The organism is Actinacidiphila cocklensis (genome assembly GCF_907177275.1).
Classification (GTDB): Bacteria; Actinomycetota; Actinomycetes; order Streptomycetales; family Streptomycetaceae; genus Actinacidiphila; species Actinacidiphila cocklensis.
Map to the genome: position 1 here is coordinate 1 of NZ_CAJSLV010000002.1, position 114047 is coordinate 114047.

Consider the following 114047-nt stretch of genomic DNA (forward strand, 5'->3'; position numbering starts at 1 on the left):
CCCGCTGGCGGGGCGCGGCGGGCGGCCCGCCATCCAGGCCGCCCGCCGCCGTCGGGTCACGCCACCGGCAGCGGCTCCGTCGACGTGCTGAACGTCGCGTGCAGCCGGCGGGTGTGGTCCAGCTCCCGCACCTGCCCGGTCAGCGTGGCCGCGACCGTCAGCCGCAGGTCCGTGGACGACGCGCCGAGCCGCAGCTCCAGCTCGCCGGGCTCCACGATGCGCCGCCCGCCGCGCCCGGTGAAGGACGCCAGGTCGGCCGGCACGGCCACCTCGACCCGGGCGGACTGCCCGGGCGCCAGGTGCACACGCTGGTAGCCGACGAGCCGCTGCACCGGCTGCACCACGGAGGCGACCGGGTCGTGCAGGTACAGCTGCACCAGCTCGGTGCCCTCCCGCTCACCGGTGTTGCGGACGGTGAACGCCAGGCGGATCTCGCCGTCCGTGCCGGCCTGCAGATCCGGCACGCCGAGGTCGGTCCACTGGAAGGACGTGTACGTCAGACCGTGGCCGAAGCCGAACGCCGGCGTCGGGTCGATGTTGGACGACTCGCTGGACTGGCCGAGCTTGGCCGCCAGGTAGGTGGTCGGCTGGGTGCCGGCCTGCCGCGGAATGCTGACCGGCAGCCGGCCCGAGGGCTCCACCCGGCCCGACAGCACACCGGCGACGGCGCCGGTGCCCTCCTCGCCGGGGAAGAACGTCTGCACGATCGCCGCGGCCTCGGACACCGCGCGGCCGAGCACGTAAGGACGCCCGGCCAGCATGGTGACGACCACCGGGGTGCCGGCGTCGAGCAGCGTGTCCAGCAGCTGCTGCTGGACACCGGGCAGCGCCAGCGTCTCGGCGTCGCAGCCCTCACCGCTGGTGCCGCGGCCGAAGAGACCGGCCCGGTCACCCAGTGCGAGGACAACGATGTCCGCGTCGGCGGCCAGTTGCACCGCCTCGGTGAAGCCCGCGGTGTCGTCGGTGTCGATACCGCAACCCGGCGCCGTGACGATCTCGCTGCCGGGGAACTCGGCGGCCAGCGCCTCGCGCAGGGTGGGCAGCTCGATGCCGAGCGGCATCTCCGGGTGCTGCCCGCCGACGTGCACGGGGAAGGAGTAGCAGCCGAGCACCGCGGTGGGGACCTCGGCGTTGGGGCCGATGACCGCGATCTTCGCCGGGCGCTCCAGCGGCAGGACGCCGTCGTTGCGGAGCAGTACGACGCTCTGCTCGGCGATCTGCCGGGCGATCGCCCGGTTCTCCGCCGGGTCGAGGTCCACCGAGCCGCGCAGGGCGGTGGCGTCGTCGAGGTCCGCGTCCGCCAGCGCCTCGGGCACCGGGTCCCAGTCCGGGTCGAGCAGCCCGAGCTGCACCTTCTGGACCAGCACGCGGCGCAGCGCACGGTCGACGTGCGCCTCGGGGACCTCCCCGTCGGCCAGCGCCTTGAGCAGCGGCTCGCCGAACGCCTTGACGGTGGGCAGCTCGATGTCGACGCCGGCGGCCAGCGCGGCGCCCGCCGCCTCGCCGAGGGTGCCGGCCACACCGTGCAGGGTCTTGAGGAAGGCGACGCCGAAGTAGTCGGCGACGACCGTCCCGGTGAAGCCCCAGGTGTCGCGCAGCAGCCCGGTCAGCAGCTCCTCGTCCGCCGCCGACGGGACGCCGTCGGTGTCGGTGTAGGCGTGCATGACCGAGCGGACGCCGCTCTCGCGCAGCGCCATCTCGAACGGCGCCAGCATCACGTCGGCGCGCTCCCTGGTGCCCATGCCGACCGGCGCGAGGTTGCGTCCCGCGCGGGAGGCGGAGTAGCCCACGAAGTGCTTGAGCGTGGCCACGATCCCGGTGGACTCCAGGCCCTGGACGTAGGCGGTGCCGACCGTGCCGATGAGATACGGGTCCTCGCCGATGGTCTCCTCGACCCGTCCCCAGCGGGCGTCGCGCACCACGTCGAGCACCGGGGCCAGGCCCTGGTGCACGCCGACGGCACGCATGTCGCGCCCGATCCTGGCCGCCATGGTGCGGACCAGCGCAGGGTCGAAGGCGGCACCCCACGACAGCGGCACCGGGTAGGCGGTGGCGCCCCAGGTGGCGAAGCCGGCCAGGCACTCCTCGTGCGCGACGGCCGGTATGCCGAAACGGTTCGCCGCGGCGATACGGCGCTGGGTGCGCAGCAGTGACAGCGCGCCGAGCGCCGGGTCGACGGGCGCGGTGCCGTACGACCTGGTCAGCTGGCCGAGACCCTGCGGCAGCAGGCTCTCAAGGGTGACCGGTTCCTCCATCTCGTGCTGGTACGGGGCGACCTCGCCGCCTTCGTCGGACGCACCCACCCATATGCCGAACAGCTGCGCGACCTTTTCCGGCAGGGTCATCGCCGCGATCAGCGCGTCGGCCCGGTCTTCCGGGGCGAGGGAGGTGTTCCTCCACGGGGGAGTAGCGGACTTCTTCTCTTCGGCCACGGTGCCGGTCACTTTCCTCCGACGCCCATGAGTCCCTGGACCAGGGCACGGCGGGCGAACAGGTAGACGATGAAGATGGGCAGCATCGACAGCACGACCGCGGCCAGCAGGCCGGGGATGTCGATGCCGTGCTCGGTCTGGAAATTGAAGAGGCCGAGGGTGATGACCTTCGACGAGTCGGACTGGGTCAGGACCAGCGGGAAGAGGAAGCCGTTCCACGCCTGGAGGGCGGAGAAGACCACGATCGTGGACAGTCCGCTCTTGGACAGCGGGACGACCAGCTGGAAGAACACCCGCCACGGCGTGGCCCCGTCCATGGCCATGGCCTCGTACAGCTCCGGGCTGATCTCACGCATCACACCGGTGAGGATCAGCGCGCAGACCGGCAGCGAGAACGCCGCGGTCGGCAGGATGACGCCGATCAGGTTGTCGTACAGGCCGGCCTTGCTGATGACGTAGAACATCGGCACGATCACCGCCTGGGCGGGTATCGCCAGGCCCAGCAGGAACAGCCGGAAGATCCCGGTCGTGATCCGGCCCTGGCTGCGGACGATCGCGTATGCCAGCGGAGGCACCACCAGCAGCACGATCGCCACCACCGCGAGGGTGACCACCAGGGTGTTCAGGAAGAAGTGGCCGAAGCCGTTGGAGAAGTCCTGCGTGTAGTTGTGCAGCGTGAGGTGCTTGGGGAACGCCAGCGGGCCGTTCGACGAGTAGTCGGAGCGGTCCTGCAGGGTGGCCGCGAGCATCACGTACAGCGGCAGGCCGATCAGGAAGAGCCAGACGAGCGAGCCGAGCCCGGCGAGGTAATTGGGACGGCGCTTCATCACAGGCCTTCCGTCGAGCTGCGCATCTTGTCGTAGCCGGAGACCTTGACGACGATCAGCGAGATGATGGTGGCGATGATCACCAGGACCAGGGCGATGGCCGAGCCACCGCCGAAGTCGAAGCTCTTGAACGCCTGCTCGTACATGTAGTAGGCGCTGATCGTGGTGTCGGTTCCGGGGCCGCCCTGAGTCAGGATCAGCACCGTGTCGAAGGTCGTCAGACCGCCGACCACCATGAGGATCATCGAGGTGATCATCGTCGTGCGCAGCTGCGGCAGGGTGATGGAGAAGAACTGCCGGATGGTGCCGGCGCCGTCGATCTCGGCGGCCTGGTAGAGCACCGGCGGGATGGCCCGGGTGGCGCCCTGGTAGATCAGGGTGTGGAACGGGGTGTACTGCCACGCGCCGACGAAGACCAGCACCCCGATGGCGCTGGTCTGGTGGCCGAACAGGTTGCCGTCACCGAACAGCCACTTCGCCTGCGAGGGCACGCCGAAGTTCGGGTCGAGCAGCGCCCGCCACAGGATGGATATCGCGGTGGCCGACAGCAGCAGCGGGATGAAGTAGATCGCGGACAGGATCGCCCGGTTGCGCTGTTTGCCCGCCGCCCACACGCCGAGCAGGATGCTCAACGGGGTCTGGACGACGACGCCGAGGACCGTGATCAGCACGCTGAGCCAGAGGCTCTGGATCATCACGTGGTCGTGGATGAGTGCTTTCCAGTTGTCCAGGCCGGCGTACTGGGGCGAACTCAGACCGTCCCAGTTGGTGAAGGAGAGCACCGCGACGAGGATCAGCGGAACTACGGCGAAAAGCAGGAAGAACAAGGTGGCGGGCGCCGCCCAGGCAAAGCCTGGGCGGGCCACGGCGGCGCCGGACCGTCGGACGGACCGGCGCCTTTCCACCCTGGGTTCAGCAGAGGTGGTCATGTCGGGATCCCGGTTCAGGATGTGGGCAGGGCCTGCATGGCCTTGATGAAGCCGTCGGCGTCGAGCTTGCCGTCGAAGAACTGCTGGACGGCGGTGTGCATGGCCTCGCTGGCCGTCTGCGGGTAGGCCTGGTCCCACGAGAGCTGGAACGAGGGGGCGGCCTTGACCAGCTCGAACTGGAACTTCGCGTAGTCCGGGATGGCGGCGGTGCCCAGGAAGTTCACCGTGCTGGTCGTGGTCGGCAGGTTGCCGATCGCCATGTGCGCCTTCACGAACTCGTCGCTGTACTGCAGCTTCAGGAACTGCGCGATGGCGTCCGCGTACTTGGTCTTCTTCAGCACCGAGTAGTAGTTGTTGGTGTTGCCGACGATGTCCGTCGGGTCGCCCTTGCCGCCGTCGACGGTCGGGAAGGAGCTGTAGCCCAGACCGCTCTTGGCGAAGTCGGGGTTGTCCTGCTGCTGCTGGGAGTAGTACCAGGAGCCCATCAGCTCGAAGGCGGCCTTGCTCTGCGCGACCAGCGCCACGGAACCGCCGTCGGTGTACTTGACGGAGTCGTAGTTGGTGCCGAAGGCGCCGGCGTCGATCAGTTCCTTGAGCTTCGCCAGGGCGGCGCGGCTGTCGGCGCTGTCCCAGGCGGACTTGTCGCCGCCCATGGCCTTCTCGAACAGGCCGGGGCCCGCGATGCGGTCGTACATGTACTCGTACCACATCAGGGTCGGCCACTGGTCGCCGCCGCCGAGGGCGATCGGGGTGACGTGCTTGGCCTTGAGGACCTTGACGGCGTTGAGCAGGTCGTCCCAGGTTTTGGGCGCGGTGAGGCCGTTGTCGGCCAGGACTTTCTTGTTGTTGAACAGCATGACCGGCTGGGTGCCGCGCATCGGTATGCCGTAGGACTTGCCGTCCACGACCGCGCCGTTGAAGACCGAGGGCAGGAAGTTGGACTTCAGCCCCGGGTCCTTGGCGATCATGTCGTCGAGCGGCAGGAGGAGGCCGGCCTTGACGAAGGGCGCGATGCTGCCGCCGCCCCAGTTGAAGAAGACGTCCGGAGCCTGCTTGGTGTTGATGAGCGTCTGCAGCTTGGTCTGGTAGTCGGCCCCAGGGATGGTCTGGAGCTTCGCCTTGACCTTCGACGTCTTGTTGAAGGTGTCGACGATCTGCTTTTCGACCTTGTTGCTCGCGTCACCGTAGACGAGCACCGTGAAGCTGCCAGAGCCGCTGCTGCTGGAGCTGCCACCGCCGCACGCGGCCAGCGTCAGCCCGAGCGCGAGCACCACGCTGCCGGCCACAGCACGGGGAAGCCATCTCTTCTTCATCGTCCAGCCTTTCGAAATATTTCGGCACCGTCGCCGAAAATTGCTGCGCGGTGTGACGCTAAGGTGCCGCTACGAAAGGGTCAACCCTCGGGCTCCGGGTTATCAAAGCGTTACGCGGAGATGTGCCGTACGCTGCGCTCTTATGGATGAAGAGGTGGACGAGAGTCGGGTCACGCTCGCCCAGGTCGCCGAAACTGCCGGGGTCTCGATCTCGACAGTTTCGAAAGTACTGAACGGCCGTCAGGATGTCTCCGCCCTGACTCGGTTGAAGGTCGAACGACTGCTGGAGCTGCACGGCTACCGGCGGACGTCCCGTGGCGCCCCCGAGGCGCCGCTGATCGAGATCGTGTTCCACGAGCTGGACGCCATCTGGGCGATGGAGCTGATCCTCGGCGTCGAGAAGGTCGCCAAGGAGATCGGCGCCAGCGTGGTGCTCACCGAGAGCGGCACCCGCCACTCGCCGGGCACGGAGTGGATCGAGGGGGTGCTCCGGCGCCGGCCGCTGGGCGTCGTCCTGGTGTTCTCCTCGCTGCCGCACGAGTTCAAGCAGCAGCTGCGGTCCAGGTCCATCCCGTTCGTGATCATCGATCCGGCCGGCGACCCCGAGCCGGACGTGCCGTCCGTCGGCTCCGCGAACTGGTCCGGTGGCCTGGCCGCGACCCGGCATCTGATCGAACTCGGCCACCGGCGGGTCGGGATCATCACCGGCCCCGAGGACATGATGTGCTCGCTGGCCCGGCTCGACGGCTTCCGGTCCGCCATGACCACGGCCGGCATCGAGATCGACCCCGAGCTGATCGCCTTCGGCGACTTCCACGTCGAAGGCGGCTACGAGCAGGCCATGCGGATGCTGGGCAGGCCCGACCGCCCCACCGCGATCTTCGCCGGCAGCGACCTGCAGGCGATCGGGGTGCTCGAAGCGGCCGGCGCGCACGGGCTGCGCACCCCCGCCGACCTGTCGGTGGTCGGGTACGACGACGTCGCTGTCGCCCAGTGGTCCCGCCCCGCCCTGACCACCGTGCGGCAGCCGCTGCGCAGGATGGCCGAGGAGGCCTCCCGGATGATGCTGCGGCTGCGCGCCGCACCGTCCACCACGTCCACCACCCGGATGGAACTCGCCACCAGCCTGGTGATCAGGCGGAGCACCGCTCCGCCTCCGTGACCAGCGCCGCCCGGCCCGGCGGACAGGTGGGGTCCGGCCCGCGGCGGTAGTTTTGTCCTATGGCACCGAGCGGCACCGCGAACGGGCCGCGCCTGCCGAGGCTGGTGCGGTCGCCGGCGGCCCGGCTCGCGGCTCCGCTGTGCGTCCTCGTGCTGCTCGTGGCGATCGACGAGGCCGCGGGCCCGTCCATCCGGATCTACGGGCTGATGATCGCTGTGCCCGCGCTGTCCGCGGTCTTCCTCGGCCCGGCCGCCGTCCTGGTCGTCGCCCTGGCCACCTTCCCCTGCATGGTGCTCGCCGCCAAAGGCAACAATCAGCTGGGAACCGCGAACTTCCCGGTCACCATCGCCACCGCCGCACTGATCGGCGCCGCCTCGGTGCTGGCCGCCCGGGTGCGCGGGCGCCGCGAGGACGAGCTGGCCCAGGTGCGCTGGGTGGCCGGGGTCGCCCAGCGGGCACTGCTGCGCCCGCTGCCGAAACGGATCGGCCGCTTGGCCATCGCCTCGACCTACATGGCCGCCGACCAGGAGGCCGCCATCGGCGGCGACCTCTACGCCGCCGCCGACCTCGGCGACGGCCGTATCCGGGTGCTGGTCGGCGATGTCCAGGGCAAGGGCCTGGGAGCCGTCGAGATCGCCAGCATGCTGCTCACCGCCTTCCGCCGGGCCGCCCGCAAGGGCATCCCGCTGCCCGCCCTGCCCGGCTACCTCGACCGGGACCTGCGGGAGGACCTGACCGACCTCGCCGCCGCCCCGCCGCCGCAGCCCGGCCGCACCGACCCCGTCGCCGCACCCACCGCTCCCGGCTACCTGGAGCGCTTCGTGACCGCCGTCGTGGTGGACACCGCGGCGGACGGTGCCGGCGTCACCATCGTGAACTGCGGCCACCCCCCGCCGATCCTGCTGCACCACGGGAAAGTGCTCCCGCTGGACGCCGAGCAGCCCGCCCTACCGCTGGGCCTGGGCGACCTCACCGCCGAGGACCAGCACGTCGACCGGCACGTGCTGGCCGTCGGCGACGTCCTGCTGCTCTACACCGACGGGGTGATCGAGGCCCGCGACGAGCGCGGCAGGTTCTACCCGCTGACCGAACGGCTCGCCGGCTGGTCCGGCAGGCCGCCCAGCGAGCTGATCGCCGCGCTCACCGAGGACCTGCTCCGACACGTGGGGCGGCGCCTCGGCGACGACGTGGCGATCGTCGCGGTCCAGCGGGTGTCCTGAGCACGGCGAACCCCGGCCTGATCACCCAACCAGCGGTTTTCCCGGCCCCGCCGCGTGGCACGGGACGGCCGCGCCGCCCGCGCCGGTTAGTCTCGCGCTGCCGCCGGACGCCCCGGTACCGCCCGCGCGGGTACCGGCGGACCCGCCGCGGCACCGAGCCGAGCCAGGAGGAGCCCTATCACCGAGCAGCAGCCGGCCCCCGCCGACGCCCCGCCGGGCAGCCAGCCGAAGGAGGCCGACGCGCTGCGGGACATACTGCGTCGGCCGCAATACCGGCGGGCGCTGGTCTTCAGCGCGCTGATCGGTATCCCTGTGTCCGTGGTCTCCTTCTGGTTCCTGGCCGCGGTGCACAAGCTGGAGAACCTCCTCTGGACCGACTGGCCGCACGACCTCGGCGACCAGCACGCCCCCTGGTGGTGGCCGCTGCCCGCAGCCGTCGTCGCCGGCCTCGGGACGAGCCTGGTGGTGCTGCGCTTCCCGGGGCGCGGCGGGCACGTCCCGGTCGCCGGGCTGCACTCCGGCGGCTTCACCAAGGGTGCGCTGCCCGGCGTGGTCCTCGCGGCGCTGTGCTGCCTGCCCTTCGGCGTCGTCCTCGGCCCCGAGGCCCCGCTGATCGCCCTCGGCGGCGGCCTCGCGCTGCTCTTCCGGGATCTGGCCCGCGCCCCGGCGACCCAGGCGAGCACCACGCTGCTCGGTGCGGCCGGCGCTGCCGCGGCCATCGCCACCATCTTCGGCAGCCCGGTGGTCGCCGCGGTCATCCTGATGGAGGTCGCGGGCGTCGGCGGCCCGCAGCTCTTCGCGGTCATGCTGCCCGCGCTGCTGTCCAGCGGCGTCGGCGCCATCGTCTTCACCGGCTTCGGCCACTGGACCGGTCTCAAGACCGGCAGCCTCGACGCCGGGCTGCCCGCGCCACCGCTGCTCGACACCGGTGACGTCGTGTGGTCGCTGCTGATGGGGCTGGTGGTCGGCGCGGTGATCCACTACGTGATGGTCGCCGGTCGCCACACCGCCGTCCTGGTGGCGGCACACCCGCTGCGCAACATCGTGCTCTGCGCCCTGGCCGTGGGAGGCTGCGCCGCGGCCTACACCGGGATCACCGGCCGCTCACCGACCGACGTCGCGCTGTCCGGGCAGCTGACCCTCTCGCAGCTGGCCGCCGACCCGCACTCCTGGCCGGTCAGCGCGCTGATCGCCATGCTGGCCTTCAAGAGCGTGGCCTACGCGATCAGCCTCGGCAGCTTGCGTGGCGGCCCGATCTTCCCCGCGCTCTTCCTCGGCGCGGCCGCCGGGGTGCTGCTCGCCCCGCTGCCTGGCTTCGGCGTCGTCCCCGCCATGGCGGCCGGCATGGCCGCGTCCACCGGGGCGGCCCTGCGCCTCCCGGTCAGCACGGTGGTCCTGGTCGCACTCGTCCTGGGTCACACCGGCTCCCTGCCCGTCGTGATCCTCGCGGCGGTCACCGCCTTCGTCACCGCAGAACTCCTCCCCGAGGGTCCCGCCGTCCCGCCCTTCCGCCCCCGGGGTGCCGCACGCTCCTGACGTGAGCGGGGGGCTCGGGTCGGGATTCAGCCGAGCATCGGCTGGAGCGCGCCTTCCAGGGTCAGCAGGTCGCGCTTGCGCTCCAGGCCGCCCGCGTAGCCCCTGAGCGATCCGTCGGCGCCGATCACCCGGTGGCAGGGGCGCACGATCGACACCGGGTTCGCGCCGATCGCCGCGCCCAGCGCGCGGACCTCGGCGCGCGGCACGCCCAGGCGGCGGGCGATCTCGCCGTACGTCGTGGTCGTCCCGTAAGGAACGGCCATCAGCGCGTCCCAGATCCGCTGCCGGAAGTCCGAGCCGGTGCCGCTGTCGGCGAACGGGACGTCGAACTCCGTCAGCTCACCGGCGAAGTACGCGTCGAGCTGCGCGGCGATGCCGGCGAAAGCCGCCGGGCGGTGCACCCACTCCGGCCGGATCGCGGGGGCGTTCTTCTGGCCTGCCATCGTCAGCCAGGCCAGCGCGACAGGCCCGCCGGGCGTCGCGGGCTCCTCGCCGACCAGCAGCAGCGGGCCGATCGGGCTGTCGATCGTGGTGTGGACGGTCACGGTGGTCCCCTTCGTAACGACCTACTGTCTCACCCTCGACCATGCCTCGCCGCGGGCTCCCGTGCTGGCGGGAATCGGACGCCGCGCTGGGGGCGGCGCGGTAGCGTGGGCGCATGCTCACACCCGTGGAGCGGCGCCGGCTGATACGCAGTCAGCGCCTGTCGGACCGCCTGCTGCCGGCGGTCGTGGGGCGCCTGGTCGCCGGCCTCGACCCGCAGCCGCCCTGGCTGCCGCGCCGGCTGGCGCCCGTCGTGTCCGCCGACCTGGACCGGGACGCCGGTGTCGGCGCGGTCCGCATCGTGTGGCGCCCGGGCTCGTCGCGGGCCGAGACGATCGACGGGGTCGTCGAGCGGTCGGCCGGGAAGTGGGTGCTGACGGGCGGCGGCGGCATCGCCGACGCCGGCGTGCCCGGCCCGCGGCGTGCGGTGGGCCGCGACGGCCAGGTCGGCGTCATCGAGGTCCTCACCAGCGGGGGCCTGCACAGCAGGTCCCATCTGCCCGCGCACTCCGGTGACTCGCACGGGGCGCCCTGGGTCGGTACCACGGAATTGCGGGTCGCGGCGGAGGCGACCCGCCTGCTGGTCGGCGACCGCGAGGTCGCCGTGCCCGCGCACGGCACGCTCCTGCTCGCCTGGACCTCCCCGCCCGGCGGCGCCGCCCCCCGCCGCCCCCTCATCCTCGCGCTGGCCCCCGACGGCACGGAGATCTCCCGGCTCGGGCCGAACGACTCGATCGACTCCTCCACCTGGCGCCTCCTGGACAGCCCTTAGGCCCGCCGATCCGATCGCATTCCTCGGATTCCATCCCCCGCCGAACCGATGCGCCCGTCGCTTGCCTTCCTGGTCCACGGGATCAACACGTGATACGCGGCCGGGCACCCGGGTCGGCAGGGCTTGCGGCTCGAATAGCCTGGCCGTCCCACCGGCGTACCGCGACGAGGACGAGCCATGCGCAGCAGCACCAGGATTCGCCTGATCGAGCCGGCCGACGCGGCGCCCATCGCCGCGCATCGGGTGCGGGACGTCGAGGCCTTCCGGCGGTGGGAACCGGAGCAGCCGGCCGACTTCTTCACCCCGGAGGGCCAGGCCGAGCGGATAGACCGGATGCTGGCCGGACACCGGGCGGGCACGGTCTGGCCTGGCGTGGTGCTCGCCGGCGACCAGGTGATCGGGCAGGTCACCGTCGGGGGCATCCTGCCGCAGCCGCACCTGCGCCGCGCCTCCCTCGGGTACTGGATCGGCAGCGTCGCGCAGAACCGGGGGCACGCCGGGCAGGCCGTCGGGCTCGCACTCCGGCTGATGACGGACGAACTCGGGCTGCACCGCGTGGAGGCTTCCACCAACCTGGAGAATCTGCCGTCGCAACGGGTGCTGCGCCGCAACGGGTTCAGTCCGTACGGAGTCGCCCACTCCTCGATCTTCCTCGACGGCGGCTGGCGGGACGGGCTGCTGTGGGAGCGGATCCTCGGCGACTGAGACGTCGAAGCGGGCGGTCAGCGGGGGGTGCGGGAGGGGGTGACGAGGCCCGTTTCGTACGCGGTCACCACCGCCTGCGTCCGGTCCCGCAGCCCGAGCTTGGCCAGGATCCTGCTGACGTGCGTCTTCACCGTCTCCTCGGTGACCGTGAGCCGCGCGGCCAGCTCCCCGTTGGAGAGCCCCTCGGCGACCAGCCGGAGCACCTGCGTCTCGCGCGGTGTGAGCGCGGCCAGTTCGGGCGCGGGGCGTGCCCCGGGACGGGGCCGCAGCCGGGTGAACTCGGCGATCAGCCGGCGCGTGACGCCCGGCGCGAGCAGCGCCTCGCCCGCGGCGACGACCCGCACCGCCTCGAAGAGGCGTTCCGCGGTGACGTCCTTGAGCAGGAAACCGCTCGCCCCGGCGCACAGCGCGTCGTACACGTAGGCGTCCAGGTCGAAGGTGGTGAGGATGAGGATGCGCGGCGAGCCCTGCGCCTGCCCGGCGAGCTGCCGGGTCGCCTCGATCCCGTCCATGACGGGCATCCTGACGTCCATCAGCACGACGTCGGGGGACAGTTCGCCGCACGCGGCGACCGCCTCGGCCCCGTCGCAGGCCGTACCGACGACGGTGAAGTCCTGCTGGGTGTCCAGCAGCGCGGCGAAGCCGGTCCGCACCACGTGGTGGTCGTCGGCGACGATGATCCGCACCGGCGGGGGAGCGGCCGTCACCAGGCCACCGCCGACCTGCGGGCACGACGGCCCCGTGCGGCCGGAGAAGGGCAGGTCACCGGATCACCACCTCTGAGTCGACGGGCAGGGACGCCTCGATCAGGAAGCCGCCGCCGGACGCCCGGCCGGTGCTGAGCGTGCCGCCGGCAGCCGCCGCCCGCTCGCGCATACCGGGCAGCCCGTGGCCGCCGGCCCGCGTGCCGGGGGCAGGCCCCGGCCCGTTGTCGCGCACCCGCACCCGCAGGGCGTCGGCGCCGTAGTGCAGCTCGACGTCGACGGCGGCACCGCGGGCGTGCCGGCGTACGTTGGTCAGGGCCTCCTGCACGATACGGAACGCGGCCAGCTCGACGCCCGGGTCGAGCGCGGCGGCCGGCCCCGACACGATCAGCCGGACACCCGCACCCGAGGCGCATCTGGCCTCGTCGAGCAGCTCGTTGAGCTGCTGGAGCCCCGGCTGCGGGCGCCGCTCCGCGGTCTTCACCTCGGCGTCCTGCCGCAGGACGCCGAGCAGCCGCCGCATCTCGGTCAGGCCCGCGCGTGCGGTGTCGCCGATCTCCGAGAGCCGCGCGGCGCCGGCCGCGGGCATGCCGGGGGTGGTCAGCCGGGCGGTCTCCGCCTGGACCGCGATCATCGAGATGTGGTGCGCGACGACGTCGTGCAGCTCCCGGGCTATACGCGCGCGTTCACCGCGGGCGGTGTGTTCGAGCAGGCTCTGCGCGGTGATCTCGCGGGCCGCGCTGTGCACATGGGCTTCCACCCTTGCCGCGGCGGCCGCCCCGGCCAGCGCGGCGGCCGGGGCCGCGGACGCGACCAGGACGGCCAGCACCCGGGCCTCACCGGCGAGCTGCCGGTCGAGCAGGGCGATGACCGGGAACGGGACGGCCAGGGCGAGGGCCTGCCACATGCTCCGCAGCCCGTCGGGGCGGTGCGCGGCCGCATCCCGCGCTGCCGCCGGCGTGCCGCCTGCGGTGGCCTGCCGCGCGAACCGGCGGCGCGGCCGGTCGCGTACTTCCGCGCGTCTCCCCGGGACACGGCCCGCCGCGGAGTCGCGGGAGGCCAGGTGGTGGAGGCCCATCGCCAGCGTGAGCGCGCCGGCCGCCGTCAGGGTGCGGAAGGCGGTCAGGGAGAGAGCGGCCGCGGACGAGACGGCCAGCGCGGCGGTCGGGGCGGAGAGGAAGGCCGGCGGGACGGTCGTGGTGAGCGCCAGGACGGCGGCGGCGAGCAGGCCGGTCGTCAGGGACCGGCCGTAGACGCCCGTGACCGCCGCGCGCACCGCCGCCTCGGTGACCGCGGCCGCGGCGAGCAGCGCTGCGGTCACCGCCTGGGCGTGCGGGGACGCCGCGAATTCCCGCGCCCACCCGGTGTTCATCAGCCTCACCCCAGCATTGTGGCCGTACCCGCCGCCCCACCGCGTCCTCCTGGCCAGGGACATCGGCGTACATCTCAGGGGGGACGCCGGGTCGTACCGTCCCCCGTGGCGGTGACGCCGAGGACCGCTCCGCGGCGGGACGACCCCGCGCCCCGGCCTGCCTAGCCTTCACCGCATGGAAGCAACCATCGAAGTCTCGGACCTGCGCAAGCGGTTCGGCTCGACCGCGGCGCTCGACGGGATGACGTTCACCGTCACACCCGGGCGGATCACCGGGTTCGTCGGGCCGAACGGCGCGGGCAAGTCCACCACGATGCGGGTGATACTCGGCCTCGACTCGGCCGACGAGGGCACCGCCCTGATCGGCGGCCTGCGCTACCAGGCACTGCGCAACCCGCTGAGCCACGTCGGCTCGCTGCTGGACGCCGGTGCGCTGCAGCCCAGCCGCAGCGCCCGCGGCCACCTGCTGTGGCTGGCCCACTCGCAGGGGCTGTCCGCCCGCCGGGTCGACGAGGTCGTCGAGTACGCGGGCCTGGGAACCGCGGCCCGGCGCAAGGCGGGCGGCTTCTCACTCGGCATGCGCCAACGGCTCGGTATCGCCGCCGCCCTGCTCGGCGACCCGCCGGTGCTGATCATGGACGAGCCCTTCAACGGCATGGACCCCGAGGGCATCGTGTGGATGCGCGGCCTGCTGCGCTCGCTCGCCGCCGAGGGCCGTGCCGTGCTGGTGTCCAGCCACCTGATGAGTGAACTGCAGGACACCGCACAGCACTTGGTGGTCGTCGGCCGCGGCAGGGTGATCGCCGACACCAGCGTCGCCGACCTGATCGCTGCGGCGTCCGGCGACCGGGTCACGCTGCGCACCACCGCCCGCGCCCAGGCGATGACCGTGCTCGCCCGGGCCGGCGCCGTCGTCGCCGCCACCGGCTCCGAGACCCTCACCGTCTCGGGGATCGACTCGCAGCGCGTCGCGTCCCTGCTCGGCCGGGCCGACGTGCCGTTCTCGGAGATCGGCGCCCACCGGGCGACGCTGGAGGAGGCGTACATGGAACTGACCCGTGACGCCGTCGAGTTCCAGTCGGGAGGCACCCGGTGACCGCCACCACGACCGCCACCCCGTACCGCTCCGCGCAGCCCGTGGCACGCGACGGCTTCCTGCGGCAGCTGCACGGCGAGTGGACCAAGTTCAGGACCGTACGCGGCTGGGTCGCCGGTATGCTGACGGCCTGCCTGGTCACCGTCGCGGTCGGGCTGCTGGGCGCCGCGGGCAACAGCATCTCCTGCGCGGGACCGCACGGCAGCAGCTGCCACCACACCGCGCTGACCGGCCCCGGCGGCGAGGAGGTCCGCGACGGCATGACGCTGGTGCACCGCCCGCTGACCGGCGACGGCAGCATCACCGTGCGGGTCACCTCGCTGGCCGGGCTCTACCCGCCGGACGGCCGGGTGCCGGCGGACGGCGACCCCACGGCCGGCATGGTGCCCGGCGTGCAGCCCTGGGCGAAGGCCGGCGTCATCGTCAAGGACGGCACCAAGCAGGGCTCCGCGTACGCGGCCGTCGCGCTCACCGGCAGCCACGGGGTGCGCATGCAGTACGACTACACGCACGACGCGGCCGGGACACCGGGCGCGGTCTCCGCGTCGTCGCCGCGCTGGCTGCGGCTGACCCGCGCGGGCGACACCCTCACCGGCTACGACTCGGCAGACGGCACGCACTGGCACACCATCGGCACCGCCCACCTGGCGGGGCTGCCCGCGACCGTGCAGGCGGGGCTGTTCAGCTCCTCGCCCGAATACCTCGTCACCAGCAAGTCGCTCAGCGGCTCCAGCAGCAACGGCGGACCCAGCAGGGCCACCGCCGTCTTCGACTCGGTGGACTTGCGCGGCGCCGCCGGTGCCCGCTGGACCTCGGACGTCATCGGGGGCGGCGGCCCCGCCGACCCCGGCGCCGCGGGCCTGGGCTACCGGCAGCAGGGCGGGACCTACACGGTGACCGGCAGCGGCGACATCGCCCCTGTGGTGCCCGGGCGCGGCTCGCCCGCCAAGACCGTCGAGTCCAGCCTGATCGGCGCCTTCGCCGGGCTCGTCGTGGTGACCGTGGTGGCCACGATGTTCGTCACCGCCGAATACCGCCGCGGGCTGATCCGCACCACGCTCACCGCGAGCCCGCGGCGCGGCCGGGTGCTGGCCGCCAAGGCCGTCGTGATCGGGGCGGTGTCCTTCGCCACCGGGCTGGTCGCCGCCGCAATCGCCGTACCGCTGGTCGCGGCGGTCGAGAAGGGCAAGGGCTTCCCGATGCACCGGACGCCCTTCGCGACCGACGTCCGGGTGGTCCTGGGGACCGCGGCGCTCTTCGCCGTCACCGCGGTCCTCGCGCTGGCGCTCGGTACGGTCCTGCGGCGCAGCGCGGGCGCGGTCACCGCGGTGGTCGTCGCGATCGTGCTGCCGTACATCCTCGCGGTCGCCGCGGTGCTGCCGGCCGGACCCTCCCGCTGGCTGACCCGGCTCACCCCGGCCGCGGCCTTCGCAGTACAGCAGAGCGTGCACCAGTACGCGCAGGTCGCCGCCGGCTACACGCCCGCGGACGGCTACTTCCCGCTGTCGCCGTGGGCCGGGCTGGCCGTGCTGTGCGGTTACGCGGCGGCCGTCGTCGCCGCCGCGGCCGTCCTGCTGCGCAGGAGGGACGCGTGAGCGCGCTGCGGCAGGCGGCGCGCGCCGAGTGGACCAAGGTCCGTACGCTGCCGGGTCTGCTCTGGCTGCTGGCCGGTGTCGTCGTGCTCACCGTGGCGGTGAGCACGGCCACGGTCGCGGCGGTGCACTGCCCCGCCGCGGGGTGCACCCAGGACCCGGCGAAACTCAGCCTGACCGGCGTCCAGTTCGGGCAGGCGGGGGCGGCGGTGCTCGCGGTGCTGCTGATCAGCGGGGAGTACGGCACCGGCATGATCCGTACGACCGTCACGGCGGTGCCGCAGCGGGCCACGGTCCTCGCGGCGAAGGCCGCGGTCCTGGCCGGCCTGCTGCTGGTCGCGGGCACGCTCGCCGTGGGCGGCTCCATGCTGGCCGGGCGGCTCATCCTGCCGGGGAACGGCTTCACCGGCTTCTCACCCTGGGACGGCCCCGTGCTCAGGGCTGCCGCCGGTTCGGTGCTCTATCTGGTGCTGGTCGGGCTGCTCAGCCTCGGGGTGGCCACCGCGGTACGGGACTCCGCCGCCGCGGTCGGGGCGGTGCTCGGGCTGCTCTACCTCTTCCCGATCCTCGCGTCGGTCGTGTCCGACCCGCACTGGTACCGGCACTTGCAGCAGATCGGGCCGATGACGGCGGGGCTCGCGGTCCAGACCACGATCCCGGCGCCCGACGCCCCGATCGGCCCCTACCCGGGCCTCGCCGTCCTCACCACGTGGGCGCTGGGGGGCCTCCTCTGCGGCCTCGCCGCCTTCCGCTACCGCGACGCGTAAGCGATTCCCGGCCAGGGGGTGATTTGCCCCTTGCGGTGCGGTGCTTGTCTGCCGCGCCGTCGTGGCTGGTCGCGCAGTTCCCCGCGCCCCTGAAAAACGCTCACCCTCTGTACAGAGGGCAACCCCCCAGGGGCGCGGGGAACTGCGCGAGCAACCACGACGGTGCTGCGGGCGATCGCTTGCTGCAAGGGGCAATCACCTGGGGGTGCGGGGAACTGCGCGACAAGCCACGATGCACCGTGAGATGCAAAGCCCGCCGCAAGGGGCAGGACCTGAAGGGGCGCTGGGGTACCCCCAGGCGAAGCTCGGGGGGCGGAACTGCGCGCTCAGCCGCACATCGGGGGAAGGACCCGGGAAAAGGCTCGGCCGGCGGGGGCGGGGGGCGCCCGGGGGGATCAGAAGCCGCGGCGGACGGAGGTCTGGTGCGCTTCGTCGAGGCGATGCGCCCGCCTCCGCCGCTCCGCGGCAAGCTCGGCCACGGCGTGGCGCACGCCCGCGAGGACCGTGGCGTCGGGGCCTGGCCTCGGCTCGGGCACGGGCGGCGGCCCGGAGATCCCGACGGCGTCCGCCAGCGCGAGCAGCACCGGCTCGTCCGCGGCCCAGCGGTGCGCCGCCCGCCGCCGCCCGGCGGAGTCGGCGAGCACCATCCGGCTGGTGCGCAGCACCAGGAAGCGCCGCCGCTCCTCCCGCCCGAGCAGCCCGTCCGCCTCCAGCGCAGCGACATACGTGTCGGACAGCCCACGTCCCCTGCGCCACAGCCAGTCCTCGACGGTCTCACCGTCCGCCACCGGGGCCACGGCCGCCGCTGCCAGGTCGAGCTGCGGGTCGGCGGTGTCCAGCAGGCCCGTGGGCAGCACGAACTCGCCGTCCAGCGTGGCCGCGCCGAGGCCGAGCAGATCGATCAGCTCGGCCCCGGCCAGCGCCAGCGACAGGTCGCCGCGCTCCAGCGTCCGGCTCGACGGCATGTCCATGGCCACGAACAGCAGGTCTCGTGCGGTGGTCATCCGGGGGTGCTCCCCAACAGCGTCAGTTCAGATGGGCCTGCCAGTCGCGGGGCACCCGGTCGGCGGGTCCCGGCGTCGACTGGGCCATGGGATGGTTCTGCGGCGGGGCGAGATCGGGACCGTCCTCGACGTAACTCTCGGTGACGTAGTTCCAGAACCAGCTCTCACCCGGTTCGTAGCTCCTGATCACCGGGTGGCCGGTGGCGGCGGCGTGCGCGGCGGCGTGCTGCGAGGGCGAGCTGTCGCAGCAGCCGACGTGCCCGCAGGCGGTACACCTGCGCAGGTGGAACCACCAGCCGCCGGCCTTGTCGCACTCCGTGCAGCCGTCGCCGCTCGGGGGTACTGACGGGTCGATCCCTGGGATGTCGGCGGTGCTCATTCGGCGGCCTCCTCGGCGTCGGGGTTGCTGGCGGTGAGCGGCAGCCTGACCCGGAAACGGGTGTTGCCCGGCTCCGACTCGACGTTCAGGTCGCCGTGGTGCTTGTTGACCACGATCCGCCACGAGATGTCGAGCCCGAGCCCGGTGCCCTGGCCCACCGGCTTGGTGGTGAAGAACGGCTCGAAGATCCGCTGCCGGATCTCCTCGGGGACCCCGGGACCGGTGTCCTGGAAGTCCACCACCAGCCTGCCGTGGTCCCGCGAGGTGCGCACGGTGAGGGTGCCCACCCCGTCCATCGCGGCGACCGCGTTGTCGATCAGGTTCGTCCACACCTGGTTCAGCTCGCCCGGGAAGGCGGGGATCTTCGGCAGCGTGTGGTCGAACTCCTTGACCACCGTCACCTCGGGGCCGATCTTCCCGGCCAGCATCTGCAGGGTGCTGTCCAGCAGCTCGTGGATGTCGACCACCTGGAAGGGCGCCCGGTCCAGCTGCGAGTACTGCCGGGCGGCGTTGACCAGTCCCGACACCCGGGAGGTGGAGTCCTCGATCTCGTTCATCAGCAGCTCGGTCTCGACGGTGTAGTTCAGCCACCGCACCGCGCTCTCCAGCAGCTCGGAGTCCACCGCGGCCGCGACCTGCTCCAGCCACTCCTCGTCCAGGCCCGCCTGGACGAAGACCGGTGCCAGGTCCCAGCCGCCGGAGATGTTGTGGTCGTCCAGCCAGTCGGCGACCGCGTCCTCCTGGTCGGAGGCCTCCATCGGGCTCAGCTCCTGCGCCTTGGCGATCCGCTCGACGGCCCGCTCCTGCACCCCGATCAGCGTGTCCAGGTCGGACTGCCGGTAGGGGCCGCCGGTCAGGACCTTCAGCTTGTGGCGCATGCCGGCCACCCGGTCGCGCAGCGCCGAGGTGGCGCGCAGCGCGGCGGCGGCCGGGTTGTTCAGCTCGTGGGTCAGGCCGGCCGACAGCGACCCCAGCGCGAGCAGCCGCTCGCGCTGGCTGACCACCTGCTGGAAGGTCCGGTTGCCGAAGAACAGCCCCTCCAGCAGGTGCACCGCCATCGGGAACCAGTCGCGCATGATCTTCGCGAACTCGTCGGCGGACAGCACGAAGAACCGGGACGGTTGCGTGACCCGCATCGAGTTGGTGTAGAGCTGCGGGACCTGGTCGCCCAGATACGCCTGGAACGCGCCGGCGTAGACCCCGCGCTGCGAGGTCCGGTTGACCTCGATGTCGTCGGTGCCGACCCGCCGCGAGGTGACCACGGTGCCTTCGAGCAGGACGTAGAAGCAGGTCGCGGCGTCGCCCTCGGCGTAGACGGGACCCGGCTCCGCGGCCTCCATACGGCCCGCGCTGCACAGCCGGGCCAGCTGCTCGGGCGACAGGTGCTCGAACAGGAAAAGCGACCGCAGTTCCGCCGGGTCGCACGGCAGCGTCGCGCCGGTCACGGTCCCTCCAGACTTGAGACGCTCACAGCCCCTCCAGGTAGCGGTGTACGAGCATGACGGCCATCGCGCCCTCACCGACGGCGGAGGCGACCCGCTTGGCGGACTCCGAGCGGACGTCGCCGGCCGCGAAGACCCCGGGCACGCTGGTCTCCAGGTGGTACGGCGGCCGATCGGGCTCCCAGCCGGGCGGGCGCTCGCCCTCGGCGGCCAGGTCGGGCCCGGTCAGCAGGAAGCCGTGTCCGTCCCTGCGGACCACCCCTTCCAGCCACTCGGTGCGCGGTGCCGCCCCGATGAATACGAACAAACGCTGGGCGTCCACCATTTCCGTTCCGCCGCTCGCGGTGTCCCGCAGCGTCAGGCCCTCCAGGTGGTCCTCGCCGTGCGCGGCGGCGACGACGGTGCCGGTACGGACCCGGATGGTGGGGATCGCGGCGATCTGCTGGATCAGGTAGTGCGACATGGACGCCTCGAGTGACGGCCCGCGGACCAGCAGCGTCACCGACTTCGCGCCCCGCGACAGGTAGACCGCGGCCTGCCCGGCCGAATTGGCGCCGCCGACGATGTAGACGTCCTGGTCCTCGCAGCCCGCGGCCTCGGTCAGCGCCGAGCCGTAGTAGACGCCGCGGCCGGTCAGCTCGGCCAGCCCCGGCACGTCCAGCAGCCGGTAGGCCACCCCGGTGGTGAGGATGACGCTCTGCGCCGAGACCGAGGAGCCGTCCGCGAACCGGACGGTGCGGGCGGGGCCGCTGACCTCCAGGCCGGTGACCTCACAGGCGGTGAGCAGCTCGGCACCGAAACGGGTCGCCTGGCGGCGGGCGCGGTCGGTGAGCTGCGCGCCGGAGACCCCGTCGGGGAAGCCGAGGTAGTTCTCGATCCTGGCGCTCTGCCCGGCCTGGCCGCCGGTCGCGGTGCGCTCCACCAGGACCGTGTTCAGCCCCTCGGAGGCGCCGTAGACCGCCGCACCCAGGCCCGCGGGGCCCGCGCCGATGACCACCAGGTCGTAGAACTCCTCCGCCGGCGTGGTCGACAGCCCCACCTGTGCGGCCAGGTCCTGGTCCGACGGCTCGATCAGCACCTCGCCGCCGGGCGCGATGACCAGCGGCAGCCGCAGCCCGTCGTGCCCCGCGGCGTCCAGCAGCCGCCGGCCCTCGGACTGGTCGGACAGATACCAGCGGTACGGGATCTGGTTGCGGGCCAGGAACTCCCTGACCCCCGACGACCGGGCCGACCAGCGGTGGCCGACGACCTTGGTCTCCGGCACCGGGCGGTGGTCGGAGCCCAGCCAGCTCTCCAGCAGGTCGTCGACGACCGGGTAGAGCTTCTCCTCCGGCGGGTCCCACGGCTTGAGCAGGTAGTGGTCCAGGTCGACGACGTTGATCGCGTCGATCGCGGCGCCGGTGTCGGCGTAGGCGGTGAGCAGGATCCGCCGGGCGCCGGGGTAGACGTCCATGGCCTGCTCGAGGAACTCGATGCCGTTCATCTGCGGCATGCGGTAGTCCGCGAGGATCACCGCGACCAGGTCGCCGCGCAGCTTCATCTGCCGCAGCGCGTCCAGTGCCGACTCGCCGGACTCGGCCCGCACCACGCGGTAGCGCTCGCCGTACCGGCGCCGCAGGTCGCGGGCGACGGCACGGGAGACCCCCGGGTCGTCGTCGACGGTCAGGAGCACGGCTCGGCGTGTGCTGTCCGGTGCTGTCATGGGCATCCCCGTCCCCATCTGCTGCCTGCGCGTTTCGCTCCGTGCAGGTCCGCCGTTCAGCCTAGTGGCCTGATGGCGTGCCCGCAGCGCGCGCATGTCCCGGCGTGCGGGATGATCGCGGAGCGCGTAACGACAGCGTGTGACAGCAGGGGGATGCGATGCGGGCGGGGTGGGCGGCGCTGGCGGCCGTCGCGGTGGTGTGCGCGGTGCCGGCGGCGGCGGACGGGGCGGTGGCGGTGATCGGCGGGGTGCCGGACGCGGCGCTCGGCAAGGGCGAGGTCCAGGCGGACGTGGCGGCGGTGATCAGCCGGGTGGGACTGCACAGCTGGTCCGACGGCGAGACCATCGTGCTGCGATTCTCCAGCGGGCGCAAAGGCACACCGATGCCCCCGCAGTGCATGGCCGAGTGGCCGGACGCCACCGCCGGAACGCCGGAGGAGGCCCACCGCCTGCTCGCCGAGCTGGGCCGGGCCGGGTGGCACCAGGTGTTCCGCAAGGACGAGGCCGGCTGGCACTCGGTGGCGCTCGACCGCGGCGGGTGGCGCCTGTCGGTCGTCGACATGCGGGGGCGGCCCGGCAGCGGCGACGACGACCTGATCGTCGACGCCGTACGGCTCGGCTGCTGACACGCAGGCGTGTCACCTGGCGGGCTTGCGCTGGAGCGCACTTCAACTCCTAGCCTCTGGAGCATGACTACGCCACAGAAACCGATCGGTTCGGGCTTCGGCGCCCACAGCACCGCGGACGAGGTCCTCAGCGGCATCGACCTGACCGGAAAGCTCGCGCTCGTCACCGGCGGCTACTCGGGCATCGGCCTGGAGACCACCCGGGCACTGGCGAAGGCCGGCGCCCACGTGGTGGTCCCGGCCCGCCGTCCGCAGACCGCGGCCGAGGCGCTGGCGGGTATCGAGGGCGTCGAGGTGGACCAGCTCGACCTGGCCGACCTCGACAGCGTCCGCGACTTCGCCGACCGCTTCCTCGCCACCGGCCGCGACATCGACATCGTCATCAACAGCGCGGGCATCATGGCCTGCCCGGAGACCCGGGTCGGGCCCGGCTGGGAGGCGCAGTTCGCCACCAACCACCTCGGGCACTACGCGCTGGTCAACCGGCTGTGGCCGGCGATCGAGCGGGGCGGCGCCCGGGTGGTGGCGGTGTCCTCCGGCGGCCACCGCCTCTCGCCGATCCGCTGGGGCGACATCCAGTTCGATCAGGGGTACGACAAGTGGCAGGCCTACGGGCAGGCCAAGACCGCCAACGTGCTCTTCGCCCGGCAGCTCGACACCCTCGCCGCCGGCCGGAACGTACGGGCCTTCGCGCTGCACCCGGGCGGCATCCTCACCCCGCTGCAGCGGCACCTGCCCACGGCAGAGATGGTCGCCCTCGGCTGGATCGACGAGGACGGCAACCCGGTGGACCCGACCGGCTTCAAGTCCCCCGAGGAGGGCGCCTCCACCCAGGTCTGGGCGGCGACCTCACCGGCGCTCGACGGGGCCGGCGGGGTGTACCTGGAGGACTGCGACATCGCCGGGCCCGCCTCGGACTCCGGTGCGCGCGGCGGAGTGCAGGACTACGCCGTCGACCCCGAGGAGGCCGCCCGCCTGTGGGCGCTGTCGGCCGAGCTCACCGGCGTCAACGCCTTCGCGAGCTGACACCGCGGCGTCCCGCGGAGGACCTCGGCGCCCCGGGGCGGCCGCCCCGGGGCGCTGGCGCGAACGGGTGAAGGGGCGCAGGTCGGCGCGGCCGGTGGGCGGCGGGGCCGGTGCGACGGCGGATGCTGGGGCGGACAGACGTCCGCGGCCGGCCGCGGACCCTTCCGCCCCGGCGTCCCGCTGCGCGCCGGGCCATGACGCCTCCGGAGGCCGACCCTGCTGGTGCTCTGCGTGTTCTTCGCGCTCATCGGTGCGGCCAGCAACGCGACCGGGACGGTGCTGCAGCGCAAGGCCGCGATCTCCGTGCCCGCCAAGGACGCGTTGCGGCCGCGGCTGCTGAAGGACCTGGCCAGGCAGCCGGTCTGGCTGCTGGGCATCTGCGGTGTGGTCGGCGCGGCGCTCTTCCAGGCGCTGGCCCTGGTGACGGGGCCGCTGGCGCTGGCGCAGCCGGTCTTCATCCTGGAACTGCCCTTCGCCCTGCTGATCGCCCTGCCCGTGCTGCACCGCACCCTGCCCAGGACGGGCTGGATCGCGGTCGGCTGCATGGTCGCGGGCCTGGTGCTGGCGCTGGCCGCCGCGGCGCCCGACGGCGGCCGGCCGCAGGCGTCGATGGCCCGCTGGATTCCGGCGGTGGTGCTGTGCGTGGCGGCCACCGCCCTCACGGTCGGTGCCGCCAGGCGCCGGCCGTCCGGGGCGGCCAGGGCGGCGCTGCTCGGCTCCGCCGCCGCCGTCTCCAACGCGCTGACGGCCGCGCTGATGAAGTCGGCCGCCAACACCTTCTCCGACGACGGCTTCGGCGCCTTCCTGGCGGCGTGGCAGACGTACGGGTTCGCGCTGTGCGGGGTGACGGCGGTGTTCCTGCTGGAGAACGCCCTGCAGGCCGGGTCCATCGCGGCCTCGCAGCCGGCGCTGACCCTCGGCGACGCGACGGTCAGCCTGCTGCTGGGAGTGCTGGTCTACGCCGAGCACATCCGCACCGGCTGGTGGGTCCTGCCCGAACTGGTCGGCGTCGCGCTGATCACCCTCGGCACGCTCCGGCTGTCCCGGGCACCGCTGACCGGCGAGCTGGGCAGCTGAGCACGCACCTCCCGCGCGCACAAGCCGGGGGCATCGCCCGCGCACAAGCCGAGGGCATCGCCGGTCCCCTCCGACCGGCGATGCCCCCGTGGCCCTTCCTGCGGCGCCGCGCTGTCAGTCGCGCCGCACCGCCAGCCGCAGGGTGAGGATCTGGAACGGCCGCAGCGACAGCCGCACCCCGGAGCCGGCCACCTCGTGGCTGCCGTCGTCGGGCAGCGGACGCTCCAGCAGGTCGGTCACCACCGCGCCGCCCAGTGCGAAACCGGGGGTGAGCGTCGCCCGCACCCGGCGGCCGTGGGACTCGTAGAGCCGCACGACCACATCGCCCGAGCGGTCGTCGGCCAGCTTGACCGCCGAGACCACCACACCCTCCTGGTCGACCGCGACCAGGGGTTCCACCACCGCGCTGCCCGGCACCGTACGCTCCGGCAGGTTCAGGTGGTAGCCCTCACGCACCGCGTCAGCCGGCTCCACCCCCACCACCAGGGCGTACCGCAGCCGGTGGGTGCCCTGCTCGGCCTGCGGGTCGGGGAAGCGGGACGAGCGCAGCAGCGAGAGCCGTACCGTGGTCGTCGTACCGCCGTCGGGGCGTACGTCCCGCGTGATGTCGTGGCCGTACGTCGAGTCGTTGACCAGCGCCGCGCCCCAGCCCGGCTCGCCGACGTGCAGGAAGCGGTGCGCGCACACCTCGAACTTGGCCGCCTCCCAGCTGGTGTTGGTGTGCGTGGGCCGCTCCACCTGGCCGAACGGGATCTCCGCGGTGGAGTGCGCGGCCCGTACGTCCAGCGGGAAGGACGCCTTGAGCAGCTTCTCCCGCTCGTGCCAGTCGACCAGCGTGTCCACGTCCAGCCGCCGGGCGCCCTGCTCCAGCGTCAGGGTCTGCTCGATCCGCGACGCGCCGACCGTGCGCACCACCCGCACCCCGCCGTCCACGACGGTCACCTCGTCGGCCTCGGTGAGGTCGCGCACGGTGTTGCGGTAGAAGACGTCGATGTCCCAGGCGTCCCACTTGTTGGGGAAGTCCTGGTGCAGCTGCAGCAGGTTGGCCACCGCACCCGGCGCCAGCGCCTCGCGGCCCGCGGTGATGTCGTATGCGGAGGTGACCAGCCCGCGGCCGTCGACCACCACCCGCACCAGGCCGTTGTCCAGCACGAAGCCGTCGCCGTCGGCCACCGGGGGAGTACGCCCCGGCACCCGGGTCCTGGGCGTGGCACCCAGCGCGGGGACGCCGCCGCGCGCGTGCGGGGCGGCGTTGAAGACCACCTCGCCCTGCTGCCCGGGAGGACCGGCCAGCGCCCGTTGAGCCGACCCGATCAGCTCCTCCAGCTCGGCCGCGACCTCCCGGTAGGTCTGCTCCGCCTCCCGGTGCACCCAGGCGATCGACGTACCCGGCAGGATGTCGTGGAACTGGTGCAGCAGCACCGTCTTCCACAGCCGGTCGAGCGCCTCGTACGGATACGGCGCCCCGGTCCGCGCGGCCGCCGTCGCCGCCCACAACTCGGCCTCCCGCAGCAGGTGCTCGCTGCGCCTGTTGCCCTGCTTGGTGGCCAACTGGCTGGTCAGGGTGCCGCGGTGGAACTCCAGATACAACTCGCCCACCCACACCGGCGCGTCGGGGTGGTCGGCGAACGCCTTGGCGAAGAAGTCCGCCGGCGCCTCCACCGCGACCCGCGGCGAGCCCTCCAGGTCGGCGAGCCGGTCGGCGCGGGCCATCATCTCCCGGGTGGGGCCGCCACCGCCGTCGCCGTAGCCGAACGGCACCAGGGAGCGGTCGGTGGCCGCCTTGTCCTGGAAGTTCCGCTCGCTGTGGGCCACTTCGGCCCCGGACAGGTCGCTGTTGTAGGTGTCGACCGGCGGGAAGTGGCTGAAGATCCGGGTGCCGTCGATGCCCTCCCACCAGAAGGTGTGGTGCGGGAACTTGTTGGTGGTGTTCCAGGAGATCTTCTGCGTCAGGAACCAGCGCACCCCGGCCAGCTTCATCAGCTGCGGCAGCGCCGCGTTGTAGCCGAAGGTGTCGGGCAGCCACATCTCCTCGGTCTCGACCCCGAACTCCTCCAGGTAGAACCGCTTGCCGTGGACGAACTGCCGCACCAGCGACTCACCGCCGGTGATGTTGGTGTCCGGCTCCACCCACAGGCTGCCGGCCGGCAGGAACTGCCCGGTCTTGGCCTTCTCCTGGGCGCGCGCGTAGACCTCGGGCCGGTGCTCCTTGAGCCAGGCCAGCTGCTGCGCCTGCGACATCACGAAGCGGAAGCCGGGATGGTCGTCCATCAACTGCGTGACGCTGGAGACGGTGCGCGCCACCTTCCGTACCGTCTCGCGCAGCGGCCACAGCCACGCCGAGTCGATGTGGCTGTGGCCGATCGCCGAGATCCGGTGGGCGCTCGGGCTCGCGGGCGCGGCCAGCGCGGGGGCCAGCACCTCGCGGGCGGCCGCCGCGGTGCCGCCGATGTCCTGCAGGTCGATCGCGTCGAGTGCGCGCTCGATGGCCCGCAGCAACTGCCAGCGCCTGGTGGACTGCTCGGGCAGCTCGTGCATCAACTGCCCGAGCACGTCCAGGTCCTGGACCAGCTCGAAGACACCGGCGTCGAAGACGGCCAGGTCCATCCGCCGCAGCCGGTACAGCGGGTCGCGGTCCCCGGCGCCGTCCGCATCGTGCAGCCAGGCCGCGCGGTCGCCCAGCGGGGTGGGGTAGAAGGTCAGCTGATCGGGCCCCGAGTGCATGACGACCGGGTTCGCGGCCGCCTCGATGTAGTACGTCAGCTGCTCGCCGCCGGCTGCCGCCGCCGTGACGGGCAGGTGGGTGTTGCGCGGGTTGAGCGCCTTCACCGCGGTGCCGTCCTGCCGGTAGACCAGCCCCTCCGCGGAGAAGCCCGGCTCGGTGGTGCCGAAGCCCAGGTCGAGCACCGCCTCCACCGGCAGGCCCGCCCACTCCTGGGGTATCCGGCCGGTGATCTTGAACCAGCTGGTCGACCAGGCAGGCCCCCAGCGGTCGCCGACCCGGGCCGGGCCGAAGTCGGCGGCGAGGCCGGTGGCGACCGGTACCGGTTCGCCGGGGACGTGCCACACCTCGACGGTGAGCGGCACGCAGCGGGCGTGCACCGCGGGTCGCAGGCGCTGGCTCAGCATGCGGTCCAGCCGCTGCTCGGTGATGGTGGGGTCGGTGTGCATGGCGAAGCCTTCCCGTGGGTCGGGAGTGTCGGTGGTCGTTGCGGGAGGTCAGCCCTTGAGCGCGCCGCCCAGGGCGAAGCCGCCGCCGAGCCGGCGGGCGAGGACGAGGTAGAGCATCACCACGGGGATGGAGTAGATGATCGAGAAGGCCGACAACTGCCCGTACTGCGTCTGGTCGTGCGCGCTCAGGAAGGTGAACACGCTGACCGAGGCAGGCAGTTTCTCCGGCGAGAGCAGCAGGATGAAGGGCACGAAGAAGTTGCCCCACATCCCGATGAAGGTGAAGATCGTCACCACGATCACGCCGGGCCACATCAGCGGCAGCACGATCCGCCACAGCACCTGCATCGCGTTGGCGCCGTCGATCCTGGCCGCCTCCTCCAGGACCAGCGGCACCCCGTCCATGAAGTTCTTCATCAGCCAGATCCCGAACGGCAGTGCCGCCGCGGCCAGGAAGAGCGTCGTACCGGGCATCGAGTCGATCAGGTTGACCTGCACGAACATGCTGTACACCGGGATCATCACCGCGGTGATCGGCAGCCCGGTGCTGAAGAGGATGGTGTAGAGGAACGGCCTGCGCAGCCGCGACCTGAACCGCGACAGCGGATAGGCGGCCAGCACCGAGCACACCACGCACAGCAGGGTGCCGCCGCCGCACATCAGCAGGCCGTTGAGCATCGGCCGGTAGGTGGTGTCGGTGTTGAGGATCTGCCGGAAGTTGTCACCGGTCGGCGACGGCACGGTCAGCTTGAAGCTGCCGTGCGCGTTGACCGAGGCCAGCAGCATCCACAGCAGCGGCACCAGATACAGCGCGGAGAAGACCAGCAGGGAGGCGTTGACGGCGATCCGGCCGGTCGCCACCCGCCGCCTGCGGGTGCCGCCGACCGCCTGCCGGTCGGCTTCCGGGCGGACCCGTACCGCCCGCGGACTGCTCGTGACGGCCATCAGTCCTCCTCCATCTTGAGCATCCGGATGTAGACGACCGAGAACAGCGCGCCCACCACCAGCAGCACCAGCGCGACGGCCGTGCCGTACCCGATCAGGCTGCTGGTGAAGGCCTGCTGGTACATGAACACCGGCAGCGTCTCGGTCTTGTTGCCGGGACCGCCGCGGGTCATGGTGTAGATCAGGCCGAAGACCGACAGCGTCTGCAGGGTGATCAGCATCAGGTTGGTCATCACCGAGCGACGGATCACCGGCAGCGTCACCCGCCACAGCCGCTGCCAGGGACCGGCGCCGTCCACCTCGGCCGCCTCCACCAGCTCCTGCGGGACGTCGTTGAGCGCGGCGGAGTACACCAGCATCGAGAAGGCCGTGCCGCGCCACACGTTGGCCAGGCACACCGCCAGGATCGGCAGGGTGTACAGCCAGTTCTGCTGCGGCAGGTGCAGCCCGCGCAGGATCGCGTTGAGCGAGCCCTGCTGGAAGAAGAAGGCGTACATCAGGTAGCCCGCCACCACCTCGGGCAGCACCCAGGCGGCGATCACCACCGTGCTGGTGACGGCCCGGACCGGCCGGGTGGCCTTCTCCATCAGCACCGCCAGCGCGAGCCCCAGGGTGTTCTGCCCGACGACGGCCGAGCCGACCACGAACACCAGGGTGAGCACGACCGCGTTGACGAAGTCCGAGTCGCCGAAGGCCCGGGTGAAGTTGTCGAAGCCGACGAAGTGGGTGCCGGACGCACCGGTGAGCTGCATGTCGGTGAACGCGTAGTAGACGCAGTACGCGATCGGTCCGGCCAGGAAGACCGCGAGCAGCACCACGGCCGGCAGCAGCGGCATGCCGCGCAGCAGACCGCCCACCGCCCGGCCGCGGCGCGGCCCGGCGGTGGCGGTGGCGGCGGACGAGGTCACTGCGCGCCCTGGACGGTCTTGTCGGCGCCGACCGCGGTCTTCACGTCGCTGTCGAAGGTGCCGGCCGCCTTGTCCACCGACGCCTGACCTGTGGTCACCGCCTCCATGGCCTTCTGGATGGAGCTGGAGACCTGGGTGTACGCGGGCAGGCCGGGACGGTAGAAGGTGTCGGGGACCAGCGCGCTGAAGAACTCGTTGGTGGGCAGCGCCTTCAGATACGCCGGGTCGGTCGCCACGTCGGTGCGCACCGCGATGGTGGCGTTGACGCTGTTCCACTGAGCCGAGTTGGCCTTGGTCTCCAGGAACTGGATGAACTTCCAGGCCAGATCGGGACTCTTCGCCTTGGCCGGGATCGACCAGGCCCAGCCGCCCGACATGCTGACCTTGCCGCTGCCCTGGCCGCTCTGCGTCGGCATCGCCGCCATGCCCATCGTGGTCTCCCACTGCGGCCACGGCTCGGGGCCGGTGCGGATCCAGTTGTTGGGCATCCAGGAGCCGTCGATGTCGATCGCCAGCTTGCCCTGCGGGATCATCTCGGTGCCCACCGCGGCCTGGAAGTTGGCGCCCAGCGCCTGCTGCGCGGACGGGCCGAGGCCCTCGCTGAACACCGTGTGCACGAAGTTCAGCGCGTCCTTGAAGCCCTTGCTGCCGACGACCCACTTCTGCTGCTTGGTGTCGTACAGCGAGTCGTTGGCCGCGGGCGTGCCGTACAGCAGCATCTCGAAGCCCTGCATCGAGGACGCCTCGCCGCCGGCCACGCCGGTGTAGACGTTCAGCGGCGCCACCCCGGGGACCTTGGCCTTGACCGTACGGGCCGCGGTCAGCACGTCGTCCCAGGTCTTCGGCTGCCAGGGGACGGCGATGCCGGCCTGCGCGAAGAGCTGCTTGTTGTACCAGATGCCGCGGGTGTCGGTGTTGTCGGGCACGCCGTAGGTCTTGCCGTCGGCGGCGTACTTCATCGCGGCCTTGGCGGGCGCAGCGAAGCTGGCCCAGTCCTGCCAGGTGTTCAGGTAGGTGTCCAGCGGCTTGAGATAGCCGCCCGCCACATCGGAGTTGATGGTGGCGGTGTCCTCGTAGACCAGGTCGGGCGCGGTCGCGGGGGAGCGCATCATCAGCTGGATCTTGGTGTAGTAGTCGTTCTCGCTCGCGGTCACCGGGACGAGCTTCACCGTGGTGCCGGGGTTGGCCTTCTCGAACTGGTCGACCATCGGTCCGAGGAAGCCGGCCTGGACCTTGTTGCTGTTGTTGAGCTGCTGCTGGTAGACGACCTTGATCGTCTTGCCGGAGCTGCCGCCGGAGTCCGACCCACAGCCTGACAACGTTGCCGCACACACGGTCGTGACAGCCGCTATCGCGGTTGCCGCGAGAAGTCTCGTTCGCACGTATGCCTCCGGTGAAAGAACCCGAGTCGGCCCGCAACGGTTGCGGGCAGCGCGGGGGTTGCCCGGTGGGACGACCCCGAATCAGCAGGGCGCCCGTGCCCTGGCATGTCGGCGAAGCTAAATCCAATGGATTGAGTAAGTCAACGCATGTGACATGTAAACTTCGCCGCGAGCCGCGCCGAGTGGCATGCCGGGGGGCGGAGGAGGAGGCGGGGAAGGGTGACTCAGGGAACCAACCTTCCGCGGGTCGGGGGGTACAACCAGGCGGTCGTCCTGGACGCGATACGCACCGCGGGTCCGGTCAGCCGGGTGGAACTGGCCCCGCTCACCGGTCTGACCAGCCAGACCGTCTCTAACGTGGTGCGCAGGCTGCTGGACGCGGGACTGGTCTCCGAGTCCGGCTACGCCCCCTCCAACGGCGGCAAGCGCCGCACCCTGCTCTCGCCGCGGGCCGACGGCGCCTACGCGGTCGGCGTGCAACTCGACCCGGACGCCGCGGTGATCGTGGTCGTCGACCTCGCGGGCGAGGTGCTGGCCGACCGCCGGGTCAAACTCCCCGACGGCGCGGAACCCGCCGACCTGGTCACCCGGATCGCCGCCGCCGCCCAGCGGCTCACCGCCAGGACCGGGATCGACCCGGCCCGGCTGCTCGGCACCGGCATCGCCGCGCCAGGACCGATCGACGGGCCGGCCGGCGCCGTCGTCTCACCGCCCAACTTCGCGGGCTGGGGCCGGGTGCCGCTGCGGGAGATGTTCGCGACCGCCACGGGCATGCCGGTCGCGATGGACAACGACGCCACCGCCGCGGCCATCGGCGAACGCTGGATCGGCGGCAAGGAGCGGGCCGGCAGCTTCCTGTTCATCTACCTCGGCACCGGGGTCGGCGCGGGCATCGTCCTCAACAACACGGTGCTGCACGGCGATTCGGGCAACGCGGGGGAGTTCGGCCACATAGCCGTCGACGCCGAGGGGATCACCTGCGACTGCGGCAGCACGAACTGCGTCGGCCCCTACGTCAGTCCCGCCGGTGTCATCGGCGAACTCTTCGACCTGCACGGGCGCGCTGCCGCCGAGCGCATCGGGCTGACCGGCGCGGCGGACTGCGTCCACCGCGACTGGAAGACCCTGCGGCAGGCGGTCCGCCGCGGTGACCCGGCTGCCCGCGACGTCGTCCAGCGCGCCGGCCGCCGCTTCGGCCAGGCCGCGCGCGGCGCGGTCGCGCTGCTCGACGTCGACCGGGTCGTCGTCGGCGGCGAGGCGGTACGCGGCATCGAGCAGATCATCTGCGAGGAGATCGACGCGGCGGTCAACGCGACGTCGGTGGCCCGGGCGATCCGGCGGATCGCCGTCGAGCAGAGCGTGATCGGCGAGGCGGTGGGGGCGGTGGGGGCGGCGTCGCTGATCCTGCACGGGAACTATGCGCCGGGGTGGCGCATGCTCACCCAGCCGTAGGCTGGTCTTCGGGGTTTACGGGTGTGCTATCGGCCCGCACGGGCCCGCCGTCGTCGTCGTCGTCGTTGCGCGCGCAGTTCCCCGCGCCCCTGGCTGATTGCCCCCTGCGCTGGGTGTGCCCGGGGACGAGGTTGGGGTCGGTATGCGGCAGATGCGGTGCCTGCGGGTACCGGATCACCGTGTTCACACGGCCAACTCGTAGGATTGCAGGCCCGCCCCGGTCTCTAGACGGTGAAATCCCTGGGTGCGTTCTCGCCCACCAGGCCGTCCACCGCCTCGCGAAGAATGTCGGCGTGACCGGTGTGTCGCGCGTACTCCTCGATCATGTCCAGGAGCATGTCGCGGACGCTGGGTATGCGACCGTTCGGCCAGGTGAACGAGGCCGGCCCGTCGAGCCCACGCTCCTTGACGACCTCGGCCACCAGTTGCCGTGACCGCTCGACCGCGGCACGCCACACCGCATAGACGTCCTCCGGAGTGTCCACGGCCCCGGTCCGCCATTCCCAGTCGGAGTCAGCGTCGAAGTCCACAGCGTCCCAGGGGGCACCGTACTCACGACCGGCCAGCTTCACCGCCAGCCAGTCCGCCTCGACCAAGGCCACGTGCTTGACGAGGCCACCGAGCGTCATCGAGCTGGCGGCCGTGGTCGCCCGCAGCCCGGCGGCATCGAGCCCGTGCGTCTTCCAGGCGAAGGTCCGTCGGTTGCGCTCAAGTACCGAGCACAGGGCCTCCGCCTCGGAAGCGGTCGTGGACGGGGGTGACTGGGGAGTTGGTTCGCTCATGGGTGGGAGCGTAGTCAGCTGCTCTGACATCGTCCCGGCTCAAGATCGCTCCGTCCTGACCAAGGGCTTCCTCGCCAGGACCAGCTTCGACTTCACTTCCCGTCGGTGTCGGCGGGAAGTGAAGCGTCCTCTTTCGCTGGGTCTTCGGCGACATCGTCAGCAGCTACGGTGCCGAGGACCTTACGGCCGTGTCCCGCATCGCTGATGGTCCTGACGTGTGGTTCGCTCAGGCGGTACTCGACCACGGGTAGTGAGATCCTGGTCGGCCTCGTGGACGAAGTGATCGCTATCTGGGACGGTCAGCCGGCGCGGGGCTATGGCGGTACCGCCGATGTCGTCCGCTACGCCGAGAACGTCGGGGTAGCGGTGCGGGTTGTCTGGCCTGAGGGAGCGGTCCGAGACTGACCGCGGCTACCTGGCGGAACGAACGGCGTGGTGAAGCATCCGCACGTACGGCGCCGTCGTGGCTGAGGGCGGTTGAGCGGAGCGTCAGGCAGCCAAAGCTCCGCCCAACCGCCGATCACACAGCGCGCCATGAGGCTCGCCTCTGCAGAGAGGGCGAGCGCTTCTCAGGGGCGCGGGGCGTGCGGGGGTCAGGAGGGGGTGACCTCGGGGCGGTCGGGGGTTGCCCAGAGGGTGTGGAAGGTGCCGGGGCGGTCGGTCCTGCGGTAGGTGTGGGCGCCGAAGAAGTCGCGCTGGCCCTGGATGAGCGCGGCGGGGAGGCGCTGCGCGCGCAGGCTGTCGTAGTAGGCGAGCGCCGCGGAGAAGCCCGGGGTGGGGATGCCCAGTTCCACCGCCGTGCTCACCACCCGCCGCCAGGCGCTCTGCGCGCCCCGCAGCGCCTCGCCGAAGTGCTCGTCGATCAGCAGCGTCGGCAGGTCGGGCCTGGCGTCGAACGCCGCCCTGATCCGGTCGAGGAAGGCGGCACGGATGATGCAGCCCGCCCGCCAGATCGCCGCGACCCGGCCCTGGTCGACGTTCCAGCCGTACTCGGCGCTGCCGGCCGCGATCTGGTGGAAGCCCTGCGCGTAGGCGACGATCTTCGAGGCGTACAGCGCCTGCTCGACGTCGTCCGCGAAGCGGTCGTAGGCGGCGCTGTCCAGCAGCGTCGGCGTCGGACCCGGCAGCTCGCGCGCGGCCTCGCGCAGGTCCGCGTGGCCGGAGACGGACCGCGCGAACACCGCCTCGGCGATGCCGCTGACCGGCACCCCGAGGTCCAGCGCGGTCTGCACCGTCCAGCGCCCGGTGCCCTTCTGCTCCGCCTGGTCGAGCACGATGTCGACGAACGGCCGGTCGGTGCCGGCGTCGGTGTGCGCCAGCACCTGCGCGGTGATCTCGATGAGGTACGAGTCCAGGCGGCCCTGGTTCCAGCCGCGGAAGACGTCCGCGATCTTCGCCGGCGGCAGGTCGAGCGCGTACCGCAGCAGGTCGTAGGCCTCGGCGATGAGCTGCATGTCGGCGTACTCGATGCCGTTGTGGACCATCTTGACGAAGTGCCCGGCGCCGTCGGGGCCGATGTGGGCCACGCACGGCGAGCCGTCGTCGGCCTTGGCCGAGATGGCCTCCAGCATCGGCGCGAGCGCCTCGTAGGACTCGGCGGAGCCGCCCGGCATGATGCTCGGGCCGTGCAGCGCGCCCTCCTCGCCGCCGGAGACGCCGCTGCCGACGAAGTGGATGCCGCGCTCGCGCAGCTCCTTCTCCCGGCGCCGGGTGTCGGCGAAGTGCGCGTTGCCCGCGTCCACGATGATGTCGCCGGGCTCCAGCAGCGGCGCGAACTCCGAGATCACCGCGTCGGTCGGCTCGCCCGCCTTGACCATGACGATGATCCGCCGCGGCCGCTCCAGCGAGGCCACGAAGTCCTCGGCGCTCTCGGACGGCACGAAGGTGCCCTCCCCACCGAACTCCTCGACCAGGGCGCGGGTACGGGCGGCCGTGCGGTTGTGGACCGCGGTGGCGTAGCCGTTACGCGCGAGGTTGCGGGCCAGGTTGCGGCCCATCACGGCCAGCCCGGTCACCCCGATCTGCGCTGTGCCCTGCGGCGTGCCGCCGCCCGGTCCCTTGCTGTTCTGCGCCGCCTGGTCTGCGGAGGCCATGGGTCCACCCTTTGTCGTATCGCCGGATGCCGTGCTGCGGACGGTGCTACAGGCTGCTCCCTGCTCACGATTATGTCCGAAGGACCCTGCCGGAACAGATAAGGCGCGGCGCGTCGGGCGTACCCTTCAAAGTCCGGTGACCAGCAGGGTCTGCAGGATCCGGCCGCAGTCGCCGGTGGTGTCGTGCAACTCGCCCTGTGCCAGGCCGGAGCCGCCCGCCGCCGCGGCGGTCGCCGACCGCAGGCACATCCACTCGCCCACCGGGTCGCGGTGCAGCACCAGTGTGACGTCGGTGTTGATGACCAGGCCGCGGCGGCGGTCGAGTTCGAAGCCGACCGCCCAGCTGCTGTCCGCGAGGGTCAGCGCCCGGGTCAGCGGGGTGTCCGCCTCGCCCGCCACCAGCGGGACGCGCTGCCGCGCCCAGGCCGTACCGGGGCCGGGCGTGTCGAAGCCCGGCTCCGCGGCACCGGGCGCCGCCGGCGGGAAGCGCCACTCCATCGCCGAGACGTAGCCGTCCAGGTACGCCCCGGCCATCGTCTGCGGCGGCTGCGGACCCGGCAGCGGCGGTACGGGCGCCAGCGGGCTCAGCGCCGGGGTGTCCTCGGGGGCCGCGACCATCCGCCACGCCCTGGCCAGCAGCACCTCCCTGCCGCCCGAGGTGATCCTGCCCTCCAGCAGCTCCGTCCGCCCGCCGGTGCGTACCGTCGCCACCTCCACGTCGAGGTCGCCGACCGGCACCGGGCGCGGCAGGTCGATCGTCACCCGGGCGATCCGCATGCCCGGCCGGGCCTCGTGGCGTTCCATCAGCCGGCCGACGAGAGCGGACGGCGGCCCCGCGTGCTGGGTCAGGGGGCTCCACGGCCCCGCCGTCGCGGGGCCGCTCTCGTACCGCCCGCCGCCCAGGCTCCGGTAGAACGCCTCACTGGTCACGCGGAACTCCTCGGCCGGGGATGCTCGGCGCCGATCGTAGCGAGCCCCCTTCCAGCCCGGCCGGTCGGACCGGTGCGCCCCCTCAGCTCCTCGCTTCCGCCCGGGCGGCCAGCGCCAGCACCCGCTGGGCGCCGGCCACCACCGCCGGGTCGACGAAGCGCCCGTCGGGCAGCGCCAGCGCGCCCGGGGACGCGTCTGCCGCCGCGACCGTCTCGCGGGCCGCGGCGATCTCCGCCGCGGAGGGCAGATACGCCCGCTCGATGACGGGCAGCTGGCGCGGGTGGATCGCGGCCCGGCCGAGGAAGCCCAGCGCGCGGCCGCGCCGGCAGGAGGCGGCCAGCCCCGGCAGGTCGCGGACGTCGGGGTAGACCGACTGGGCCGGCGGCGCCAGCCCCGCCGCCCGGGCCGCCACCACCGTGCGGACCCGGGGCCACACCAGCGCGTCCTCGTCCGCGAGCCCCAGGTCGGCCCGCAGGTCCGCCTCGCCGAGCGCGATGCCGCGGACGGCCGGGTCGGCGGACGCGATCGCGAACGCGTTCTCCACCCCGAGCGCGGACTCCAGCAGCGGATACAGCGCGGGCGCGTCCCCGGCCTCGCGCAGCAGCCGCAGCACCCGGGCGACGTCCGCGGGCGAACCGACCTTCGGCAGCCGCACCCCGCCGAGCCCCGGCAGCCCGGCGAGTGCGGCCAGGTCGGCGGCGAGCTGCGGGCCGTCCAGCGCGTTCACCCGGACATGCACGGCCGCAGGCCCCGCGGCCGGTTCCGCGAGCAGTTCCGCGGTCGCCGCCCTGGCGTAGTCCTTGCGGTCGGCCCCGACCGCGTCCTCCAGGTCGACCAGCACCACGTCCGCCCCGGACCGCAGCGCCTTGGCCACCACGTCGGGACGGTCCCCCGGGGCGTACAGCCAGGTCAGCGGGATGCCGGCGGCGGTGTCCCGGCGGCGCGCACCGGCCGGGCCGGCGGCCTGCGCGCCGCGTGCCGCGTCCGGCCCCGCGCCCGGCGTCGGTACCGTGCCCACCCGGCCGGCGGGCGCGCGGCTCACAGCGCGCCCTCCTCGCGCAGTGCCGCGATCTGCGGTGCGGTCAGGCCGAGTTCGGTCAGCACCTCGGCGGTGTCGGCGCCGTGGGGGCGGCCGGTCCAGCGGATGGCGCCGGGGGTGGCGGACAGCCGGAAGAGCACGTTCTGCATCCGCAGCATGCCCAGGTCCTCGTCCTCGACCCGCGCCACCGTGCCGAGCGCGCGGAACTGCGGGTCGGCGACCACGTCGCGTACGTCGTAGACCGGCGCGACCGCGGCCTGCGCCGACTCGAAGGCGGCCACCACCTCCGCGCGGTCGTGCCGGGCGATCCAGTCGCCCACCACCTTGTCGATCTCCTCGGCGTGCGCCGCCCGCCCGGTGCCGCTCGCGAACCACGGCTCGTCGGCGAACTCCGGGTGCCCGACCAGCCGCAGCACCCGCTCGGCCACGGACTGCGCGGACGACGACACCGCGAGCCAGCTGCCGTCCGCGGTGCGATAGGTGTTGCGGGGCGCGTTGTTGGCGGAGCGGTTGCCCATCCGGGGCTGCACGTAGCCCAGTTGGTCGTACCAGAGCAGTTGCGGGCCGAGCACCGCGAGCATCGGCTCGATGATCGCCATGTCCACCACCTGGCCCGCCCCGGTACGGTCGCGGCCCGCGAGCGCCGCCATCACCGCGAACGCTGTCGCCAGCCCTGCCACCGCGTCGGCCAGGCCGAACGGCGGCAGCGTCGGCGGCCCGTCGGGCTCGCCGGTGGTGGCCGCGAAGCCGCTCATCGCCTCGGCCAGGGTGCCGAAGCCCGGCCGGGCCGCATACGGGCCGAACTGCCCGAAGGCGGTGACGCGGGCGAGCACCAGCCGCGGATTGGCCGCGGACAGCTCCTCCCAGCCCAGGCCCCACTTCTCCAGGGTGCCGGGGCGGAAGTTCTCGATGACCACGTCGGCCGACGCGGCCAACTTGAGCAGCACCTCGCGCCCGCCGGGCGTGGACAGGTCGACGGTGACATTGCGCTTGTTGCGGCCGAGGTGCTTCCACCACAGGCCGACGCCGTTCCTGCCCGGGCCGTGCCCCCGGGACGGGTCGGGCTTGCGCGGGTGCTCGACCTTGATCACGTCGGCGCCGAAGTCGCCGAGCAGGGTGGCGGCGCCGGGTCCCGCGAAGAGCGTGGCCAGGTCGAGCACCCGCATGCCGGCCAGCGGCCCGGCCGGCGGATCAGCGGGGTCCGCCGCGGCGGAGGGGGAGGAGGAGGGGGCCGCTTCCTGCGGACGCGGTTGGTGCATGGGTCGTACCTCGGTTCTGGTGCTTCGGTTCTCGGTGAGGGTGGGGTCTTCCGCAGATTCCTGCGAAGGTTCCTGCGGACGGGGGAACTTGGCGGCTCACGGGCTGCGGAGCGCGACAGCCGCGCGGGCGTCGATGGCCGCGCGGTCCGGCATCGAGGAGGAGGCGCCGGGGAGTTCGACGGACAGCGCGGAGGCGGCGGTCGCCCAGCGCAGGGCGTCGGCGGTCGTCCGGCCCTCGCCGAGCGCCACCGCCAGCGCCCCGACGAAGGTGTCGCCCGCCGCGGTGGTGTCCACCACGTCGGCGGCCAACCCGGGTACGGCCAGCGGCTCCTGGCCGCGCATCGCGTGCAGGCAGCCCGCCGCGCCCAGCGTGACCACCACCTCGGGCACCGCGTCGAGCAGCACCCGGGCCGCCGCACGCGGATCGCGCTCGCCGCTGAGCGCGGCGGCCTCGTGCTCGTTGGGCACCAGCAGGTCGACGACGGACAGCAGGTCGTCGGGCAGCGGCTGCGCGGGAGCGGGTGTGAGCACCGTGCGCACGCCCCGCGCCCTGGCCGCCCGCGCCCCGGCGAGCACGCCGGCCAGCGGGAGTTCGAGCTGCAGAAGCAGGGCGCCCGCCGCGCCGATCACCGCCTCGTCCTGCGAGGTCAGCGCCGTCACCGTGCCGTTGGCGCCCGGCACCACCACGATCGCGTTGTGCCCCTCGCCGTCCACCACGATCTGGGCGACGCCGCTGGGACCCGGGGCCGTACGCAGCCGGTCGGTGCCGACGCCCGCGCCCTCCAGTGCGGCACGCAGCCTGCGGCCGAAGTCGTCGTCGCCGACCGCGCCGATCATCGCGACCGCGCCGCCGGCCCGCGCGGCGGCGATCGCCTGGTTGGCGCCCTTGCCGCCGGCCACGGTACGGAACGACTCCCCGGTCACCGTCTCGCCGCGGGCCGGCGCGGTCCTGACGTACGCGACCAGGTCCATGTTGGCGCTGCCCAGGACCGCGATCCCGGCCGGTCGTAGGGGCGGTGCTGTCATGAGGTGCCTTCCTGCGGGAGGACCGCGAGCGCGGCGGTGCGCCGGGCGAGCGTGTCGAAGCCGATGCCGTCCAGCCCGCCGACCGTGGTCGACAGCCGGTTCTTCAGCGGGCCGGTCCACCGGTCGGGCAGCGCGGCGGGCGAACCCGCGAGCAGCCCGGCCACCGAGCCGGCCGTCGCCCCGTTGGAGTCGGTGTCCCAACCCCCCGACACCGCACGGGTGATGGAGCCGGAGAAGTCGCCGCCGGCGTGGGTGAGAGCGGCGGCCAGCAGGCTCGCGTTGGGCAGCACGTGCACCCAGTGGTGGTCGCCGTGGGCGGCGTGCAGCGCGTCCACCACGTCCGCGAAGCCCGCGGCGGTACCGGTCGGCTCCGCACGGGCCGCCTCGATGCCGAACCGCACCGCCCGGGCCAGCCGCGACCCGCCGGGCACCACGCCGAGCCCGGCGGCCAGGCAGTCGTGGACGTCGGCGCGGCCGCCGGCCGCCGCGGCGATCACCGCCGCGGCGAACATCGCCCCGTGGACCCCGCAGGCGGTGTGCGTGAGCACCGCGTCCCGCCACACCTGGTCCGCGGCGGCGACCGGGTCGCCCGGGTGCGTCCAGCCGTGCACGTCGGCCCTGATCAGCGCGCCGATCCACTCGCGGAAGGGATTGCGCCGGGTCGCGGTGTGCGGCGGCTCGACCCCGTCCAGCAGATTGCGGTACGCGACCCGCTCGGCGGTGAAGGTGCGCCCGGCGGGCAGTTCCGCCAGCCACAGCCGCGCCACGTCGGCGGTGCCGAAGCCGTGGCCGTGGGCTTCGAGCAGCAGCAGCCCGAGCAGCGGGTAGTCGAGGTCGTCGTCCTCCGGCATCCCGCTGATGTTCTCGGCCAGCGAGGTGGCCGCGCTGCGGCGGTTCCACGGGTGCCGCGCGGCGACGTCCGGGTCGAGCCCGGCCCCGGTGAACCAGCCGTCCAGCGGCCAGTTCCCGGTCCCGCGGGCGATCTCCCTGATCCCTGCGAGGGTCAGCTTCTCCACCGGCTTCCCCAGCAGGCACCCGGCGGCCCGCCCCAGCCAGGCGGCTTCCAGCCGGGCGGCCAGGCGGGTCCGGGTGTCACGGTCGGACGGCCGCTCCGCTCGGTGTGCGGGCGACCCTTCCTCCGGCGCCGTGCCCGTACCCGCGGGCACCTCCGGCAGCGGCGACCACGCCGGGGCGAGCGCGTGGATCGCCGCCAGGTCCGTCGGCTCGGCCGCGGCCAACGGGCTGGACGCCGCCCCTAACTCGTCGAGCAGCGACTCCGCGAGGGCGCGCAGCGCCGGAGGCGTCGGACCGGCGGAGGCGCCGGCGCGGTCAGGGGCGAGGCGGCCGCCCGCGGCCAGCCAGCGGCGGCGGACGCCGGCCGGGTCGCGGCCGTCCTCCGCCGCCTGCCGCAACTCGTGGCCGAGCAGGTCCTCCGGCTGCACCCAGGTCAGCCGCAGCTCCGCTGCGGGCGGCGTCATCGCGCCCCCGCCAACGCCGTGAACGCCGCCTCATGGGCGCGGCGGCGCTCGGTGTCCCGGGCGAAGACCTCCCGCGTGACGGCGGCCAACTCCGCGGCGGGGCCGTGCAGGTCGAGCCGGCTTGCCCGGCCCACCTCGGTGCTCCACTCGGCGGGTACCGCACCCGTGCCGCCGAGTGCCCCGGCGATCGCACCGCTCATCGTGGCGATCGAGTCGCAGTCCCGCCCGTAGTTCACCGAGCCGAGCACCGCGGGCTCGTAGGCGCCGCCGCCGACCAGCAACATGCCGAGCGCGACCGGCAGTTCCTCGATGGCGTGCAGCCGGGAGGGCCGCCGCGCGCCGAGCGAGGGCTCACGGTAGCGCGGCCCGACCGTGTCGAAGGGCGCCACCGCCTCCCGCAGCGGCCCCAGCGCGGCCTCCCAGTCGCCGTAGGCCGCCGCCCGCTCGCACACTGCCTCGATCGCCGCCCGCGTACCGTCCTTGGCCAGCTCCAGCACCGCATCGACCACGCTGCCCGCCGTGGCACCCGGTACGAAGGCCGCCGCCACGGCCGCGGCGAAGACGCCCGCCGCCTCGCGCCCGTACGACGACTGGTGCGGCGCCGCCACCTCAAGGGCCTCCGTGTAAGCCGCCCCCGGATTACCGGCGTTGACCACACCCACCGGCGCCATGTACATCGCCGCACCGCAGTTGACGATGTTGCCGACACCCGCCTCCCGCGGGTCCACGTGGCCGTAGTGCAGCCGGGCCACGATCCACTTCTCGGCCAGGAAGATCCGCTGCAACGGCAGCGCCTCCGCCTCCAGTTCGGGTATCCAGCGGGGCGTGCCGATCAGGTCGGGCACCAGGTGCTCGGCGATGCTGTACGCGTCGAGGTGGTCGCGCACCTTCGCGTAGACCCGGACCAGCGCGTGCGTCATCAGGGTGTCGTCGGTGACGTGGCCGTCACCCTTGTGGTATGGCGCGATGGGCCGCGCGGTGCGCCAGTCCTCGTGGAAGGGGCCGACGATGCCGCGCACCCGGCCGCCGTGCCGCTCCGCGATCTGCTCCGGCGTCCAGCCCTCGACGGGGCCGCCGAGCGCGTCGCCGACGGCGGCGCCGGCGATGCAGCCGGCGACGCGGTCCTCAAGCGTCAGTTTCATGGATGTCCGAGTCCTTCCTTGGCGGTGGCGGCCGGCTCGGCGGCGGCCAGCCGCCCGGCCAGCTCCACGAGATCGAGGCCGGCCAGCCGCGGCAGCGCGCAGCCGGCCAGGGTCCTGCACGCGGCCCGCCAGGAGGCGGGCAGGGACCGGGCGCCGCCGAGCGCGCCGGCCAGCGCGCCCGCCAGCGCGGGCGCGGAGTCCGCGACCCGCGACAGGCACGCGGCGGCGGGCACCGCCTCCTCCACGGCGCCGTCACTGGCCAGGACCAGTGCGAGGGCGACCGGCACGGTGTCGGCGGCGGCGATGCCGTAGCTGTAGACGTGGTCGATGATCTGGTGTTCCAGCAGCGGGACCAGGCCGAACGCCCGCCCGTGCCCCGCTCGCCGGGCGGCCCCGGCGAGGGCGACCGCGTGCTCGGCGTTGCGGGCGATCTCCGAGCCGGGCGGCAACTGGTGCAGGGCGGCGGCCACGCAGTCCGCCGCGGGCGCTCCCGCCAGTGCGAGCGCGACGGCCGCGGCCATCGCACGGGCGCCGTGCACCCCGTCCTCGTCCTGGGTGTAGCGGGCGTCGTACTCGGCGAGGTCCGCCGCGGCCGCCGGGTCGCCGGGATGGACGACGGCGAGCACGCAGGCCCGCACGCAGGCCGCGTCGTCGAAGAAGTGCGGGTTGTCGTGCCCGGTGGCGGGCGGGCGCAGGCCGGTGGCGAGATTGCCGAGGCCGGCCCGTACCGAGATCCTGGCCCGCAGCGGGATCACCGCGGACTCGACCTCGGGCGCGCGGGCCGCGGCCGAGGAGATCTCGGCGGCCAGCGACATCCACGCCAGGTCCACCGCGGCGCGCACCTGGCGGTCGCGGGTGAGGTCGCTGAGCAGCGCACCGCGCGAGGCGAGCACCGCCTCCGCGGTGAAGGCCGCCCATTCGGCGTCGTCGGAAGGGCCGAGCCGCAACGGCTCCGGCGGCTGGTTGAGGGCGATCGGCACCGGCAGGGTGGTCGTCTCGTTCTGCTCGGCGAAGGTGTCGAGCTCGCGGGTGAGCCGCCGCGTCCACTCGGGCATCCGCGCGGCCCGGTGCCGCGCCGCCGGCCACCCGGCGGCGTCCCCCGACGCGAGCCCCAGCAGCAGCCCCTCCACCCGCTCACCCGCGCCCGGCCCCCCGAGCCCGGCCGGGGATGGGAGGGGGTCCGCGTCCTGTTCGGCCGCCGGGCCGTTCGGCCGCGTGCCCGGCCCGCTCCGCCGCCCCCCGAGCCCGTTCGGGGTTGGGAGGGGGTCCGGATCCCTCACGGCCGCAGGGCTGTCCGGGCGCGCGCTCGGGACCGGGGGCCGGGTGTCCGGGGCGTGCGGTCCCGGCGGGGCCGGCTCGTCCGTCCGTGGGCCGCGCTGCGGTGCGCGGGCGCCCCGGGGTTCGGCCGTCGCCGCGTCGCTCGTGCGCCGGGTCGGGTGGTGGGTCATGAGGCGGCCCGTTCCACCGGGGCGTGCCGGGCCTCGTCGGGGGAGAGCAGGTCGGCGATGTCGTGGACGTGGTAGCCGGCCATCGCGGGCAGGCAGCTGCCGCGTACCGCTCTGACGGCCCCTGACCAGCGGGCCGGGATCGCGGACCAGCCGCCGAGGGTGCCGGCGAGGGCGCCGGCGACCGCGGCCGTGGTGTCGGCGTCCCTGCCCATGTTCACCGCGGTGAGCACCGAGCCGGTGAAGTCGCCCGCCGCCAGGGCGAACGCGCCGAAGGCCAGCCCCACCGCCTCGGGCGCCAGATCCGTCCACGGGTAGCCGCCGATGACGACCGCGGCGCGCAGCGCCCGCTCCCGGTCGAGCACCGTCAGGTCGGGGTCCAGCCTGACCCGGCGGGCCACCGTCACCGCCCGCCGCAGCGAGCGCGCGGTCCAGGAGTCCTCGGGCACCACCGACAGCGCCGCGGTGATCACCGCGGCGCAGTCTCCGCCGCCCATCGCCGCCGCCACCCCCGCCGCGACGGCCTGCCCGCCGTAGATCCCCTCGCCCTCGTGGCTGATCGTGCCGTCGATGGCGACCAGCCGGGCCGCCTCGCCCGGCCGCCCCGCGGCGAAGACGCCGCAGGGCGTGGCGCGCATCGCCAGCCCGTCGCTCCAGGCGTGCCGGTGCTGCGCGGTGATCGGCGCGGCGAGACCCCTGCGGAGGTTCTCCAACGTGCCGCGCTCGCTGAAGCCGGCCCCCTTGAAGGGGCCTTCGTCCCGGTCGGCGATCCATTCGTGCCAGGCCGTCTCGACGTCGGCCGGGGTGAGGGCCGATCCGTGCCGGGCCAGCAGCAGCCCGGACAGGACGGCGTACTCGGTGTCGTCGGTGCCGGCCGGGTCGTCGGTGACGAAGTCCTCGATACGGCCCCAGCGCTTGCGGATCGCGGACGGTTTCATGTTCTCCGCGGGCGCCCCCAGCGCGTCACCGACGGCGAGGCCTGTCAGTGCGCCGCGCGCATGGTCGCGCGGTGAGCCGGGGGCGGGAGCGGGTCTGCGGGTGCTGTCGGGCGACGGGGTCAGATATGGGCCGGAGGTGCCGGATGGGGCGGGAGTTGTGCTCATGCCGTGCCATTTCCTGGTGAGTCCTGCTGTGTGGTGCGGGCGTCCGCTGGTCCCGTGCGGCAGGGCGGCGGTCGCGGCGGCGGGCGGTATCCGGCTGCGGGCATGTCGGTGGCTCCTTCGTCGCCGGTCAGCTGCGGTAGCGGTCGAAGACCCTGTTGCCGTCGCGCACCAGCTTCTTGCGCAGCGAGTCCAGGCCGATGGCGCCGCTGAAGTACTGCTGCAGCGCCGGGGTGGCGACCTTGTCCGACCACTCGGGATATCCGCGCCGGCCCAGCGCGGGGGAGGCCACCAGATGCGCCGCCACCGACATGCCGGTGCTCCAGCCGAGCTTGCCGGTGGTCAGCGACGGGTCCCGCAGCGCGTCGGTGCCGGTCGGGGCCATCCAGTCGCCCCTGGCCAGCTCCACCAGGTGGTCGGTCTGCGTCATGAAGCCGATGAAGGCCGCCGCCTGCGCCTGGTGGCGGCAGTCCTTGGACACCGACAGCGTCTGCGGGCTGACGCCCTGCGCGCGCCCGCCGTCCGGGGCGCCGGCGCCGACCGGCAGCGGCAGGGTGACCCAGTCGAAGCGGGCCGGCGCCTGCTGCTGCACCTGCTGCCGGTAGGACAGGTTGAGCGGCAGCATCGCGTAGCGCCCGGCGAAGAAGCCGGGCAGGGTGTCGCCGCCGCTCATGCCCAGGGCACTGGCGGGCGCCGACCTGTCGGTGCCGACCTGCCGTCGCACCATCTCGGCGAACGCGGAGTCGGCCTGCTCCAGGCGGACTTCGGTGCCCCCGTCGTCCTTGCGGTAGAGGATGCGCCCGCCGGTGGTCAGCGACAGGTTCAGCGTCACGCTCACCGGTGAACTCATCGGCCAGGCGACGCCGTAGCGCTCGTCCTTCCCGCCGGAGCGGGACAGCTCCTTGGCGATGTCCTCGAACTGCGCCCACGTCCAGGGCTGTTCCGCGTCCGGAAGGTCGATGCCCGCCTCGCCCAGCAGGCCGCGGTTGGCGATCAGCACCCGCGGCTCCTGCAGGAAGGGCACGCCGTACAGACCGCCGCCGAAGCGGCCCATGTCCCAGGCGGCGGACGGGATACGGCCGCGTACCGCCGCGGGCAGCAGCCCGGTCAGGTCGGCGAGGTAGCCGCCGGAGCCGAAGTCGGTGAGGTCGTTGCCCTCGTCGTGGATGATGTCCGGCGCGGCGCCGCCCTCGAAGGAGGTGAGCAGCTGGTCGTGGACGTCGTCCCAACTGCCCTGCACGTAGCGGACCTGGACCTCGGGGTGCGCGGTGTTCCACTGCGCCACCAGCGCCTTGTTGGCCGCGACCGACTCCTCCTGCCAGGCCAGCGACAGGAAGTCCAGGGTGGGCACGCCGGACGCGTCCGACGAGCCGCAGCCGGACAGCAGGGTGGTGGAGCCGGCTGCGGCGGCGGTCGCGGCGGCGCCGGTGAGCAGGCTGCGGCGGCGCATCAGCCCTTCACCGCCCCGGACAGCATGCCGCCGACCAGGCGCTTTTGGAGCAGCGCGAAGAAGGCCAGGCTGGGGATGGTGGCGAGCAGCGACGCGGCGGCCAGCGGGCCGAGGTCCGCGGCCCCCTCGGCACCGGTGAAGTGGGTGAGGATCACGGACATCGTCTGCTTCTCCGGTGTCTTGAGCAGGACCAGGGCGAAGAAGAACTCGTTCCAGGCGGTGACGAAGGCGAACATCAGCGTCGCGACCAGCCCGGGCGCCAGCAGCGGAAGGACCACGCTGCGCAGCGTCCGAAGCCGGCCGCAGCCGTCGATCGCGGCGGCCTCCTCCAGCGAGACCGGCACCGCTTTGACATAGCTCTGCAGCATCCACAGCACGAAGGGCAGCGTCCACACCACGTAAACGACGACAAGGCCGGGCCGGGAATCGATCAGGTGCAGATTTTTCAGCACCATGAACAACGGGATGATGACCAGCACGAGCGGGAACATCTGGCTGACCAGGATCCAGCCGGTGCCGGCCCGGCTCACCGCGCCCCTGAACCGCACCATCGCGTACGCCGCCGGCACCGCGACCGCCACCGAGATCAGCGCGGCGGCCCCGGCCACCAGCAGGCTGTTGAGCGCCGCGTGCAGCAGCGGCTGCTCGTCCAGCGCGGTACGGAAGTTGCCGAGCGTCGGGTGCCGCGGCAGCCACGTCGGGTCGACCGAGCCCAGCTCCCTGGGCGACTTGAAGGCCGTCGAGACCAGCCACAGCAGCGGGAAGGCGAGGAAGACCAGGTAGCACAGCAGCGCCGCGTACTGCCCGGTCCGGCCCGCGCGGCGGCGCAGACCGCGGCGCGCGGGGCGCGGCTGCGGGCGGGGTACGGGCTGCGGGGCGGCCTGCTGCGAGGCGGGAACGGCGGCGCTCACTGGTCGGCCTCCTTGAGACGGTTGCGCAGGAAGACGGTGAGCAGTACGGCGATCACCGCGACCATCACCAGGCCCATGGCGGCCGCATAGCCGAACTGCCCGTAGCGGAAGGCCTCCTCGTAGGCGAAGAGGGTCGGCAGCCGGGTCTTGCCGCCGGGGCCGCCGCTGGTCAGGACGAAGACCAGGCCGAAGGAGTTGAAGTTCCAGATGAAGTTGAGCGCGGTGATGGACAGCACCACCGGTTTGAGGGTCGGCCAGGTCACGGTGGTGAAGCGGCGCCAGGCCCCGGCCCCGTCGATGCCGGCCGCCTCGTGCAGTTCCAGCGGTACGTTCTGCAGGCCGGCCAGCAGTACCACGGTGGTCTGCGGCATGCCCGCCCACACGCCCACCACGATCACCGCGGGCAGCGCCAGCGACAGGCTGGACAGCCAGTCGGTGTGGCCCGACGTCAGATGCAGGTGCCGCAGCGTGTTGTTGAGGACACCCGCGTCCGGGTTGTAGACCAGCCGCCACATGATGCCGACCACGACCTCGGGCATCGCCCACGGCACCAGCGCCAGGGTGCGGGCCAGCCAGCGGAACCGCAGGTTCTGGTCGAGCAGCAGCGCGAGGCCGAGCGCCAGCAGCAGTTGCAGCGCGGTGACGCACACCGCCCAGATCAGCCCGATCCTGAAGGAGTCCCAGAACAGCGAATCGAGCCGCAGGTCGGCGAAGTTGGTCAGGCCGGTGAAGGACGTGGACCGCGTGACGCCCGACTGGGCGTCGGTGAAGGCCAGCGAGATGCCGTACAGCAGCGGTCCGACGCTCAGCACCAGCACGGGTATCAGCGCGGGCAGCAGCAGGAACCAGGCGTCCCGGTCCAGGCCGAGCATCCGGCGGCGGGCGGCGGTCGTACGCGGCGGGGGAGTGCCGGCGCCCGGCCGCGGCTCGGCGGTTGCGGCGGCGGCGCTCATGCCACGCCCACTACGGCACCCGAACCGACGCGGGTCCGTGCGCCCGTGGTGGACTCGCGGACCACGAGCCGGGGGGCGACCGTCTCGCAGCGCACCTCGTGGGCGCCGCCGTCGAGCCGGGCCACCAGCATCTCGGCGGCGATCCTGCCCCGTGCGCCCGAGCCGAGGTCGACGCTGGTCAGCGCCGGGTGGCCGGCCCTGGCCAGCTCGCTGTCGTCCATCCCCACCACCGCGAGGTCCTCGGGTATCCGCAGGCCCCGGTCGTGCGCGGCGTGGGCGGCGCCCAGCGCGAGCTGGTCGTTGGCGCAGAAGACGCTGTCGATGCCGGGGTGCGCGTCCAGCAGCCGGTGGGCCGCCCGCGCGCCGGCCTCGATACCGAACTCGGTGGTCACGGCCAGCGCGGGGTCGGGTACGGCGCCGGCCTCGCGCAGTGCCGTCTCGTAGCCGATCCTGCGGTTGCGCCCCGGCACGGTGTCCGCCGGGCCGTTGATGAACGCGATCCGACGCCGGCCGCGCTCCATCAGGTGCCGTATCGCGAGCACGGTGCCCGACACCGAGTCGGCCCGCACGCTGTCCACCGCGGCCGCACCGGGCAGCGACCCGATGACCACCACCGGGCGGGCGGCGCGCGCCAGCACCTCCAGATGGGCGCCGGTCACCCGGATCGGACACAGGATCAGCCCGTCGCTCGTCCGGTCGGCGAGGCTGCGCACCACGTCCAGCTCGTCCTCGGCGACGGCGTCGGTGGAGTGCAGCAGCAGCCGGTAGCCCAGCGGTTTGGTCACCGCCTGTATCTGCCGGACCATCGAGACATAGGCCGGATTGCCCACATCGGGCATGGCGAAGGTGAGTTGACGTGTACGGCCGCCTTTGAGGGATCTGGCCACCCCGTTGGGCACGTAGCCCAGCTCCGCCGCGGCCTGCTCGACCCGCCGCACGGTGTCGGGACGAGCCCCGTGACCATTGAGAACGCGGGAGACCGAGGCGGTGGACACCCCCGCCCGGGCAGCGATGGTCTCCACCGTCGGTGGTCCGTCCGAAGTCGGCATAGTCGTCCTCTCGCTGTACGGCCGCGAACTGTAATCGTTTACAGAGTGATCCTTCTCCGACCCCTCGGGGGAGGAGGGGTTTCCGCGATGTTGCGCGGACGTTTCGCTGACGGTCAGTCAATTGTGGCCTGAATCACGGCCCGGAGGGAAGCGTTCAGGAAAATCCGGCCCGCGGCGCACACCGCACCGCGGACCGGAAGGAGGCGTGAGCCGGCTCAGGGCTGTCCCGTAATCCGCGGTGGACCAGCGGGCGGCGTCAGATGCGGTGCATCGCAAGGCGAAGGGTCGCCCTCATACCGGGTCGTATTCGGGCGAGCCCGACAACGCGGCGAGGTGCCGTAGCTGTCGTCGCGCGCGCGCCGGGGATTGCGGGACAGCCCTTAGCCGACCGGTCCGAGCCCGGCCGCGGCGACGCGGTCCGCGACCGCCCGCGACTCGGCCTCCGTCAGGGGCAGCAACGGCGCCTGGGTGTGCGGGTGGCGGATCACGCCGCGGGCGGCCAGCGCCGCCTTGAACGCGCCGAGTGCGCCCGACATCCGGCCCACCCGGCTGCGGTCGGCGACCTCGATGATGCCGAACAGCTCGGTCAGCCGCCGCTGTTCGGCCCGTGCGGCGGCGGTGTCACCGGCCCGCGCGGCCTCGTAGAGCCGCACGTAGCCGTGCGGGTCCACATTGCCCAGGCCCGGCACGATGCCGTCGGCGCCGCGCGCCATCGCCAGGTCCGCCAGGGTCTCGGAGCCGGTCAGGCAGGCCGCCCCGCTGCCTGCGGCGCCGTCGAGCACCCGCTGGAAGCCTTCGAGGTCCCCCGAGGAGTCCTTGACCGCGGCGATCACCTTGGCCTGCGCCAGCTCGCCGAGCAGCGCCGAGGGCAGCTTGTAGCCGACGTTCGACGGGATGTCGTAGGCGACGACGGGCAGTTCGAGCGCCGCGTGCAGCAGCTCGTAGTGCGCCCTGACCTCGGCCTCGCCGACCCCGACGTAGAAGGGTGCGGTGACCACCACCGCGGCGGCGCCCAACGCCTCCGCCCGCCGGGCGTGTTCGAGTACCCGCAGGGTGCCGGTGTCGATCGCGCCGGCCAGGACCGGGACCTGACCGGCTGCGGTGGCCACGACCGTGCGCAGCGCGGTGTCCCGTGCCGCGTCGGTCAGCTGGGCGATCTCCCCGGTGGACCCGCCGACGAACAGGCCGTGCACTCCGGCGTCGAGCAGGAAGCCGGTGAGGCGTTCGAGCGAGGCGGTGTCCACCTCCCCGTCCTGGGTCAGCGGGGTGCACAGGGGAGGGACGACTCCGTGGAACATCAGACCTTCTCACTCGCCGGGGGTCCGGCTGTTGCGGTTCTTCCGGTTGCTGCGGGGCGCCGCCGCTCCGCGGCGCTCTGCACGCGGGCCGGCACGTCGAAGCCGACCAGCAGCACGACCGCGACGGTCAGTACGAGGCCGAGCAAGGCCAACGAGGTGCCCAGGCCCAGCGGTTCGGCGATCTTGGCGCCCAGGACGGGGGCGGCGGCGCCGCCGAGCGCGCCGACGTTGTAGCTGAACCCGAGTGCGGCGGCGCGCATACCGATCGGGTAGTGCGAACTGATGTAGCTGGGCAGCACGCCCGAGGCGCCCTGGCTGGTGCCCACCAGCAGGAACAGCAGCACCCACAGGGCGGTGGTGTGGCCCTCGCCGAGGGCGAACACCGGGTAGACGAAGGCCAGCGAGACGACCAGCATGCTCACGTACGCCCGGCGGGTGCCGAACCGGTCGCCGAGGTAGCCGCTGGCCACCGAGCCGACCGCGTAGCCGAAGCCGGCGTAGAGCAGCGCGTCGGAGACCTGTCCCGGGTCGTAGTGCAGGTCGGTCTTGAGGTACGTCGGCAGCAGCGACTGCAGCGGCCAGGAGTAGAGGAACGCGCAGAAGACGGTGACCATCAGGCCCACCACCACGGGCCACAGGCGCTGCGCGAACTGCACGGCGAGCGCCACGAAGCAGGCGGTGATGACCGCGACCAGCAGCAGCGTGACCGCGAGCGACTGGCTGCGCAGCACCACCAGCAGGGCGACCCCCGCCACCAGGCAGACCGGCACCGTCCACAGCCGGGCGCGGCCGGTGAAGAGCAGGGCGGTGGCGCTGACCGGCCGCTCGCCCGCGTCCCTGGCCTGCTGCCACTCGGTGGCCTCGGGCAGCCGGCGGCGCAGGTAGACCGCGACGATCACCGGGAGGATGCCGATCCAGAACAGCACCCGCCAGCTCGTGTGCGGCACCACCCAGGCGTACGTCTTGGCGGCCAGCACCCCGCCCAGCGGGTAGCCGGACAGCAGCATGCCGCTGGCGGTGTTCCGCATCCGCCGCGGCCAGCTCTCGATGATGTACGTGGCGCTCGCGCTGTACTCGCCCGCCATGCCGAGCCCGACGACCATCCGGAAGGCGAACAGCGACCAGTAGTCCCACGAGAAGCCGCAGAGCACGGAGCCGACCGCGTAGAGCGCGATGCTCAGCACCATCGCGGGGCGGCGGCCGAAACGGTCGCCCAGCGCGCCGATGGCCAGGCCGCCGAACCAGCGCGAGACGAACGCGGCCGACACCAGGGTCGCCGCGGTCACCGTGGACAGGTGGAAGTCCTTGGCGATCTCGGTCAGGACGAGGGTGATCAGGCCGAAGTCGAAACCGTCCATCGCGTAGCCGAGCCACGCGGCGGAGAACGCCTTCCAGTTCTGCTTCGACAGCTCGGCCCGCCAGCGAAGTGGCGGCGCGGCCGCGTCGTGTGTCCTCATGGGCTCGCATCCTCGGGAGCGGTGGTTCGAGATGTAGGACGTAGGACGTCCCACGTCCTACGCTTCGCGGTAACGTAGGCCCCATGCCAGCTCAGCGCAAGCCCCCCGCCGTGCAGGCCGCGGACGCCGGCCGTGGTCGGCGGCCCACCGTGCAGGACCAACTCATCGACCTCATCGTGGAGTTGGACCTCGATCCGGGAGAGGTGCTGCCGCCGGAACCCGAGCTGATGCGTACGCTCGGTGTCAGCCGCAACTCGGTGCGTGAAGCGCTCAAGGGCCTGCAGGCCCTCGGAATTGTCGACATCCGGCACGGCTACGGTACCTACGTCGGCACACCGCAGCTCCGCTCCCTGGCTCCTGGCCTGCTCTTCCACACCCGGCTGGCGGTGCGCAGGGACAACCCGCGCGGCCTGCTCGACATCGTCGAGGTCCGCTCGCTGCTGGAGAGCGGCCTGATCCGCCGCTCGGCACGCGAACTCACCGACGAGGACATCGCCCGGCTGCGCGACGAGCTGGACGCACTGGCCGCCGACGGCGACGCCGGCCGCGCGGGCCACGACCGGCGCTTCCACGAGCTGCTCTACGAACCCCTCGGCAACGCCCTGGTCCTCCAGCTGATCGCGCTGTTCTGGGACGTCTACCGCCAGGTGGAGAGCGAGGTCGGCAAGCCGCACACCGACCACGGCCAGGTCGTACGCCAGCACCGCCAGGTCCTGGAAGCGGTCGTCGCCCGCGACCCGGACGCGGCCGCCGCCATGATCGCCGAGCACTTCGCCGACATCACCGGCCGCTTCGACCGCTGGACCGGCACGGCAGAACCGGCCTGAGGCGGGCGCGCGGTGCAGCGTGCCGGGGCATGGTTGCAGAAACGCCGTGCCACCAGGGCGTTCACCCGCAATACTCGACGCCAGCGGTGCGCCGGGACGGCCGGCGGCCCGCCCGGCCGACCGGAGGAACGCCCCGTATGGACACCCCGACCCGAGACCCGAGCGCCGTCCCCCGCCTGCTGCGGGCCGCGGTGGCGAGGCTGCGGGCCAAGGACCCAGGACTGGCCGCCACCCGCAGAGCAGCTCGCGGCGCCATCGTGATGCCCGCGCTCTTCGCGCTGTGCAGCCAGGTCATCGGCTCGCCCGCGATGGCCAGCTTCGCCGCCTTCGGCGCCTTCTCGATGCTGCTGCTCGTCGACTTCAGCGGCCCCGTGGTGCAGATGCTGCGCGCCCACGCGGCCCTCGCCGTGGCCTGGTCGGCGCTGATCTGCCTGGGCACCGCGGTCTCCACGCTGCCCTGGCTCAGCGTGGCGACCATGGTCGTGGTCGGCTTCGCGGTGCTCTTCTCCGGCATCGTCAGCTCCGTGCTGGCCGGTGCCACCACCGCGCTGCTGCTCGGCTTCATCCTCCCGGTGTCGCTGTCGGCACCGCTGTCCGCGCTGCCCGACCGGCTGGCCGGCGGCGGACTGGCCACCGTCGCCTCGATGCTCGCCGTCACCCTGCTGTGGCCGCGCTCCGCCACCGACCCGCTGGACAAGCCCGCCGCCGACGTCTGCCGGGCTGTCGCCGTACGGCTGCGCGTCGACGCCGCCTTGGTGCTCGGCCCCGACAGGCCCACCGCCGCGACCTGCAAGGAGGCCACCGAGGGCGCCGCACAGGCCGCGGACAAGCTGCGCCGGGCCTTCGACTCCACGCCCTACCGCCCGACCGGCCTGTCCACCGGCGCCCGCGCCGTGGTCCGGCTGGTCGACGAGCTCACCTGGCTCACCGCGATCGTGGCCCACAGCGGCACGCCGCAGGACACCGCCCGCGGCCACGTGACCGCGGCCTGCCTGGCCAAACAGGCCGCCGCGCGCACCCTCGACGAGGCCGCGGACCTGCTGGAGGGCCGGCACACCGACCCGGCGGCGCTGCGGGATGCCGTGGCCGAGCTGCACGAGGCCCTGGACGCGATAGAGCGGGACGCCACCAGCCGGCTGCCGGCGCAGCAGGAGGCGCCCGGCGGCGAGCAGGACGTCACCGACTTCCTCAGCTCCCTGGACGTCTCGTTCCGCAGCCAGGAGCTGAGCTACGCGGTGCTGCAGATCGCCGCCAACGTCGACCTCGCGGCGGCGGCCGAGGGCCGCGGCTGGGGAGCCCGGCTGCTCGGCCGCGAGCCCGGCGGCCTGGCCGGCCCGCTCGCCTCCGCGCGGGAACGCGCCACCGCCCACCTCGACCTGCACTCGGTGTGGCTGCACAACAGCGTCCGCGGCGCCGTGGGCCTCGGCCTGGCGGTGACCCTCACCGAAGTGACCAGCGTCCAGCACTCCTTCTGGGTGGTGCTCGGCGCGCTGTCGGTGCTGCGCTCCAACGCCCTGAACACCGGCCAGAACGCGGTACGCGGGCTGGCCGGCACGGTCGTCGGCTCGATCATCGGAGCGGGGCTGCTCCAGCTGATCGGCCACAACAGCGATCTGCTCTGGTTCCTGCTGCCGATCGCGGTCCTCATCGCCGGCGTCGCGCCCGCCGCCATCTCCTTCGCCGCGGGGCAGGCCGCCTTCACCGTCACCCTGGTGATCCTCTTCAACATCGGCCAGGTTCCCGACTGGAGGGTCGGCCTCTTCCGGGTCGAGGACATCGCCCTGGGCTGCGCGGTCAGCATCGTGGTCGGCGTGTTCTTCTGGCCGCGCGGCGCCGCCGCGGCGATGGACAGGGCCATGGCGGAGGCGTACGCCGACAGCGCGGACTACCTGGCAGGGGCGGTGGACTACGCGGTGGGGTGCTGCACCGCGGGACCCGAGCCGGCGGCGGCCCCGCTGGCGGCCGGGCGGCAGGCCGCCGCCTCGGCCCGCCGCCTCGACGACGCCTTCCGCAGTTACCTGGCCGAGCGCGGCCCCAAGCCGGTGCCGCTCGCCGAAATGACGACGCTGGTCACCGGCGTGGTGGGGCTGCGGCTCGCCGCGGACGCGGTGCTGGGCATGTGGCAGCGGGCCGGCGACGTGCACAGTGACGCCGAGCGGGCGGCGGCCCGCTCGGAACTGCTGTCCGGGGCGGACCGGGTCTCCGGCTGGTACCACGGCCTGGCCGACGGCCTCACCGGGCGCAGCCCCGTCCCCGCGCCCCTGCAGCAAGACGTCGCGGCCGACGGTCGCCTGGTCGAGGCGGTCCGGCGGGACCTGCGCGACGAGCGCGGGCGCGCGACCGCGACGGCCGTCCGCATCATCTGGACCGGCGACCACCTGGACGCGGCCCGCCGCCTCCAGACCTCCCTGGCCACCTCCGCCCAGGCCCTTCCCTGACCCCCGGCCGGCGCCCTGGGGCGGGTCCGCGCAGAACCGTCCGGCCGCCGGTGCCCCGCCCGTCGGGCCCGCGACGGGACTGTGCGGACCCGCCCCCGCAGGCCACGGTCCCGGGGGACGGGTGGCCGTCGGGGCGCGGGCCTGGTTGGCTGGAGGGGGACGGGGGTCATCCCCCTTCGCGGGAAGCGAGGCCAGGACCATGGCGACGACAGACGAAACCCACCGGCACATACGCCAGCTCCGCGCCCAGGCGGACAAGCTGGCCGCCGACGCGGAACACGCCGCGAACGCGGCGGAACGCACCCGCCTCCAGCGCCGAGCGCAGCAGTTGGAGTCGGACAGCGATCAGGAGAGCATGATGGCGGCCGGGGACATCTACCCCGCGCAGTGATCCACTCCTGTCCGCCCGACCGCAAGGACACGACCGATGAGCGACCAGCCGCCACCGCACCTGCCCACCGCGTTCGGGAACTACCAGAACGACATCTATCTGCGCGCCCTCGGCGGCGTACTTCCCGACCTGCCGATGACGTATGCCGAGCTGGAGGCCCGCGCCGCCGAGGCGATGCCGCCGTCCCTGGTGTCGTACGTCGCGGGCGGCGCGGGCGACGAGGCCACGCAGCGGGCGAACGTCGAGGCCTTCGCCCGCTGGGGCCTGTACCCGCGGATGTTCGTCGGCGCCCGGGAGCGCGACCTGTCCGTCGAGCTGTTCGGCCGGACCTGGCCCTCCCCGCTGTTCATGGCCCCGATCGGGGTCATCGGGCTGTGCGCCCAGGACGGGCACGGCGACCTCGCCACCGCACGCGCCGCGGTCAGGACCGGCGTGCCGATGATCGCCTCGACGCTGAGCGTCGACCCGCTGGAGGACGTGGCGGCGGAACTGGGCAGCGCCCCCGGCTTCTTCCAGCTGTACACACCCACCGACCGGGACCTCGCGGAGAGCCTGGTCCGCCGGGCGGAGAAGGCGGGCTACACCGCGATCGTCGTCACCCTCGACACGTGGGTCACCGGCTGGCGCCCGCGCGACCTGGCGACCGGTAACTTTCCGCAGCTGCGCGGCCACTGCCTGGCCAACTACTTCACCGACCCGGTCTTCCACCGCCTGCTCGGCAAGCACCCGCAGGATGACCCGCAGGGCGCGATCCTGCTCTGGACCAGGCTCTTCGGCAACGCCCTGACCTGGGACGACCTCGCCTGGCTGCGGTCGCTGACGCGGCTGCCGCTGATCGTCAAGGGCATCTGCCACCCCGACGACGTGCGCCGCGCCAAGGACGGCGGCGTGGACGCCGTCTACTGCTCCAACCACGGCGGCCGCCAGGCCAACGGCGGCCTGCCCGCCCTCGCCGTGCTGCCCGATGTCGTCGCCGCCGCCGACGGGCTCCCGGTGCTGTTCGACTCCGGTGTGCGCTCGGGCGCCGACCTGGTCAAGGCGCTGGCGCTGGGGGCGACCGCGGTGGGCATCGGCCGCCCGTACGCGTACGGCTGCGCGCTCGGCGGCACCGACGGCATCGTCCACGTGCTGAAGACCGTACTGGCCGAGGCCGACCTGATCATGGCCGTCGACGGCTACCCGACCCGCGCCGACCTCACCCCGGGCAGCCTGCGCCTCCTGCCGTGACTGCGGGCGTGCGCAGGGGCGTTGTCAGTGCCGGATGCGACGCTGCACTCATGACCACCTGGAATCTGCTGGACCTGGACAGGGCGCTGCGCGCGTCCTGGGCCGCCGACACCTGCTCGCCGGACGACCTGCTGCGGGGGGAGTGGCGGGCGGACAACCCCGCCTGGGGCCACTGCGACATCAGCGCGCTGCTCGTCCACGACCTGTTCGGCGGCGACCTGCTGGTCGGCGAGGTCCACCTCGACGGCGAGCAGCACGGCTTCCACTGGTGGAACGCACTGCCCAGCGGCATACAGATCGACATGACCAGCGAGCAGTTCCTGCGCGGCCAGCAGGTGACCGGAACCCGCGTCGTGACCCGCCCGCCCGGGCCGCTGCCGCGCCGCTGGGAGGAGTACCTGCTGCTGCGCGAGCGCGTCGCGCGGCACCTCGGCCCGCTGCCCGAGCCGGACGCCATGGTGCACCCGGCCGGTGCGGGGGCCGCGGCCGTGTCGATTCCGGGTCCCGCCCGTTCGTCGGAAGGGTGACAGGGGGCCGCACCGGGTCCCCGCGACGGTACGGACAGTACGAAGGGACGGATGGCCATGGCGCGCTATCTGCTGCTCATCCACGACCGCGAGGCCGACTACGAGGCGGCCGACGACACCGCCCGCCGGGCGCTCGACGTGGCGCACGACGCCTTCAGCCGCGAGCACAAGGACGTCATCGTGGCCAGTGAGCACCTCAAGCCCACGTCGACGGCGACCGTGGTGCGCGAGGACGGTGCGGGCGGCCACCTCGTGACGGACGGCCCCTACGCGGAGACCAAGGAGGCGCTGGGCGGCTACTACATCATCGAGGTGTCCGACCTCGACGCCGCGCTCGCGGTGGCGAAGCGGCTGCCCTTCTTCGGCAGGACCGGCGACGCCGCGGTGGAGGTACGCCCGCTGTTCTGACCGGGGCCGGGGCCGGGGCGGTCGCCATGGCACCCCCGGCCCCGCCGCCCGCCGCCTGCGACGGGGAGAAAGGAGGCAGGGCCATGCCCGCCGATCCGCCGCCCCGCGGCCCGGGGAAGGCCGCGGCCGCCCGCGCGGTCGCCGAGGCCCACCGCGGGGAGTGGGCCTTCGTGCTGGCCGCGACGGTCAGGGTCACCCGCGACCTCGACCTCGCCGAGGAGTGCGTGCAGGACGCCTACGCGAAGGCCCTGGTGGCCTGGGCGTCCGGCGGCATCCCGGCCAGGCCCGGAGCCTGGCTGACCACCGCGGCCCGCAACCGGGCCGTGGACGTCATCCGCCGCAACGCCTTCATCCGTACGGCGCTGCCGCTGCTCGCCGACGACGAGCCGGTCACCGGTCCCGCCGACGGGCAGGACATCCCCGACGAGCGGCTGCGGCTGATCTTCACCTGCTGCCACCCGGCCCTCGCCCCGCAGGACCGGGTGGCGCTGACGCTGCGGCTGGTCTGCGGGCTGACGACGGCGGAGACCGCCCGCGCGTTCCTGGTCGGCGAGACCGCCATGGCGGCCAGGATCACCCGGGCGAAGAAGAAGATCACCGCGGCCCGTATCCCGTACCGGATCCCGGACTCCGAGGACCTGCCCGAGCGGGTCGACGCGGTACTGACGGTGGTCGACCTGCTGTTCACCACCGGGCATGTCGCCCCCGACGGTCCCGAACTGCTGCGCACCGACCTCATCGCCCGGGCCGCCGGCCTGGCCGCGATGCTCGGCGACCTGCTGCCGGGTGACGCGGAGGTGGCAGGGCTGCGCGCACTGATCCTGCTGACCGACGCCCGCAGGGCGGCCCGGCTCGACACCGCGGGCGCCCCGGTCCTGCTCGCCGACCAGGACCGCGGTCGCTGGGACCGTGCGGCCATCGCCGAGGGCCTGGTGCTGGTCCGCCGCGCGCTGCGCCGCCGGCCGCCCGGGCCGTTCGGGCTGCGTGCCGCGATCGCGGCGGTGCACGCCGAGGCGCCCACGTGGGAGGAGACGGACTGGCAGGAGATCGTCGGCCTGTACGACCTGCTGCTCCGCCGCCGCCCCACGCCGGTGGCCGCCCTGAACCGCGCGGTCGCCGTCGGCTTCGCCCACGGCCCCATGGCGGGCCTCGCCGCCCTGGACGCCCTCGCGCACGACCCGCGGCTCGCCGCCTACCCCTACGCGTCCGTCGCCCGCGGCGAGTTCCTCGACCGCCTCGGCCGGGCGGCCGAGGCCGGCACGGCCTACCGGGAGGCCCTGCTCCACACCGCGAACGCGGTAGAGCGGGAATTCCTGCTCGACCGGATTGCTCAAATCGAACTCAGATAACGAGGAAGTCATGGACAGGCAAACTTCTGGTGGACTACTGTCCAGCCGTTCGCCAAGAACTCACAGTAAAGCGGACGCCTCCCATCGAAGCCGGGTCATTTCGCGACCCCGCAGTGAAAGAGGAAAAAAATGGTCAAGACCACGTTAATCCGCCTTGCCGTCATCGGTGCCGCAGCTGCCACCATGTTCGTCACCACGACGAACTCCGCCCTGGCTGACACCGACAAGACCATCTACCTCCCGGACGGCCGCGGCTACATGAAATTCATCGACGACGGGGACGTCTTCGTCATATGTGACACCAGAGTGGACGACCACGGCGTCACGGGCACGTTGAGCAAGCAGTGGCTCACCGGAAACATCGCCCCGCTGTGGTCGGAACAGGACGGCGGCGACGCCGGCTGCGACAAGTACCCCTACAACATCGGCAACGACGGCTGGTACCAGATGCAACTCGACTGGAACGGCACCGGCGGCCGCGTCTTCTCCGGATGGTTCAACGAATAGTCCGGTATTTCGTGCGGCCGATCCGGCAGGGGAATTCACGCCGATCGGTTCCGCCCAGGGATAATGCAGGCTTTCCCGCTCCGAATCGGCGACCGCGCGCCGGGGAGCTAGGCCGTACCGGTGACCGGCCGGTTCGGGACGTCAGTCGGCGATCTGCCGCGCGAACCGGTCCTGCGCAGCCTCCCCGCTGGTGCTGAACGCGCGGCCGATCGTCTCCCACGACACCAAACCCCTGCGGGCCGCCCTGGCCGCGTCCGCGCTGTACCGCGGCGCCGCGCTCTCCACGCGGGCCGCGATCCGCAGGGCGGTGACCGGCCGGCTCTCCGACAGCTCCTCGATCCTGCGCTGGAGCGCGCCGAGCAGCTGCTCCACGTCGTACGGCACCAGGCCCTCCGCCGCCGTGGCGTGCCCGTCCCAGTCCGCGTACGGGCCGGCCTCCGCCTCGTGCCCTTCGGTCGCCTCGTCGTCGCCGAAGTCGACCGGGTGCGTGGCGCTGCCGCGCCACCCGCACGTGCACGCCCCTCTGACGCCCACCGCCCGCGGCCCGTCCGCCCCGTTGCAGGCCCACCACGGCATACGGCCGCCGGGCCGCGGAGCGGGCTCGCCGCCGTCCGCGAGCACCGCCGTCACATAGCCCTCGTGCCGCCCAGTCTCGTCGACCCAGCTCATGCCTCAGCCCTTCGCCGCCGGAACGTGCGTCCAGATTCCCCAACACACCGTCAGGACGTCAAGGAAACCCTGACAAAGGCCCTCGAACGTGACCGCTGCCCCCGGTCGTCCGTTCGGCCCGGGCGGCACGACGCCCCGTGCGGCCGGGCCACCGGTTCCTTTGCCGCCGTCGTGAGGTCTTCCCCCGTGCTTGGACCACAGGTGCCCGGACCTTCGGGCACCCGGAACCACGGAACGAGGACGCACATGGACACGCTGACCGGCAGGACCGCACTGGTGACCGGCGGCAGCCGCGGGATCGGGGCGGCCGTCGCGCTGCGGCTCGCACAGGAGGGCGCGGCGGTGGCGCTGACGTACGTCAACTCCGCCGACAAGGCGGAGGCGGTCGCCGGCAAGATCGTGGCCGACGGCGGCCGGGCACTGGCCGTCAGGGCCGACGCCGCCGACCCGGAGGCGCCCGCGGACGCGGTCGAGCGGACCGTACGCGAGCTGGGCGGGATCGACATCCTGGTCAACAACGCCGGCATCTTCATCGGCGGGACGCTGGAGGACCACACCGTCGACGAGCTGGACCGCATCCTCGCGGTGAACATACGCGCGGTCTTCCTGGCCTCGCAGGCCGCGGCCCGGCACATGCCCGAGGGCGGCAGGATCGTGACGATCGGCAGCGCGCTGACCGATCACGTACCGGCCCCGGGCCTGACGCTCTACTCGATGTCCAAGGCCGCACTGACCGGCCTGACCCGGGGTCTCGCCCGCGACCTGGCACCGCGCGGCATCAACGCCTCGGTGGTGCACGCGGGCCTCGTCGACACCGAGATGAACCCCGCGGACGGCCCGGCCGCGGAGTTCATGCGGCAGATCCCCGCGCTCGGCCGCTACGGGGCCGCGGCGGAGGTGGCCGACGCGGTGGCCTTCCTCGCCGGTAACGGCGGGCGGTACATCACGGGCTCCGTGCTCACGGTCGACGGCGGCTTCTCCGCCTGAACCCGGGGGCTTCTGCCACTACCCGCACTCCCGGCGATCAGGACGACGTCGAGGGTGCGGGGGCCGTGGACGCCTTTCGACGTGGCCGAGCTCGATGCCGCTGGTGGCGGGGGGCCGGAGATCCACGTCATGGGGTGCCGGGGGTGCGGACGCCGGAGGCTCACCGGCCGGCCCCGGAGATCAGGGGGCGGCCGGACCCCGCGGCCAGCCGGGCCTCGGCGGCGGCCCAGCCGCGGCCGTCGCCCTGCGGGCGGTAGTGCCGCAACTGCTTTGTCTCCGCGACGAGTTGCCGCATCTCCGCCAGGCCGCCGACCAGACCGCGGGCGCGTGCCTGCAGCAGGACGTTGCCGATCGCGGTGGCCTCCGCGGGTCCGGCGACGACCGGCAAACCGGTGGCGTCGGCGGTCAGTTGGCAGAGCAGCGCGTTGCGGCTGCCGCCGCCGACGAGGTGGACGCGGGTGATGTCGCGGCCGGCGAGTTCCGCCGCCCGGTGCAGCACCCGGCGGTGCGCCAGGGCCAGGCTGTCCAGCACGCAGCGGATCACCGCGCCCGGTTCGGCAGGCGGGCGCCGTCCGGTGTGGACGCACGCGGCGGCGATGGTGGCGGGCATGTCGTCGGGGGCGAGGAACTCCGGTGCGTCCGGGTCGATCAGTGCCGCGAGCGGTTCGGCCCCGGCGGCCGCGGTGAGCAGCGGGGCCAGGGCGACCGGCCGGCCCTGCGCGGCCCAGGCGCGGCGGCACTCCTCGACCAGCCACATGCCCATGATGTTGCGCAGGTAGCGGACGGTGCCGTCGACACCGCGCTCGTTGGTGAAGCCGGCCGCCCGTGACTCCTCGGTGAGCACGGGCGCGTCCAGTTCCAGACCGGCCAGTGACCAGGTCCCGCAGGAGATGTACGCGGCGCCCGCGCCGGTCGCCGGCACCGCGGCCACCGCCGACGCCGTGTCGTGCGAGGCCACGGCGACCACGGGCGTGCCGGGGGCCAGCCCGGTGGCCGCGGTGACGTGCGGCAGCAGGGCGCCGGCCGGCGTGCCGGGTTCCCGCAGCGGCGGCAGCAGGGCGGGGTCGATCCCGGTGGCCGCCGCGATGTCCCGCGACCAGGTGCCGGTCCTGACGTCGAGCAGGCCGGTGGTGGAGGCGTTGGTGATCTCGGCGCCGACGGAGCCGGTGAGCCAGTACGCCAGCAGGTCGGGGACGAGCAACAGCGTGCGGGCAGCCGCGAGTTGGGCCGAGTCCCGAGCCGCCGCCAGCTGGAAGACCGTGTTGAAGGGCAGGTGCTGCAGCCCGGTGATGCCGTACAGCCGCCGCGCGCCGACCTGGTCGCGTACCCGTTCCGCGAGGCCCCGGGTGCGGTCGTCGCGGTAGTGGTGGGGCAGGCCGAGCAGCGCGCCGTCCGCGTCGAGCAGGCCGTAGTCCACCGCCCAGGTGTCGATGCCGACCGACGCCACAGGGCCGGTCCCTGCGGCTTCGCGCAGCCCGTCGAGCACGCCCTGGAAGAGCCCTGGCAGGTTCCAGTACAGCCCGGTGGGCAGCCGCAGCGGTGTGTTGGGGAAGCGGTGGACCTCGGTGAGGTCCAGGCCGCCCTGCCCCACCCGGCCGACGATCACCCGCCCGCTCGTCGCCCCCAGGTCCACCGCGGCGAAGGCGGTCGGGGCGGCGGACGCGGGCGGAGCGGTCGAGGTCACGGGGCATTCCTTCTGCGGGTGGGGGACAGGGCGGCGGACGGCGGCACCGCGGTGCGCGTCCCTGCTCAGCGGAGGAAGGCGGCTGCGACTCCGGCGTCGACGGGGATGTGGAGGCCGGTGGTGTGGGTGAGGTCGCCGGCGGTGAGGGCGTAGACGGCGTTTGCGACGTGTTCGGGGAGTACTTCTCGTTTGAGGAGGGTGCGTTGGGCGTAGTACTCGCCGAGTTCGGTTTCTTCGATTCCGTAGACGGCGGCGCGTTGGGCGCCCCAGCCGGCGGCGAAGATGCCGGAGCCGCGGACGACGCCGTCGGGGTTGATGCCGTTGACGCGGATGCCGTGTTCGCCGAGTTCGGCGGCCAGGAGGCGGACCTGGTGGGCTTGGTCGGCTTTGGTGGCGGAGTAGGCGATGTTGTTGGGTCCTGCGAACACGGCGTTTTTGGAGGCGATGTAGATGATGTCGCCGCCGAGGGCCTGCTGTGTCATGACGCGGGCTGCTTCGCGGGAGACGAGGAAGGAGCCGCGGGCCATGATGCGGTGCTGGAGGTCCCAGTCGGCTGCGGTGGTCTGCAGGAGGGGTTTGGACAGGGAGATCCCGGCGTTGTTGACGACCAGGTCGATCCCGCCGAAGGCGAGCAGGGCCTGTTCGAATGCGGCGGTGATCTGCTGTTCGTCGGTGACGTCGACGGTGACGGCCACCGCCTTGTCGGGGCCGCCCAACTCCTCGGCAACCGCCTTCGCGTTGTCGGTGTTGAGGTCGGCGATGACGACGCAGGCGCCTTCTGCGACGAGGCGGTGGGCGATGGCTTTGCCGATGCCGGAGCCTGCGCCGGTGACCAGGGCGATGCGGGTGGCCAGGGGTTTGGGTGTGGGCATGCGGCGGAGTTTGGCCTCTTCGAGTTCCCAGTACTCGATGCGGAACTTCTCCGACTCTTCGATGGGCCGGTAGGTGGAGAGGGCTTCGGCGCCGTGCATGACGTTGATGGCGTTGAGGTAGAACTCGCCGGCGACGCGGGCGGTCTGTTTGTCCTTGCCGAAGCTGAACATGCCCACTCCGGGGACGAGCACGATGGCGGGGTCGGCGCCGCGCATGGCGGGGGAGTGGGGTGTGGCGTGTCGCTGGTAGTAGGCGGCGTATTCGGCGCGGTAGGCGGTGTGGAGTTCACGCAGCCGGGCCGTGGTCTGCTCCAGGGGGGTGGTGGGGGGCAGGTCGAGGACCAGGGGTCGGACTTTGGTGCGCAGGAAGTGGTCGGGGCAGGAGGTGCCGAGTGCTGCGAGGCGGGGGTGTTCGGTGCGGGCCAGGAAGTCCAGTACTTCGGGGGTGTCGGTGAAGTGGCCGACCTGGGGGTGGTCGGTGGAGGCGAGCGAGCGGATCAGCGGGGTGAGTGCGGCGGCCCGTGACCTGCGCTCGGCGGGGGGCAGTGGCAGGTAGCCGTCCAGTACGGGGCCGAAGGGCTCGGGTCGGCCGTTGTTCGTGAGGAAGGCTTCGGCGGTGCGGATGATGTGCAGGGCGTTGCGTTCGCACTCCTCGGACGTGGCGCCCCAGGCGGTGATGCCGTGGCCGCCGAGGATGCAGCCGATGGCTTGGGGGTTGGCCTGTTTGATGGCGGCGATGTCCAGGCCGAGTTGGAACCCGGGGCGGCGCCAGGGTACCCAGGCCACGGTGTCGCCGAAGCATTGGGCGGTGAGTTTCTCGCCGTCTGCGGCGCAGGCCAGTGCGATGCCGGAGTCGGGGTGGAGGTGGTCGACGTGGGGTGCGTCGACCAGGCCGTGCATCGCGGTGTCGATCGAGGGTGCGGCGCCGCCTTTGCCGTGCAGGCAGTAGTCGAACGCGGGCACCATCTCGTCCTCGCGGTCCACGCCGGGGTAGACCTGCGCCAGGGCGCGGAGGCGGTCCAGGCGCAGCACGGCCAGGCCCGGCTCGGTCAGGGTGCCCAGGTCGCCGCCGGAGCCCTTGACCCACATCAACTCGACACCGGCGCCGGTCACCGGATCGGTCGCGCTGCCCTTGGCAGAGGTGTTGCCACCGGCGTAGTTGGTGTTGCGCGGATCCGAACCCAGCCGGTTCGAGCGCTCCAGCAGCGCTGCTACTTCGGGGGAGTGGGGCATGACGGTCGTCTTCCTTCGGGTCCGTGTCGGGTCGGAGTCGGGATCGGCCGGGCGGGTGCCGGGCCTGGCGTCGAGGTGCGGGTGCCGGACGTGGTGTCGAGGTGCGGGTGCCGGGGAACTACGCGCCCCAGCCGGCCTGTTCGCCGCCGACGCGGCCGGTGGCGATCTGCTGCTGCCAGCCCGAGTCGCGGTAGGCGGCCATCGGGTCGGGGTGCAGGCCCTGCTCCTTGCGTACCTCGGCCAGCAGCGGGCGGACGTCGGTGTTGTAGGCGTCCATCAGGACCGCGTTGGCCTCCAGCACGTCCCCCGCCGACTGGGCCGCGGCCAGCGCACCGGCGTCGACCAGCAGGGCCTTGGCGGTGGCCTCCTGGACGTTCATCACCGAGCGGATGATCGCCGGGATCTTCGCCTCGATGTTGTGGCACTGGTCGAGCATGAACGCCACACCCCTCTCCGGTTCCAGACCGCCGTTCTTCACCACCTCGTGCATGATCCGGAACAGCTGGAAGGGATCGGCCGCACCGACCATCAGATCGTCGTCGGCATAGAAGCGGGAGTTGAAGTCGAACCCGCCGAGCTTCCCCTCGCGCAGCAGGAACGCCACGATGAACTCGATGTTCGTACCCGGCGCATGATGCCCGGTGTCCACCACGACCTGCGCCTTCGGGCCGAGCTTGAGGCAGTGCGCATACGAGGTGCCCCAGTCCGGGACATCCGTCGCATAGAACGCCGGTTCGAACAGCTTGTACTCCAGCAGCATCCGCTGATCCGCGCCCAGCCGCTCGTAGACCGCCGCCAGCGCCTCGGCCAACCTGCCCTGCCGGGCGGCGATGTCGTCCTGGCCCGGGTAGTTCGTCCCGTCGGAGAACCACAGCTTCAGATCCCGCGAACCCGTGGCATCCATGATGTCCACGCACTCCAGCAGATGCCCCAAAGCCTTCCGCCGGACCACCGGATCGGGGTTGGTCACCGAACCGAGCTTGAAGTCGTCGTCCTGGAAGACGTTCGAGTTGATCGCACCCAGCCGGAGCCCCCGCTCCTCGGCATACGCCCGCAAAGCACCGTAGTCCTCGACCCGGTCCCACGGTATGTGCAACGCCACCACCGGAGCCGCACCCGTCGCCGCATGCACCTGCGCCGCATCGTCCAGCTTCTCGAACGGATCACGCGGCACCCCCTCCTGCCGGAACACCTTGAACCGGGTACCGGAGTTGCCGTACGCCCACGAAGGGGTCTCGATCCGCTGGGACTTCAGCGCCGCCCGGACGGCCGACAGATCAGGCATGGCAACCCCTGTGAATCGTTTCATTTAGCGGATACCGTAATGGTGAGGACGGCTTCTGTCAATGACTCGTGAAGCGATGAAATGGTTCACGTGGTGGTGCCGGGCTGTGGCGCTGAACGTGGCGGTCCGCCGCCGGCCGGTGTGCGCCGGGAGGTGGAGGTGGCGCGTGGGACTCGACAAGGTCGGGGCGGCGCCGTCGCCGCCTCGCCACCGGAGTGGGCGACCCCGTCGGGCTGGCCAATCTATTGAATCGTGTCACGGCATAATATACGCTGCTCGCCGCGGAGTTCGAGCCCTCCGGGTGGACCAATTGAGCGGCGAAGCTAGGCCCGTTGGGCTCCGGAACCCTTGACGGCCTCTCTGAGCGGGGCTAACGTCCCGGCATCTCCATTGAAACATTTCACCCCCCATTGCTTCTCGCCGGGAGACTCAGGAGACGCCCATGCCCGACCCCGTACCGGAACGGACGCCGGTTCTCGCGCTGGAGGGGGTGAGCAAGTCCTTCGGAGCCGTACGGGCGTTGCGCGACGTCTCCCTCGCGCTGTACGCGGGCGAGGCGCACGCCCTCGCGGGTGAGAACGGCGCCGGCAAGTCGACCCTGATCAAGACGCTCGCCGGGGTCCACCGGCCGGACGCCGGGACCGTGCTGCTGGACGGCGTACCCGTGGTCATGCACGGACCCGCGGACGCGCGGGACGCCGGAGTCGCCGTCATCTACCAGGAGCCGACGCTCTTCCCCGACCTCTCGGTCGCCGAGAACATCTTCGTCGGCCGCCAGCCGCGCCGCTCCTTGGGCCGGGTCGACCACCGGGCGGTCGCGACGGCGGCAGCCGCCCTCTTCCAGCGGCTCGGCGTCGACCTCGACCCCGGCCGGCCCGCCCGCGGCCTGTCCATCGCCGACCAGCAGCTGGTGGAGATCGCCAAGGCGCTGTCCTTCCAGGCCCGGGTACTGATCATGGACGAGCCCACCGCCGCCCTCACCGGCAGCGAGGTGGCCCGGCTCTTCGGCGTCGTCAGGGCGCTGCGCGCCGGCGGCACCGCCGTGCTGTTCATCTCGCACCGGCTGGAGGAGGTCTTCGCGCTCTGCCAGCAGGTCACCACCCTGCGGGACGGCGCCCTGATCGCCAGTGAGCCGGTCGCCGGGCTCACCGAGGACGACCTGGTCCGCCGGATGGTCGGCCGCGACCTGGACGAGCTGTACCCCAAGGCGCACTCCGACGTCGGCGAGGTCGCCCTCGGGGTGCGCCGGCTGACCCGTGAGGGCGTCTTCACCGACGTCTCCTTCGACGTGCGGCACGGCGAGATCGTCGGCCTCGCGGGACTGGTCGGGGCAGGGCGCAGCGAGGTCGCGCGGGCCGTCTTCGGGGTGGACCGGTGGGACGCGGGCGAGGTGCGGGTCGACGGCAGACCGCTCAGGCCCGGTGCGCCGAGCCTGGCGATGAGCGCAGGGCTCGCTCTGGTCCCCGAGGACCGCAGGGCGCAGGGCCTGGTCATGGGGATGTCCGTCGCTCGCAACATCAACCTGACCGGCCTCGGCGGCACCAGCCGCGCCGGCCTGATGAACCGCGCCGCGGAACGCAGCAGGGCCGCCGACTGGGCGGTGCGCCTCCAGGTGAAGTACGCACGGCTCGCCGACGCCGTCGGCACGCTGTCCGGCGGCAACCAGCAGAAGGTCGTGCTGGCCAAGTGGCTCGCCACCGGTCCGCGGGTGCTGATCGTCGACGAGCCGACCCGCGGTATCGACGTCGGCACCAAGGCCGAGGTGCACCGGCTGCTGTCCCGGCTGGCCGCGGACGGCGTGGCGGTGCTGATGATCTCCTCCGACCTGCCGGAGATCCTCGGCATGGCCGACCGCGTCCTGGTCATGCACGAAGGCCGGCTGGTCGCCGAGATCCCCCGCGCGGAGGCCACCGAGGAGTCGGTGATGGCGGCCGCCACCGGCCGTACCAGGAGCGCGGCATGACGATGACCGCGAAACCCGCCCCCGCGCCGGCGCCCTCGGGAGCAGCCCCCGGCGGCGGCCTGCTCGACCGGGTGCTCAAGGTCAGAGAGCTGGCCATCGCGGTCGTCCTGGTCCTGATGCTGCTGGCCACCCAGCTGGACAACAGCGCCTTCCTGTCCGAGCAGGGCATCAAGGACCTGCTGCTCAACGCGACGATCCTGGTGCTCGTCGGCGTGGGCCAGGCCACCGTGGTGATCACCAGGAACGTCGACCTGTCGGTCGGCTCCACCCTGGGCGTCACCGCCTTCGCGGCCGGCGAGTTCCTCCGCGGCGGCGGCAACCCGCTGCTCGCGGTCCTGATCGCGGTGGCACTCGGCGCCGGGTTCGGCGTCGTCAACGGCCTGCTGGTCAGCCTCGGGCAGGTCCCCGCCCTGGTGGTCACCCTCGGCACCCTCTACATCATCCGCGGCCTGGACTCGATCTGGTTCGGCTCGCGGCAGATCACCGCCGCCGACCTCCCGGCGGGCTTCGTCAGCTTCGGCCGCGACGGCCTCGGCGCGCTGCCCTACCTGGCCGTCCTGACCGCGGTCGTGCTCGCCGCAGCGGCCTACTACCTGCGCAACTACCGCAGCGGCCGCGACATGTACGCCCTCGGCTCCAGTCCGGAGGCCGCCCGGCTCGCCGGAGTGCCGGTCCGCCGGCGCATCCTGGCCGCGTACGTCCTGTGCGGCGCCCTGGCGGGGCTGGCCGGCGCGCTGTACCTGGCCCGCTTCGGCAACGTCGACTCCGGCACCGGCTCGGGATACGAACTCACCGTGGTCAGCGCGGTCGTGGTCGGCGGTGTCGCCTTCACCGGCGGCTCCGGCAGCCTCTACGGCGCCGCACTCGGCGCGCTGCTGCTCACCTCCATCAACAGCGTGCTGCCCTCGATCGGCGTCAGCTCCGTCTGGGTGCAGGCCATCGACGGCACCCTGCTGCTGCTCGCCATCGCCGTGGACCGGGTGGTCGCGCTGCGGGTCGCCGCGGTGCTCCGCAAGCGGGCCGCACAGACAAGGAGCGCCCACCATGACTGACCTCGGCAAGGCGGCGCCCCGGCCGTGGGCGCGCGACGCCCTGCGCTGGGACACCGCCGTCGGCGCGCTGCTCGTCGTCCTGCTGGTGTGCTCCTTCGCCTTCGTCGACAACTTCGGCAACGCGCTCAACCTGTCGTTCCTGATCGGCAACACCCTGCCGATCGCGCTGATCGCGCTGCCCATGACGCTGCTCGTCGTCTCCGGCGAGATCGACCTGTCGGTCGGCTCCACCGCGGGCCTGGCCGGCGCGGTCATGGGCCGGCTGTGGAACGCGGGCATGGCGATCGAGGTGATCATCCCGCTGTGCGTCCTGCTCGGCGTCGTCTGCGGCCTGGTCAACGGCCTGCTGGTGACCAGGCTCGGGCTGCCCTCGCTCGCGGTGACCATCGGCACGCTCGCCGCCTACCGCGGCATCGCGCAGATCGTGCTCGGCTCCGACTCGGTCACCGACTTCCCGCAGCAGTACCTGGACTTCGGGTCCGGCCGGATCGGCGGCAGCTTCGTCCCGCAGGCCGCGGTGCCCTGGGCGGTGCTGCTGGCCGTCGCGGTGCTGGTGCTGCACGCCACCCCGGTCGGCCGCTCGCTCTTCGCGGTCGGCGCCTCCCAGGAGGCCGCCCGGTTCGCCGGGGTGCGGGTCAAGCGGCTGAAGCTGTCGATGTTCGTCGCCACCGGCACCGTCTCCGCGCTGACCGGGGTGTTCTGGGCGCTGCACTACGCCAGCGCCCGCTACGACAACGCCACCGGGCTCGAACTGTCCGTCATCGCCGCCGTGCTGCTCGGCGGCATCGACTTCGACGGCGGCAGGGGGACTCTCGGCGGTGCCGTCGCCGGGGTCTTCCTGCTCGGCGCCCTGCAGAACGTGATGAGCCTGGTCAACGTCTCCGCGCAGTCCCAGACCCTGATCACCGGTGTGCTGCTGGTGGTCTCGGTCCTCGCCCCGCGGGTCGCCCGCCAGGTCGCCCGCGCCCGGCACCGGACGGCCGCGGCCCCGCCACCGCCCGTGCCCGCCGCCACCTGACCCCTCCCCGCGTACCTGCGGCCGTACGACCTCCGGCCGCAGGTACGCACCCCGTCCACCGCGGTCCCACCCGATCAGCCGGACGATCTCCGGTCACCCGGTCACCCGGTCACCCCTGCCGCGCCGCGGCAGCGAAAGGAAGCCCGCATGTCCGAAAGAACCACCCCCGCCCGCCGCCTCACGGCCGTGGTCGCCGTCGTCGGCGTCGTCGCGCTGGGGGCTGCCGCCTGCGGCGGGACCACCAAGAACTCCAGCTCCAAGGACTCCTCCTCGGCCCCCACGGCCGCCTCGACGGCATCCGCCGACCCCGGCGCCCCGCTCAAGAAGGGCCTGACGATCGCCTACCTGCCCAAGGCGGTCAACAACCCGTACTTCACCACCTCCGACACCGGCGGCAGGAAGGCCGTCGAGGCGGCCGGCTCGACGTACAAGGAGGTCGGCACCAGCAGCAGTACGGACACCGCGGGCCAGGTCTCCTACGTCAACACCCTCACCCAGCAGCGGGTCGACGCCATCGCGGTGTCCGCGCAGGACCCCGGTGCGCTGTGCACCGCCCTCAACCAGGCCCGCAAGAACGGCGTCAAGGTCGTCACCTACGACTCGGACACCAACGCCGGCTGCCGCGACGTCTTCATCTCGCAGGCCAGTTCGGAGGACCTGGGCAGGACCGAGGTCCAGCTGATGGCCGAGCAGATCGGCAACAAGGGCCGGATAGCGATCCTGTCCGCCGCCCAGACCGCGACCAACCAGAACACCTGGATCGGCTTCATGAAGGACGAGCTGAAGAAGCCGCAGTACAAGGACATCCAGCTGGTCAAGGTCGCCTACGGCAACGACGACGCCCAGACGTCCTTCCAGCAGACGCAGGGCCTGCTGCAGCAGTACCCGGACCTGAAGGGGATCATCTCCCCGACCACGGTCGGCATCAAGGCGGCGGCCCAGTACCTGAGCGGCTCGAAGTACAAGGGCAAGGTCCAGCTCACCGGCCTGGGCACCCCCAACGACATGCGGGCCTACGTCGCCGACGGCACCGTGCGGTCCTTCGAGCTGTGGGACCCGGCCAAGCTCGGAGCGCTCGCCGCCCACACCGCGATCGCGCTGGTCTCCGGCCGGATCACCGGCGCCCCCGGCCAGACCTACACGGCAGGCGACATGGGCACTTTCACCATCGGCCAGGACAGCACGGTGGTCCTCGGCAAACCGACGGTCTTCGACAAGTCCACCATCGGGCAGTTCAATTTCTGATTCGGCCGCCGGCCCCCGGTGGGGCCGGCGCCGTGAAAGGTCCTTGGATGAAACGTGTCTGCTTTCTGCTCAAGGTCCGGCAGGACCGCCTCGCCGAGTACCGCGAGCGGCATGCCGCGGTGTGGCCCGAGATGCAGGCCGCGCTGACCGCGACAGGCTGGCGCAATTACTCCCTCTTCCTGCGCGACGACGGTCTGCTCGTCGGTTATCTGGAGACGGAGGATTTCGCGCTGGCGCGTGCCGCTATGGACCGCACCGAGGTCAATGCCCGGTGGCAGAAGGAGATGGCGGGCTTCTTCGAAGAATTGGACGGGGCCGCACCCGATGCGGCTATGGTTCCGCTCAGTGAGGTCTTCCACCTCTCGTGAAACGCCACCGGAATCGTTGCCGGGCGCTGCCCGAGCGGATGGGTGAAGCGATTCATTCGCCCGGCTCCGGGGCACGACCGCGTCAGCGTCTTGTTCTGCGGTGCAGGGGCGGGTTTGTATGATTGAATAGGTTCAATCCAACGGTCGGGGGAGACCCCGCTGAGTGTCGGTCCTGCGCAGGCGGAGCCCGGCGGTGGGACGGGGACGGAGCGTGGCATCCATGGTGGGGATCAAAGACGTGGCGCGGCAGGCCGGCGTCTCGGTGGGCACCGTCTCCAACGTGATCAACCGGCCCGATCTGGTGGCCGAGGAGACCAGGACCCGGGTGCAGTCGGTCATCGCCAGGCTCGGCTACGTCCGCAGCGAGTCCGCCCGCCAGCTCAGGGCCGGTGCCAGCCGCATCATGGCGCTGCTGGTGCTCGACATGGGCAACCCGTTCTTCGTGGCCGTCGCCAGCGGCGCCGAGCGCACCGCGCGGGCGGCCGGCCTCGGCGTCATGGTCTGCAACAGCGCGCAGAGCGTCAGCGAGGAGCTGGAGTACCTCTCGCTGTTCGCCGAGCAGCGGGTGCGCGGCGTCCTGGTCACCCCCGCCGACCCGACGGGCCGCAGCCTCGACGGCCTGCGCAGCCAGGGCATCCCCTTCGTCCTGGTCGACCGCGTCTCGGCCGACCCGGACGTCTGCTCGGTCTCGGTGGACGACGTGGCGGGCGGCCGGCTGGCCGCCCAGCACCTGATCGCGGCCGGCCACCGCTCGATCGTCTACGTCGGCGGCCCGCCCGAGGTGCCCCAGGTCCGCGACCGCAAGGCCGGTGCGCTGGCCGCGCTTGCGGAGGCCGGGCTGCCCGCCGACTCGCTGACCGAGATCTCCGCGGAGCGCCTCGACGTCTCCGCGGGACGGGACGCCGGATCACGCCTGCTGGGCCTCGGCAAGCGGCCCACCGCGGTCTTCTGCGCCAACGACCTGCTGGCGCTGGGGGTGCTGCAGGCGATGTTCGCGGCCCGGATCAGCGTCCCCGACGAGATGGCGATCGTCGGCTACGACGACATCGAGTTCGCCGCGGCCGCGGCCGTCCCGCTCACCTCGGTACGCCAGCCGGCCGTGTCCATGGGCCGGCTCGCGGCCGAGATGCTGCTGGAGGAGACCGTCGGCGACCCCGCCGACCACCGGCACCGCCAGACCGTCCTGCAGCCGGAGCTGGTCGTCCGCGGCTCCAGCCTCCCCGGCCGCTGACGCGTCAGCCGGCGACGGCGAGCCCCTCGGGGACGCCGGCGTCCCGCGGCTCGTCGCGGCGCACCGCCACGACGGCCATGTCGTCGTCGAGACCGGCGGCGTGCGCCCGCAGGTCGCTGGTCACCGCCTCCACCAGCGAGTCGGGCAGGTGTCCCGTCCAGGCCGCGGCGCGCTCCAGGAGCGGGTAGAAGCCGCCGCTGCCGTCGCGCGCCTCGGTGACCCCGTCGGTGTACATCAGCAGCCGGTCGCCGGGCGTGAAGGGGAAGGTCGTCGGGGTGTAGCCGCCGTCGGCCAGTGCGCCAAGGCCCAGCGGCGGCGCGGGCTCCTCGGCGTCCAGCGGGGTGACGGTGTCCTCGTGGAAGAGCAGCGGCGGCAGGTGCCCGCAGCTGACCACGTGCACGTACGGCTCGTCGTCGGGGATCTCGATGACGGCCGCGGTGACGAACCGCTCCGCCGCGTGGGCGTCCCCGGGCTCGTTCAGGCCCCAGCGGACGCTGCCCTCCAGCGAGGCGACCAGTTCCGGCAGCGGCGACTGGCGGTGGGCCGCCGCGCGGAAGGCGCCCAGGACCAGCTCGGTGTCGCCGATCGAGGCGAGGCCCTTGCCGCGGACGTCGCCGATGAGCAGCCGGGTGGAGTCGGCGGTGCGGGCCACCGCGTAGAGGTCGCCGCCGACCGGGGTGCCGACCTCGGCGGCGCGGTAGGCGGACGCGATCGAGACCGGGCCGGCCCGCCGTGGCAGCGGCCGCAGCACCGCCTCGGACACCCGCCGCAGGCCCGCCAGCTCGTGGCGGCGCCGGTCCAGCATGCAGCTGGCGACGACGAGCAGGACCGAGAGCACCAGTAGCGAGCCCAGCTGGAGCAGGACGTTCTCCGAGGTCAGGGTCATCCGCTCGGCCCCGGCGGCGACCAGCGCCAGCACCGCGAGCCCTCCGGTCACGGTCGCGCGGCGCGGGCCGACGAAGAAGGCGGTCAGCGCGACCGGGAGGACCAGGGCGTGCGCCAGGTGGACGTTCGCCGGTACGAAGAGGTCCACGACCGGGACGAGTGCGATCAACCCCGCGGCCGCGGCGGTCAGCACGTCATCGCGGACACTCACGGGCTTCTGCGGTGGCAACAGCCAGGTTCTGGCCGGCATACGGACTCCTTTCGGCTCCGTCACGTCGATCGGTGGCCAGAGCGTACAACCGCCATGAAATATTCCAACAACGTACAAAACCGCCCGCTGCGGTTCTCCGGTGCGGGGGTGACTATGGACTCGGGGGAGTGCCGAACCGAGCGAGGTGGTTCCGTGGGCGACCCGGCGATCGTCGTCAGCGGCCTGAGCAAGCAGTTCGGGTCCGTGACGGCACTGGAGTCGGTGGACTTCGACGTCGAGCCCGGCACGGTCTTCGGGCTGCTCGGCCCGAACGGCGCCGGCAAGAGCACCGCGATCCGCATCCTGACCACGATCCTGCCGCCCAGCGGCGGCCGCGCCGAGGTGCTCGGGCACGACGTGGTGCGCGAGCCCGCGACCGTCCGGGGCCTGATCGGCCTGGCCGGGCAGTACGCGGCGGTGGACCGCAACCTCACCGGGCGGGAGAACCTGCGGCTGATCGGCCGCCTGACCCATGTGCGGCGCTCGCGGGTACGCAGCCGGGCCGCGGAACTCCTGGAGCGCTTCGACCTGACCGAGTCCGCCGACCGGCCGGCGCGGACCTACTCCGGCGGGATGCGCAGACGGCTCGACGTCGCCGCGGCCCTGGTACCCGACCCGCCGGTGCTCTTCCTCGACGAGCCGACCACCGGACTCGACCCGCAGAGCCGCAAGGCGCTGTGGCACCTGATCCGCCGGCTGGTCGCGGACGGCACGACCGTACTGCTCACCACGCAGTACCTGGAGGAGGCCGACCAGCTCGCCTCCCGGGTCGTGGTCATCGACCGCGGCCAGGTCATCGCCGACGACACCCCCGCGCAGCTGAAGTCCCACCTGGGCAACACCGTCATCGAGCTGGACATGGTCAGGGACGACAGGGCCGCACGGGCGGCCGAGCTGCTGCGCGGCGGCTTCGAGGAGGCGCCCCGCGTCGAAGGCCCCCGCGTCAGCCTGCTCTCCAGCGACGGTTCGAGGCCGCTCCTCGACGTGCTGCGCGCCCTGGAGACGCACGGCCTGGTCCCCGGCGCCGTCGCCGTCAGGGAACCCAGTCTCGACGACGTCTTCCTGCAGCTGACCGGGCACTCCGGCGGGGCGGACCCCGCCGTGGGCGGCTCCGGCGGCCCGCCCGCGGAGCCGACGCCATGACGGGCACCGCCACCTCCCGCCGGCACACCGAGGCTGGCACCGCCGGCCCCGAGGGACCGCTGACCGGTACGGCCCCGCGCCTGGTGCGCACCGCCCAGGACGGCATGGCCGTCGCCTGGCGGAACCTGATCGGGCTGCGCAGGGTGCCCCGGCTGCTGGTCTTCTCCACCATCCAGCCGCTGGTCTTCGTGCTGATGTTCCGCTACGTCTTCGGCGGCGTCGTCGCCCCCGCGCTGCACGGCGTCAGCTACGTCGACTTCCTGATCCCCGGGATCTTCGTGCAGACCGCCGTCTTCGGGGCCATGAACACCGCGATCGGCCTGGCCACCGACATGCAGACGGGTCTGATGGAGCGGTTCCGATCGCTGCCGATGGCCAGATCGGCGGTGCTGGTCGGACGCACCACCGCCGACCTCGTACGCAACGTCTTCGTCGTCGCGATGATGACCGGGGTCGGGTTCGCCATCGGCTTCCGCATCCACGCCGGCGTCCTGTCCTTCCTCGGCGGTGTGCTGCTGGTCCTGGCCTTCGGCTTCGCGATGTCCTGGATCTTCGCCGTCGTCGGCATGGCGGTGGGCGACCCGGAGACCGCGCAGGCCGCGGCGTTCCCGGTGCTGGCCCCGCTGGTCTTCGCCTCCGCGGCCTTCGTCCCGGTCAACACGATGCCCGGCTGGCTGCAGGCGTTCGCCGTGCACCAGCCGGTGTCCAGGACCGCCGACGCGGTCCGCGTCCTGGTCCTCGGCGGCCCGGCGGCCGCCGACGTGTGGCAGGCGCTGGCCTGGGACGCCGGCATCGTGGCGGTGTTCGCACCGCTCGGCGTGTGGCTCTACCGCAGGGCCGTGTGACGCGGGGAGGCTGGATATCGAGACCGTGGAAAAAAATCCTGGGAGCCGTGTCGATCCGCGGCTGCGCCGTTCGACCTCGCAGTGAGAGGGTCGAGAGGCGACCCCCGTGGCAAGGAGCCGGACGATGGCGAAGTACATGCTGATCATGCGTGGTACCGACGAGACCATGGCGAAGATGATGGAGACGCCCTTCGAGCAGATGCTGGAGACGATGGGCCGCTTCAATGACGAGCTGATCAGGGCGGGCGTGCTGGTGGCCGCCGAAGGGCTGGACGACCCCGGCCAGGGTGTGGTGGTCGACTTCGGCAGCGAGGCGCCGGTCGTCACCGACGGCCCCTACGGCGAGACCAGGGAGCTGTTCGGCGGCTTCTACCTGCTCGACGTGGCCTCCAAGGAGGAGGCCGTCGAGTGGGCCAAGCGCGTGCCGGGCATCACCGGCACCAAGATCGAGGTCCGCCGTGTCCCGACAATCGACGAGTTCCCGCAGGACAACGAGTGGATCGTCAAGGAGCGGGCCTGGCGCGAGCGCACCGGCCAGCTCTGATGCCGGAGGCCACCGACGGCCCGCCGGTCACCGAGTCGGCGCGGCGGGCCGTCGAGGCGGTCTGGCGGATCGAGTCCGCCAGGATCGTCGCGGCGCTGGCCCGCTACACCCGGGACTTCGCGCTCGCCGAGGACGTCGCGCAGGAGGCCGTGGCGGAGGCGCTGGTCTCCTGGTCCCGCGACGGCCGGCCCGCGGACCCGGTGGGCTGGCTGCTGGCGACCGCCCGGCGCCGCGCCATCGACGGCTTCCGCCGCCGCTCGGCGCTCGCCGAGCGGTACGCCGCGCTCGCGGGCACCCTCGCCGAGGGGGAGGCCAGCTCGGGTGCGGCGGTTCCGCAGGACCGGCCCGACGACCTGCCCTGGGACCCCGACCGGGTCGACGACGACGTCCTCGCGCTGATGTTCGTGGCCTGCCACCCCGTGCTGTCGCCCGAGGCCCGGGTGGCGCTGACGCTGCGCGCGGTCGGCGGCCTGGCGAGCGAGGAGATCGCCAGGGCCTTCCTGGTGACGGTGCCGACTGTGCAGGCGCGGATCACCCGGGCGAAGAAGACGATCGCCGCGGCGGGCGTGCCCTTCGAGCTGCCCCCGGCGGCGGACCGGCGGGAACGGACCGGCGGCATCCTCAGCGTGCTCTACGTGATCTTCACGGAGGGCTCCACGGCGACGGCCGGCGACCGGCTGCTGCGCGCCGACCTGGCGTACGAGGCGATCCGGCTGGCCCGGATGCTGGCCGCCCTGCTGCCGGACGAGCCCGAGGTGCACGCGCTGCTCGCGCTGTTCGAGCTGACCTCCGCGCGCTTCCCCGCCCGCACCGGGCCCGACGGCGAGCCGGTGCTCCTGGAGGACCAGGACCGCCGGCTGTGGGACAGGTCCGCGATCCGCCGCGGCCTGGCCGCGCTCGGCCGGGCCGCGACCTTGGGGCGCGGCCTCGGGCCGTACGGCCTGCAGGCGGCGATCGCCGCCTGCCACGCGTCCGCGCCCTCGGTGCCGGAGACCGACTGGGAGCGGATCGTGCTGCTCTACGAGGCGCTGGGCCGGATCGCGCCCTCGCCCGTCGTCGAGCTGAACCGGGCCGTCGCCGTCGCCATGGCCCAGGGGCCGCAGCAGGCGCTGCCGATGGTGGACGAACTGGTGGCCTCCGACCGCCTGTCGGGCTCCCACCTGCTGCCGAGCGTGCGCGGTGAGCTGCTGCGCCGGCTCGGCAGGACCGCCGAGGCGCGGGCGGAACTGGAGCTCGCCGCCCGGCTGTGCCGCAACGAGCGCGAGCGGTCGGTGCTGCTGCGCAAGGCGGCGGCACTGGCGTGACGCCGGCCGTCGGGCCGACCGGGCGGCCACTGCTGTGGCTTCGCCCTATTTGCGCACTTTCGTGCTTGAATGACCGAATCCCGGCCGCCCGTCGGGGCTTCGGCCCATCACCCCGCGCAAAGGAATTGCAGGATGTCGAATCACTTCACCGGTCTCAGCCTCGGCCCGCCGCTCGGGGACCAACGGCTCGACCTCTGCGACCTGTACGCGTTCCAGTCCCCCGCCGACCCTGCGAGGACGGTGCTCATCCTCAACGCGAACCCGGACGCCGACGCCCTGCACCCCGACGCGATCTACCGCCTCAACATCGACAACGACGGCGACTTCCTCACCGACCTGGCGATCAGCTACGTGTTCTCCCCGCCGAAGGGCGGCCGCCAGACCTTCGACGTCTTCGTCGCGCGGGGCGAGGAGTCCCGCTCGCCGGAGGCCGTGGGGGAGAAGGTCCTCGGCGACGCCGAGGTCTCCTTCGGCACGGTCGCGGGCCCCCACACCGCCGGTCCCTACACGTTCTTCGCCGGGAGCCGCAGCGACGCCTTCTTCTTCGACTTCGACGGGGTCCAGAACCTCTTCGACACCAGCGGCGGCAGGAACTTCACCGCACCCCACCTCGGTGGCAGCTCCCCGTGGACCGGCGTGGACTCCAACACCCAGGCCAACGTGTTCTCCACCGTCGTGGAACTGCCGACGAGCGAGCTGGGAGCCCGTTCCCCGATCCGCGTCTGGGGCCGGTGCAGCGTGCGCGAGGACGGCAGGCTCAACCACGTCGACCGCGCGGGCCACCCCTCGGTCAGCAGCTTCTTCAACACCGACGAGACGAAGGTGGAGTACAACGCCAGCGAGCCGGTCAACGACCGCGAGCGCTGGACCGACCAGTTCGTCCACCTGATGGGGCACACCGGCAACTACACGCGGGAGGAGGCGATCGCGGCCATCGACGCCGACTCGCTGCTGCCCGACATGCTGGTCTTCGACCCGTCGAAGCCCGCGCGCTACCCCAACGGCCGCGTCTTCACCGACGACGTCATCGACCACCGGCTCGCCTTCCTCTCCAAGGGCGACATCCCGCCCTCCGGCCTCTCCCCGCACACCGACCTCCTGGGCGAGTTCCCCTACCTCGGCAACCCGCACGCCAAGAAGGGCTGAGCCCGACGCCTGTGGCACCGTGATGCCATGACCACCAGCCTCGGTGCCTTCGTCCTGGGCACGCCCGACCCGCCGGCCCTGGCGGACTTCTACCGCTCCCTGCTCGGCTGGGAGGAGGTGAGCCGGGAGCCGGACTGGGTCCGGCTGCGCGCGCCGGAGCGCGAACGGCCCGGCCTGAGCTTCCAGCTCGAACCCGACCACGTCCCGCCGGTGTGGCCGCAGCGGCCCGGTGCCCAGCAGATGCAGGCGCACCTCGACATCATGGTCGACGACCTGGACACCGAGGTGGCCCGTGCGGTCTCGCTGGGCGCCGCCGTCGAAGCGCACCAGCCGCAGGACGACGTGCGGGTCCTGCGTGACCCGCACGGACACCTGTTCTGCCTCTTCCTGCCGTGACGCCCCGTGCGGGCCGACGTGCGCCGGGAAAGCGGCTGGGGGAGTGTGGGGGCATGCAGCACTCCCCGGGTGCGGACGCCCGCCGGCCACAGCGCGGACCCGGCTGTGGCCGCCGGTAAGGGAGGCGGGCGCCGCGCCGGCCGGGGCGAGGACCTGGCGGCGGCCCTCGACGACCTGTACGGCACGCCGCCGCCCGGATTCGTCGCCCGCCGCGAGGAACTGGCCGCCCGAGCGAAGGCCGCGGGCCGCGCGGAGGACGCCCGCCGCCTCCACCGCGCCCGCCGCCCCACACTCGGCGCCTGGGCGGCGAACCTCCTGGTCCGCTCCCGGCAGCAGGAGAGCCGGCAGTTCCTCGAACTCGGGCGCGCGCTGCGCGACGCCCACCGCACGCTGGACGGCGACCACCTCAAGGAGCTGTCCGCCCAGCAGTGGCGGGTGATCTCCGCCCTGTCCCGGCAGGCCGCCCAGCTGGCGGAACAGGCCGGCCGGCGGCTGCCGGAGTCCGCGCAGCGCGAGGTGGAGTCCACCCTGCGTGCGGTCCTCGCCGACCCCGACGCCGCCGAGCGGTGGTCCACCGGCCGCCTGGAGACCGCCCTCACCCCGCCGGCCGGCCTGCCCTCCGCGGACGCCCCGCAAGCCGCGCCGACGCGCGGCCCGGCTGCCCCGGCGGCCGCCGCGGACGACCTCGCCGAGCGGCGCCGGCGCAGGCACCGCGACCAGGTGGCACGTGCACGCAAGGAGGCGAAAGCCGCGGAACAGGCCGTGCGCGACCACCGCAAGGAGCAGACCGCGGCCGGCAGGGCGCTGCAGGCGGCACGCGATCGCCGGGAGCAGGCGCAGCATCAGGTGGCGGCCGTGGAGGAGCAGTTGCGGCAGGCCCGCCAGGTCCTCCGGGACGCGGACCAGGAGCAGCGGGAAGCCGAGGACCACCAGCAGGCGGCCGCCGAGACCCTGACCCGCGCGGAACGCGACGCCCAGGCCGCGGCCGTCAAGGTGGACCGCCTCGACAGTCCGGGGTGACGCCCGGCGGAACCGGTGTGCCGCAGGCGCAATCCAGGTGCGCCGGACGATCGGGCTCGGGCACACTGCGCGGGTGAACGCCGACTCAGCCAGGTCGCCGCAGGGGCGGGCCATCCGGCATGTCACGTCCCGGTCGCGCGGAGGCCCCGTCGACCCTGCCCTGCGGGTGACGCTGAACTTCCACCCGGACCGCGTCGCGCGCGGCCGGCCGATCCTGCGGGCGCTGGCCGAGGACGGGGTCTACCTCCCGCAGTTCGTCACCGGCACGAGCAACGGCGGGTTGACCGCTCACCCCGGCGGTGACCGGTGGCGCTGGGAGAGCAGGATCTTCGACGGCGCCTACGACGACGCGCCCGCGCACCAGCGGCCGGTCTACGGCGCGCTGGACTTCCGGCGCAAGCCGCTCGGCGGCGCACCGCGGTTCGGGTCCGCGCACTTCCGGCTGACCGCGCAGACCCTTGCCCGCACCACGTTCTGCTACCCGGACAGCGCGACCGAGCCGTCGGACTTCGGCGTCGCGGCCGGCATGTCGCTCATCGAGCTCGCCGAGGCCGACGAGCGGGACGCCCTCGACGACTACGTCGAGGCGCAGGTGCACGGACCGCTCGTGCTGGAACGCGACGTCGAGGCGCTGGTCCTGGACCCCGGCTACCGGGGAACGGCGGTGGAGGCCGCGGCCCGCCGCCTGCCGTGCCCGCTCGAATGGCACCCGGGACTCCGGCTCTCCGTCGACGAACTCCGGCGCCACCCGGACTACCGGGGACAGGAGTACGTCGACCTGGGAGCCGAGATCGCCGTCGGCGGCCACCTCGACCCCCGGGTCGTCGGGGACGCCGCACGTACCGGGGCCTACGACCAGCAGGCGCTCAAGAAGGTGTGGCACTGCCTGGCGCGCTTCGGTTCGCCGCCGCTGTCCGTCGTCCGCGCGGGCGAGGCGGGCCGGACCGCCGCGACCGGCCACCGAACGGAAAGGGACCCCGTCCGATGACCTCGCCGCCGTCCGGCCGCACCCCGCGGCACGAACCTCCCGCGCCTCCCGCGCCGGGCACCCGCCCTGCGGTCTACCTCCTCACCGGCATCCCCGCCGCCGGCAAGTCGACGATCGCGCAACTGCTGGCGCAGCGGCTCCCGCAGTCGGTGCACGTGCGGGGCGACCGGTTCCGGCGCATGGTGGTCAACGGCCGCGCCGAGATGACCGCCGACCCGACAGAAGAGGCCGTCCGGCAGCTCCGGTTGCGGCACCGGCTGACCGCGACCGTCGTCGACGGCTACTTCGACGCCGGATTCACCGTGGTCGCCCAGGACGTCATCCTCGGCGGGCACCTCGCCGAGATGATCGGCGACATCCGGAGCCGCCCCCTGCACGTGATCGCCCTCGCACCGCGGCCCTCGGCGGTCGCCGCACGCGACGCCGCCAGGGCCAAGACCGCGTACGCCGCCTGGGCGGTCGACCCCCTCGACCACGCCCTGCGGCAGGAGACACCCCGCGTCGGGCTGTGGCTCGACACCTCGGACCAGACCCCCGCGCAGACCGTGGACGAGTCCTCTCCCGTGCCCCGGAAGAGGCGGTACTGCGTGCTGCCGGGACCTGACCGGTGATCCGGGTCCGGGCAGCACGCGGCCGCGGTGTCAGCGGGCGGGCACGGCGGCGGGGGAGTTGTGGTAGGCGGCGACCAGCCACCTGCCGTCCCGCCGGGTCAGGACCCAGGTCGCGATCGAGGACCGGTCGGCCGGCACCTCGGGCTCGCCCGGGAAGAGGACGGCCGTCTCGCTGACCACGACGGCGGCGTCGTCGCCCGGGAAGCGGACGTCCAGCACCTTGTTGCTGGTGGTCGAACCCTTCAGGAAGCTGCTGAAGCCGGCCTGCATGCTCTGCCGGATCTCCTCGCGGGAGGCCCGGTAGGACCCGGGCAGGATCGCGCTGGAGTCCTCGGTGTAGTCGGCCACGAACGCGTCGGCGTCGTGGGCGTCCCATGCGTCGTAGACACCCTTGAGCACCTGGAGGACGGCGCTCTCGTCGGCTGTCCTGGTCTGGTCGGCAGTCACGGTTTTCCTCGTTCGGTCGTCACCCTGCGGGTCGTCGCCTGATGCGACGCACCGGGAGCCGCGGGCGGCTCCACGGGTACATACCGGCGGCGCGGCCGGAACTCATCGCGCACGTTCGTCAGATCTCGATCGCGGGGGCCAGGCCGAACGACGCGAACACCTCGGCGTCCCGGAACACGGTGTTCCTGCTGATCCCGGCGGCGGTGACGGTGAACACCTGGAGCGTGTGCAGCTCGAACGCGCCGCTGTCACCGAGGTTGTACGCGGCGAAGCCCGGCTGGCCGTTCGCCGCGACCGGCACCAGACGCCACCGGGTGCCGGCCTTGGCGAAGACCCAGCCCATGAACCGGCCGTAGTCGTCGCGGCCGGTGAACCAGTTGAGCACCGGGGGCATCTCCATGAGGACGTCCTCGGACAGGAGCCGCTTGAGCCCCTCGATGTCGGCGTGCTCGAACGCCTTCATGTAGCGCTCGACGCAGGCCCGCTGCTCCGCCTGCGAGGGCTCGGCGACCTGGTCCTCCAGGACGCCCGCCTGGCGCAGCCGTACGCGTGCCCGCTGCAGCGAGCTGGTGACCGACGCGGTCGACGTGTCGAGGATCTGCGCGGCCTCGGCGGCGGAGAAGGCGAGCACCTCGCACAGGATCAGCGCGGCGCGCTGGCGCGCGGAGAGGAGCTGGAGCGCGGCGACGAAGGCCAGCCGCAGGCTGCCGCGGTCGACGGCCGCCCCGGCGGACTGGCCGAGGTGCAGCAGCGCGTCGGGCATCGGCTGCAGCCAGGTGGCCTCTCCCCCGTGGACCAGGGGGTCCAGCGGCGGCCGGTCGGCGACCGTTCCCGACGGCAGCGGCCGGCGGCTCCGGGTCTCCAGCGCGGTCAGGCAGGCGTTGGTCGCGATCCGGTACAGCCAGGTCCGCAGCGAGCTGCGGGCCGGGTCGTAGCGGTCCCGCGCCCGCCAGGCCCGCAGGCAGGTCTCCTGGACCAGGTCCTCGGCGTCGTGCACCGAGCCGAGGAAGCGGTAGCAGTGGGCCAGCAGTTCCGGCCGGTACTGCTCGATCCGAGCCTCGAAGTCCTCTGCCACGGTCGTTGCCCCCGACGCCTGCTCGTGCTCCCCGTGCCGGGGACCTTAGCCCAGATCTGCGTCAGGACGCAGGCGCAGAACCGCCACCTGCGCTCTTGCACGAGCGCGCCGGGACGTAAGCACCGTGGAAGCATCCGCGTTCGAGACCGCGTGCGCCCACCGATCAGCCGGCCTCCCCCCGCGGGGAGGGCCGCTGGTCCTCGGCCCGCACCCCTCCGACGCCGAAAGGGCCTCACCCATCACGGCCCGCTGCCTGGGCCGTCGAGGAAGTGGACGGCCGGGTGCGGGTGCATCAGGAAGTCGTGGTGCGAGATGTTCCACGCGTAGGCGCCGGCCAGCGCGAAGGCGACGCGGTCCCCGGCGCGCAGGCCCGCGACCGGCACGTCCCGGGCCAGCACGTCCTTGGGCGTGCACAGCTGGCCCACGAACGTCACAGGCCCGGGGCCGCCTTCGGGCCGCGGCCAGGGATGGGGCCAGGACGCCACCGGGAGCACCGCGCAGGGCTGGTCGTGGCCGCGGGTCGCGGGCGTGCGCAGATGGTGGGTTCCGCCGCGGACGACGGCGAACTGCGCGCCGCGGCTGTGCTTGACGTCCAGCACTTCGGTGACGTACCAGCCGCAGTACGCGGTCAGCGCGCGCCCCGGCTCGACCCGCAGCACGAGACCGGGGTGCCGGGCGGCGATGCGGGCCAGGACCGCGCCGTATGCGGCCCAGTCGAATCGCGCGCCCGGGTCGCCGTAGTCGACCCGCATGCCGCCGCCGAGGTTCAGCTCTCCGAGGGCGATCCCGTGCCGCCGGGCCAGGGCGTCCGCCGCCGCGGCCACCGCCTCGGCGACGGCGGCCAGTTCGGGCGCGGCCAGGCCGCTGGCCAGGTGGGCGTGCAGGCCGGTCAGCTCCAGCCGCGGGTGCGAGCCGTCGGTGAGCATCCGTATGGCGGCGTCCGTGTCGCCGGGGTCCATCCCGAACGGCGAGGGGCCGCCGCCCATGGCCAGCGCGCCCGACGCCAGCAGGCCCTCGGGGACGGCCGGGTTGAACCGCAGCAGCACGCGCACCGGCCCGCTCGCCCCGGGCCGCCGGGCCGACAGGTGCGCCAGGACGCGCAGTTCGTGCGGGCTCTCCACGTGGAAGCGGCCGACCCCGCGGTCGAGGGCCGCCCCGATCTCCGCAGGCGTCTTCCCCGGCCCGCCGAACGCCAGCGGGTGCGCGGGCAACGCCGCGGCCACGTGGGCGACTTCGCCGCCGGAGGCGACCTCGAAGCCGTCGGCGTACGGCGCCAGGGCGGCAAGCACCCGCGGCTCGGGGTTGGCCTTCGCCGCGTAGTACAGCTCCACTCGCGGCGGCAGCGCCGCCCGGACGGCCGCGGCATGGGCCGCAAGCCCCGTCAGGTCGTAGACGTAGGCGGGCAGGTCGCCGGCCGGGAGGCCGTCGAGCGCCGCCCGTACGCGCGGTTCCGGTGCGGTGAGCACCCGGGGCTCGGTCACCACGCGGCCCCGGCCGCACCGTCGGCCGCCGCGCCCTGCGGCCCGGCGGGCGCCAGCGGCGAGGGCAGGCGCACGTAGGCCGCCTGGCTGTCGGCCGCCCGCCGCCAGCGGGTGAGCAGATTGGCCTTGGCCGGCAGCGCCTCGCCCGCGAGCAGTGCCGCGATCCGCGGGTGGCGGCCGTGCCGGGCGCCGTACGCGGCCAGGGTCCGGCGCACCGCGGACCACAGCTCCGGCTCGACGCCCGGGCTCACGTCGGCGAGCGCGGCCAGCATGTCGCCGATGTTGTTGACGAACAGGCAGTACGCCAGCCGCGTCCAGCCCTGCTCGCTGTCGTAGGTGAGCGGCTCCGCGACCTGCCGCGGCAGCGTGTCGAGCGCCTCCGCGTGGTGGTCGCGCAGCAGCTTGGTGCCCTCCAGGTCCCGGAAGAGGACCCCGGCCGGCATCCCGTCGCCGCCGACGCAGACCAGGACGTTCTGCAGGTGGGGTTCGAGCACGACGCCGTGGTCGGCCCAGGCGGCCAGCACCGGCGGCACGAGCAGCCCGAGGTACGCCTGCCACCAGTGCAGGACCGCGGCCGGGCCCGCGTCGCGCGGCAGCAGCCGGCTGATGTGCGCGGGCCCGGTCGGGTACTCGTCGGCCACGGCCGCGGCCAGCAGCGCGGTGGCGCCCGGCGGTGTCCGGCCCGCAAGGCCCTCCCGGACGATCACCCCGAAGCCCTCCAGCAGGTCCGGGTCCGGCGTGCCGTCGGTGCCCGGCAGGGCCACGCTGCGGAAGGCCGGCTCGCGCAGGATCGCGTGGCCGGGGAAGCGCGCCGTCAGATCGGCGGCCACCGGCTCCAGCAGCCTGGTCAGGGCGACCGCGCCCTGCAGCTCGTAAACGGCGTTCTTGCGCAGGCAGTTGGTGATCCGGACGTTCAGGCTGAACTTCAGGAAGCTGTCACCGTCATAGAGGGTCCGCACCGACGCGGTGGCCGCGAACCGCGTGCCGGTGACGCCGAGGTCGCGGACGTCACCGCGCTGCAGGGCGGTGCGCAGCACCGGGTGCCGGTGCAGCAGCTCGTACTGCCACGGGTGCACGGGCAGCAGCCGGTAACCTGCGGGGGCCTGGCCCAGCGCGTCCAGTGGCGCGGTCCCGCCCGGCTCCGCCCGCTCCTCGGCGACCAGCGCCTCGCGGACGGCGAGCAGGCGTACGGGGAAGACCGCGCCGGTCTCGGGCGCGTACGCCTCCCAGGCGCCGCTGTCCGTGCCGGCCTCGCGGGCCTTGGGGGCGGGGTGGAAGCGGTGGCCGAAGACCAGGGACCGCTCCGAGGCCAGATAGCGGCTGCGCGGGTCGGGGCCTCCCGCGGGCCTCGGCAGGGCGAGGGCGGCGGCGACGGCGTCGTGGCTGGCGGCGACCTGGCCGGGGAACTCGTCGTTGGACACCCCCGTGTGCGCCGTGAGCGCGGCGTGCGTGTGCCCGGCCAGCGCCTCCCAGCTGATCGGCGTCCAGCGGCCTGCCGCGTACCGGCAGACGGGACCGGCGAAGCGGTGCGCCCCCAGGGCGGAGACCCGCCGCACCGCCACCCGCAGCCATGTCCCGTCAGGGGGCAGCCGCAGCACCAGGTGGCCGCTGCTGAGCGCGGCCCATCGCCGCGGGGCGGCCACCTCGCGCAGCAGGCAGTTGAGGAGGGTGTGGGACACCGCGTCGCCCGGCGAGGGCAGCCCGCGGCCGCCGGCCGTGGCCGGCGGTACGTACGCCGTGGTCATCGGGGCTCGCGCAGAAGGTAGTTGGGCCCGGTGGTGTAGTACTTGTTGATGTCGGAGGCACCGGAGCGCCGCTTGCTGAGCAGCGTGCCCGCGGTCACCATCGCCTTGACCGGCAGCCGGTCGGCGTCGAGCACCGCGCTCCGCAGCACCTCCGCAGGGCCGGGGGCCGTCAGCGCCAGCCGCGCCACCGCCCCGGCCAGGCGGTCGCGGACCAGGCCCAGCAGGTCGGGCAGCGGGGCGCGGCCGGGCCCGGACAGGGCGAGCGCCAGGGCGCCCGCGCACAGGTGCACGGTGATGGTCGTGAACAGCGCCACCAGCGGGGCGTCGTCCTCCACCGTGATCCGCGGGTCGTCGAAGTCCGCAGGGCCTGGCGCGCCGGGTCCGAGGGCGGCGGCGAGCCGGTGCCGGTGGAGCCGCAGCCCGTCGTCGTCCTTGAAGAGCAGCCGGACCCGGGTGGCGCCGCCGTGCTCGTCCAGCACCAGCGAGAGGTTCTGCTGGTGGGACTCCAGCGCTATGCCGTAACCGAACAGCGTGACCTGCCAGTCCAGCAGCAGGGTCAGCACGGCGTCCAGCAGCGCCACCGGATCGCCGCCGGTGTAACGGCCGGCGAGGTGGTCGGCGACCGGGCGGCCGTCCGGCGCGGGCGCGGGCAGCGCCGCCAGCGGCAGGACGGTGCAGCCGTCGAGGCCGGCCGGGTGCCGCCGCACCAGCACGGCCAGCAGCTCGTGCCCCGCGTGCATCCAGCGGGTCTCGTCGCAGTGCAGCACCCGGCTCCGGAAGCGCGGCTCGCGGGCGACGACGGCCTCCAGCACGCGCTGCCCGGCGGCGCCGTCCACGAGCGTTCCCGGCTTGATCGTGCGGCGGTTGAGCAGCCCCAGCGTGGAGGTGGCCAGCGGCAGCTTCAGATGGACGCCGGGATGGTCGCTCAGCGCCACCGTACGGGTGGACAGGGTCGGCTCCGCGGTCAGGAAGGGCCGCTCGGCGAGCACCGCGCCGCCGGCAGGACCCGCGGCCCGCAGCAGCTCCCGCAGCGGCCCGGCGGCGGTCAGCGGGTGGACGGGCAGGGCGACATGGCCGCCGTCGAGCCCGGCGTGCCCGAGGTCGGAGGGCACCGGCCAGAAGCCGGTGAGCGGACCGTCCCCCGCCGGGCGGACCGTGACCCGGGCGCGGGGCACGAGCAGCCAGCGCAGCGGGAAGGACGGTGCGAACTCCGGTGCGTGGCCGAGCAGCTGGTCCGCGGTCAGGCCGCTGCGGGCGGCGCCGGTCGGGTGGAGCGGGTGCCCGCGGCGGGCGGCGAGCGAGTCGAACGCCAGGGCGGCGGCCAGGCCCTGCCACCGGGCGGGAGCCGGGCCGTGGCGGGCGGTCAGCCGCTCGTGCGTCTCCTCCCGGGTGGCCGCCTGGAGCCGCAGCGAGGCGAGCGCGTCGTCGTACTCCGCGGCGAAGGCGGCGAAGCCGGGCGCGTCCTCGGGCGCGGCGAACCCCGCCAGGGCGGCGAGCGCCTCCGCGCCGCCCCGCAGCTCCCGGCCGGGGCGCCCGCGGCCCCCGGAGGCGGGCGGCTCGGCGCGCAGCAGGGGCAGCCGGGCGGCGTACTCGCACTGGAAGCCGTCGTCGCGGACCGGCAGGAGGAGGTCCTCCGGGCAGCGGCCGGTGGCGCTCAGCCGGAGCCAGCGCCCGTCCGGGCGGTCCTCGGCGGTGCTGCGGGTGCGCAGCCCGCAGACGTCCTCGCGCAGCAGGGTGCTCAGCACCCGGAGCAGCAGGGCGGTTTCGACCGCGTCGGGCACGGTGCCGTGAGCCGCGGCGTCCGCGCCTCGGGGAGCGGCCGCCGTCACGCGGTGATCTCCCACGTCCTGGAGGCCACGAAGGCGTCCACGGCGCGGTCCACGGCCGGCTGGCCGGGGCCGGTGGCCCGGACCACGCCCAGCAGGTCGCGGTTGGTGTGGTGCACGGGCTGCCGGCTGCCGACGGCCCGCAGCGGGCGGTAGGCGAGCCGCACGCCGCCGACGTCGAGGTCCTCGGGTTCGGGCGCGGCGCTCAGCGTGCCCGCGGTGCGGGCGTACGGGTAGGCCAGGCAGCCGGCGCGCGCCGGCTCGGGCCACGGATCCGGCGGCAGCGGCTCGCCCAGGTGGACCCGCAGGATCAGCTCGAACAGCGGCACCGCGAGCAGGTCGGCCATGAGCAGGTCGCACTGGTCGCCGATGGCCCGGTAGTTCACCTCGACCAGGCGCGCCCGGCCGCCGGCCAGCACGAACTCGGTGTGGCAGGCCCCGAACCCCACTCCGAGGGCGTCGAGTTGGGCCAGCACCTGGGCCACCACGGACTCCGGCCGGCCGGTGTCCCAGGTCAGCCGCTCCTCGATGAAGTACGGCGGCGCGGACAGCTGCGTACGGAAGCCGCCGAGCACCCTGCGGGTCCCGCCGTCCCCGAGCGTCTCCAGGGTGTGCAGGTCGCCGGGCAGGAACTCCTCGACGACCAGGGCGTCATCGGGACGGCGGGACCGGATCTCGGCGCAGCGGGCGAGCAGTTCCGGCCGCCCGGTCACGAGCACGACGTCCTCGCTGGCCACCCCCTCACGGGGTTTGACCACGCACGGGAAGGGGACCTCGGCCAGCTCGGGGACGGTCGCCGGCTCATGCCCGGCGGGCACTTCCGCGGCGCGGACCGGGACCCCGGCCGGCAGGTCCGCCGCCGCGAGCCGCCGGCGCATCTCCGCCTTGTCCTTGGTCCGCAGCGCCGCCCGCCAGTCCTTCGCCGGCAGGCCGAAGTACCCGGCGGCCAGCGCGGTCTGCACCTGGAGGTGGTCGCTGTTGCTGAAAACCGCGTCGGGGCGCCGGTGGCCCGCGATACGGGAGACCACCGCCCGGAAGTCCCGTACGGGGCACTCCAGGACCTCGACCCCGTCGTAGGCCCTGCCGGTGACGGCGCGGTGGGCGGCCGGCTGGTCGGTGAGGACGGTGACGGCCAGGCCCAGCCGGCGGGCGGCGGGCAGGAACCCCTCGGTGACGGAGTCCGTCGGGTTCAGGGCCAGCAGGTACATCTGCACAGGCGGTTCGGCTTCCGTGCGGCGGTGTCGGGATGCCCGCCGCGGGCGGCGGGCGGGCTCATGCGCGAAGAGCCCGGGGTCAGGCATGCCTCGGTCCGTCAACCCGTACTCTTGTGCGCCGAGTTGACCACATGGCGTTGATCGTAGTGAGGTTAGCCTTACTTGTCTTGCTCGCAAAGTAGGAGCACCCGTGAGCCTCGTCCAGGAATACCGGCGGCTGGCCGAGGCCTGCCCCGCGCTCGACCTCGCCGTCGGCGCACCCGGCCCCGGGGGCGGGCCGGGCTGGATCGACGGCGCCGCACTGGCCGGCGACCCGGCCGTCCTGCACGCGTGGCCGGCGGACGAGGCCGCCCGGATCGGGGGCGCCGGCGGGCGGCCGGTGCGCGACGACGTGGTGGCCTCCCGCGCGCTGCACGGCTACCTCTGGTCGACCTGCCTGCTGATCAGCGGCCCGTGGTACCTGGGGCGCCGCGTGCCCCTGCTGCGCCCCCAGGAGCACGTGCCCCCGCCTCGACCCGGCCGGCGGCGCCCCGCCGTCCCCGCTGCCGCAGCCGTCGGCCGGCGGCCGGCGCACCGCGGCCGAGCGCGACCTCCCGGCCCTCGCCCGGCTGCCGTCCGCCTGAAAGCGTGACCGTCCGTCAGGCGCCGGCTTCCCGCCGCCCTCACCCAGGTGGCGGGGCCGCGGATCCCGCCGACGCCGCTACCCGTTGGGGCGCAGTTCCAGGTTCCGGCTGGAGCCGCGCCACTCCAGGCACAGCACGCTGGCGTCGTCGGACAGTTGGCCCCGGTTGAGCGCGATGATCGCCTGCATCAGCCGCCGCAGCGTCTCCGGCACCGGCAGGCCCTCCGCCTGGTGGCGGTTGAGGAACTCGATGAATCGTGCGACGCCGAACTCCCGGCCGCTCCGGTCCCGGGCTTCGGTGATGCCGTCGGTGTACAGCACGATGCGGTCGCCGGGCGCGAGCTGCTCCTGGCAGACGGTGGCCTCCAGCCCCAGGTTCATGCCCAGCGGGTGGGCCGGTTCGCACTCCAGGCCGGTCACCCACCGGCCGTGGCGGATGACGATCGGCGGCGGATGCCCGCGGCTCACCCAGCAGAACACGCCGTCGGACAGGTCCAGTTCCGCGAGTACGGCGGTGGCGTAGCTGCTCCCGCCGAACTGGTCCACCAGCTCCTTCTCGATGCCCTCGCCGACGGCGACGAGGCCGGCGCCCTGCCGCCGCAGGTTGCGGAACGCGGCGACCGCGACGCTGGCTGTCAGTCCCGCCGAGCTGTCGTGGCCCATCGCGTCGAAGACCGCCAGATGCGCGGTCCGCCCCGCCACCGAGTAGTCGAAGGCGTCCCCTCCGATGTCGTACGCGGGCTCCGCGGCTGCGGCGATCACCACGTCGTTGTTCGCGAACGCCAGCGGCGGCATCAGGTTCCACTCCAGCTCGGCCGCCACCGTCATACGCCGCCTGCGGGTGAGCCGCGCGTACGCGTCACTGCTCGCCCGCTTGCTGACAAGCATCAGAGCGACCAGTGACGCCAGCATCCGCGCCGCCTCGCGGACGCCGGAGTCCTCGCCCGCCCGGGGGACGGGGTCCACCCGGAGCACCCCCAGGCGCTCCGTGCCGTCCAGGATCGGCACCCACCACCGGTCCGCTCCGTCCACCCCGCCCGCGGGCTCCCGCAGCGGGTGGTTGTCCGCGAAGGTGGAGCCGGGCTGCGACCCGTCGATCGGGAAGCGCGTCCCGCCCTCCCCGGCGTCCGGACCGCGGCCGGTCATCTCGCACAGCGCCTCGTTGCGCAGGTCCGCCACGAAAACGCGCGCGCTCATCAGGCCCGCGAGCGCCCCGCACTCCTCCACGAGGTCCGGCAGCCCCTCGAAGCCCACCACGTGCCCCAGTGCGAGCAGCCTGCGTGCCATGTCCAGCAGGCCCTCGTCTCCTGCCACCCCGCTACCTCCTCCCGCGCATCCGCCCGAGCCGCCCACGACCGGTTCGGGGGCGCCCGTTCCGCACCGCGGGCGTCTTCCTGTCCTATATCAGAGATTTGTACCCTATAGGCATTATCCCCCTCCGGTGGTCCTGCCGGAACGGTGCGGCGCTCCCGCCCGTGAGCGCAGGGGGTCCGGCGGACACCCGGCCGGGCGTGCCCGGCGCCGCAGCGGCCCCGCCGCGCCCGACCCTCCCCGCCGGCCTCCCGGGGACTGGGGCTAGAAAGGCGGCATGGAACTCACCCAGATACGCCTGCTGGTGTCCGACTTCCCCGCCGTCTACCGCTTCTACCGGGACGTGCTCGGGCTCAAGCCGCAGTTCGAGGCCGAGAACGGCCCGTACGCCAAGCTCAGCCCGGACACCGGTCACGCGGCGATCGCGCTGCAGGACCGGGCGCAGATGGCCGGCGTCCTGGGGCGGCTGGGGGCCGGGCCGGAGGGCTACCGCGCGCTGGTGGTGCTGCGGGTGGACGACCTGGACGCCGCCTTCGCCGGGCTCACCGCGCAGGGGGCGGAGTTCGTCCGGGAGCCCGGCCCGATGGGCGACCGGATGCGGGTCGCCTACCTGAGCGACCCTGAGGGGAACCTGATCGAGCTTCAGCAGTGGCTGGCGCTGCGCGAGCAGGCGGGTGGCGCGGCGGCACAGGAGGCGTAGGAGAAGTCCGGCGCCCGGCCGCGCCGCCTCAGCGGGTGGCGCGGGGCCTGACCGGGCGGCCGCCGGTGCGTGACCGGTCGCCGGTGCTCGCGGGGCCGCCCACCGCCGCGGCCACCCGGGATCGCGCCGCGCCGGACGGGGTGGGCTGCGGGGACGGCGCCGAAGCGCGGTGCGTGGGCGCGGGGGTGGTCGGAGCCGTGGTCGGCGCGGGCGGCGCCATGGGGGTCCTGGCGGGCTCGCCCGCGGCCGGCCACAGCAGCACGGTCGCGGCGGCGAGCACGGCGACCGTCGCTCCCCCCGCCGCGCCGGTACGCAGCCTGCGCCGCCGGTTCGTGCGGCGGCGGAGCCGGTCGAAGGCACCGGGGGGCGGGGCCAGTTGGGCGGGGCCTTCCAGGAGCAGCGCGGCCAGGTGCTCGTCACCCGGCTCCTCCCAGTGTTCAACGGGTGTGATCACAGCGTTCTCCCAGTGCGGCGCGCAGGTACTCCCGGGCGGCGTGCAGATCGGCCCTGACGGTGCCCTCTCTTCGCTTGGTCAGGGTCGCGACGTCCCTGACCGGCAGGTCGGCGAAGTAGTACAGCAGGACGGCGGTGCGCAGCCGTTCGGGCATCGACTGCACCAGCAGCCGTACGGGCACCGAGGACTCGGCGCCCGGCTGCTGCCGGGCCAGCGCCGCCTCGGTGCCCGCGCGCCGTATCGCCCGGCGTTCGCGGTCCATCTTGCGCCAGTGGTCGCGTACGAGGTTGGCCGCGGTCACGTACAGGAACCCGCGGGGCTCCTCGACGGCGCCCCAGCGCAGCCACAGGCGGGCGAACGCCTCCGAAGCGACCTCGTGGGCCGTGCCGTCGTCGTCCACCAGGCGGCGGCACCAGCCGGCGAGGTCGGGGTAGAGGTCGGCGAACAGCTCGGCGGCTGCCCTGTCCTTGGACGAGCTCAACTCTCTCCAGAAGGTTCGGACGAAGGCAGGGCCGTGTGCACCGCGGTGCTCAGCGAGGCGAAGACGACCACGTTGTCGAGGTAGCCGTCGCCGGTTCGCGGGCCGCCGCACGTTATCAGGCGCAGCTCGGGGCGGTCGGTGTCGCCGTAGACCTCCTGGGTCGGGAAGTCGTCCTTGGCGACGGTGCGCACCGCGTCCACGGTGAACGCGGCCGAGGCGCCGTCCTGCAGCCCGACGACGACCCGCGCCCCCGGCTTCAGCTGCGACAGCTTCAGGAACACCCCGTCCCCGTAGTGGCCGACGGTCACATGGCCGAGGATCACCGATGGACCCAGTTGCCCCGGGGTGGGGGAGTCGCGGTACCAGCCGGCCGGGGAGTGCGCCTGGACCGGCGGGACCTCGACGGTCCCGTCCGCTGCCAGGCCGAGCTGCATGAGCGGGGTGTCCACCCCGATCGCCGGGATCCGCACGCGCACCGGCACCGATCGGGCGATCGGCTCCGCCGCGGGGGCGGTTGCCCGGGAGCCCGCGACCGCGGTGGTCCCGGCCGGCCGGGCGGCTGCGGGCGCCCCGCCCGGGGCGGCCTGACAGCCCGCGATCAGGCAGGTGGCCGCGAGGCAGGCGGCGGCGAGGGCCGCCGGCAGCGCGTCAGGCAGGGGCGCCCGCACCGGTTCAGCCCCGGCCCTGGAGCCTGCGGCGCAGCACCAGCGCGCCCGCGCCGGCGACGAGGACGCCCGCGCCGGTCACCATGGTCGTCCGTGCCGTGCCGGACGTGCCGGCCGCGCTGGACGGCACGCCGGTGTCGGGCGCCCCCGCGGGCACCGCGCGGACCTGGCCGGGGGTTGCCGCGGGACGGCTTCCGGTCGCGGGGCGGGCGTGGGTGCGGTCGGTACCGGCGGCCGACGGTACCGGCGCGGGGGTGGCACCGCCGTCGGCGAGGGCCGTCCCGGTCCCGACCACGGCCAGGGCGGCGGTGCAGCCGAGGGCGGCGACGAGTGTCCGTGCACGCATGAGCAGTCTCCTGTCGATCGGCCCGTACGCCCCAGGTGCGGGGCGGCGGGCTGGTTCGTTGTGCGAGATCAGACGGAGAGACGACCCGGCGCGGGTTCCTGCTGTAAAGAGCTGGCAAAGTCGCGATCATGCAGCCGGGGCCGGGGCCGGGGCCGGGGCCGGGTCGCGGGTCCGGCCCGTGCGCGCGTCCGGCGGGGCCAGGGCGGAATCCGGTTGCGCTACCGATCCCGGTCGGTTCGGTCCGCGCCGGCTCCCTTCGCGATCTGCGCGAGGAGTTCCGCCTGGCGGATGGTGGTGTCGGCCGCGACGGCCGTGCGCTGGGCGGCGGCCGCCGCGAAGGCCGCGACGGTGAGGGCGACCTGGTCGGCGGGGGGCAGGGGGGCGGAGTCGGGCAGGAGCCGGGGGATGTGGGTGGCGGGCGGGGTGAAGGCGTGGGTCAGGGTCAGGGCGGCCCGGCTGCCGGTGAGGGTGTACGCGGAGCGGTAGGCGTGGTCCAGGCCGAAGGCGAGCGTCACCGTGGTGGACGTGGGGGCGTGCAGGAGCAGGGCGGTGCCGGCGGAGGGGACGCCCAGGCCGCCGGGGTCGGACAGGTGGGAGCCGAGCAGGGTCAGGTCGGGGCCGAGCAAGTGGAGGGCCGCGCGCAGCGGGTAGACGCCGGTGTCCCACAGGGCGCCGCCGCCGAGGTCCGCCCGGTAGCGGATGTCCCCGGGCGGGCGCCGGGGGACGGTGAACTCCGCGTGCAGGGTGCGCGGTTCCCCCAGATCGCCGTCGGCGACGAGCTTGCGGACCGCCTCGTGCTGCGGGTGGTGGACGAACATCACGTTCTCCATCAGCGCCAGCCCCCGGCGCTCGGCGAGCGCGAACAGCTCGGCTGTCCGCGCCGGTTCGAGCGCCAGGGGCTTCTCCGCCAGCACGTGCTTGCCGGCCTCCAGCGCCGCCCGGGTCCACCGTGCGTGGAGCGCGGCCGGGAGCGGTACGTACACCGCGTCGACCGCCGGCTCGGCGAGCAGCGCCTCGTAGCCGGTGACGGCGCGGCACCCGTACGGCCGCGCCGTCTCCCGCGCCTTGCGCGGGTCCCGGCTGGCGACGGCGACGACCTCGGTGGCCGGGGAGGCGGCGAAGGCGGGCAGCATCCGCCGCCGGGCGATCTCCGCGCAGCCCAGCACCCCGATCCGCAGCGGCGATCCGTTCACCACGCGACGGCCCCGGTCGTCATGGCCGACAGCAGCGTGCGGGCCTGCACGTTGACGTAGTGGCCGTGCCGGGCGAGTGCCGCCAGCTGCCCGGGCGTCAACCAGCAGTAGCCGGGGGGCAGTTCGCTCCCCAGCGGGGTCTCGGGCTCCACGACCAGGCAGTGCGACTCCGCGTTCAGGAACCGGCCGCCCTCCTCCGAGTGCACCGCCTCGTACAGCACCCGCTCCGGTTTGGCCTCCAGCACCAGGTCCAGGAAGGGCGGACGGCCGGCACCGCCGGGCAGGGGGTGGTTGTCCGGTACGCACTGCACGGTCGGCCCTATCTCCACGGTGTCGAGGAAGCCGCCTTCGACCCGGGCGTGCGCCAGCAGGTGCGGCAGCCCGTCGAACCGCTGGACGACGAAGGCGATGACCCCCCGCCCGGTCGGCTCGAACATCGGCTGCGTCCAGCTGGCCACCTCGCGGCTGCCGGCCTCCACACCCACCGAGACGACCTCGAAGTAGCGGCCGTCCGGCCGCCGGATGGACCAGGGGTCCTGCTCCCAGCCGGTCACCTCGTTCAGCGCGATGGAGGTCATCCGTGTCTCGTGCCGCGACCGCTCGCCGGTGAACCAGGACAGCAGCATCATGTCCGACAGCTGCGCCGACCGCTCGGCGAAGGCCACCGGCGTGCAGGCCAGCACCGTACGGGCGTCCATGTTGACCAGGTTGTCGGCGTGCAGCAGTTCACCGATCTGGCCGAGGGTCAGCCAGACGAAGTCCGGGTCGGCCGGCACCTCCTCGTCGGTCTCGACCAGCATGTTCCGGTTGGACTTGTGGAGGAACCAGGAGCCGTGCTCGGACTGCAGCACGTCGGCCAGCACCCGGCCGCGCCCGGGCCGGGTGAAGTGGTCGACGTACTTCACCGCCGCACCCCTGTGCACCTTGGTGTAGTTCGAGCGGGTCGCCTGCACGGTGGGGGACAGTTGCAGCAGGTTGGGATTGCCCGGCTCCATCTTGGCCTGCATCAGGAAGTGCAGGACGCCGTCGAACTCCTTGGCCAGGATGCCGAGGATGCCCACCTCGGGCTGCCTGATGATGGGCTGCTCCCACCGCCCTTCCGGTCCCTCGCCGACCTGGGCGGACAGCCCCTCGACGGTGAAGAACCGGCCGCTGCGGTGCCGGAGGTTGCCCGTGTGCGGCGCGAAGGACCAGCCCTCCAGGTCCGCGAAGGGTATCCGGGTCACCGCGAAGCGGTGGGCGGCGCGGCGCTCGGCCAGCCAGGCCGCGACCTCGGAGGTGCGCAGCCCCGCGCCGGAAGTCCGCTCGGCGGCGGACCTGGCCAGCCGGCCGGCCAGGCCGGTGTCCTCGCGCGGGTGCAGGGCCGTCGTCATCGGTAGCTCCCGGTGAACTCCCTGACCGACGCGATGACGTAGTCGATCATCTCGTCGGTCAGGCCCGGGTAGACGCCGACCCAGAAGGTCTGCTCGGTGATCAGGTCGCTGTTGGCGAGGCCGCCGACCACCCGGTGCGGGCGGCCGATCCACGCCGGCTGCCGGGTCAGGTTGCCCGCGAAGAGCAGCCGGGTGCCGATCTTGCGGCTCTCCAGGAAGTCCACCAGCGCCGCCCGCCCGAAGGGCGCCTTCGGGTCGACGGTGATGACGAAGCCGAACCAGCTCGGCTCGCTGCGCGGGGTCGGCTCGGCCAGCATCAGGAACGGCACCCCGTCCAGACCCTCGCGGAGCCGCTGCCAGTTGTGCCGGCGGGCGGCCACGAAGCCCTCCAGCTTGTCCAGTTGGGACAGGCCGAGCCCGGCCTGCAGGTCGGTGGTCTTCAGGTTGTAGCCGATGTGGGAGAACGTGTACTTGTGGTCGTAGCCGTGCGGCAGGTCGCCCATCTGGTGGTCGAACCGCTTGAGGCAGGTGTTGTTCTTGCCCGGCTCGCACCAGCAGTCGCGACCCCAGTCGCGCAGCGACTCCACCGCCCGGGCCAGCTTCAGGTCCGAGGTCAGGACGATGCCGCCCTCGCCCATCGTCAGGTGGTGGGCGGGGTAGAAGCTCACCGTCGTCAGGTCGCCGAAGGTGCCCGTCAGCCGTCCGTCGTAGGTCGCGCCCACCGCGTCGCAGTTGTCCTCGACGAAGGCGAGGCCGTGCTCCTTGGCAAGCGCGGCGATCTCGCCGACCTCGAAGGGGTTGCCCAGCGCGTGGGCGATCATGATCGCCCGGGTCTTGGGGCCGATCGCCGCCGCGACCCGCTCCGCGGTGGTGTTGTAGATGGGGAGTTCGACGTCCACGAAGACCGGGACCAGCCCGTTCTGCACGATCGGGTTGACCGTGGTGGGGAAGCCCGCCGCGACCGTGATCACCTCGTCGCCCGGCCGCAGCGCGCGCTCGCCCCGCACGTGCGAGGTCAGGGCGGTCAGCGCCAGCAGGTTGGCGGAGGAGCCGGAGTTGGTCAGGTGCGCCTTGCGCCGGCCGAGCAGCTTGGCGAAGCGGGACTCGAACTTCCTGGAACGCTCGCCCGCCGCGATCCGCAGGTCGAGCGCGGCCTCCACCAGGGCGGCCCGGTCGTCGGCGTCGAGCACCGCGCCGGACGGCCAGATCTCGGTGACACCGGGGACGAAGCCGGTGTCGCTCTGCTGCTCCATGTGGTACTTGCGGACCTCGTCGAGTACCAGTGCCTTGTGGTCGCTCACGCGGTGCCTCCGGCGACGTCGGTCGGACCGGTGACGGCGGGGCGGCTGTCCGCCGACTTCCACCACCCGGGGTTGTCGCGGTACCAGGCGACGGTGTCCGCCAGGCCCTGGTCGAACGGTATCTCCGGCGCGTAGCCGAGCTGCCGGCGGATCTTGCCGTCGTCGAGGGCGTACCGCAGGTCGTGGCCCTTGCGGTCGGTGACGTACCGGATCATCGACCGGTCCGCGCCGCACAGCGAGAGCAGCAGCTCCGTCAGCTCCAGGTTGGTGTGGCCGGTGCCGCCGCCGACGTTGTAGATCTCGCCGGCGCCGCCGCCGGTGAGCACCGCCTGCACGGCCCGGCAGTGGTCGTGCACGTGCAGCCACTCGCGTACGTTGCGCCCGTCGCCGTAGAGCGGCACCGGCCTTCCCTCCAGCAGGTTCGTCACGAACAGCGGGATCAGCTTCTCCGGGAACTGGTAGGGGCCGAAGTTGTTGGAGCAGCGGGTCACCGAGACGTCCAGACCGTGGGTGCGCCAGTACGCGCGGGCGATCAGGTCGGAGCCGGCCTTTGACGCCGCGTAGGGCGAGTTGGGCATCAGCGGGGCGTCCTCGGTCCACGAGCCCTCGGCGGCCGAGCCGTACACCTCGTCCGTCGAGACGTGGACGAAGCGGGGGATGCCGCGGCGCAGGCATGCCTCCAGCAGGTTCTGGGTGCCGCCGACATTGGTCCGCACGAACTCGGCGGCCGAGCGGACCGAGCGGTCCACGTGCGACTCGGCGGCGAAGTGGACCACCGCGTCGTGGCCCGGCAGCAGGTCGAGCAGCAGCGGCAGGTCGCAGATGTCCCCCTCGACGAAGTCCATCCGGGGGTGGGAGGCGGGCAGGTTCTCCCGCCGGCCGGCGTAGCTCAGGACGTCCAGCACGGTCACCCGGGCCTGCTCGTAACCGGGGTAGCCGCCGGCGAGCAGCGTGCGTACGTAGTGCGAGCCGATGAAGCCGGCACCGCCTGTCACCAGGAGCCTCATCAGGCAGCGACCTCGATCCTGGTGTGGTCGCCGACGACGAGCCGGTGCCGGGCCGACGCGCCCACGGTGGCGCCCCGTCCGATGATCGAGTCGTGCAGGCCCGGCACATCGGTGATGGACGCGCCGTCCATCACGATCGACCCGGTGAGCCGGGTCGAGCGCAGCAGGCAGTCCCGCCCGATGGCGGTGCCGGAACCGATGTGGCTGTCCTCGACCAGGGAGTCGGAGCCGACGATCGCGGGACCCTCGATGTGCGACCGCACGATCCGCGCGCCCGGCTCCACGACCACCCGGCCGCGCAGCGTGCTGTGCGCGTCCACCTCGCCGGACACCGCGGGGGTCAGCGTTTCCAGCAGCCGCCGGTTGCACTCCAGCACGTCCTCGGTGCGGCCGGTGTCCTTCCAGTACCCGGCGTACTCGTGGGCGCGTACGTCCCCGCCGTGCGCGAGCAGGTGCTGGACGGCATCGGTGATCTCCAGCTCGCCGCGGTCGCTGGGCACGATCGCGGCGACCGACCGGTGGATCGCGGCGGTGAAGAAGTACACCCCGATGAGTGCCAGGTCGCTGCGCGGCTGCTGGGGCTTCTCCACCAGGCGGGTGACCCTGCCCGCGGGGTCCAGTTCGGCGACGCCGAAGTTCCGCGGGTCGGCGACCTTGCGCACCACGAGCTGCGCGTCGGGCCGTTCGGCGCTGAAGCGCCGGGCGACCTCGCCCACCCCGTCGGGCAGCATGTTGTCGCCGAGGTACATCACGAAGTCGTCCTCGCCGAGGAAGGGCCGGGCCAGCAGCACGCAGTGCGCCAGGCCGAGCGGCTCGCCCTGCGGGATGTAGGTGATCCGCACGCCCAGCCGGGACCCGTCGCCGATCTCCCGGGCGATCTCGGCGCCCCAGCCGCCGACGACGATCCCGATCTCGGTGGCGCCCAGGGCCTTGACGTTGTTCAGGACGTGTTCCAGGACCGGCTTGTTGGCGATCGGGATGAGCTGTTTGGGCATGGAGTAGCTGAACGGGCGCAGGCGCGTGCCCGACCCGCCTGACAGCACCAGAGCTTTCACTTGCTCTCCTCAAGTTCGGACGGGTCCTGCGGACGCGTCACGTCGTCGTGACCGGCGGGCGCCACGAGCATGTCCCGCAGCGATCGGTCCAGTTCGTGCCGCGGCACCCAGCCGAGCAGGCGGCGGGCGCGGTCGATGTCCAGTTGCAGCCAGGCGGCGGTGGAGCGGGGGCTGCCGCCCGGCTCGCCGGTGGTCTCCAGCCGCGCGGGCAGCCCGCTCAGCGCCACCAGCCGGTCGACCAGGTGCCGTACCTGCACCGCGCGGCCGCCGCCGATGTTCACCACCCGGCCGCCGACCTGCCCGGGCCCGGCGGCCACCGCCCGCACCACGGCGTCGCCCACGTCCCGTACGTCGACGAAGTCACGGGCTGCCAGCAGCGGGCCGAGCCGCAGGACATGGCCGCCGGGCGGCGGTTCCTGCGCGGCGCGCTCGGTGAGCCAGCGGGCGACCGAGCCGAGCAGCCCGGGCGCACCGGGTCCCGACACGTTGGCGACCCGCAGCACCACACCGTCCAGCTGCTCCGCACGGGCGGCGTGCAGGACGTGCTCGGTGCCGCGGAGCTTGGTTCTGGCGTACACGGTGTCGGGAGCGGGCCGCCGCGTCTCGTGCACCGGGGCGGTCCCGCTGACCGGGCCGTACTCCAGGCTGCTGCCGAGCTGGACCAGCCGGGGGCCGCGGCCGAGGGCGGCCACCAGGTCGGCGACGAGCCGGTCGTTGAGGTCCGCCATGGTCCCCTCGCCGGTGCCCCACACCTGGCCGACGGCGTTGACGACGGCGGCCGGTGCGCGGGCGGCGAAGAAGTCGCGCAGCACGCGCGGCCCGCTCGCCGCCAGGTCCAGGCGCACCGACGCGACGGGCGGCCCGCCGGCCGTCCGCGGCCGCCCGCCGCGGCGGCTCACCGAGGTGACCTCGGCGCCGGCCAGGGCCAGCGAGCGGACCGCCTGGCCGCCGAGGAATCCGGAGCCGCCGAGTACCAGGACGCGCAGGCCGCCCAGACCGGGGCCGCTCCCGGCAGCCGGCCGTGCCGCGTTCACTGCGGGGGGTTCCCGTGCTTGCGCTGCGGCAGGTCGACCTGCTTGCGGTGCAGCATGGCCAGTGCCCGGATCAGCACCGAGCGGGTCTCGGCGGGGTCGATCACGTCGTCGACCAGGCCGCGCTCGGCTGTGTAGTAGGGGTGCATCAGCTCGGACCTGTAGTCCTTGATGCGCTGGGTGCGGACCGCCACCGGGTCGTCCGCGGCGCCGATCTCCCGGCGGAAGATGACGTTGGCGGCGGCCTCGGCCCCCATCACCGCGATCTCGTTGGTCGGCCAGGCGTAGGTGAGGTCCGCGCCGATGGACTGGCTGTCCATGACGATGTACGCGCCGCCGTAGGCCTTGCGCAGGACGACGGAGACCCGGGGCACCGTCGCGTTGCAGTACGCGTACAGCAGTTTCGCGCCGCGCCGGATGATGCCGTCGTGCTCCTGGTCGACGCCCGGCAGGAAGCCGGGGACGTCGACGAGGGTGACCAGCGGGATGCTGAAGGAGTCGCAGAACTGGACGAAGCGGGCGGCCTTCTCGCTGGCGTCGATGTCCAGGACACCCGCCATGGACATCGGCTGGTTGGCGACGATGCCGACCACCCGGCCGTCGAGCCGGGCGAGCGCGCAGATCACGTTGGTCGCCCAGCCCGGGCTGACCTCGAAGAAGTCGCCGTGGTCGGTGATCTGCCCGAGGACCTCGCGCATGTCGTAGGCCCTGTTGCCGTCCACCGGCACGATGTCGCGCAGGGCGGCGGCGCTGCGTTCCGCGGGGTCGTCGGCGGGCTCGCGGGGCGGCAGTTCCCGGTTGTTCGACGGCAGCAGGGACAGCAGCCAGCGAACGTCCTCCAGGCAGCCGCGCTCGTCGTCGTAGGCGAAGTGCGAGACGCCGGAGACCGAGGAGTGGACGTCGGCGCCGCCGAGCCCGTTCTGGCTGATCTCCTCGCCGGTGACCGCCCGGATCACGTCGGGTCCGGTGATGAACATCTGCGAGGTCTCGCGGACCATGAAGACGAAGTCCGTCAGCGCCGGGGAGTAGGCCGCGCCGCCCGCGCACGGGCCGAGCATCACGCTGATCTGCGGGATCACCCCGGACGCCCGGGTGTTGCGCCGGAAGATGCCGCCGTAGCCCGCCAGCGCCGAGACGCCCTCCTGGATGCGCGCGCCGGCGCCGTCGTTGAGCGACACCAGCGGCGCACCGGCCGACACCGCCATGTCCATCACCTTGTGGATCTTCTCGGCGTGGGCCTCGCCCAGCGCCCCGCCGAAGATCCGGAAGTCGTGCGCGTACACGAAGACCGTACGGCCGTGGACCGTGCCCCAGCCGGTGATCACACCGTCGGTGTAGGGGCGTTTGGCCTCCATGCCGAAACCCCGGGCGCGGTGGCGCCGCAGGGGCTCCATCTCCTCGAAGGAGCCCTCGTCGAGCAGCAGCCCGATCCGCTCCCTGGCCGTCAGCTTGCCTCTGGCGTGCTGGCGCGTCGTCGCCTCGGGGTCTGGGCCCCGGAGCACGTCGTCCTTGATCGAGCGCAGCTCCGCCACCCGTTCCTGCATCATGCGGGGTCCTCCGTATCGTCGGGGACTGCCGGCCGCAGACCGGTCAGCGCGACCAGCAGTCCTGCGGCGCCCATCCCGGTGAGCAGGGCGAACGCCGGCCACTCGCCCCGGAACCGGGTGCGCAGCGCGGCGGTCAGCACCAGGGTCAGCGCGGCTCCGGCCTGTACGCCGGTCTGGTACAGCGGCACGGCCACCGGGCGCTCCGCGGCGGAGACCGCGGACGTGGCCTGCATGTTGAGCGCGGTGAAGGACAGCACGAAGGCGGTGCCCACCAGGATCAGGGACGGCAGGACACCCGGATACGTCCGTTCCCGCCACGGCATCAGCTGGTCCGCGTAGGCCAGGGCGGCGGCCGCGGCTCCGGCCGCGATCAGCCGCGGCGGCCCGGCCCGCGCGATCAGCCGCCCGGCGAAGGGCGCGGACACCGCGAGCGGCAGGCACGCGGGCAGGAGCCCGAGCGCGGCCGCCCACGGCGGCCAGCCCCGGCCGTCCTGCAGGTCGAAGGCGGTCAGCAGCAGCAGTCCCAGGAACGTGCCGTTGAGGCAGGCCGCACCCACCGCGGACCGTACGAGTGCGGCGTTGTGCAGCAGGCTGCCGAAGGTCGCCGGGCGCGGTCCCGGCCCGCGGGCGCCGCCGCCCGGCGGGATCTGCCGGGCCGCGACCGCCAGCAGGACCAGCGCCACCGGCGCGGGGAAGAGCAGCGTCCAGCGCCAGCTCGCCGACGTCAGGGCGCCGGAGAGCAGGATGCCCGCGGAGAATCCCGCCGCGCCGAAGAGCGAGTAGGTGGTGACCGCGCGGCGGCGCGGGGCGCCGTCGGGAAACACCCCGGAGATGATGGTGAGGCCGGTGGGCGCGGTGAGCGCCGCACAGCCGCCCTTGACCACCCGGGTGCCGATCAGCACGGCCGCGCTGCCCGTCGTACCGCCGGCCACCGAGGCGGCGGCGAAGACCAGCAGCGCCCACAGGTACGGCCGCCGGGCGCCGTACCGCGCGGTCAGGCGCGGGCCGAGCAGCAGCAGGGCGGCGAACCCGAGGGCGAAGCCGCTCATCACCCACTGCACGCCCCACAGGGACAGCCCGAGGTCCCGGCCGACCGCCGGCAGCGCCGGCAGCACCACCGATACCTCCAGCGCGTCGATCAGCATGCTCGCGGACAGCACCAGGAGCAGCACGCGCGGCGCACGGCCGGACGCGGCGCCGTCCGTGCCCGCCCGGAGCCCGGACAGCGTCGTCATCAGGCGCCGCCGGTCAGCCGCCCAGCAGCGTGCCGCCGCTGGCGTCGAGGTAGGAGCCGGTGATCCAGCGCGCGTCGTCCCCGGCCAGGAAGGCCACCACCGAGGCCACGTCCTCGGGCCTGCCGACCCGGTTGAAGGCCGACAGCGCCGCCATCTGCTCGACCGCCTCGGGGATGCCGAAGACCGGGGAGCCGTTGTCGGTGATCCCGGGACCCACGCTGTTGACGGTGATGCCGCGCGGCGCGAGGTGCTTGGCGTAGTGCAGCGTGAGCTGGTCGATCGCACCCTTCGTCATCGCGTACGCGACCTCCTGCGGGTTGGCGAACCGCGTCAGCCCGGAGGAGATGTTGACGATCCGCCCGCCGTCGGGGATGTTCGTCAGCGCCCGCTGCACGAGGAAGAACGGCGCCTTCGCGTTGACCGCGTAGAGCCGGTCGAACTGCTCGGGCGTCACGTCCTGCGGCGGCGTACCGCCCATCACCCCGGCGTTGTTGACCAGGATGTCCAGGTCCGTGCCGCCGGTGCGCTCCTTCAGCCCGCGCTCCAGAGCGAGGAACAGCTCGTGCACGTCGCCCGGCACCCCCAGCTCGGCCTGCAGCGCGAAGGCCCGGCCGCCGTCCTGCTCGATGAGCCGCACCACCTCGTCGGCGGCCTCCTGGCTGCTGGAGCCGTGCACGGCGACCAGCGCGCCCTCGCGGGCCAACCGCAGGGCGATCGACCGGCCGATGCCGCGGCTCGATCCGGTGACGAGTGCGGTCTTTCCCGTGAGCTTGGGCATGGTGGCTCTCCTGTCCGGGACGGGGTGGCTGAGGGGGCCGGCGGTACGCGCGTCCTGGGCCGCCGCCGGGCCGGGGTCCGGCGCGGGCGCCGGGTGGTGCGGATACGGGGTGTCGAGCCCGCTGATCATCGCGGCCAGGTGCCGTGGCACCGGAGCGAGCTCCATCAGCTCGGTGAAGACGGTGCGCAGCGGCTCCACCTCGGCGTCGCCCAGCAGCAGTTGGGCCTGTGCGTCGATGTTGCCGAGCACCCGGCTGCCCACCGGGTGGCGCACCGCGTGGTAGGAGTCCAGGGCCGCCTCGTCGGGCCGCCCGCCGAACTGCGCGGCCAGCTTGTGCCCCAGGTCCGCGGCGTCGTGGAGGCCGAAGTTGAGTGCCTGGCCGCCGACCGGCAGCTGCACGTGCGCCGCGTCCCCGGCGAGCAGCACCCGGCCCTGGCGGTAACGGGCCGCCTGCTGCCGGGAGTTGCTGAAGGAGTTGAGCCACACCGGGTGGCCGTGCCCGATGTCCTCGCCGGTCACCTTCCGCCAGGCGGCGACGACCTCGCCGAACTCCGGCGGACCGGAGCGCTCGCGCGGCGCGGCGCCGTACACGTGCACCATCACCCGGGTGGCGCCGCTGGGCCAGCGGGACGCGATGGCAAGGCCGTGCGGGTGCCGCTCGAAGCGGCGGTCGGGGATGTCGATGCCCTCCACGTCGGCCCGCAGCAGCTCCTTGGTGGCGCCGCCGCCGGTCAGGCCCACGCGGGCCAGGTCCCGTACGGTGCTGTGCTCGCCGTCGCAGCCGACGACGTACGCGCAGCGCAGCACCACCGGCAGGCCGCCCGGTCCCGCGGCCTCGACGTCCACGTGGCCCGGGTGCTGGGACAGGCCCGTCACGCGGTGCCCGCGGCGCAGGTCGGCGCCGCGCTCCACCGCGTGCCGCTGCAGCACCGCCTCGACCCTGGTCTGCGGCACCTTCCACTGGCCGGCGAACCGGTGCCCCGGATCGGCGGCGGCCAGATCCAGCGGGATGCCGCCGAAGTGGCCGCGCGGACCGGGCTGCGGGGCCAGGTCGGCGAGCAGGTCGAGGTCCTCCAGCAGCTCCATCGTGCGGGTGTGCAGGGTCGAGGCGCGCGATTCCGACGTGGGCGAGCCGAGCTGCTCCAGTACGGTGACCCGGACGTCGCGCAGCCGCAGTTCCAGCGCGAGCAGCAGCCCGACCGGGCCGGCCCCCACCACCACGACGTCCGTGTCCTGGCCGGTCGTCCGCGTGGCCGGCATCGTCACTGCCGCACTTCCGCGTAGGCCTTGGCATGGCCGAGCGTCGCCCGGCTGTTGCCGCCGAGGGCGCCGCGGATGAAGAGCCGGGCCTGCTCGATCCCGGCGTCCTCGCCGAGAACGCTGGTGATGTTGTCCGGGTTGAGGATCACCGTGTGCTGTGACGTCGCGGTGGTGTACCCGTCGCTGTCCTCGGTGAAGTCCCAGTATCCGGTGTGCAGTTGGAGCAGCGCGGGCAGCGTCGTCTGCTTGTACGCGATCCTGCGGTGCGGGAAGCAGACCCGTACCGACTCGGTGGTGTGCGTCGAGCCGTCGGCCGTGCGGGTGTCCATGCGCAGCACCTGCAGGCCGGGGGTGTCCTCGCGCAGGTCCACCGACGCGACGTGCGGCAGCCGCTGCTGCCACGCCTGGGCCTCGTTGATGAAGTCGTAGGCGTCCTTCGCGGAGCCCGCGATCCGCACGCTGTCCTCGAAGGAGAGGGTCAGCGCGCTGTCGGTGGCCCGCTCCATGCTCACCTTGAGCGCGGCGAGCTCCGATCGGCTGTTGCGGTCGACCGCCTCGTCGATCCAGGCGAGTCCCTCCGGGTCGTCGTCGACGGCCCGGTAGTGGTGCAGCAGCCGGAGCAGGGTGCTGCCGCCGTCCTCCTCCATGATCCAGGTGCCGCCCATGGAGGCGACCGGCGCTGCGGACACCTCCTGGGCGAAGCCGATGCGCAGCTTGTCGGGGTCGAGTTCGCGGCGGGAGGTCCAGCTCTTCGGCTCGCCGTTGGCGGTGGCCCAGATCCTGATCCGCTCGTCCGCCGCGCCGCGCTCGACGACGTCGACGTACACGCACGGCGGGAAGATCAGCGGCCAGTTCTCGACCCCCGCGACAAGCCGGTAGACCTCGGCTGCCGGGGCGTCGACGGTGATGGTGTGCTCGACCTCGTGCTGGGTCATCGGCGGTCTCCTCGGCTGTACTTGGCGGGGTTGGGGTTCAGAAGTTGCCCAGGCCACCGCAGACGTTGAGCGCCTGCGAGGTGATCGACGCGGCCGTGTCGGAGGCCAGGTAGCCGACCAGGCCGGCCACCTCGTCCGGTGTCGAGTACCGGCCGAGCGGGATCTTCGCCTGGAAGCGCTGGAGGATCTGCTCCTCGGTGGTGTCGTACGCGCTCGCGTACCCCTGCCGGACCCGCTGGGCCATCGGGGTCTCGACGTACCCGGGGCAGACCGCGTTGACGGTGATGCCGGTGGGGGCCAGCTCGTTGCCGAGCGCCTTGGTGAAGCCGACGACGCCGTGCTTGGAGGCGGAGTAGGGGGCGCCGAGCACCACGCCCTGCTTGCCCGCGGTCGAGGCGATGCTGATGATCCGGCCCCAGGTGCGGTCCCGCATGCCACCGGCGGTGAGCACCTCGCGGGTCATCCGGAAGACGCTGTTGAGGTTGGTCTCCAGCACGTCGAGCCACAGGTCGTCGGCGATGTCCGCGGTGGGCCCGCCGCCGGACCTGCCGGCGTTGTTCACCAGGACGTCCACCGGGCCGAAGCGCTCCACCGCGGCGCCGACGAAGTCCCGGATGTCGTCGGGCGAGCGCACGTCGCAGGCCGTACCGTCCACGTCCAGGCCCTCGCCCCGCAGCTCCTTCGCGGTGCCGGCCACGGACTCGGGGTTGCGGGCGCAGATGAAGACCCGGTTGCCCTGCGCGGCCAGCAGCCGGGTGACGGCGAGCCCGATCCCGCTGGTCGCACCGGTCACCAGGACGGTGCGTTGTGTTCCTGTCATGTCTTGCCTCCCGTGGGTGGGTTGGCTTCCCGGCACGGCGCTGCCGCCGCACCCGTCGGGGGAAGGGATGCGGCGGCAGCGCGTGGCCCCCGCACGAGCGGGGAGCCGGCCGGCGGGGCGGTGGCGGTGCTCAGGCGGCCGGAGTGGGGGAGAGGTGCGCGTTGACGACGTCGATCAGCGCGCGGGGGGTGCGGGCCACGGTGAGCGCGGAGTCGTCCAGTGCGATGCCGAACTCCCGCTCGATGCGGCCGCCGGTCTCCAGCAGGGCCAGTGACTCGTAGCCCAGGGCGTCGAACTCCACGTCGAGGATGTCGCCGTCGAGGTCGACCTCCTCACTCGCGCCGGCGCCCTCCAGCAGGATCCGCTTGAGCGCCTCCAGGGTGAATCCGGTAGCGGGCATGGCTGTCCTCTCCGAGAAGTGATGAGCGGTTCCTGCGGGCGTCATAGGCCGCAGGCGCGGACGACGAGGGCCGAGTTGAAGCCGCCGTAGCCGCGGGCCAGCACCAGGGCGGTGCGGATGGGCGCGGTACGCGGCTGTGCCCCGACCAGGTCGATGTCGTAGTCGTCGCCGGGCGTCACGTGCGGCGTCGGCGGGATCACCCCGTCGCGGATCGCCAGGCACGCCGTGGCGAGGTCCAGCGCGGCGGCGCCGGAGCACAGCCGGCCGGTCATCGCCTTGGGCACGGTCACCGGCACCCCGCGCGGCCCGAACACCTTGCTGACGGCCTCCGCCTCGATGCGGTCCAGTTCGGGTACGGCCGCGCCGTCGGCGAAGACGACGTCGACGTCCTGCGGGCCGATGCCGGCGTCGTCCAGGGCGACCTCGATCGCCTTGCGCAGGCAGGGCTCCCGCCCGGTCTCCGGCGCCGGGTCGAAGGTCGCGCCGTAGCCGGCGATCTCCCCGTAGACCTGCGGCGCCCCGCGCTCGCGGGCGCTGTCCAGGTCCTCCAGCACCAGCAGCGCACCTCCCTCGCCGGGCACGTGGCCGTGTGCGGCGCCGTCGAACGGCAGATACGCGCGCTGCGGATCGGTGCTGGTGCTCAGCCGCCTGCTGGCGAGCAGGCCGACCCAGCCCCAGGGGCAGATCGAGGCGTCCATGCCTCCCGAGACGACCAGCCGGGTGCCCTTGCGGATCTGCCGGCGGGCCTGGGCGACCGCGTCGAGGCCGCCCGCCTGGTCGCTGACGACCACGCCGCTGGGGCCGCGCATGCCGTTGCGGATCGAGATCTGGCCGCTGTTGACCGCGTAGAACCAGGCGAAGGACTGGTAGGCGCTGACATACGCGCCGCCCCGGCTCCACAGGTTCTGCAGCTCGCCCTGCCCGAACTCGAAACCGCCGGAGGAGCTCGCCGTCACGACACCCATGTCGAACTCGGGGAACTCCTCAGGCCGGACCCCGGCGTCCGCGAACGCCCAGTCGGTGCTCACCAGCGCCAGCCGGGTCACCCGGTCGGTCTGCGGGATCAGACGGCTCGGCAGCAGGTCCTGCGCCGCGAAGCCGTCGATCTCCCCGGCGAGGGTCGCCGGGTACGAGGCGGGGTCGAAGCGCGCGATCCGGCCGATGCCGTGGACGCCGGCGCGGGTTGCGGCCCAGTAGTCGGCCGTTCCCAGGCCGTTCGGAGCGGCGATGCCCAGCCCCGTCACGACCACTTTCGCGTCAGACCTTGCTGCCACCCGCTGCTCCTCCCCCCGCGCTGGTCAGCACCATCGCGCTCTGGAAGCCGCCGAAGCCGCTGCCGACCGTCAGTACCGTGTCCGTACGCCACTCGCGCGCGGTCAGCGGGACGTAGTCCAGGTCGCACTCGGGGTCGGGGACGTGCAGGTTGGCGGTGGGCGGCACGACGTCGTGCTCGATGGCGAGCACGGACGCGGCGATCTCGATGGAGCCGATGGCGCCGAGCGAGTGGCCGACCATCGACTTGATGGAGCTCATCGGGGTCCGGTAGGCGTGCTCACCGAGGCTGCGTTTGACCGCCGCCGTCTCGTGCCGGTCGTTCTGCCGGGTGCCCGAGCCGTGCGCGTTGATGTAGTCGATGCCCGCCGGGCCGACCCGGGCCTCGTCCATGGCGACCCGGATGGCCTCGGCCATCTCCCGGCCGTCGGCCCGCAGCCCAGTCATGTGGAAGGCGTTGCAGCGGGTGGCGAACCCGGCGATCTCCGCGTGGATGTGCGCGCCGCGACGCCGCGCGGCCGCCATCTCCTCCAGGACGAACACCGCGGAGCCCTCGCCGAGGACGAAGCCGTTGCGGCGGTCGTCGAAGGGGCGCGAGGCGCCCTCGGGGTTGTCGTTGGAGGGTGTGGTGGCCTTGATGGCGTCGAAGCAGGCCACCGTGATCGGCGAGATGGGGGCGTCGGTGGCCCCGGCGATCATCACGTCGGCGCTGCCCTCGCGGATCAGCTCGGCGGCGTGCCCGACCGCGTCCAGGCCCGAGGTGCAGCCGGTGGACACCACGGCGGACGGTCCCTCCGCGCCGGCCGCCAGCGCGACCTCGGCCGCGAAGGAGCTGGGCACCAGGTAGTTGTAGAGGTGCGGTACGGCGTACGCGTGGTCGACCAGGTCGAGGCGGCCGCCGTCGCTCACCGTGCGGTACTCCTGGTCGAGCCCGGTGGTGGCGCCGACCGCGCTGCCGATCGTCACCCCGGTGCGGTGCGGTTCCAGGCCGCCGAACTCCAGCCCGCTGCCGGCCATCGCCTCGCGGGCGGCGACCACCGCGAACTGCGCCGCCCGGTCCATCCGCCGGATCTCGTGCGGGGTCAGCCCCAGCAGCTCGGCGTCGAAGTCGGCCTCCGCGGCCACCTGGGAGCGGAAGGGCGACGGGTCGAAGAGGCTGATCCTGCGGGTCGCGGTGCGCCCGTCGGTCAGCAGCTGCCAGAAGTCCTTGGTGCCGATCCCGCCGGGGGCGACGACTCCGACGCCGGTGATGACGACGCGTCGTCGGCTCACCGCGCGCTCCACTGGTAGAAGCGCTGCGCCATCGCGTCGGCGGGCGAGCGCCAGGTGGCCGGGTCGTAGGCCTCGATGAACGGCTTGAGGTCCTGGCTGATGGCGACGAACCGGGAGTCGGTCTTCGCCGTCTCGATGCGCTCGCCGCCGTCCTCGGTGTCGAAGTCCTGCAGGTGGAAGTAGAGCCCCCGGTAGGAGAAGAGCTGCCGGCGCCGGGTACCCATGGCGTGCGGCATGTCGGTGCCGTCGAACGCGGTGAAGAGTTCGGCGACGTCGGTGGCCGCCTGGGGGTTCATACGGGCCACGATCAGTGTGCTGTGCATCGTTTGTCCTCCATGTCGGGCCGGGTGGGCCGCAGGTGCACCGGCCCGGGGTGCGGGCCGGTGCGGGGGTGGTGCGGGGGTGGTGCCGGCCCGGATCTGTCGCGGGGGCTCAGCGTTCGGGGCCGAACCACCGCTCCAACGCCATCGGCAGGTCGTGGTGGCTTCCGGGCGCGGCCCAGGCGACGTATCCGTCGGGCCGGACCAGCACCGCGGTGGTCCCCGCGAGCGCGGAGCCGGCGGCGGGGTCCTCGGGGGCGGCGGTGACGAGGTCGATCCGGTCGGTCCAGCCGGTCGCCCGGCGGCGCAGCTCCGGGTTGTCCGCCAGGTCGAGCAGCAGGCCGCGGGCCGGCCGCAGCAGCTCCGCGGTGCCGGTGGCGCGGCCGTTCACGGTCAGGGCCAGCGGCGGCATCCGCATCCCCAACAGGGGGTGGCTGCCGGTGCCGACGTCGTAGCGGATCTCCAGGCCGCTGACCATCGCGGCCAGATGGCGGGCCACCTCCGGGTAGTCGACCAGCTCGCCCAGCACGTCCCGCAGCGGCTGCATCTCCGCGCCGCGCAGGAAGAGCATGCCCTGCGCGCGGGTGTTCATCAGCAGCCTGCGGCCGACCGGGTGCCGCTCGTCGTGGTAGCTGTCCAGCAGGGTGTCGGGGGCGGTCCCGCGCTGCACCGCGGCCAGCTTCCAGCCGAGGTTCACCGAGTCCTGGATGCTGGCGTTCATGCCCTGCCCGCCGGCCGGCAGGTGGATGTGCGCGGCGTCCCCCGCCAGCAGCACGCGGCCGCGCCGGTAGGCGGTGACCTGCCGGGTCGCGTCGCCGAACGCGCTGACCCACACCGGCTCCGCGTGCGAGATGTCGGTGCCGGTCAGGCGCTGCCACGCCTCGCTGACCTCGGAGAAAGCCGGCGGTCCTGTCCGCCGGCGCGGCGGGGTGCCGCGCTCGCAGACGATGATCCGGGTGATGCCGCCGGGCAGCGGGCCGACCATGACCATGCCGCCGGGCAGCGTCTCGCCGATCATGCGGGGTTCGAGGTCCACCCCGCGCAGGTCGGCCAGGTACATCTCCATCGTGGCGGCCGTGCCGGGGAAGTCGAAGCCCGCCGCCTTGCGGACCGCGCTGCGGCCGCCGTCGCAGCCCACGAGCCACTCGGCGCGCAGCCGGTGCTCGCCCTCGGGGCCGCGGACGGTGATCTCGACGGCGTCGTCCTTCTCGGCGATGGCCAGCAGTTCGTGGTTCCGCCTGATGTCGACGCCGAGGTCGGTGGCCCATGCTTCGAGTACCGCCTCGGTGGCGGACTGCGGGATCGACTTGGCGGCCTGGTGGGCGCCTTCGAGGACGGAGAAGTCCACCGGCACGCCGCCGAAGTGGCCCTGGTCGCTGGTGTCCACCTGGCCGAACCGGGCGAGCAGCCCGCGCTGGTCGAAAACCTCCATCGTGCGGGCGGTGAAGCCGAGCCCGCGGGACTCGCCGGTGCGGCGGGGCAGGCGCTCGACGACGATCACGTCGATGCCGGCGAGGCGCAGCTCGCCGGCGAGCATGAGCCCGGCGGGTCCTGCGCCGGCGACTATGACTGGAGCATCCACGGCTGTCTCCTCAACGGATCGGTTCAGGGGCCGGCCTGGGGGGTCAACCGGACCGGTTCGCCGGCCAGTTCCGTGACCAGCAGGTGCCGCCCCTCGGGGTGGAAGGGAAAGAAGTGCCCGCCCGCGACCGCGCGGGACCGGAAGCGGCCGGTGGTGAAGCGCGCCCACAGCGGCAGCGTGGCGATCGGCACCACCTCGTCGTGCAGCCCGCCGAGCACGGTCAGCGGCTGGCCCACCCGCGTCCCGTCGGCGGCCAGCAGCGCGTCGCGGGCCAGCAGCAGGTCCCACGCCAGTACGTACTGCGCCCTGTCCCGGGCGCGGCTCTCGTCGAGCGCGTCCATCGGCACCCGGTGGTGGGCGAACAGCTCCGCGAGCCCGTCGGGGGTGTCCAGGTCCGCGGCGAAGTCGTGGCCCTTGGTCCCGGGCGGGGCGGCGGTCAGCACCAGGGCGTGGCACAGCTCGGGCGCCGCGTGCGCGGAGGCCAGGGCCAGCAGCGAGCCGAGGCTGTGCCCGTAGAAGGTGGTCGGCAGCGGTTCGGCCGCCCGCAGTTCGCGGACGACCCGGTCGGTGATGGCCGGCAGCAGTGTCCGGGGCGGTTCCCGGTCGCGGTGCTCCCGGCCGGGCAGCGTCACCCCGGCCAGTTCGACATCCTCCGGCAGGCCGGCCAGCAGCCTTGCGTACAGCCGCGGTCCGGCCCCCGCGTGGGCGAAGACGACCAGCCGGCGGCGGGGCGCGGGCACCGGCCGCAGCACCGTCGTCCAGGCGGGACCCCGCGGTGCCGAGCGCCTCACGGCGACTCGGGCTCGGCGGCCGGCACGGTGCGCGGCTCGCCGACCGCGCCGAGCCGGGCGCGCGCGGTCTCCGTCCGCCGCCCGATCGGGGTGAGGCCGTGCACCACGCCCAGTCCCGACAGCGGCACGCTGCCGTAGATCGACTCGTAGTGCCCGGCGGGTACGACGTAGGTCTCGTGCCACAGCCCGACGTCGGTGCCGCGGGAGGCGACCTTGTAGAAGTCGCGCCACGCGCGCCGGTGCATCGCCGCGTGGCTGAATTCCATCAGCGCGTCGGCGCCGCGCCAGTACTGCAGCAGGGTCACCTCGCGCAGCCCGTAACGCTGGGTGCGGGAGTACAGCAGGCCGCTGCCGGGATCGGCGGCCAGCTCCCGCAGCATCGGATCGAGCGCGCGGACCACCGGCAGCCAGGAGCGCAGCGCTCTGAGCTTGTTGACCCGGATCCCGAGGAGGAAGAGCACGATCTCCTCGTCGCTGGTCGTGGTGAACCGTCCGTTGTGGATCTTCTGCTCACTCATGGCAGGCTCCGTAAGTTGTTGGGCGGCCCTGTCGTGGTCAGATGGCGAGCCCGCCGTCCACCTGGAGTACGGCGCCCGTCA

The 114047-nt window shown here is 73.3% G+C and carries 103 protein-coding genes and 2 pseudogenes (1 of these 105 running past the window's edge); 39 read left to right on the forward strand and 66 right to left on the reverse strand.

Annotated features, from left to right (window positions below):
- Positions 1 to 56: 56 nt before the first annotated feature.
- The 4 genes from NFU81_RS01810 to NFU81_RS01825 are packed head-to-tail and all read right to left on the reverse strand — an operon-like array spanning position 57 to position 5501.
- Positions 57 to 2444 carry a beta-xylosidase/alpha-l-arabinosidase gene (locus NFU81_RS01810; protein WP_422665124.1) on the reverse strand — a complete coding sequence of 796 codons (2388 nt, stop codon included), beginning with the start codon at positions 2442 to 2444 and terminating at the stop codon, positions 57 to 59.
- A complete protein-coding gene (locus tag NFU81_RS01815) occupies positions 2441 to 3259 on the reverse strand; it encodes a carbohydrate ABC transporter permease (RefSeq protein WP_251484124.1) in 819 nt (272 codons plus the stop codon). Before NFU81_RS01815 ends, NFU81_RS01810 begins: the two co-directional genes overlap by 4 nt.
- The gene (locus NFU81_RS01820) at positions 3259 to 4188 is read right to left on the reverse strand and encodes a carbohydrate ABC transporter permease (RefSeq protein ID WP_251484125.1); all 930 of its coding nucleotides are present in this window, start codon (positions 4186 to 4188) and stop codon (positions 3259 to 3261) included. The genes NFU81_RS01815 and NFU81_RS01820 overlap by 1 nt, the downstream gene beginning before the upstream one ends.
- A 14-nt stretch (positions 4189 to 4202) precedes the next feature.
- Complete coding sequence (locus NFU81_RS01825) at positions 4203 to 5501, reverse strand: ABC transporter substrate-binding protein (protein WP_251484126.1); 1299 nt, start codon at positions 5499 to 5501, stop codon at positions 4203 to 4205.
- 142 nt (positions 5502 to 5643) lie between these two features.
- On the opposite strand from NFU81_RS01825, the gene NFU81_RS01830 reads away from it, so the two are divergent.
- The 3 genes from NFU81_RS01830 (at position 5644) to NFU81_RS01840 (ending at position 9419) form a co-directional block, all read left to right on the forward strand.
- Entirely contained in the window at positions 5644 to 6663 is a 1020-nt protein-coding gene (locus NFU81_RS01830) for a LacI family DNA-binding transcriptional regulator (protein WP_251484127.1), read from the forward strand.
- Positions 6664 to 6722: 59 nt separating this feature from the next.
- Complete coding sequence (locus NFU81_RS01835; protein WP_251484128.1) at positions 6723 to 7883, forward strand: PP2C family protein-serine/threonine phosphatase; 1161 nt, start codon at positions 6723 to 6725, stop codon at positions 7881 to 7883.
- A 177-nt stretch (positions 7884 to 8060) separates the two neighbouring features.
- Complete coding sequence (locus tag NFU81_RS01840; RefSeq protein WP_422665130.1) at positions 8061 to 9419, forward strand: chloride channel protein; 1359 nt, start codon at positions 8061 to 8063, stop codon at positions 9417 to 9419.
- Between the two features lie 26 nt (positions 9420 to 9445).
- Here NFU81_RS01840 and NFU81_RS01845 read toward each other — a convergent pair whose 3' ends face one another.
- On the reverse strand, positions 9446 to 9964 hold the full coding sequence (locus NFU81_RS01845) for a methylated-DNA--[protein]-cysteine S-methyltransferase (RefSeq protein ID WP_251484130.1): 519 nt from the start codon (positions 9962 to 9964) through the stop codon (positions 9446 to 9448).
- A 113-nt stretch (positions 9965 to 10077) separates the two neighbouring features.
- Here NFU81_RS01845 and NFU81_RS01850 point away from each other — a divergent pair, with 113 nt between their 5' ends.
- Together NFU81_RS01850 and NFU81_RS01855 are read left to right on the forward strand one after the other, a co-directional pair.
- Positions 10078 to 10734, forward strand: coding sequence for a hypothetical protein (locus NFU81_RS01850; RefSeq protein WP_251484132.1), 657 nt, complete (start codon positions 10078 to 10080; stop codon positions 10732 to 10734).
- 177 nt (positions 10735 to 10911) lie between these two features.
- Positions 10912 to 11439 (forward strand): GNAT family N-acetyltransferase, encoded by a 528-nt coding sequence (locus tag NFU81_RS01855; RefSeq protein ID WP_251484134.1) that lies wholly within the window; start codon positions 10912 to 10914, stop codon positions 11437 to 11439.
- A gap of 17 nt (positions 11440 to 11456) precedes the next feature.
- Here the strand turns inward: NFU81_RS01855 and NFU81_RS01860 are convergent, their stop codons facing one another.
- Complete coding sequence (locus NFU81_RS01860) at positions 11457 to 12146, reverse strand: response regulator (RefSeq protein ID WP_422665125.1); 690 nt, start codon at positions 12144 to 12146, stop codon at positions 11457 to 11459.
- 55 nt (positions 12147 to 12201) lie between these two features.
- Positions 12202 to 13515: a sensor histidine kinase gene (locus tag NFU81_RS01865; RefSeq protein ID WP_422665131.1), complete on the reverse strand. Its 1314-nt coding sequence runs from the start codon at positions 13513 to 13515 to the stop codon at positions 12202 to 12204.
- Positions 13516 to 13690: 175 nt separating this feature from the next.
- On the opposite strand from NFU81_RS01865, the gene NFU81_RS01870 reads away from it, so the two are divergent.
- From NFU81_RS01870 to NFU81_RS01880, 3 genes are read left to right on the forward strand one after another with little or no spacing between them, the layout of a single operon-like run.
- Positions 13691 to 14611: an ATP-binding cassette domain-containing protein gene (locus NFU81_RS01870; protein ID WP_251484138.1), complete on the forward strand. Its 921-nt coding sequence runs from the start codon at positions 13691 to 13693 to the stop codon at positions 14609 to 14611.
- On the forward strand, positions 14608 to 16206 hold the full coding sequence (locus NFU81_RS01875) for an ABC transporter permease subunit (protein ID WP_251484140.1): 1599 nt from the start codon (positions 14608 to 14610) through the stop codon (positions 16204 to 16206). Before NFU81_RS01870 ends, NFU81_RS01875 begins: the two co-directional genes overlap by 4 nt.
- Positions 16203 to 16970: an ABC transporter permease gene (locus NFU81_RS01880; protein WP_308208259.1), complete on the forward strand. Its 768-nt coding sequence runs from the start codon at positions 16203 to 16205 to the stop codon at positions 16968 to 16970. Before NFU81_RS01875 ends, NFU81_RS01880 begins: the two co-directional genes overlap by 4 nt.
- A gap of 395 nt (positions 16971 to 17365) precedes the next feature.
- On the opposite strand, the gene NFU81_RS01885 is transcribed toward NFU81_RS01880, so the two are convergent.
- The 4 genes from NFU81_RS01885 to NFU81_RS01900 are packed head-to-tail and all read right to left on the reverse strand — an operon-like array spanning position 17366 to position 21497.
- Positions 17366 to 17974, reverse strand: a complete 609-nt coding sequence (locus NFU81_RS01885) for a GOLPH3/VPS74 family protein (RefSeq protein ID WP_251484144.1) — start codon at positions 17972 to 17974, stop codon at positions 17366 to 17368.
- Positions 17975 to 17996: 22 nt separating this feature from the next.
- Entirely contained in the window at positions 17997 to 18353 is a 357-nt protein-coding gene (locus tag NFU81_RS01890) for a UBP-type zinc finger domain-containing protein (protein WP_251484146.1), read from the reverse strand.
- The gene (locus tag NFU81_RS01895) at positions 18350 to 19798 is read right to left on the reverse strand and encodes an ATP-binding protein (RefSeq protein WP_251484149.1); all 1449 of its coding nucleotides are present in this window, start codon (positions 19796 to 19798) and stop codon (positions 18350 to 18352) included. The genes NFU81_RS01890 and NFU81_RS01895 overlap by 4 nt, the downstream gene beginning before the upstream one ends.
- A 22-nt stretch (positions 19799 to 19820) precedes the next feature.
- Complete coding sequence (locus NFU81_RS01900) at positions 19821 to 21497, reverse strand: NAD(P)/FAD-dependent oxidoreductase (RefSeq protein ID WP_251484151.1); 1677 nt, start codon at positions 21495 to 21497, stop codon at positions 19821 to 19823.
- 158 nt (positions 21498 to 21655) lie between these two features.
- On the opposite strand from NFU81_RS01900, the gene NFU81_RS01905 reads away from it, so the two are divergent.
- The 3 genes from NFU81_RS01905 (at position 21656) to NFU81_RS01915 (ending at position 24226) form a co-directional block, all read left to right on the forward strand.
- A complete protein-coding gene (locus NFU81_RS01905; protein WP_251484153.1) occupies positions 21656 to 22123 on the forward strand; it encodes a hypothetical protein in 468 nt (155 codons plus the stop codon).
- A 63-nt stretch (positions 22124 to 22186) separates the two neighbouring features.
- Positions 22187 to 23149 (forward strand): SDR family NAD(P)-dependent oxidoreductase, encoded by a 963-nt coding sequence (locus NFU81_RS01910; RefSeq protein WP_251484156.1) that lies wholly within the window; start codon positions 22187 to 22189, stop codon positions 23147 to 23149.
- Positions 23150 to 23365: 216 nt separating this feature from the next.
- A complete protein-coding gene (locus NFU81_RS01915; protein WP_251484553.1) occupies positions 23366 to 24226 on the forward strand; it encodes a DMT family transporter in 861 nt (286 codons plus the stop codon).
- A gap of 114 nt (positions 24227 to 24340) precedes the next feature.
- Here the strand turns inward: NFU81_RS01915 and NFU81_RS01920 are convergent, their stop codons facing one another.
- From NFU81_RS01920 to NFU81_RS01935, 4 genes are all read right to left on the reverse strand, one after another.
- Positions 24341 to 27397, reverse strand: a complete 3057-nt coding sequence (locus NFU81_RS01920; protein WP_251484158.1) for an alpha-mannosidase — start codon at positions 27395 to 27397, stop codon at positions 24341 to 24343.
- Between the two features lie 48 nt (positions 27398 to 27445).
- A complete protein-coding gene (locus tag NFU81_RS01925) occupies positions 27446 to 28342 on the reverse strand; it encodes a carbohydrate ABC transporter permease (RefSeq protein ID WP_251484160.1) in 897 nt (298 codons plus the stop codon).
- Complete coding sequence (locus NFU81_RS01930; RefSeq protein ID WP_251484555.1) at positions 28342 to 29178, reverse strand: carbohydrate ABC transporter permease; 837 nt, start codon at positions 29176 to 29178, stop codon at positions 28342 to 28344. The genes NFU81_RS01925 and NFU81_RS01930 overlap by 1 nt, the downstream gene beginning before the upstream one ends.
- A 68-nt stretch (positions 29179 to 29246) precedes the next feature.
- A complete protein-coding gene (locus NFU81_RS01935) occupies positions 29247 to 30569 on the reverse strand; it encodes an extracellular solute-binding protein (RefSeq protein ID WP_308208260.1) in 1323 nt (440 codons plus the stop codon).
- A 282-nt stretch (positions 30570 to 30851) separates the two neighbouring features.
- Between NFU81_RS01935 and NFU81_RS01940 the strand changes: the two genes are divergently transcribed.
- Entirely contained in the window at positions 30852 to 32084 is a 1233-nt protein-coding gene (locus NFU81_RS01940; protein ID WP_251484166.1) for an ROK family transcriptional regulator, read from the forward strand.
- Positions 32085 to 32308: 224 nt separating this feature from the next.
- On the opposite strand, the gene NFU81_RS01945 is transcribed toward NFU81_RS01940, so the two are convergent.
- Positions 32309 to 32866 (reverse strand): DinB family protein, encoded by a 558-nt coding sequence (locus NFU81_RS01945; RefSeq protein ID WP_251484169.1) that lies wholly within the window; start codon positions 32864 to 32866, stop codon positions 32309 to 32311.
- Positions 32867 to 33012: 146 nt separating this feature from the next.
- Between NFU81_RS01945 and NFU81_RS01950 the strand changes: the two are divergent.
- Positions 33013 to 33271: pseudogene (locus tag NFU81_RS01950) on the forward strand (hypothetical protein); the annotation flags it as partial.
- 188 nt (positions 33272 to 33459) lie between these two features.
- On the opposite strand, the gene gndA reads toward NFU81_RS01950, so the two are convergent.
- The 15 genes from gndA to NFU81_RS02025 form a co-directional block, all read right to left on the reverse strand.
- A complete protein-coding gene (gndA, locus tag NFU81_RS01955) occupies positions 33460 to 34959 on the reverse strand; it encodes an NADP-dependent phosphogluconate dehydrogenase (protein ID WP_251484172.1) in 1500 nt (499 codons plus the stop codon).
- Positions 34960 to 35085: 126 nt separating this feature from the next.
- The gene (locus NFU81_RS01960; RefSeq protein ID WP_251484174.1) at positions 35086 to 35889 is read right to left on the reverse strand and encodes a thioesterase family protein; all 804 of its coding nucleotides are present in this window, start codon (positions 35887 to 35889) and stop codon (positions 35086 to 35088) included.
- 82 nt (positions 35890 to 35971) lie between these two features.
- On the reverse strand, positions 35972 to 36808 hold the full coding sequence (locus NFU81_RS01965; RefSeq protein WP_251484558.1) for an HpcH/HpaI aldolase/citrate lyase family protein: 837 nt from the start codon (positions 36806 to 36808) through the stop codon (positions 35972 to 35974).
- 119 nt (positions 36809 to 36927) lie between these two features.
- Positions 36928 to 38187, reverse strand: coding sequence for a CaiB/BaiF CoA transferase family protein (locus tag NFU81_RS01970; protein WP_251484177.1), 1260 nt, complete (start codon positions 38185 to 38187; stop codon positions 36928 to 36930).
- Positions 38188 to 38283: 96 nt separating this feature from the next.
- Positions 38284 to 39213: a ribokinase gene (locus NFU81_RS01975; protein WP_251484179.1), complete on the reverse strand. Its 930-nt coding sequence runs from the start codon at positions 39211 to 39213 to the stop codon at positions 38284 to 38286.
- Positions 39210 to 40691 carry an ADP-ribosylglycohydrolase family protein gene (locus NFU81_RS01980; RefSeq protein WP_251484182.1) on the reverse strand — a complete coding sequence of 494 codons (1482 nt, stop codon included), beginning with the start codon at positions 40689 to 40691 and terminating at the stop codon, positions 39210 to 39212. The genes NFU81_RS01975 and NFU81_RS01980 overlap by 4 nt, the downstream gene beginning before the upstream one ends.
- Positions 40688 to 41833 (reverse strand): ADP-ribosylglycohydrolase family protein, encoded by a 1146-nt coding sequence (locus tag NFU81_RS01985; protein ID WP_251484186.1) that lies wholly within the window; start codon positions 41831 to 41833, stop codon positions 40688 to 40690. The genes NFU81_RS01980 and NFU81_RS01985 overlap by 4 nt, the downstream gene beginning before the upstream one ends.
- Positions 41830 to 42963 (reverse strand): ADP-ribosylglycohydrolase family protein, encoded by a 1134-nt coding sequence (locus tag NFU81_RS01990; protein ID WP_422665126.1) that lies wholly within the window; start codon positions 42961 to 42963, stop codon positions 41830 to 41832. The genes NFU81_RS01985 and NFU81_RS01990 overlap by 4 nt, the downstream gene beginning before the upstream one ends.
- Positions 42964 to 43277: 314 nt before the next feature.
- Positions 43278 to 44381: an ADP-ribosylglycohydrolase family protein gene (locus NFU81_RS01995; RefSeq protein ID WP_251484193.1), complete on the reverse strand. Its 1104-nt coding sequence runs from the start codon at positions 44379 to 44381 to the stop codon at positions 43278 to 43280.
- A gap of 127 nt (positions 44382 to 44508) precedes the next feature.
- Complete coding sequence (locus NFU81_RS02000) at positions 44509 to 45828, reverse strand: ABC transporter substrate-binding protein (RefSeq protein ID WP_251484196.1); 1320 nt, start codon at positions 45826 to 45828, stop codon at positions 44509 to 44511.
- Positions 45828 to 46658: a carbohydrate ABC transporter permease gene (locus NFU81_RS02005; protein WP_251484560.1), complete on the reverse strand. Its 831-nt coding sequence runs from the start codon at positions 46656 to 46658 to the stop codon at positions 45828 to 45830. Before NFU81_RS02005 ends, NFU81_RS02000 begins: the two co-directional genes overlap by 1 nt.
- A gap of 77 nt (positions 46659 to 46735) precedes the next feature.
- The gene (locus tag NFU81_RS02010) at positions 46736 to 47692 is read right to left on the reverse strand and encodes a carbohydrate ABC transporter permease (protein WP_251484198.1); all 957 of its coding nucleotides are present in this window, start codon (positions 47690 to 47692) and stop codon (positions 46736 to 46738) included.
- Positions 47689 to 48714: a LacI family DNA-binding transcriptional regulator gene (locus NFU81_RS02015; protein WP_251484200.1), complete on the reverse strand. Its 1026-nt coding sequence runs from the start codon at positions 48712 to 48714 to the stop codon at positions 47689 to 47691. Before NFU81_RS02015 ends, NFU81_RS02010 begins: the two co-directional genes overlap by 4 nt.
- A 407-nt stretch (positions 48715 to 49121) precedes the next feature.
- Positions 49122 to 50039 carry a dihydrodipicolinate synthase family protein gene (locus NFU81_RS02020; protein WP_251484202.1) on the reverse strand — a complete coding sequence of 306 codons (918 nt, stop codon included), beginning with the start codon at positions 50037 to 50039 and terminating at the stop codon, positions 49122 to 49124.
- Positions 50039 to 51496 carry a sialate:H+ symport family MFS transporter gene (locus tag NFU81_RS02025; RefSeq protein ID WP_251484205.1) on the reverse strand — a complete coding sequence of 486 codons (1458 nt, stop codon included), beginning with the start codon at positions 51494 to 51496 and terminating at the stop codon, positions 50039 to 50041. Before NFU81_RS02025 ends, NFU81_RS02020 begins: the two co-directional genes overlap by 1 nt.
- Before the next feature lie 83 nt (positions 51497 to 51579).
- Here NFU81_RS02025 and NFU81_RS02030 point away from each other — a divergent pair, with 83 nt between their 5' ends.
- The 8 genes from NFU81_RS02030 to NFU81_RS02070 all read left to right on the forward strand — a co-directional run bounded on the left by NFU81_RS02030 (position 51580) and on the right by NFU81_RS02070 (position 59170).
- Entirely contained in the window at positions 51580 to 52323 is a 744-nt protein-coding gene (locus NFU81_RS02030; protein ID WP_251484207.1) for a FadR/GntR family transcriptional regulator, read from the forward strand.
- A 137-nt stretch (positions 52324 to 52460) separates the two neighbouring features.
- On the forward strand, positions 52461 to 54761 hold the full coding sequence (locus NFU81_RS40730) for an FUSC family protein (RefSeq protein WP_274038162.1): 2301 nt from the start codon (positions 52461 to 52463) through the stop codon (positions 54759 to 54761).
- Positions 54762 to 54960: 199 nt separating this feature from the next.
- Entirely contained in the window at positions 54961 to 55152 is a 192-nt protein-coding gene (locus NFU81_RS02045) for a DUF6381 family protein (RefSeq protein ID WP_251484210.1), read from the forward strand.
- 36 nt (positions 55153 to 55188) lie between these two features.
- Positions 55189 to 56379, forward strand: coding sequence for an alpha-hydroxy-acid oxidizing protein (locus tag NFU81_RS02050; RefSeq protein WP_251484213.1), 1191 nt, complete (start codon positions 55189 to 55191; stop codon positions 56377 to 56379).
- Between the two features lie 50 nt (positions 56380 to 56429).
- On the forward strand, positions 56430 to 56906 hold the full coding sequence (locus tag NFU81_RS02055; protein WP_251484215.1) for a YunG family protein: 477 nt from the start codon (positions 56430 to 56432) through the stop codon (positions 56904 to 56906).
- Between the two features lie 57 nt (positions 56907 to 56963).
- Entirely contained in the window at positions 56964 to 57314 is a 351-nt protein-coding gene (locus tag NFU81_RS02060) for a YciI family protein (protein ID WP_251484217.1), read from the forward strand.
- Between the two features lie 83 nt (positions 57315 to 57397).
- Complete coding sequence (locus tag NFU81_RS02065) at positions 57398 to 58663, forward strand: RNA polymerase sigma factor (protein ID WP_251484220.1); 1266 nt, start codon at positions 57398 to 57400, stop codon at positions 58661 to 58663.
- Between the two features lie 129 nt (positions 58664 to 58792).
- A complete protein-coding gene (locus NFU81_RS02070; protein ID WP_251484223.1) occupies positions 58793 to 59170 on the forward strand; it encodes a hypothetical protein in 378 nt (125 codons plus the stop codon).
- A gap of 141 nt (positions 59171 to 59311) precedes the next feature.
- On the opposite strand, the gene NFU81_RS02075 is transcribed toward NFU81_RS02070, so the two are convergent.
- Positions 59312 to 59839 (reverse strand): hypothetical protein, encoded by a 528-nt coding sequence (locus NFU81_RS02075; protein ID WP_251484225.1) that lies wholly within the window; start codon positions 59837 to 59839, stop codon positions 59312 to 59314.
- Between the two features lie 246 nt (positions 59840 to 60085).
- Between NFU81_RS02075 and NFU81_RS02080 the strand changes: the two genes are divergently transcribed.
- Positions 60086 to 60826 carry an SDR family NAD(P)-dependent oxidoreductase gene (locus tag NFU81_RS02080; protein ID WP_251484226.1) on the forward strand — a complete coding sequence of 247 codons (741 nt, stop codon included), beginning with the start codon at positions 60086 to 60088 and terminating at the stop codon, positions 60824 to 60826.
- A 160-nt stretch (positions 60827 to 60986) separates the two neighbouring features.
- Here the strand turns inward: NFU81_RS02080 and NFU81_RS02085 are convergent, their stop codons facing one another.
- From NFU81_RS02085 to rhaI, 3 genes are all read right to left on the reverse strand, one after another.
- Complete coding sequence (locus NFU81_RS02085) at positions 60987 to 62510, reverse strand: rhamnulokinase (RefSeq protein ID WP_251484228.1); 1524 nt, start codon at positions 62508 to 62510, stop codon at positions 60987 to 60989.
- Positions 62511 to 62575: 65 nt separating this feature from the next.
- Positions 62576 to 64615 (reverse strand): bifunctional aldolase/short-chain dehydrogenase, encoded by a 2040-nt coding sequence (locus NFU81_RS02090; protein WP_251484229.1) that lies wholly within the window; start codon positions 64613 to 64615, stop codon positions 62576 to 62578.
- A gap of 118 nt (positions 64616 to 64733) precedes the next feature.
- Complete coding sequence (gene rhaI, locus NFU81_RS02095) at positions 64734 to 65900, reverse strand: L-rhamnose isomerase (RefSeq protein ID WP_251484230.1); 1167 nt, start codon at positions 65898 to 65900, stop codon at positions 64734 to 64736.
- 442 nt (positions 65901 to 66342) lie between these two features.
- Between rhaI and NFU81_RS02100 the strand changes: the two genes are divergently transcribed.
- The 6 genes from NFU81_RS02100 (at position 66343) to NFU81_RS02125 (ending at position 72777) form a co-directional block, all read left to right on the forward strand.
- Positions 66343 to 67863 carry a sugar ABC transporter ATP-binding protein gene (locus tag NFU81_RS02100; protein ID WP_251484232.1) on the forward strand — a complete coding sequence of 507 codons (1521 nt, stop codon included), beginning with the start codon at positions 66343 to 66345 and terminating at the stop codon, positions 67861 to 67863.
- Positions 67860 to 68915, forward strand: a complete 1056-nt coding sequence (locus NFU81_RS02105) for an ABC transporter permease (protein ID WP_422665127.1) — start codon at positions 67860 to 67862, stop codon at positions 68913 to 68915. Before NFU81_RS02100 ends, NFU81_RS02105 begins: the two co-directional genes overlap by 4 nt.
- On the forward strand, positions 68908 to 69933 hold the full coding sequence (locus NFU81_RS02110; RefSeq protein WP_251484235.1) for an ABC transporter permease: 1026 nt from the start codon (positions 68908 to 68910) through the stop codon (positions 69931 to 69933). Before NFU81_RS02105 ends, NFU81_RS02110 begins: the two co-directional genes overlap by 8 nt.
- 147 nt (positions 69934 to 70080) lie before the next feature.
- The gene (gene rhaS, locus NFU81_RS02115) at positions 70081 to 71178 is read left to right on the forward strand and encodes a rhamnose ABC transporter substrate-binding protein (protein WP_251484239.1); all 1098 of its coding nucleotides are present in this window, start codon (positions 70081 to 70083) and stop codon (positions 71176 to 71178) included.
- Between the two features lie 47 nt (positions 71179 to 71225).
- Positions 71226 to 71546 (forward strand): L-rhamnose mutarotase, encoded by a 321-nt coding sequence (locus NFU81_RS02120; RefSeq protein WP_251484242.1) that lies wholly within the window; start codon positions 71226 to 71228, stop codon positions 71544 to 71546.
- 211 nt (positions 71547 to 71757) lie between these two features.
- Entirely contained in the window at positions 71758 to 72777 is a 1020-nt protein-coding gene (locus tag NFU81_RS02125; RefSeq protein WP_251484253.1) for a LacI family DNA-binding transcriptional regulator, read from the forward strand.
- 4 nt (positions 72778 to 72781) lie between these two features.
- On the opposite strand, the gene NFU81_RS02130 is transcribed toward NFU81_RS02125, so the two are convergent.
- The gene (locus NFU81_RS02130) at positions 72782 to 73912 is read right to left on the reverse strand and encodes a PP2C family protein-serine/threonine phosphatase (protein ID WP_251484257.1); all 1131 of its coding nucleotides are present in this window, start codon (positions 73910 to 73912) and stop codon (positions 72782 to 72784) included.
- A 153-nt stretch (positions 73913 to 74065) separates the two neighbouring features.
- Here NFU81_RS02130 and NFU81_RS02135 point away from each other — a divergent pair, with 153 nt between their 5' ends.
- From NFU81_RS02135 to NFU81_RS02175, 9 genes are all read left to right on the forward strand, one after another.
- Positions 74066 to 75055 carry an ATP-binding cassette domain-containing protein gene (locus NFU81_RS02135; RefSeq protein WP_251484260.1) on the forward strand — a complete coding sequence of 330 codons (990 nt, stop codon included), beginning with the start codon at positions 74066 to 74068 and terminating at the stop codon, positions 75053 to 75055.
- Positions 75052 to 75900 carry an ABC transporter permease gene (locus tag NFU81_RS02140; protein WP_251484264.1) on the forward strand — a complete coding sequence of 283 codons (849 nt, stop codon included), beginning with the start codon at positions 75052 to 75054 and terminating at the stop codon, positions 75898 to 75900. The genes NFU81_RS02135 and NFU81_RS02140 overlap by 4 nt, the downstream gene beginning before the upstream one ends.
- A 124-nt stretch (positions 75901 to 76024) precedes the next feature.
- Positions 76025 to 76444: a YciI family protein gene (locus NFU81_RS02145; RefSeq protein ID WP_251484266.1), complete on the forward strand. Its 420-nt coding sequence runs from the start codon at positions 76025 to 76027 to the stop codon at positions 76442 to 76444.
- The gene (locus tag NFU81_RS02150) at positions 76444 to 77748 is read left to right on the forward strand and encodes an RNA polymerase sigma factor (RefSeq protein ID WP_422665128.1); all 1305 of its coding nucleotides are present in this window, start codon (positions 76444 to 76446) and stop codon (positions 77746 to 77748) included. Before NFU81_RS02145 ends, NFU81_RS02150 begins: the two co-directional genes overlap by 1 nt.
- A gap of 132 nt (positions 77749 to 77880) precedes the next feature.
- Positions 77881 to 78894 carry a DUF4331 family protein gene (locus NFU81_RS02155; protein WP_251484268.1) on the forward strand — a complete coding sequence of 338 codons (1014 nt, stop codon included), beginning with the start codon at positions 77881 to 77883 and terminating at the stop codon, positions 78892 to 78894.
- 27 nt (positions 78895 to 78921) lie between these two features.
- Positions 78922 to 79290, forward strand: coding sequence for a VOC family protein (locus NFU81_RS02160; RefSeq protein WP_251484269.1), 369 nt, complete (start codon positions 78922 to 78924; stop codon positions 79288 to 79290).
- A gap of 105 nt (positions 79291 to 79395) precedes the next feature.
- Positions 79396 to 80310 (forward strand): hypothetical protein, encoded by a 915-nt coding sequence (locus NFU81_RS02165; RefSeq protein WP_251484270.1) that lies wholly within the window; start codon positions 79396 to 79398, stop codon positions 80308 to 80310.
- Positions 80311 to 80383: 73 nt separating this feature from the next.
- Positions 80384 to 81298 carry a DUF3626 domain-containing protein gene (locus NFU81_RS02170; RefSeq protein WP_251484272.1) on the forward strand — a complete coding sequence of 305 codons (915 nt, stop codon included), beginning with the start codon at positions 80384 to 80386 and terminating at the stop codon, positions 81296 to 81298.
- Positions 81295 to 81909, forward strand: a complete 615-nt coding sequence (locus NFU81_RS02175) for a zeta toxin family protein (protein WP_251484274.1) — start codon at positions 81295 to 81297, stop codon at positions 81907 to 81909. Before NFU81_RS02170 ends, NFU81_RS02175 begins: the two co-directional genes overlap by 4 nt.
- A 30-nt stretch (positions 81910 to 81939) precedes the next feature.
- On the opposite strand, the gene NFU81_RS02180 is transcribed toward NFU81_RS02175, so the two are convergent.
- The 6 genes and pseudogenes from NFU81_RS02180 to NFU81_RS02205 all read right to left on the reverse strand — a co-directional run bounded on the left by NFU81_RS02180 (position 81940) and on the right by NFU81_RS02205 (position 89697).
- Complete coding sequence (locus NFU81_RS02180) at positions 81940 to 82356, reverse strand: SgcJ/EcaC family oxidoreductase (protein WP_251484276.1); 417 nt, start codon at positions 82354 to 82356, stop codon at positions 81940 to 81942.
- 118 nt (positions 82357 to 82474) lie between these two features.
- Positions 82475 to 83443, reverse strand: a pseudogene (locus NFU81_RS02185) (sigma-70 family RNA polymerase sigma factor); the annotation flags it as partial.
- Positions 83444 to 83670: 227 nt separating this feature from the next.
- Positions 83671 to 84915, reverse strand: a complete 1245-nt coding sequence (locus NFU81_RS02190; RefSeq protein ID WP_422665129.1) for a type III PLP-dependent enzyme — start codon at positions 84913 to 84915, stop codon at positions 83671 to 83673.
- Positions 84909 to 86657, reverse strand: coding sequence for an IucA/IucC family protein (locus NFU81_RS02195; RefSeq protein WP_251484282.1), 1749 nt, complete (start codon positions 86655 to 86657; stop codon positions 84909 to 84911). Before NFU81_RS02195 ends, NFU81_RS02190 begins: the two co-directional genes overlap by 7 nt.
- A complete protein-coding gene (locus NFU81_RS02200) occupies positions 86654 to 88438 on the reverse strand; it encodes an IucA/IucC family protein (protein ID WP_251484568.1) in 1785 nt (594 codons plus the stop codon). Before NFU81_RS02200 ends, NFU81_RS02195 begins: the two co-directional genes overlap by 4 nt.
- A 44-nt stretch (positions 88439 to 88482) precedes the next feature.
- Positions 88483 to 89697, reverse strand: coding sequence for an ATP-grasp domain-containing protein (locus NFU81_RS02205; RefSeq protein WP_251484286.1), 1215 nt, complete (start codon positions 89695 to 89697; stop codon positions 88483 to 88485).
- A gap of 190 nt (positions 89698 to 89887) precedes the next feature.
- On the opposite strand from NFU81_RS02205, the gene NFU81_RS02210 reads away from it, so the two are divergent.
- Positions 89888 to 90328 (forward strand): hypothetical protein, encoded by a 441-nt coding sequence (locus tag NFU81_RS02210; RefSeq protein WP_251484289.1) that lies wholly within the window; start codon positions 89888 to 89890, stop codon positions 90326 to 90328.
- A 69-nt stretch (positions 90329 to 90397) separates the two neighbouring features.
- Here the strand turns inward: NFU81_RS02210 and NFU81_RS02215 are convergent, their stop codons facing one another.
- Positions 90398 to 91633 (reverse strand): PP2C family protein-serine/threonine phosphatase, encoded by a 1236-nt coding sequence (locus NFU81_RS02215; protein WP_251484291.1) that lies wholly within the window; start codon positions 91631 to 91633, stop codon positions 90398 to 90400.
- Between the two features lie 274 nt (positions 91634 to 91907).
- Between NFU81_RS02215 and NFU81_RS02220 the strand changes: the two genes are divergently transcribed.
- Positions 91908 to 92330, forward strand: a complete 423-nt coding sequence (locus tag NFU81_RS02220; RefSeq protein WP_251484294.1) for a VOC family protein — start codon at positions 91908 to 91910, stop codon at positions 92328 to 92330.
- 28 nt (positions 92331 to 92358) lie between these two features.
- Here the strand turns inward: NFU81_RS02220 and NFU81_RS02225 are convergent, their stop codons facing one another.
- The 23 genes from NFU81_RS02225 to fabG (NFU81_RS02335) all read right to left on the reverse strand — a co-directional run.
- Positions 92359 to 92784, reverse strand: a complete 426-nt coding sequence (locus NFU81_RS02225; RefSeq protein WP_251484296.1) for a hypothetical protein — start codon at positions 92782 to 92784, stop codon at positions 92359 to 92361.
- A complete protein-coding gene (locus NFU81_RS02230; protein ID WP_251484298.1) occupies positions 92768 to 93265 on the reverse strand; it encodes an RNA polymerase sigma factor in 498 nt (165 codons plus the stop codon). Before NFU81_RS02230 ends, NFU81_RS02225 begins: the two co-directional genes overlap by 17 nt.
- Complete coding sequence (locus tag NFU81_RS02235; RefSeq protein WP_251484300.1) at positions 93262 to 93933, reverse strand: class F sortase; 672 nt, start codon at positions 93931 to 93933, stop codon at positions 93262 to 93264. Before NFU81_RS02235 ends, NFU81_RS02230 begins: the two co-directional genes overlap by 4 nt.
- 4 nt (positions 93934 to 93937) lie before the next feature.
- Positions 93938 to 94276: a hypothetical protein gene (locus tag NFU81_RS02240; protein WP_251484302.1), complete on the reverse strand. Its 339-nt coding sequence runs from the start codon at positions 94274 to 94276 to the stop codon at positions 93938 to 93940.
- Positions 94277 to 94494: 218 nt separating this feature from the next.
- Entirely contained in the window at positions 94495 to 95469 is a 975-nt protein-coding gene (locus tag NFU81_RS02245; RefSeq protein WP_251484303.1) for a Gfo/Idh/MocA family protein, read from the reverse strand.
- Positions 95466 to 96842 carry an NDP-hexose 2,3-dehydratase family protein gene (locus NFU81_RS02250; RefSeq protein ID WP_251484305.1) on the reverse strand — a complete coding sequence of 459 codons (1377 nt, stop codon included), beginning with the start codon at positions 96840 to 96842 and terminating at the stop codon, positions 95466 to 95468. The genes NFU81_RS02245 and NFU81_RS02250 overlap by 4 nt, the downstream gene beginning before the upstream one ends.
- Positions 96839 to 98143 carry a lipopolysaccharide biosynthesis protein RfbH gene (gene rfbH / locus NFU81_RS02255; RefSeq protein ID WP_251484307.1) on the reverse strand — a complete coding sequence of 435 codons (1305 nt, stop codon included), beginning with the start codon at positions 98141 to 98143 and terminating at the stop codon, positions 96839 to 96841. The genes NFU81_RS02250 and rfbH overlap by 4 nt, the downstream gene beginning before the upstream one ends.
- Entirely contained in the window at positions 98140 to 99150 is a 1011-nt protein-coding gene (gene rfbB, locus NFU81_RS02260; RefSeq protein WP_251484310.1) for a dTDP-glucose 4,6-dehydratase, read from the reverse strand. The genes rfbH and rfbB overlap by 4 nt, the downstream gene beginning before the upstream one ends.
- Positions 99150 to 100205 carry a glucose-1-phosphate thymidylyltransferase gene (locus tag NFU81_RS02265; protein ID WP_251484311.1) on the reverse strand — a complete coding sequence of 352 codons (1056 nt, stop codon included), beginning with the start codon at positions 100203 to 100205 and terminating at the stop codon, positions 99150 to 99152. Before NFU81_RS02265 ends, rfbB begins: the two co-directional genes overlap by 1 nt.
- Complete coding sequence (locus NFU81_RS02270) at positions 100202 to 101239, reverse strand: NAD-dependent epimerase/dehydratase family protein (RefSeq protein ID WP_251484312.1); 1038 nt, start codon at positions 101237 to 101239, stop codon at positions 100202 to 100204. Before NFU81_RS02270 ends, NFU81_RS02265 begins: the two co-directional genes overlap by 4 nt.
- Positions 101236 to 102783 (reverse strand): acyl-CoA carboxylase subunit beta, encoded by a 1548-nt coding sequence (locus tag NFU81_RS02275; protein ID WP_251484314.1) that lies wholly within the window; start codon positions 102781 to 102783, stop codon positions 101236 to 101238. The genes NFU81_RS02270 and NFU81_RS02275 overlap by 4 nt, the downstream gene beginning before the upstream one ends.
- Positions 102780 to 104018 (reverse strand): MFS transporter, encoded by a 1239-nt coding sequence (locus NFU81_RS02280; protein ID WP_251484316.1) that lies wholly within the window; start codon positions 104016 to 104018, stop codon positions 102780 to 102782. Before NFU81_RS02280 ends, NFU81_RS02275 begins: the two co-directional genes overlap by 4 nt.
- Before the next feature lie 13 nt (positions 104019 to 104031).
- On the reverse strand, positions 104032 to 106056 hold the full coding sequence (locus NFU81_RS02285) for an SDR family oxidoreductase (protein WP_251484571.1): 2025 nt from the start codon (positions 106054 to 106056) through the stop codon (positions 104032 to 104034).
- A gap of 2 nt (positions 106057 to 106058) precedes the next feature.
- Positions 106059 to 106991 carry an aromatase/cyclase gene (locus NFU81_RS02290; RefSeq protein ID WP_251484318.1) on the reverse strand — a complete coding sequence of 311 codons (933 nt, stop codon included), beginning with the start codon at positions 106989 to 106991 and terminating at the stop codon, positions 106059 to 106061.
- Positions 106992 to 107028: 37 nt separating this feature from the next.
- Positions 107029 to 107811 (reverse strand): 3-oxoacyl-ACP reductase FabG, encoded by a 783-nt coding sequence (fabG, locus tag NFU81_RS02295; RefSeq protein ID WP_251484319.1) that lies wholly within the window; start codon positions 107809 to 107811, stop codon positions 107029 to 107031.
- Positions 107812 to 107941: 130 nt separating this feature from the next.
- Positions 107942 to 108211, reverse strand: coding sequence for an acyl carrier protein (locus NFU81_RS02300; protein WP_251484321.1), 270 nt, complete (start codon positions 108209 to 108211; stop codon positions 107942 to 107944).
- A 41-nt stretch (positions 108212 to 108252) separates the two neighbouring features.
- The gene (locus tag NFU81_RS02305) at positions 108253 to 109485 is read right to left on the reverse strand and encodes a ketosynthase chain-length factor (protein ID WP_251484322.1); all 1233 of its coding nucleotides are present in this window, start codon (positions 109483 to 109485) and stop codon (positions 108253 to 108255) included.
- Entirely contained in the window at positions 109469 to 110755 is a 1287-nt protein-coding gene (locus NFU81_RS02310; protein WP_251484324.1) for a beta-ketoacyl-[acyl-carrier-protein] synthase family protein, read from the reverse strand. Before NFU81_RS02310 ends, NFU81_RS02305 begins: the two co-directional genes overlap by 17 nt.
- Positions 110752 to 111078, reverse strand: a complete 327-nt coding sequence (locus NFU81_RS02315) for a TcmI family type II polyketide cyclase (RefSeq protein WP_251484326.1) — start codon at positions 111076 to 111078, stop codon at positions 110752 to 110754. Before NFU81_RS02315 ends, NFU81_RS02310 begins: the two co-directional genes overlap by 4 nt.
- A gap of 109 nt (positions 111079 to 111187) precedes the next feature.
- Positions 111188 to 112657, reverse strand: a complete 1470-nt coding sequence (locus NFU81_RS02320) for an FAD-dependent monooxygenase (protein WP_251484328.1) — start codon at positions 112655 to 112657, stop codon at positions 111188 to 111190.
- Positions 112658 to 112680: 23 nt separating this feature from the next.
- Positions 112681 to 113397, reverse strand: a complete 717-nt coding sequence (locus NFU81_RS02325; protein ID WP_251484331.1) for a thioesterase II family protein — start codon at positions 113395 to 113397, stop codon at positions 112681 to 112683.
- A 47-nt stretch (positions 113398 to 113444) separates the two neighbouring features.
- Positions 113445 to 113966 carry a DUF4188 domain-containing protein gene (locus NFU81_RS02330; protein ID WP_251484334.1) on the reverse strand — a complete coding sequence of 174 codons (522 nt, stop codon included), beginning with the start codon at positions 113964 to 113966 and terminating at the stop codon, positions 113445 to 113447.
- Between the two features lie 37 nt (positions 113967 to 114003).
- A protein-coding gene (gene fabG / locus NFU81_RS02335) for a 3-oxoacyl-ACP reductase FabG (RefSeq protein ID WP_251484337.1) crosses the window boundary here: on the reverse strand, positions 114004 to 114047 show its final stretch. It continues 694 nt past the right edge of the window; only the last 44 of its 738 coding nucleotides appear in the window; its start codon lies beyond the right edge, outside the window — the gene reads right to left on this strand; its stop codon occupies positions 114004 to 114006.

Coding starts and splice junctions, on each gene's coding strand:
- NFU81_RS01815 (WP_251484124.1), bottom strand. CDS start 3,259: ATGAAGCGCCGTCCCAATTACCTCGCCGGGCTCGGCTCGCTCGTCTGG.
- NFU81_RS01820 (WP_251484125.1), bottom strand. CDS start 4,188: ATGACCACCTCTGCTGAACCCAGGGTGGAAAGGCGCCGGTCCGTCCGA.
- NFU81_RS01825 (WP_251484126.1), bottom strand. CDS start 5,501: ATGAAGAAGAGATGGCTTCCCCGTGCTGTGGCCGGCAGCGTGGTGCTC.
- NFU81_RS01830 (WP_251484127.1), top strand. CDS start 5,644: ATGGATGAAGAGGTGGACGAGAGTCGGGTCACGCTCGCCCAGGTCGCC.
- NFU81_RS01835 (WP_251484128.1), top strand. CDS start 6,723: ATGGCACCGAGCGGCACCGCGAACGGGCCGCGCCTGCCGAGGCTGGTG.
- NFU81_RS01850 (WP_251484132.1), top strand. CDS start 10,078: ATGCTCACACCCGTGGAGCGGCGCCGGCTGATACGCAGTCAGCGCCTG.
- NFU81_RS01855 (WP_251484134.1), top strand. CDS start 10,912: ATGCGCAGCAGCACCAGGATTCGCCTGATCGAGCCGGCCGACGCGGCG.
- NFU81_RS01865 (WP_422665131.1), bottom strand. CDS start 13,515: ATGAACACCGGGTGGGCGCGGGAATTCGCGGCGTCCCCGCACGCCCAG.
- NFU81_RS01870 (WP_251484138.1), top strand. CDS start 13,691: ATGGAAGCAACCATCGAAGTCTCGGACCTGCGCAAGCGGTTCGGCTCG.
- NFU81_RS01885 (WP_251484144.1), bottom strand. CDS start 17,974: ATGACCACCGCACGAGACCTGCTGTTCGTGGCCATGGACATGCCGTCG.
- NFU81_RS01890 (WP_251484146.1), bottom strand. CDS start 18,353: ATGAGCACCGCCGACATCCCAGGGATCGACCCGTCAGTACCCCCGAGC.
- NFU81_RS01900 (WP_251484151.1), bottom strand. CDS start 21,497: ATGACAGCACCGGACAGCACACGCCGAGCCGTGCTCCTGACCGTCGAC.
- NFU81_RS01905 (WP_251484153.1), top strand. CDS start 21,656: ATGCGGGCGGGGTGGGCGGCGCTGGCGGCCGTCGCGGTGGTGTGCGCG.
- NFU81_RS01910 (WP_251484156.1), top strand. CDS start 22,187: ATGACTACGCCACAGAAACCGATCGGTTCGGGCTTCGGCGCCCACAGC.
- NFU81_RS01920 (WP_251484158.1), bottom strand. CDS start 27,397: ATGCACACCGACCCCACCATCACCGAGCAGCGGCTGGACCGCATGCTG.
- NFU81_RS01925 (WP_251484160.1), bottom strand. CDS start 28,342: ATGGCCGTCACGAGCAGTCCGCGGGCGGTACGGGTCCGCCCGGAAGCC.
- NFU81_RS01930 (WP_251484555.1), bottom strand. CDS start 29,178: ATGCCGCTGCTGCCGGCCGTGGTGCTGCTCGCGGTCTTCCTGGCCGGA.
- NFU81_RS01945 (WP_251484169.1), bottom strand. CDS start 32,866: ATGAGCGAACCAACTCCCCAGTCACCCCCGTCCACGACCGCTTCCGAG.
- gndA (WP_251484172.1), bottom strand. CDS start 34,959: ATGGCCTCCGCAGACCAGGCGGCGCAGAACAGCAAGGGACCGGGCGGC.
- NFU81_RS01970 (WP_251484177.1), bottom strand. CDS start 38,187: ATGCACCAACCGCGTCCGCAGGAAGCGGCCCCCTCCTCCTCCCCCTCC.
- NFU81_RS01975 (WP_251484179.1), bottom strand. CDS start 39,213: ATGACAGCACCGCCCCTACGACCGGCCGGGATCGCGGTCCTGGGCAGC.
- NFU81_RS01980 (WP_251484182.1), bottom strand. CDS start 40,691: ATGACGCCGCCCGCAGCGGAGCTGCGGCTGACCTGGGTGCAGCCGGAG.
- NFU81_RS01985 (WP_251484186.1), bottom strand. CDS start 41,833: ATGAAACTGACGCTTGAGGACCGCGTCGCCGGCTGCATCGCCGGCGCC.
- NFU81_RS01995 (WP_251484193.1), bottom strand. CDS start 44,381: ATGAGCACAACTCCCGCCCCATCCGGCACCTCCGGCCCATATCTGACC.
- NFU81_RS02000 (WP_251484196.1), bottom strand. CDS start 45,828: ATGCGCCGCCGCAGCCTGCTCACCGGCGCCGCCGCGACCGCCGCCGCA.
- NFU81_RS02010 (WP_251484198.1), bottom strand. CDS start 47,692: ATGAGCGCCGCCGCCGCAACCGCCGAGCCGCGGCCGGGCGCCGGCACT.
- NFU81_RS02020 (WP_251484202.1), bottom strand. CDS start 50,039: ATGTTCCACGGAGTCGTCCCTCCCCTGTGCACCCCGCTGACCCAGGAC.
- NFU81_RS02025 (WP_251484205.1), bottom strand. CDS start 51,496: ATGAGGACACACGACGCGGCCGCGCCGCCACTTCGCTGGCGGGCCGAG.
- NFU81_RS02030 (WP_251484207.1), top strand. CDS start 51,580: ATGCCAGCTCAGCGCAAGCCCCCCGCCGTGCAGGCCGCGGACGCCGGC.
- NFU81_RS40730 (WP_274038162.1), top strand. CDS start 52,461: ATGGACACCCCGACCCGAGACCCGAGCGCCGTCCCCCGCCTGCTGCGG.
- NFU81_RS02045 (WP_251484210.1), top strand. CDS start 54,961: ATGGCGACGACAGACGAAACCCACCGGCACATACGCCAGCTCCGCGCC.
- NFU81_RS02050 (WP_251484213.1), top strand. CDS start 55,189: ATGAGCGACCAGCCGCCACCGCACCTGCCCACCGCGTTCGGGAACTAC.
- NFU81_RS02055 (WP_251484215.1), top strand. CDS start 56,430: ATGACCACCTGGAATCTGCTGGACCTGGACAGGGCGCTGCGCGCGTCC.
- NFU81_RS02060 (WP_251484217.1), top strand. CDS start 56,964: ATGGCGCGCTATCTGCTGCTCATCCACGACCGCGAGGCCGACTACGAG.
- NFU81_RS02065 (WP_251484220.1), top strand. CDS start 57,398: ATGCCCGCCGATCCGCCGCCCCGCGGCCCGGGGAAGGCCGCGGCCGCC.
- NFU81_RS02070 (WP_251484223.1), top strand. CDS start 58,793: ATGGTCAAGACCACGTTAATCCGCCTTGCCGTCATCGGTGCCGCAGCT.
- NFU81_RS02075 (WP_251484225.1), bottom strand. CDS start 59,839: ATGAGCTGGGTCGACGAGACTGGGCGGCACGAGGGCTATGTGACGGCG.
- NFU81_RS02080 (WP_251484226.1), top strand. CDS start 60,086: ATGGACACGCTGACCGGCAGGACCGCACTGGTGACCGGCGGCAGCCGC.
- NFU81_RS02090 (WP_251484229.1), bottom strand. CDS start 64,615: ATGCCCCACTCCCCCGAAGTAGCAGCGCTGCTGGAGCGCTCGAACCGG.
- rhaI (WP_251484230.1), bottom strand. CDS start 65,900: ATGCCTGATCTGTCGGCCGTCCGGGCGGCGCTGAAGTCCCAGCGGATC.
- NFU81_RS02100 (WP_251484232.1), top strand. CDS start 66,343: ATGCCCGACCCCGTACCGGAACGGACGCCGGTTCTCGCGCTGGAGGGG.
- NFU81_RS02105 (WP_422665127.1), top strand. CDS start 67,860: ATGACGATGACCGCGAAACCCGCCCCCGCGCCGGCGCCCTCGGGAGCA.
- NFU81_RS02110 (WP_251484235.1), top strand. CDS start 68,908: ATGACTGACCTCGGCAAGGCGGCGCCCCGGCCGTGGGCGCGCGACGCC.
- rhaS (WP_251484239.1), top strand. CDS start 70,081: ATGTCCGAAAGAACCACCCCCGCCCGCCGCCTCACGGCCGTGGTCGCC.
- NFU81_RS02120 (WP_251484242.1), top strand. CDS start 71,226: ATGAAACGTGTCTGCTTTCTGCTCAAGGTCCGGCAGGACCGCCTCGCC.
- NFU81_RS02130 (WP_251484257.1), bottom strand. CDS start 73,912: ATGCCGGCCAGAACCTGGCTGTTGCCACCGCAGAAGCCCGTGAGTGTC.
- NFU81_RS02140 (WP_251484264.1), top strand. CDS start 75,052: ATGACGGGCACCGCCACCTCCCGCCGGCACACCGAGGCTGGCACCGCC.
- NFU81_RS02145 (WP_251484266.1), top strand. CDS start 76,025: ATGGCGAAGTACATGCTGATCATGCGTGGTACCGACGAGACCATGGCG.
- NFU81_RS02150 (WP_422665128.1), top strand. CDS start 76,444: ATGCCGGAGGCCACCGACGGCCCGCCGGTCACCGAGTCGGCGCGGCGG.
- NFU81_RS02155 (WP_251484268.1), top strand. CDS start 77,881: ATGTCGAATCACTTCACCGGTCTCAGCCTCGGCCCGCCGCTCGGGGAC.
- NFU81_RS02160 (WP_251484269.1), top strand. CDS start 78,922: ATGACCACCAGCCTCGGTGCCTTCGTCCTGGGCACGCCCGACCCGCCG.
- NFU81_RS02175 (WP_251484274.1), top strand. CDS start 81,295: ATGACCTCGCCGCCGTCCGGCCGCACCCCGCGGCACGAACCTCCCGCG.
- NFU81_RS02195 (WP_251484282.1), bottom strand. CDS start 86,657: ATGACCACGGCGTACGTACCGCCGGCCACGGCCGGCGGCCGCGGGCTG.
- NFU81_RS02220 (WP_251484294.1), top strand. CDS start 91,908: ATGGAACTCACCCAGATACGCCTGCTGGTGTCCGACTTCCCCGCCGTC.
- NFU81_RS02240 (WP_251484302.1), bottom strand. CDS start 94,276: ATGCGTGCACGGACACTCGTCGCCGCCCTCGGCTGCACCGCCGCCCTG.
- NFU81_RS02250 (WP_251484305.1), bottom strand. CDS start 96,842: ATGACGACGGCCCTGCACCCGCGCGAGGACACCGGCCTGGCCGGCCGG.
- rfbB (WP_251484310.1), bottom strand. CDS start 99,150: ATGAGGCTCCTGGTGACAGGCGGTGCCGGCTTCATCGGCTCGCACTAC.
- NFU81_RS02275 (WP_251484314.1), bottom strand. CDS start 102,783: ATGATGCAGGAACGGGTGGCGGAGCTGCGCTCGATCAAGGACGACGTG.
- NFU81_RS02280 (WP_251484316.1), bottom strand. CDS start 104,018: ATGACGACGCTGTCCGGGCTCCGGGCGGGCACGGACGGCGCCGCGTCC.
- NFU81_RS02285 (WP_251484571.1), bottom strand. CDS start 106,056: ATGCCGGCCACGCGGACGACCGGCCAGGACACGGACGTCGTGGTGGTG.
- NFU81_RS02290 (WP_251484318.1), bottom strand. CDS start 106,991: ATGACCCAGCACGAGGTCGAGCACACCATCACCGTCGACGCCCCGGCA.
- fabG (WP_251484319.1), bottom strand. CDS start 107,811: ATGACAGGAACACAACGCACCGTCCTGGTGACCGGTGCGACCAGCGGG.
- NFU81_RS02300 (WP_251484321.1), bottom strand. CDS start 108,211: ATGCCCGCTACCGGATTCACCCTGGAGGCGCTCAAGCGGATCCTGCTG.
- NFU81_RS02315 (WP_251484326.1), bottom strand. CDS start 111,078: ATGCACAGCACACTGATCGTGGCCCGTATGAACCCCCAGGCGGCCACC.
- NFU81_RS02330 (WP_251484334.1), bottom strand. CDS start 113,966: ATGAGTGAGCAGAAGATCCACAACGGACGGTTCACCACGACCAGCGAC.